The following is a 115,343-nucleotide window of genomic DNA, read 5'->3' on the forward strand; positions in this document are numbered from 1 at the left end:
TTGTGGAGAATATCGGAGTCGAACCGATGACCTCCTGCGTGCAAGGCAGGCGCTCTAGCCAGCTGAGCTAATCCCCCGACTGGTTGAATTAATTTCAACGTGGCAAATGTATTAAATTATTTTAATTCGGTAAAGTGTTTAAATCCTTTCTATTAAAATTATTTTTGTCACTGAAAAATCTCTTCCATGATAAGACCGGCGCAACTAGAAGATTTAGCCTCAATAAAAAAACTCACTGAAGCCTGCGCCCAAAGCATGCAGGAAAAAGGCATTTTCCAATGGAATGAATATTATCCCTCTCTTGAAAAACTACAGGAAGATATCAGCAATGAAGAACTGTTTGTACTTGAGGAAAAGGCTCAACTGCAAGGGATCATTGTACTTACACCTAATATGGATAAGGAATACATTTCTGTAGATTGGCTCACTCCTAATAAAAACAATCTGTACGTGCACAGGTTGGCTACAAATCCGCGAAACTGGGGCAGCGGTAAGGGGAGGAAGCTAATGGATTTTGCTGAAAACTTTGCCCGGGAGAAAGGATACAGTTCTGTGCGGCTGGACACCTTCAGTCAAAATGAGCGCAATCAAAAATTCTATGAGGTACGGGGCTACAAAAGGCTTGGAAATATCTATTTTCCGAAGCAAAGTGAGCATCCCTTCTATTGTTATGAACTGGTTCTGGATTAGAAATTCACATTTTTTTTAAAAAATGAAGAGGCTGTTCAAAAAGCCGGGTTTCCGTCAACCTGAACTCATTTCAGGTTCTATTGATTTTTGGTAATCATATCAATAGAAGATTCTGAAAGAAATTCAGAAGGACACTCTGCTCGCTCTTTAGACAGCCTCAAAATTCTCTTTTTTGAAAGGTCTACTTTCGCCATTCTGCCTTACCGCCTTTGGCTGAATCTACAGTTATGCGGTAGCTTCCATTTCCTGAGACAATCCAGCGCACTTTTACAGATTCCATTCCGGGGATATTCCTGACTTTGATTTTCTCCGGATTGTGTTTTTGTTCTTCCACCTTATTGAAATCCTCATCATTAACCACCATTCCGGTTACCACATTTGCTCCCGAAATGCTTACATAATCCGGTCTTTCGATGTTATGTTTCAGGTCCTGACTGGAGTGAGTCGGCATCAATCTTTCATTGTAGATGGTAGCGGTTATCTGCTTTAGTCCGCCGCCAAGATGTTCCTCATTTACTTCAGTAATACTGAGCTTTGGCGTGTGATAGGCGTGGTAAATGGTAAAAGCCATATTCCGGTGTGCATCCTGCTCGAGTAGAAATCCGGGGTGAGCTCTTCCGAAGTTCTTTTTAAATCCGCCGATCTCTATCTTTCCATATTGGGGATGATCAAATTCTTCCCAGGGCACAAAGGCATCTCCAAAAGTTAAGTAGCGGTCAACCTTTAATTCTTCTTCCTGATTTCCCCTGCCTTCATTCTTATGAAAGTACTGGTAAGAATTCATAAGCTCATTGGTGTAGGTGTAGATACCTCTGCCACCATAAAACCAGTCGAGCTCTCCTCCAAATACCGAGTAAAGATCTTTGTAAACTACCAGGTACCGGTATCCCGGTATCATTTCCTCTCCTTTTTTACCAATTGCATCATAGATCTTTACATCCTCTGCATTGTAGGTGTCTTTGTCTTCTTCTGCACCGGGGCCTCTCAAAATCATTCCTCCATAGTTATGGTAGCTTTGTGCTCCCGCTATGTTAGGGTGTTTCATAACAAATTCCATTACAGCTCTTGATTCAGGCAGGCTAAACGGATATTTGTAGGCTCCACGTTGAATATGATCAGGCTGCCAGTTCCAGCCCCAGTCACGGTTGGGATCGTAATATCCTATGCCGTCTTCGTTGACTTCCCCGTCCCCGTCTGTATCCTTTCCTTCATAGCCCAGCATTTCATATTCTCCTTTTTCTTCAGGCTCAACCCTAATGAGTCTTCGGGCGTCCTGAGGATCCTTAATGTAGCGTCCCGTCGGTGACTTCCTGATCATCATCGTAATATCATTGTCCCCGTTAAGGTCATCAAAGCCGTCTTCCCCGGCCATTCCATCGCGGTCGTTATCTAAAACGATCATTCCTGAACGCGGTGAATGCGGAGTGTTTGGCTCGTTCATGTAATTATTTCGCGCATCGGGATTTATTGTTGGATTGATATAGAAAGTCTTATCCTGAAGTAAATCCCTTATGAAATCCAGCTCATCAAACATTTCTGTGAGGTACCAGGCTGTGTAAAGAGAAAATTCTGCGCCCTGTATCTCGTTGGAGTGTATGTTTCCGTCTATGTACATTGCCGGTTTTTTATCTGGATCGCCCGATTTAAAGTCCGAAATAGTCAGCAAATAGATGTCCTTGCCTTCAAATGATTTCCCGATGCTTTCCATACGGGTGAGATCGGGATAGGCTTTGGCGATCTTTTCCATGATATCGACAATTCCTTCATAGGTATAGTATCTGTTCCAGCTTACTTCTACCTTCGGCTTATGTGGTGTTCCTATGGCGCGGAAGAATTTTTCCTGTCCGTAACCTGCAGGAATGCTCAGTAGAAAACTTAAAATTCCAAGGACGCTTATATTAATTATGTTGTTTGGCTTCATCTCTTCAAAAAAAATTAAAGTTTCACATTCAGGCTTGCATAGCCGGTATGAGGTGCTCCTGCTTTCAATGTTACAGTACCGCCGCCCCTCACGATCCATGAAATAGTTTCCTTTTCATAAGCTCCCAGTTTACCTGAAAGTTTAATGGTATTTCCTGCCAGGATATCTTCTTTATCCTTATTTACCATGATCTGTAATTTTTGCAGCCACCGGGATCTTTCTCCCATCTCAGAATGGGTAGGCAACGGAGAATTATTTAAAATATCTACTGTTATTCGGGTGAGGCCACCACTTAACTTTTCAGTCTTAAGATTGTGAAACTCCAGCTGTGGTTTCATCTCGGCTAATTTCACCACAAAATCTGTATGTTGTTTGGCGATGCTGTCGACCATGCTGTATGGAGGATTAGTCATTTTAAAGGGGCGAATTCCGCCTACCTCAACCTTTCGGTTAGGGAAATCTGGGTGGTCTACTTCTGTCCAATTGACGAAAATGTCATTAAGTCCTTCCTTTTCTGCCCAGGCAAGAAAATTTGTTTCGGGTGTAATTTTACTCTTTTTGGATGGTATGGAGTCATTCTTTTCCTGCTTCATTTCGGGTACCCACCAGCCGGGTGTGCTAAAGCTCAATCTTCCGAAGTGAAAATACGCCCACTGAAAGAAATCTCCCCCTTTTCCCTGGTTGTCCTGATTATAGGCTTTCAATGATACCGTCTCATTATAGAGATCTGATACCATTTTATTGATTGCCACATCTTTTTCCAACATGGAGCCGACTAGTCTTTTCTCCGCACCGGATTTGTCATATTTCAAAGGATTGGATAAGTTATTCTCAGGAGCGAAGGTCACGAAGGCAAAAATATTCCACCTCTCAAAAAGGTAATTCAGGAGAGCTCTTGTTTCCTCCTGAGAAACGGGAAATTCACCCGCCAGGGGTTCAAAGGCCGCGAACTTATAGGTAAGACTTTTATTAAAGGCAATACCCTCCGTGGGATCCTCATTGAATTTTTGATCCTTATCATTGTCTACGCCTTCATAATACTTCAGGTAACGTTTTTCGCCCGATTCAGCTCTTCCTTCAGCTTCCACCAGGATTTGCGGATAATCTTTATGAGCAATATATTTTCCCAGCGGACTTTCTATCCTCATTTCTGTAATGTATCCGTCACGGTTAAGATCTTCATAACCATCCTCAGAGACCTCTCCATCCCTGTCCTGATCCACCTTGGCAGCATTTCCACTACGCTCATATTTAAGATTGCTATGGTATTGCGCGTAGGCATCTGGAGACATATTTGGAAATACATAAAAAGTTGTGGACTCGAGAAGATCTGAATGTTCTTCCACCAGCTGCTCAGCTACCTGAAGGGCCATCTCCACACTTAGCATATGGAACCCTTCCACTCCACCAGTGATTGCAATGGCTGGTTTGTTCTCCAGATCTCCTCTTCCTATTTGCAGGGCCCATATATCCTGTCCTCCTTCAGTTTTTGTTAAAGAAAGCAGTTTTGCATTCCCGGAGGAAGCTATTTGCTGAAGCCGTTTTGCAATTTCCTTGTTTGTAGGGTAGTCATCCTGTGCAGATGCAGGAAAGATTGCCAGGAATGCAGCTATAAGAAAAAATATAAAATTTTGTTTCATGAATACAGTTGGTTTAATGATGCTTTTCGATATAAGCCGGAGTTCATGTGAATCTCAAAAATAGAATTTTAATCGGGATGTAAGGTGTTCAATTAATTTTTTCAGGCTCAATCTCATTTTAAATTGTTCAGGATTGACTACCGTTTTTTAGCTGTCAACTGCCGATTTTCTGTTTTGATGCCGTTGAAAATAAGATTGACTATTGTATTTGGATAATTTCTATTTTAGCAATTCATTAACTTATTACCTGGTTTAAATATGGAAGAAGCAGTTAATTCCCCAAAAAAAGGAATTTTAAACAGAGCCCTTGATTTTGTTGAAAAAGTCGGGAATAAATTACCTGATCCTGCAATTTTATTTTTCTACTTACTCATTTTCGTATGGGTTTTATCCGCGATCCTCTCTCCGTTTGATTTTGGGGAGGTTCATCCCATGACAGGTAACAGTCTTAATGTAGAAAACCTACTTACAGGTACCCAACTGGCGGCATTTCTTGCGAGTATGGTAAATACCTTCGTACTTTTTGCTCCCCTGGGAATTGTGTTAGTTGCTATGCTTGGGGTGGGAGTAGCAGAACACTCCGGCTGGATTGACGCCGGATTGAAGAAACTCCTGAACTTTACACCCAAACAGTTACTTACTCCAATGCTTATTTTAATAGCCATTGTGAGTCACACAGCTGCAGATGCAGGTTATGTGCTTGTAATTCCGCTGGGAGGAGTTATATTTTATGCGGCAGGACGACATCCCTTGGCAGGAATTGCAGCTGCCTTTGCGGGGGTATCTGGAGGCTTTTCAGCAAACTTTATTCCTTCGGCAATTGATCCGCTTATCATGAGCTTTACTCTGGAGGCAGCCCGGATTCTTGATCCTGCTATCAATTTGAATCCCTTGAATAACTGGTATTTTACTTCTGCATCAACTTTATTGATCGTACTTGTTGGCTGGTGGATCACAGATAAAATAATTGAACCCCGACTTTCAAACGTCAAAGTAGACGGGGATGAAGATCAAATGCCAAAAATGGAAACAGTAACCTCTAAAGAAAGTAAAGCTTTCTGGATGGGACTTTTGGCTATGGTACTTGGTCTCATAGGTTTATTCCTGTGGGCCTATCCTGAAGATTCCGCTCTTAGAGGTCCGGGTATGGTTGATCCCGAGGTTCAATCTCTCACTTCATTCCACGCGCCATTAATGAAGGCGATTGTGCCCTTGATTTTTATCCTGCTGTTGATCCCTGGTCTTGTTTTCGGTTTTGTATCCGGGAGATACAAATCTTCGGGAGATCTTATTCAAAGCATGAAAAAATCCATGGAAAGTATGGGTTATTATATCGTGATGGCCTTCTTCGTAGCTCTATTCATTGATGCTTTTTCACGTTCGAATATCGGACTTCTTATTGCTATTAAAGGAGCAAACTTCCTGCAGGCACTCGACTTACCGGGTCAAATTACTATTGTGGGAATCGTGATATTAAGTGCTTTTGTGAACCTGATGGTGGGATCTGCATCTGCAAAATGGGCCCTGATTGCTCCCATATTTGTACCCATGCTTATGCAGTTGGGTATTTCGCCTGACCTTACCCAGGCAGCGTATAGGGTAGGGGATTCCGTTTCTAATATCATTACTCCGTTACTACCTTATTTTCCCCTGGTAGTTGTTTTTGGACAGCGCTATGTTAAAGGAATGGGAATCGGGACATTAATATCCATGATGTTGCCTTACTCGATTATATTTTTAATTACCTGGACCATCTTTTTGCTGGTTTACTGGTGGCTTGGAATTCCGTTGAGTTTTGAAGCACATTATGTATATCCGGCTCAATAGAACCTCATGAAAACATGGAAGAACAAAAAGATGTTTACTACTTGCAGTAAGCATCTTTTTAATTTTACGGAACCTCTTTTTTTGGAAGGGAAGGTATTTCTCCAAATATTTAAGGTCTACTATCCTGCTTATTTTAACTTTGTTCTTTTCAATCTTCTGAGTGGCTACTACCGTAAGTTTTAATACTATTAACCGTCTCGCTATTCCTGCTATTATCGCCGGTATAGCCGAACCTTTGATCTCTCTTACAGACATTGCAATAATTGGAAATGTTGACCAGGATCCTGTGGAGTCACTGGCGGCTGCAGGAATAGTGGGATCTTTTCTCTCTGCTATAATATGGATCGTTGCACAAACCAAGACGGCAATTTCTGCTTTAGTTTCTCAGCATCTGGGTGCCAGTCGGCTTCACGCTGTGAAAACACTGGTGCCACAGGCAATATTCTTTAATTTTTTACTCAGTCTGCTCATCTATGCTGTGACGGCATACTTTGCCGCGACCATCTTTAGTGCTTACAATGCACAGGGGAAGGTGCTTAATTATGCCGCCGACTATTACCAGATCCGTGCTCTGGGATATCCCTTAACTCTGGTAACCTTTGCCCTTTTTGGGGTCTTTAGAGGTCTACAGAATACGCTGTGGGCCATGAAGTGCAGCTTAACCGGAGCTTTCCTGAATGTAGGACTGGATTTTTTACTGGTTTACGGAATTGAAGGCTGGATCCCAGCCATGCATCTCGAAGGAGCGGCCTGGGCCAGTGTGATCGCACAGGCGGTAATGCTTATAATGGCACTATACTTTTTCTTTACCAAGACTCCTTTTAACCTGGGGCTTAGCAGGAGGATCAATCCGCAGATGAGGCTTTTGCTCCTTATGAGCGGAAATTTATTCGTAAGAACAGCAGCTCTCAATTTTGCCATTTATCTTGCTAATGCCTACGCTACCGGCTACGGTAAGAATTTTATTGCCGCACAAAGTATTCTAATGAATATCTGGTTGTTCTTTAGTTTCTTTATTGACGGCTATGCGAATGCGGGCAATGCCATGGGCGGCCGACTTTTAGGTGCCGGGGATTACAAGGGTCTGTGGGTTTTAAGCAAGAAAATAAGCAAATACGCCCTAACTATTTCGGTGGTTTTAATAGGGATCTGCAGTCTGTTTTATGAGGAGATCGGGTTGATTTTCAGTAAAGAGGCTCCGGTGTTGATTTTATTCACATCGGTTTTCTGGATGGTCCTGTTCATGCAGCCGGTAAACGCCATTGCTTTTATGTTTGACGGAATTTTCAAAGGTCTCGGGGAAGCAAAATACCTTCGGAATGTTTTGCTTTCAGCTACCTTTTTAGGATTTACGCCTGTCTTATTAATAGGAGATTACTTTGGCTATAAATTACATGCGATCTGGATAGCCTTTTTTGTCTGGATGCTGATAAGAAGTAGTGCACTGGTTATAAAATTCCGTCGCAAATACCTTCACAAGGAGGCCTGATAAACCTCCGAAATAATTAACTTTACAAGAAACTGATCAAAAAATGACAACTACAAGTGAGAACGGAAGCCTCTATACTAATATTATTAATGGAATCGCAACTCTTGAATTTGGACATCCTGCAAGTAATTCTTTTCCCTCGGTGCTACTTGAAAGACTTGAAAAAGAATTAAATAAACTTTCAAAAGAGGATGAGGTGAAGATCATCATCTTAAAATCTGAAGGAGAGAAGGCTTTTTGCGCAGGAGCTTCTTTTGATGAGTTGCTGGCTGTTGAAAATATGCAGCAGGGGAAAATTTTCTTTTCAGGCTTTGCTAATGTTATTAATGCAATGCGAACCTGTGGAAAACCTATCATAGGCCGTATACAGGGCAAGACAGTAGGCGGTGGTGTGGGACTGGCTGCAGCATGTGACTATTGCTTTGCCACAGAGCAGGCGGCAATTAAATTATCAGAACTAAGTATTGGGATTGGACCATTTGTAATTGCGCCGGCAATTGAAAGAAAAATGGGAGTTGGAGCCTTAGCTGAACTCACCCTGGCGGCACATGAATGGAAAAATGCCTATTGGGCAAAGGAAAAAGGGCTTTATGCCCGGGTATTTGGTAATATAGAAGAAATGGATAAAGAACTTCTCTTTTTCTCCGAAAAGCTGGCGTCTTACAATCCTGAAGCCCTGCTTGAAATGAAGAAGGTGCTTTGGGAGGGGACCGAAAACTGGGGAAACCTTCTTCAGGAACGGGCGGCAATCTCGGGGGAACTGGTATTATCGGAATTTACTAAAGATGCCTTGTCTAAATCTAAAAAATAATATATGAATACATTTACTACGGCACTTTCCCAGGGAATAGAAAGTAACAAAGCCTATCAGGTGGGTTATGAAATAGGCTACTTTGTGGGTTCTAATTTCTGGGAGGTTGTTATTGCGGCTGTCTTAATCCTGGCCGCAATTCTTTACTTTGCCTTTTTTAGAAAGAGAAAAAAAGGGCTTAATAATTCCCCTTTTTGAAAACTTATAAAATTTAAGCTATGAATTTACAACAGGAACATTTGCCCCGAAATAAGCCGGCTACAGAAAGAGAAGGCTACGGATTTTCCATTTCAGATTTTCTTGAAGACAACTGGATCTATCTCCTGGGGATTCTCATAGTACTCGGGATCTTTTTATACGCGCGGCACAGCTGGCGCAAAAGAAACAGAAGATGATACAAAACGATGTCCCCGTTAGTGAAGAAACCTTTGATATCCTGCGCTTTTTAAGCGGTTATGGCTTCTGGTTGCTCCTTGCAATTCTTTTGATCGTGGTGGTCTTATATAAAAAATTCAGGAAGTGATCAGCGGGTTTTAAGCCAGCCTGTGATGCTCAGTCTTTCGGTTTTAACAGGTTTCACCTCGTGTTCCAGGATCTGACTTTCAAATATAACCATTCGGCCCGGAAAAGGATAGATGCTTTTTGGCACCTCCACTCCATTCTCCTGTGTATAAATCACCAACTCACCTCCGTATTCCGGCTGCCAGTCCTGATCATTTAGATAACAGACCATAGACAATTTTCTTCTGTCATCATTTTGAAAGGTGTCCAGGTGGCGCTTATAAAAAGTGCCTTCAGGATATAGCGCATAGTGAAACTCCTTGTAAAGAATTCCCATAAAGCAGGTGCGGTTGAGGTACTGCACGAAATCGTTTATTTTCAGAAAAAAAGCCTTTTCTGCCTCTGCGGCTTCAGCCTCGTTAAGCCATAAGATGAAATCTCCGCGAATGGATTTTGCGATCACCTCATTGGTCCTGCTCCCAATAGCAGCTTTTTTGAAATTATCCTCCTCGTATTTTGTCAGGAGTGAATTCCGGAGTTCTTCTACTTCAGAAAGACAAAAAAAGTCTTCAACAATAGAATACTGCTGTTCTAACAGATCACTAATGATCTTTTCATAAACGGGATTTTCAATTATCTCCAAGTGCAATTTTATTTAGGCTGTAAATGTATTCTGAAAATGCCAAATTTGCGCATCATTAAAAAACAAAGACTAATAAAATTCCGGGAGTAAAAGTTAAAATACGGGCCGGGAAAATCCCTTACCTTTGCACAAATATTTAAGTCATGGCTTTAATTCGTATTACCAAGCAATTTTCTTTTGAAACCGGGCACGCTCTTTTCGGGTATGATGGCAAGTGTAAAAATGTACATGGACATAGTTATAAACTGGCAGTAACGGTTATCGGTGAACCAATTAAAGATGTAGATGACGTAAAGCTGGGGATGGTTATCGATTTTGGCGACCTAAAGAAGATCGTTAAGCAGGAGATAGTGGACAAATTTGATCATGCAACTGTTTTTAACAGGAATACACCTCATGTAGAACTAGCCGAGGAACTCCAGACCCGGGGACATAGCGTAATTCTTGTGGATTATCAGCCTACCAGTGAAAATATGATCCAGGATTTTGCTGAAAGAATTAAATCGCGACTTCCAAGACACATAGAATTATTTAGTTTAAAGCTACAGGAAACTGAAACTTCTTATGCCGAATGGCACGCATCAGATAATTCCTAAGGCTTCTTATTAGGCTCTCCTGAATATCCAAAAATGAAATTATTGGCGCGTCCCAATTCCTCCGGAAGGATGACATGACCAGCATCTTTGTGGATCTGTAATTCCACCTCGGCGTTTTTGTTCTGGAGAATTTCTGCGGTTTGTTTCACCCTGTCGGCAGGTACATGTGCATCGGGATCGCTGGTGCCCAGGTAAATCTTTGTTCCTTCAAAATCTGTAATATAATTCCCGGTGTTGATCGTTTTACCAATAAGTCCGCCGATGATCGCAATCACTCCGCCGTATTTCTTAGCATTGCGGGTAACATACTCCAGGGTGAGACAGGCACCCTGGGAGAATCCGAAGAAATAGATATTCTCAGAACTTATTCCCTGTTGATTGAGCTCCTCTTCGAGCATTTGCAACATCTCAATGGCCGAATCCAGCCAGGGCTGATTCTGTTGCTCGGGTGCCATAAAGGACAGGGGATACCAGCTGTTATTATAAGCCTGCGGAGCTACAAGTGCAAAATCTTCCACTTTTAAATGATCTGCTACAGTGAGGATATCTTCTGCAAAACCGCCTCGACCATGTACCATGATCAATGCCTTTTTTGCCTCTCCCAGGGGAGTTCCGTTATATTTGAAATCTTTTTTGTGCAACATTACTTGAATTTTGTAGGGTTGAGTTGAACAGGTTTTACTGCTTTTTCAATAAGATCTCTTTTCGATTCATATTGAGGAGGAAGTTTAAGAGCTTCTCCCAGGTGCTCCGGATCTTCATCTATTGCAAATCCCGGTTCTGCGGTAGCTATCTCAAATAAGACTCCGCCGGGTTCCCTGAAATAAATGGACTCGAAATATTGCCTGTCCAGCACCGGAGTAGGATTATATCCCGCCCTTGAAAGCTTTTCCCTGGCAAAAAGCTGTTTGTCCTTATTAGGTACTGAAAATGCAATATGATGAACAGTGCCACCACCACCCAGACCTCTCAGGGCATCTGGCGTGCACAGGATGTCCACATAATTTCCGGGGGCATCTGTTGCCGCAAACCGGAAGCGGTTACCTTTTTCGGCTATGAGCCGGTGATCCATTATTTCGGTTAAAAGTCCGGCGGTACGTTCATAGCCTTCCTGCCAGATCTCCACGCTATAAAAGCCGCGGATTGCATGTTGCGCGGGAATTGGGCCATAAGTAAAGCCCGGTCTTTCATCTTTGTCGTTAAAAACCAGTTCCAGGCCAAGCCCGTCCGGATCTTCGAAGTAGATCACCGCCTCATTATCAAAACGATCCTGTGCCGGCTTATAGTTCACGTTGTAATTTTTAAGTCTTTCTTCCCAGAACAACAGGGAATTTGAAGGAACAGAGAAGGTGGTGATGTTTAGCATACCTTTTCCATGACGGCCTTTTTGAATGCCTTCATAAGGGAAAAATGTCATTATAGACCCGGGGTTTCCCTGTTCATCGCCGTAGTAGAAATGATAGACATCGGGGGCATCAAAATTCACCGTTTTTTTAACCATGCGTAAACCAAGGATTCCGGTATAAAAATCAAGATTTTCCTGAGGTGCACCGGCAAGTGCCGTGACATGATGAATTCCGGTGATCAAATTATCCATTTCTGCTGTTTCTTTTAAAGATAGGTTTATTTGATAAAATCCCCAAAATCAGGTCTGTTGGGTTTCATTTTTTCTGAAGATTTTAACTTAGGAAATATTAACTATATCTTTACCCTCAAATTAGAAGCATGCAGATTCCCGAGGGTAAAAAGATCTATTTCTCCAGCGATAATCACCTGGGTGCACCTACTGCCGAAGAAAGCAGACCCCGAGAGGATAAATTTGTCGCCTGGCTTGATAAGGTAAGTGAAGACGCTGCTGCTATTTTCCTGCTGGGAGATCTTTTTGATTTCTGGTTCGAGTACAAACATGTAGTACCCAAAGGCTTTGTAAGGGTTTTAGGAAAACTGGCTCAAATTAGAGATAGTGGGATTCCGGTTTATTTCTTCGTAGGTAATCACGACCTGTGGATGGATGATTATTTTGAAAAAGAACTTGATATACCTGTTTTTCATAAGCCTAAGGAATTTGTTTTTAATGACAAAAAATTTCTCATTGGTCATGGAGATGGTCTCGGCCCGGGGGACAAGGGCTTCAAAAGGATGAAAAAGGTGTTTACCAATCCTTTTGCCAAATGGCTCTACCGTTGGCTGCATCCCGATCTGGGAATGCCACTTGCGCAATACTTCTCTGTAAAGAACAAAGCTATTTCGGGAGAAGAGGATGTAAAGTTCATGGGAGAAGAAAAAGAATGGTTAATAAAATATTGCCGTCGCAAACTTGAGACTCAGCACTACGACTACTTTATTTTTGGCCACAGGCATCTTCCGCTGGATATTCAGCTGCAAAAAAATTCAACTTATATGAATCTGGGAGACTGGATCAACTTTTACACCTATGGGGAATTTGACGGAAAAGATCTTCACCTGAGAGAGTGGTAAAATCTAAATTTATTTCTTCCAATAAGTTCCTCTCTAAAATATCATTTTTGAGACCTGTGTTCTAAACTGAAAATGGGATAAAATCATCTGATTTACACTAATTTTTTATTTAATACTATAAAGTCTTTTTTTAGTCAGAAGCTCCTGTAATTCAATCGTTTTCGCTCTGAAAATGTTCATTACTTTAGGTTTTTTCGTGACAAATGTCATGTTAAAATCTGGGGTTCATATTTATCTTTATAACAAAGAATTTCACCCCTCCCGGGGAGTATTACAGAACAGCAAAATTTGACTATCATGAAAAATATCCTAATCCCTTTCGATTTCTCTGAAGTTTCTTTAAATGCTTTGGAATATGCGGTAAAGTTTGCCGATCAGGATCTAAATATCACTCTTTCTCTCCTCCATATTTCTGATGGAAAGACTAAAGAAGAAGAGATAGATAAGAAGTTCAAAGATGTTCTTCAAAAATATGAGAGTCCCCTAAACCCGGGTTTTGAAACTTACATTAGGCAGGGAGAATTAAGCACTACTATAATTAATCTTCAGAAGGAGTTAAAGATTGATCTGGTGATCATGGGAACCAAAGGAGCAGAGCTGGGAGAGGAAGATATTGCTACCCGTACATCAAGATTCGTAAAAGAAGCCGATCTACCTGTACTGGTAATACCCGAAAAGGTTAAAACCTTCAGGCTTAATACCATCATTCTTACCGTGGGGAGGGAAAAGATTGCGGATAGATCACCCCTATACGTACTTCTGGATGTTTCCAGGAAGTTTAAGGCACAGGTACATGTTCTCACAGTCCATAAATCTGAAGTCTTATCGGGTTATTCTGAAGAAGATGAAAGCAACGAAAATACTTTACAGTATTTCCTTGAAATGTTCTATTCCCACCACTCTTTTTCAGAAAGTGAAGATATCGAGCGGGGAATCCTGGAATATATTGAAAGACATGATGTGGATATGTTGGCTATAATGCCTAAAACTCATCTTAATAACGGAGAGGCCTCCCAGGGACGATTAACCAATGTGCTAACTCTCCATACAAATGTTCCATTGCTGGTACTTGACTAATAACCAATTGTAAACCTAACCATAAGGCCGTTTTTGTCCAAAAACTCTGCTTTTGCATCGGGAATGTTCCCTTTGAATTTTGAAATCTTGTTTTACTGTTTTTAGAGAGCAAAATTCGGGTCCCGGATAAAAATGGCCTTTTTTATACACCAATTAAAAACGAAGAATATGAGAAGCATTTTAGAAAGACCAAAAACCCAAAGCCTTGAGAAGTATGGTTTAAAGAACAATGTGGTACAATGGAATCTCTCCGGAGAAGAATTGCAGAAGATCACAGTGGAAAAAGGGATGGGTACAGAGACTGAAAATGGTACTCTGGCAGTGAATACCGGAAAATTTACCGGTAGATCGCCCCAGGATCGTTTTCTTGTAAAAGATGATTATACAAAAGACAAGGTCTGGTGGGGGAATATCAATAAACCACTTTCTTCCGAAAATTTCCAGATCCTTTATGATCGTGTGGCCGAATATCTTTCGGGAAAAGAAGTATATGTTCACGACGGATACGTCTGTGCACAACCCGAATACAGGATGAATGTTCGCACAATTACCGAATATCCCTGGTCCAATTTCTTTGTGAAAAACATGTTCCTTCGCTTAAATGAAAAGGAGCTTGAGAATTTTGAAGAAGAATGGCTGGTTTTGTGTGCTCCGGGTTATGAAGAAAAAGAACCTGAAAAAGTCGGTTTACGTCAGGGGAACTTCAGCATCCTTGATTTCAAAAGAAAAGTAGCCTTAGTTGGAGGTTCTGCCTACACCGGTGAAATGAAAAAAGGAATTTTCTCTGCCTTGAATCTTATTCTTCCGGTTGAAAGGAATGTATTACCTATGCACTGTTCTGCAAACGTAGGTGAGGAAGGCGATACAGCTGTATATTTCGGACTTTCAGGAACAGGAAAAACGACTCTTTCTGCTGACCCTGAAAGAAAGCTTATTGGAGATGATGAACATGGCTGGACATCCGAAAATATCATCTTTAACTTTGAAGGTGGTTGCTATGCCAAAGTGATTGGGCTGACAGAAGAAACCGAACCCGATATCTTCAGGGCTATTAAACCAGGAGCTTTACTGGAAAATATTATGTTTAAACCGGGAACTAAAGAAGTTGATTTTAATGATGCCACAATAACGCAAAATACCAGAGTTAGCTATCCAATTGAGCACATTGACAATATCCAGCTTCCATCTTATGCGGGTAATCCAAAGAACATTTTCTTCCTTACCTGTGATGCCTTTGGAGTTTTGCCTCCGGTTTCAAAACTTACTCCGGGACAGGCAGCTTACCACTTTATCTCGGGATATACTGCTAAGGTAGCAGGTACAGAAGCCGGAATTAATGAACCTGTGCCTTCTTTCTCAGCTTGTTTTGGAGCTCCTTTCATGCCATTGCACCCAACAGTGTATGCTGAAATGCTGAGTGAAAAAATGAAAGAGAATGATGTCAAGGTGTGGCTTATTAATACCGGATGGAGTGGAGGTCCTTACGGAGTTGGTTCAAGGATTAAACTGAAATATACCCGTGCCATGATCACTGCTATTCTCAAAGGAGAACTGGACCATGTAGATTTTGAAATGCACCCGATATTTGGATTATTTATGCCCAAATATTGCCCCGGAATTCCGACCGAAATCCTTAATCCAATGAATACCTGGCTGCAAAAAGGCGCATATATTCAAAAGTCAATTCAGCTGGCGCATTCATTCCATCTTAACTTTGAGAAATTCTCGAATGAGGCATCGGAACAGATCATTAACGGAGGTCCGCTAATCGATGAGCACCACCACATGGATGCAGAATTTTAATACCAACTAATCTAACCTTTGAACCGCCCGGAATTCCGGGCGGTTTTTTTTGTGAATGAGAAAGTTTGTTTCATTTTCAATTAAAATAAAAAGGAGCACCTGTTGAGATGCTCCTTTTGTGATTAGCAAAAATGGTCTATTTCTTTACCACTCTTGCTCTGTTATACTCATAGTTCATACGGGCGATGTTGAGGACAGAAATGTCTTCGGGGCATTCTACCTGACAGGCTTCAGTGTTGGTACAGTGTCCAAAACCTTCTTCGTCCATTTGGTTGACCATACTTATCACCCGGGTTGAGGTCTCTTTATCCCCCTGTGGCAGTTGTGCCAGGTGAGAAATTTTAGCGCTTGTAAATAATGCTGCACTGGAATTTTTACAACTGGCAACACAGGCTCCACAGCCTATACAGGCGGCAGCATCAAATGCCGATTCTGCCTGTTCGAAAGTCACAGGTATGGAATTGGCTTCGGGTGCCTGACCGGTATCAACAGAAACATATCCGCCGGCGGCAATGATATGATCTAGTGCAGATCTGTTCACCTTGAGATCTCTTACAATTGGAAAAGCAGCTGCTTTGAATGGTTCAACATATATAGTGTCTCCATCATTAAAGGATCTCATGTGTAATTGGCAGGTGGTGGTGTTCTTTAATGGCCCGTGAGCGATACCATTGATCATTACCCCACACTGCCCACAAATTCCTTCCCGGCAGTCATGATCGAATTCCACCGGATTTTCTCCCTGCTTTATCAGTTTTATGTTGAGCGTATCGAGCATTTCCAGAAACGACATATCCCTGCTCACTTCATCCAGGTGATACTCCTTAAATTCTCCTTTGCTCTGGCTGTCCCGTTGACGCCATATTTTTAGATTGATCTTCATAACATTCTATTTATAACTTCTTACCGTTGGTGTTACCGTTTCAAAAACCAACGGCTCTTTATTTAAAATCGGGGAAGAGGGATTTCCTGTCCATTCCCATGCTGCCGAGTAGCAGAAATTCTCGTCATCTCTTTTGGCTTCGCCCTCTTCGGTCTGATATTCTGCTCTAAAATGTGCTCCACAAGATTCTTCTCTGTGAAGGGCATCGATGCACATAAGTTCTGCCAGTTCCATATAGTCAGAGACCCGTCCTGCTTTTTCGAGTTCGCTGTTGACTTCCCCGGCAGTTCCCGGAACCAACAGATTAAACTTATACTCTTCCCTTAGTTTCCTGATATTCCCAACAGCTTTTTCTAATCCCTCTTTTGATCGTAGAAGTCCGCATTTGTCATACAGTTCTCTTCCCAGCTCTTTATGGAATTCTTCGGCAGTTTTTTGGCCTTTGGCTTTCAGAAAGTTCTGCATTTGAGTTCTTACCTGTTTCTCACTTTCTTCAAATGCCGGGTGATTGATATCTGTGTTTTCAATCCTGATCTGATCTGCAAGGTAATTCTGAAGGGTATACGGAAGTATAAAATAACCATCCACACAGGCTTGCAGCAGGGAATTTGCCCCTAATCTGTTCGCGCCGTGATCTGAAAAATTAGCTTCACCAATGGCAAAAAGTCCGGGGATCGAGGTCATTAATTCGTAATCCACCCACAAACCACCCATGGAAAAGTGAGCTGCGGGGGAGATCTTCATTGGCTCTTTATAGGCATCTATCCCCGTAATCTTTTTATACATGGTAAACAAATTCCCGTATCGCTCTGCAATGACTTCCTGCCCATACTCCTTTATAGCCCTGGAAAAGTCAAGATAAACCGCATTTTTGAGAGGTCCCACTCCTTTTCCCTGGTCTATTTGCTCTTTAGCTGCTCTTGAGGAGATATCCCGCGGCGCAAGATTTCCAAAAGAAGGATACTTTCTCTCGAGATAGTAATCCCTGTCTTCTTCGGGAATATCAACCGGAAGCCGGGTCTCATTTTTATCTTTCGGTACCCAGATGCGACCGTCATTTCTCAGGGATTCGCTCATCAAAGTCAGTTTTGACTGATGTTCCCCACTTTGCGGCAGACTTGTAGGGTGAATTTGTGTCCAGCTGGGATTTGCCATATAGGCTCCTTTCTTATGCGCCCGCCATATTGCTGAAGCATTACAGCCCATGGCCAAAGTGGAGAGATAATAGATCTTTCCGAAGCCACCGGTTGCCAGGACCACAGAATGGGCTCCATGTCGTTCCACCTCACCCGTGTCAAGATTTCTTGCTATAATTCCGCGGGCTCTTCCTTCGATAAGCACTACATCCAGCATTTCATGTCGGGCGTATAATTTAACCTTACCGGCATGCTGCTGTCTCAGCAGGGCCTGATAAGAGCCTAAAAGTAATTGCTGTCCTGTTTGACCTCTTGCATAGAAGGTACGGGAGACCTGCACTCCCCCAAAGGACCGGTTTCTAAGATAACCGCCATATTCGCGGCCAAAGGGCACTCCCTGAGCTACTGCCTGATCGATCAAATTTGCAGAGCATTCGGCAAGACGATAGGTGTTTGCCTCCCGGGAACGAAAATCGCCTCCTTTCAGCGTGTCGTAGAACATGCGGTAAATACTATCCCCGTCATTTTTATAATTTTTGGCTGCATTCACTCCTCCCTGCGCGGCAACAGAGTGTGCTCTTCTTGGAGAATCCTGAAAGCAGAAACTTTTTACATTGTAGCCCATTTCAGCCAGGGATGCGGCTGCAGAAGCTCCTGCCAGTCCGGTTCCTACTACGATCACCTCCAGCCTTTTCCGGTTATTGGGGCTTACGAGTCTGGCCTTGGCTTTATAGTTACTCCATTTTTCGGCTAAAGGGCCTTCGGGAATAGATGCTTTTATTGTTTTAGTCATAACTGTAAATTAAAATAGAGATAGAGGGGAATGACGATATAACCGACGGTGATAGCCACGGCGAAAACAACACCTAAAACCTGAACCATGCTGTTATACATGGGGTGGTAGAGGCCAATTGTCCTGTGAGCACTAAAGACGCCGTGGAGGAGGTGGTAACCAAGAGCCAGAATTGCAATGATATAAAGAATAACATACCACAGCTCTTCAAAAGCGACTACTACCAAAGTGTATAAATCTTTGTTACCGTTAGCGTCCAAGGGAAGTTCTCCAAATTTATAATGGTACCAGAAATCTTTAAAATGTATGACAAGAAATACAAAAATGATGATCCCCAGCGCCATCATGTTTCGGGAATACCAGGTACTTGCCCTGCCGCGACGATCATATGAATAGGAAATACCATTAGCCTTTTTTCGCTTATAGGAAAGGTAGATCGCATCAAGAGTGTGCAGAATTATGCACAGGTAAAGCACGTATGCCACCAGTTTTACCAGAATATTTCCGCCCAGTAACCTGCTGTAGGAGTTATACTGTAACTGGGCTTCCTCTGCAGGCAACAGCAATTGTAAATTCCCCAGCAGATGAATGATCAGGAAGAAGGATAAAAACAAACCCGTTATTGCCATCAGGTTTTTCCGGGTAATGGAATTTTTAAGAAAAATCATAGTTCAATAATTGCTTTCAGAAACCGGATTTTCGGGAAGTATATACCATCCGGCTTCTGATCGTTTAAAAATGTTTATCAATAGGCCATCTCAAAATACGCCTTTTCAAGAGCTTCCCGATGTTCGGGATGTGCAATTGAGATCATCGCTTTAGCACGTTGTTTTAAATTTTTTCCGTAGAGATTTACCACCCCGAATTCTGTAGCTACATAGTGCACGTGGGCCCTGGTAGTTGTAACCCCGGCGCCTTCTTTTAAAGTAGGCACTATCTTGGAAACTCCTTTATTAGTGACAGAAGGCATGGCGAAAATGGCTTTACCGCCTTCAGAAAGAGATGCACCGCGTATAAAGTCCATTTGGCCGCCTACCCCTGAAAAATGATATTTTCCGATGGTGTCTGCGCAAACCTGACCTGTGAGATCAATTTCAATGGCCGAGTTGATTGCGGTTACCTTCGGATTCTGACGAATGATCGCAGAATCATTCGTATACGCTGATTCTTTGAAATGCACCACCGGATTGTCGTCAATAAAGTCGTATAGATCCTGACTTCCCGCTGCAAAGCAGGTCACTATCTTACCGGTTTTGATCTTCTTTTCCTCACCGGTAATGATCCCTTTTTCAATGAGAGGTAAAACCCCGTCTGAAAATAATTCGGTGTGAATGCCCAGGCGCTTGTGGTTCATCAATTTGGAAAGCACCACATTTGGAATTCCTCCTATTCCCATCTGCAAAGTGGCACCGTCTTCTACCAGGCCGGCTACATATTCCCCCACCCTTTGCTCTACTTCTGAAGGGGGAGTGATCCTGTGAATGTGAATGGGATGATCTACTTCAATAGCTGCATGAATCTGGCTCACGTGTATGATCCCATCTCCATGAGTGCGGGGCACCCGGGGATTAACCTGCGCGATCACCTTTTTGGCAGTCTGAACTGCAGGCAAAGTTATATCAACAGAAACTCCCAGGGAACAATACCCGTGTTCGTCTGGCGCAGAAACCTGTATGAATGCTACATCAAGAGGTAGGATGTTCCTTCTGAAGAGCAGGTGGATTTCGCTAAGGAATATTGGGATATAAGCTCCTATACTTGAATTGACCGCCTTCCTTACATTCCCTGCCACAAAGCAGCTATTGGTTTTAAATGACTGATTGTATGGGAAATCGGTATAAGGGGCCGGACCTTCTGTATGAATATGAATAAATTCTACATCACTTAGTTCTTCATAACGCTCTGTCAAAGCGTTGATCAAGATATTTGGAGTCATTGCTGCACCCTGCAGAAAAACACGATCTCCCGATTTAACGTGAGAAACGGCTTCTACCGGTGATACTATGTTGAGGGTATTTCTCATTATATATGAATTTTAGAAATTTCAATTATGCATTTACGGGATCGTCGATCAAAATCTCCAGGAGTTTGATTGCTGTCTCACTGATCCTTGTTCCGGGGCCAAAAACTGCGGCTGCTCCGGCATCGAAAAGAAACTGGTAATCCTGGGATGGGATAACACCACCAACTATGACCATAATGTCTTCCCGGCCATGTTTCTTAAGCTCCCCGATAACCTGCGGTACGAGAGTTTTATGTCCTGCAGCCAGTGACGAAACCCCCAGAATATGCACATCGTTTTCAATGGCTTGTTTGGCAGCTTCTGCCGGAGTTTGAAATAAAGGTCCAATGTCCACGTCGAATCCTACATCGGCATAACCTGTGGAAACTACTTTAGCTCCGCGATCATGCCCGTCCTGTCCCATTTTGGCAACCATGATCCTTGGTCTTCTTCCTTCCAGTTCTGCAAAGCGGTTAGCCATTTCCCGTGCTTTCTTAAAGTAAGGATCCTCTTTTATTTCCTTTGAATAGACACCGCTAAAAGATTGGATTTTTGCTTTATACCTTCCGTAGACACTTTCCAGAGCATCACTTATTTCTCCCAAAGTTGCTCTTTCTTTGGCCGCCCCGACCGCAACTGCAAGTAAATTTCCTTCCCCGGTGCGCGCGGCTTCTGTGAGATTCCTGAGACTAAGATTCACTTTTTCTGCGTTTCTTTCGGCTCTCAATTTTTGGAGACGCTCTACCTGTTGTTTTCTTACCGTTTGGTTGTCTACTTCAAGAGTGATAATAGGATCTTCGGTTTGGCGCCTATACTTATTCACACCTACAATGATATCCTGGTCGCTGTCTATTCGTGCCTGCTTGATTGCTGCGGCCTCTTCGATCCTCATTTTAGGAATTCCGGCTTCTATGGCTTTGGTCATTCCGCCGAGCTCTTCAACTTCCTGAATAAGCTCCCATGCTTTTTCCGCAATCTCTTTGGTAAGGCTTTCCACATAATAACTTCCGGCCCATGGATCAACCGTACGGGTGATCTGGGTTTCCTGCTGAAGATGTAATTGCGTGTTTCTCGCGATCCTTGCAGAGAAATCTGTAGGCAAGGCGATTGCTTCGTCAAGGGCGTTGGTATGCAAGCTCTGTGTACCTCCAAATGCTGCTGCTGCTGCCTCAATGCTGGTCCTGGCTACGTTGTTAAAAGGATCCTGCTCTGTAAGACTCCAGCCACTGGTTTGACTGTGGGTTCTTAGGGCCAGGGATTTTTCATTTTTAGGATTAAATTGTTTAACCAGTTTTGCCCAAAGCATTCTGGCCGCCCGCATTTTAGCGATCTCCTTAAAATGATCCATTCCAATGGCCCAGAAGAAGGACAGGCGTGGCGCAAAGCTGTCGATATCCATTCCGGCTTCCAATCCTTTTCTAATGTATTCCAGTCCGTCTGCAAGAGTATATGCCAGCTCAATTTCACTGGTGGCTCCCGCTTCCTGCATATGATATCCCGAAATACTTATACTGTTGAAGCGCGGCATGTTCTTCGAGGTGTACTCGAAGATGTCCGAAATGATCTTCATGGAAGGAGTAGGGGGATAGATATATGTGTTTCGCACCATGAACTCCTTTAAAATGTCATTTTGTATTGTTCCTGAAAGTTGTTCAGGTTTGACACCCTGCTCTTCGGCAGCTACAATGTAAAAGGCAAGAATTGGCAGAACCGCTCCATTCATGGTCATGGAAACCGACATCTCATTCAGCGGGATCTGGTCGAAAAGGATCTTCATGTCCTCCACCGAATCAATCGCTACCCCGGCTTTCCCTACATCCCCAACTACCCGTTCATGATCACTATCGTAGCCACGGTGAGTCGCAAGATCAAATGCTACGGAAAGTCCTTTCTGCCCTGCCGCCAGATTTCTGCGGTAAAAGGCATTGCTTTCCTCGGCTGTAGAGAAGCCGGCATACTGGCGAATTGTCCATGGTCTTATCACATACATGGTGCTGTACGGCCCCCTTAAAAAGGGAGGAATTCCTGCTGCAAAATCAAGGTGTTCAATTTCCTGCAGGTCATTTTTGGTATATACTTTCCCCGTCTCGCCCCCGGCATTAGGGGTGGCTGAAGAGACTTGCGGATCCTGAATAGGTATGCCGGCATCGGGTTCCAAAAGAGCTATATTTTCTAATGATTTTCTTGTCATGATTCTTAGCTTTGAGTTATTGCTGCATTTTCCTTTTGAATTCTTTCCTGTTCCTGTTTTTCACTGATTCTTTTTTCCACTATTGGTTTGATAGTCGCATCGTTAGGAATGGAAACTTGAAATGGGTCCAATTCAAGGTTTTGAGACATCTCATCCTGAGAATTTGAAAATTTGTTCATTCCTACAAGGATCAGCTTTCCATTGTCAAAAAGCTCCTGCTCCTTATTTGCGCTCTGCTGAATATTTTGCTGAATTTTACCTTCCCGAAGCATATGAAGAAACCCTCCTTCTTTTTCAATTTCCCTGAATATAGCTAAGGCAGCAGTTGCAAATTCGCGGGTAAGGTTTTCGATGTAATATGCCCCGTCTGAAGCGTTCGCTACTTTATTGAAGTAAGCTTCGTGTTTCAATACCAGTAATTGATTACGGGCAATACGTTCACCAAATTCATTGGGTTTGCGGAATACCATGTCATATGGCTGATTAGAGATCGCATTGGCTCCTCCCAGAACTGCACTCATACTTTGGGAGGTAGTGCGCAACAGATTTACATTAAAATCATAAATGGTTTTATCTCTCCTGGTTGGCTGAGATAAAATATCGCAGCTCTCTGCAACTCCATATTCTCTGGCCAGCGTAGCGTACAGCCACCTCAAAGCTTTAAATTTGGCAATTTCAAAAAAGTAATTACCTCCGGTAGCAAGAATGAACTGCGGAATAAATTGCTTCGGAATTTGACTTTTTTGAGACAGTATATTCAGGTACTCGTTTAAATGCGCCAGGCCATATCCCAGCTGTTGAGGAATTGTAGCTCCTGCATTTTGATACAAAGAGACATCAACCGATACGACAGACTGAAAATTAGAGGTGATAGATATAGATTTTAGGGCCTTAATATCTTTTTTTGGGTCAAAAAACCAGCTACCTGTCCGGGCGAGATTTGCCAGGATGTCTACCTGCAGGTAAACCTCTGTCTTTTTACCGGAAATGTACTGGTCCAGGTTCTTTATGTAGTCCTGTGATAAGAACTGAAGCTGGATGTATATCCGGATCTTTTCAAGGTTGATACCATCAAAAAGAACTTCGGGAGAAATTTCTTCTGCTGAGATTACAAACCACAGGCTTTCGGCTCCTTTGTCTATGGCATTTAGGGCTTTAAGATTTGTCTCTTTAGCATCTTCTGCAAAAATTCTTTCACAGATTTTCCAATGCTTAGGTGGTGGTAACTGGATGCTTCCCTTAATATCTTCAGAAGTGTAATAAGGTTTTACCCTGATACCATCAGGGCTTTCAAATATTAAATTCTCGTCATAATCGGCCCCTTTGAGGTCCTTGGTAATTTGTTGTTTCCACTCTTCTGCTGAAACCGGTGAAAACTCTTTGAATAATTGTGCCTTCATTTTAAAAGTTTTAATGAAAGTGTGATGCATTGTTGCATAAATAGTTCTTGGATTTTTTTAAGATCCGCCTCTGGTAATTCTTTTGGTTGTTATACAAGTGTAGAGGAAAGGAACACCTATCTAATATATTCGGATCTATGAAATCTATTTCGGGGACAGGAATTTTCAAAAAGAAGCTACGGCTGTAAAAATTTAAAGCCGATTTTAAATTGCGGGTATTGAAAAACAAGAAGCCCAAACCTATATATTAAGGTGCCGGGTTTTGTCCTATTTTTATAAAAGAAGCCGGTTGATTTTGGAAGATGAAAAGCAGAAGACCTTAATTTTGTCTTGCGATCTTTTTTTAGCTCTCGAACAACATATCAACGAAACAAAAATACTTCTTGTTTCCGCCTGCATTTCTTACAAAAAAAAGAAGCAGAAAACCCATTAGTAAATTTACTCAATTCTTTCCGGATCTCAGGCTTTTGGAAGGAGGAAATTCAGGAATTTTTAAGAAATGGTTTTCGTAGGATCCTCTGAGGGTTATTTTAATTCGGACCCTTTGGTAGGCCTTGCCATTACTACAACGATTGCGTTGAAATAAGTAAAATTCTGTGTCAATGACCGGGCTTGGAAGTTAAAGTTTCGTTATCTTTATAGAACAATTTTTGGTGTCGAAATGCTACACTTAATAAGACATATTTTGCACTGGTTTCGGTTGCGTTTTTCTTACGAAAATTTGAGAATTTCGCTTCCTCCAATTTTCCCCTGGATGTCAATTTTAGATGTCCTTCCGTCTTTTCCTTTACAGGCAGAGATTTTTATGGATTTACCGGTAAAAATTAAGAATCGCGATAGGCGATTTTTTTTTGTTCTTAACTGAACTCAATTTTAAAAATTATATAACTCATGGAACCAACACATATTGAACATATAGGTATTGCTGTTGAAAGTCTTGAACAGGCTATTCCTTTTTATGAAAAGACCTTTGGATTAAAATGCTACTCTGTTGAGGAGGTTAAGGACCAAAAAGTAAAAACGGCTTTCTTCAAGGTGGGTCAAACAAAGATTGAACTTCTGGAATCTACAGATCCCGAAGGCCCCATTGGTAAGTTCATCGAAAAGAAGGGGCAGGGGGTTCATCACATCGCCTTTGCTGTCAAAGACCTGCCTGTAAGGCTGGAGGAACTGGAGCAAAAAGAAGTGAAATTAATAGACAGAACTCCCAGAAAAGGAGCAGAAGGTTTGAATATAGCTTTTCTCCATCCCAAATCTACTTTTGGGGTGCTGACAGAACTCTGTGAAGAACCGGTTAAATAATATTTTAAATATGACTAGTCAGGATAAAGTAAACGAATTGATCCAGAAACGGGAAATTGCCCGTTTGGGAGGTGGGCAAAAGCGTATCGATGCCCAACATGAAAAAGGAAAATTAACGGCACGCGAACGTATCGATATCCTTCTGGATGATGGAAGTTTTGAAGAGTTTGACATGTTCGTTACTCACAGGTGTACCAACTTTGGGATGGAAAAGAATAAATTTCTTGGAGACGGGGTTGTAACCGGTCACGGTACTATTGATGGAAGAGTAGTGTATGTGTTCTCCCAGGATTTCACGGTTTTTGGCGGCTCACTTTCTGAAACCTTTGCCCAGAAGATCTGTAAGGTCATGGATATGGCCATGAAAGCGGGTGCGCCGGTAATAGGGATTAACGACAGTGGAGGAGCCCGTATTCAGGAAGGAGTGACCTCCCTGGCAGGTTATGCAGAGATCTTTGAGCGTAATATTCTGGCCTCCGGGGTAATTCCGCAGATTTCTGCCATTTTTGGGCCCTGTGCAGGAGGAGCTGTATATTCACCGGCACTGACAGATTTTGTAATGATGACCGAAGAGAACAGTTATATGTTCGTGACCGGTCCAAAGGTCGTCAAAACAGTAACCGGAGAAGATATTTCTGTGGCCAATCTGGGTGGTGCAAACATTCACGCTTCAAAATCCGGAGTTTCCCATTTCAAGGTTTCCAGCGAAGAGAACGGACTTTTACTCATAAGAAAGCTGCTTTCCTATCTTCCGCAGAACAACCTGGAAGAAGCACCGATCTTCACCTGTCACGATCCTATCGACAGACGGGACGATTTTCTCAACACCATAATTCCTGATAATCCCAACCAGCCTTATGACATGCAGGAGGTGATCTACAGTATAGTAGATGAAGGAGAGTTTTTGGAGGTACACAGGAATTATGCAAAGAATATCATAGTTGGCTTTGGCAGGATGAATGGAGAATCTGTAGGCATAGTTGCAAACCAGCCTAATTTCCTTGCCGGAGTTCTCGACAGTGATGCTTCCAGAAAAGCTGCGAGATTCGTGAGGTTCTGTGATGCCTTCAATATTCCTATCCTTACCATGGTTGATGTGCCCGGATTCCTTCCCGGCAGCGGACAGGAATATGCCGGAATTATCATTCATGGAGCAAAATTAATGTTTGCATATGGAGAGGCTACAGTACCAAAGATCACTATCACCCTTAGAAAATCCTATGGTGGAGCACATGATGTGATGAGCTGTAAGCAACTTCGCGGAGATCTTAATTATGCCTGGCCTTCTGCCGAAATTGCCGTAATGGGTGCCTCCGGAGCTATTGAGGTGCTGGAAGGCAGAGCAATGAGTGAAATTGGAAATCCTGAAGAAAAAGCAAAATATAAAGCTGAAAAGGAACAGGAATACCAGCAGAAGTTTGCAAATCCTTATCAGGCTGCTGCATATGGTTATATAGATGACGTCATTGAACCCCGTAATACGCGTTTCAGGATCATTAGGGGACTTCAATCCCTGCAGACCAAGAAAGTTACCAATCCTCCCAAAAAACATAGTAATATCCCCCTATAATATCTCATCATGGAAGAAACAACAACTGTAGTGGAGTGGTCTCAGATATGGATCATCACAGGAGTAGGTTATACGGTGGTATTCCTTGCCCTTCTCATGCTTATGCTTCTTTTTAAGAGTATGCCCCAGGTCTTAAATCTCGGGTTGGGAAGAAAGATAAGAGAGGCAAGGGAAAAAGCCGCTGCCAGGAAAAATGGTGACCTTAAAGAAGAACGCTATATCTCCGGTGAGGTAAGCGCGGCAATAGGTTTGGCCTTAACTCTTTATTTCAAGGAACAACATGATGAAGAAAGTGGGATTATCACTATTAAAAGGGTGGCCCGGACTTACTCCCCCTGGAGCTCTAAAATTTATGGCGTAAACAATAACCCCCGGTAATTATTTCAAAATGAAAAAATTTGATTTTACAATAAACGGAAATAAATATTCCGTCGATATAAAGGAAATTGAAGATGATATGGCAACCATTCATGTGAATGGGACCGAATATTCAGTGGAGGTACATCAGGAAAATAAAAAGCCTGTCAAGACACCCAAACTTGTACGGGAGAGTATTGTGCGGCAACCGGGTGAAGGCCGAATTGAAAAAAAACAGTCTGCCGGAGGTTTTCCGGTAGAGTCACCACTCCCCGGGAGTATCTTTAAGCTTAAGGTCAAGGTAGGCGATACGGTGGCAAAAGGTGATTCCCTGCTTATCCTGGAAGCCATGAAAATGGAAAACGAGGTACTGGCCGATCAGGGTGGGGTGATCAAGGAAATAAAAGTAAGAGAAGGAGATGCAGTTCTACAGAATGATCTTCTGTTGGTAATAGAGTAAGGTGTCATTCATTTGAACGATTACCGGCTCCCCAATTCCATAAAAATTAAGATTGTGAAAAAATTTTTAACCGTTATAAGTGTACTGGGCATTCTTTACATTATTCCCCTCATTTTTGGAGGGGAACTCATGGCCCAGGTAGTTGTCCCTGAAGTATCTGAAGAAACCGGTGGTCTTTTCGAAGGTCTGCGTCACTTCTGGGAATATACAGGTTTCTCTAATGCAAGTTTTGGTAATTTTATAATGATTGCCGTTGGATTATTCTTCATTTTTCTTGCCATCAGGTTCCACTATGAACCTTTATTATTAATTCCTATAGGCACCGGTATTTTGCTGGGAAACATACCTTTCCCTGTGGGAGCGGGGGTTGGTATATACGAGTCAGGTTCTGTACTCAATTACCTGTATTTTGGAGTGACTCAGGGTATTTATCCACCTCTTATCTTTCTTGGAATTGGAGCAATGACAGATTTCTCATCGCTCATTTCTAATCCGCGGCTCATGTTATTGGGTGCAGCTGCCCAGATTGGTGTTTTTGGAACTTTTATCGGTGCTATTGCTTTAGGATTTGAAATTCATGAAGCGGGTGCCATCTCAATCATTGGAGGGGCAGATGGTCCTACTGCAATATTTGCATCGGCTAAATTGGCACCGCAGTTAATTGGCAGTATAGCTATTGCAGCTTATTCTTATATGGCTCTGGTGCCTGTCATCCAACCTCCTATTATGAGGCTGCTGATCTCGAAAAAGGACAGGCTTATAAAAATGAAACCGCCCCGTGCCGTGTCTAAAACCGAAAAGATCCTTTTCCCTATTATAGGCTTATTACTTACCACCTTTATTTCGCCTTCGGCGATTCCACTTCTGGGAATGTTATTCTTTGGAAACATCCTTAAAGAAAGCGGTGTTACAGAGCGCCTGGCCGATACAGCCAGAACCAAGATGATCGATATAGTTACCATTCTTTTAGGAGTTACCGTAGGAGCTTCAACACAGGCAAGTGTCTTCCTTACCTCCAGCTCTATAAAGATTTTTGCTCTGGGGGCCATTTCCTTCATAATTGCTACTGCTGGTGGCCTTATCTTTGCCAAAGTCATGAACCTCTTTTTAAGTTCAGGCAATAAGATCAATCCACTGATAGGGGCTGCGGGAGTTTCTGCAGTTCCAGACAGTGCGAGAGTGGTACAACAGGAAGGAATTAAAAGCGATCCTTCCAATCACCTGCTCATGCATGCAATGGCTCCAAACGTGAGTGGCGTAATAGGCTCTGCCGTTGCAGCAGGTATTATGATAAGTTTCTTGATGTAGGAACTGTTTGGTAGTTGAGGGAAAGAGTCTGGTCATTCGGGCTCTTTCCTTTTTAATTTAATGGATCAGTTATTCAGAAGGTCGGTCCTAAAAACCAGACCGAATCTTACTCTATCAAAGTGCCGACGATCAAAGTGATTTTTAAAATAACCCACTTCTACTTTCAGGTTTGGATGGAAAATATATCCCAGGCCAAGATGAAGCCTGTTTTGATTAAAAAACGGCTTTTTCAGGTTCACAAATACCTCATTAAAAGAGGTGAAATACCACTTCCTGTAAAGAGGATGCTCAATTTTGAGACGGTAACGCAGGCGGTGTGCCAAAGCATTTTCCGGCTCCTGCCTGGTCCAGGTGGATTCAAACCGGTAACGATGTGAAATATTAAAGGAAGAATATTTATTGGCAAATGATAATTCTTCCCACACCCTGTGCTGCAGAACAGTTTCCTCTCCTGAAAAAGATTCTGAATATATGTAGTCATAGCCCACAGATGCTGAGGCATTGCTTAGAAAATGGTAGGTAATACCGCTGCGCAATAAGAGAAATTGAAGTTCATTAAATACCTCATAATGCTGAAGAATGAACGTAGTAGGGACACTCCATTTCTCAGCCAGCGAATTTCTTCCAATAATTTCTGTCCAGGAGCCGAATAGATCTTCTGTAGATTGCGCCGAAAGAAAAGAGGGATAAAAGCAAAAGAAAAGAAACAGAACCCTTAATGACATAACGGGAATTTCCTTAAAGTTAAGCAATTACGGACTTATACGAGAAAGAATTCACGGGTAATCCTTTTCAAAAGTGGCATTTTTGAAGGAAATTATTTTACTATGATCAGGAAAAAAGAAGAGGATATAATCATCGAGGTATAAAAAATAAAAAAGGTGGAAAGCTCCACCTTTTTTGCCCCAAATCTACCATGAACTTAACCTACTTATGTTATGGCTTTGTAAAAGTAGATATTATTCTTTGTCTTTTCGTGCCTTACAATTGTTTTTAGATAAAAGACATAAATATTAGCCCAAATACACACTACTTCTTCGCCGAGTAAGAAATATCAATAATTTTAATAGGCCCGATCCTTATTTCCTTCGTAAAAATTGATAAAAGCCCGATTAACTACCCGGTTGCCACCAAAGGTGGGATAGTTACCTGTAAAATACCAGTCTCCCAGGTTTTTTGGGCAGGCCTTATGGAGATTGTCTACCGATTGAAAAATGATCTTTACTTCGGCGTTTATATCATCATTGCTCAATAATTCCGCAATTTTATCAGAGATCTGTTCATCAGTAAAAGGTGCATAGATATCCCTGACAAAATTTTGTACATCTTTGTCTTCCAGGTCTACCTGTTGTTTACATTTTTGATAAACCTCCTCTACTATTTCATATTTACCATTCTCCTTTAATAAGGCCAGAGCTGCTTCAAAGGCTACCAGGTTCTCCAGTCTTGCCATGTCAATGCCGTAACAATCGGGGTAGCGAATTTGTGGAGCAGAGGAGACCACGATGATCTTTTTTGGATTAGTACGGTCCATCATCTTGAGGATACTTTTTTTCAAAGTAGTACCTCTAACGATACTGTCATCAATGATCACCAGGTTGTCTTCGGGTTTTACCACCCCGTAAGTAACATCGTAGACGTGTGCCACAAGGTCATCTCTACTGCTGTCTTCGGTAATAAAGGTGCGTAGCTTTGCATCCTTTATGGCTATCTTTTCTGTTCTCAACCTGTGAGCAAGAATCTCCTGAAGACGTGCATCGGTCAGGCTTTCCTTTTCTGCCAGGATCGTATCATTCTTCTGCTTGTTCAGTTCATCCTGTGCTGCTTCTACCATTCCGTAAAAGGAGGTTTCGGCCGTATTCGGAATAAAAGAAAATACGGTATTCACCGTGTCGTGATCAATGGCCTTTAAAACTTCAGGCATTAATAACTTTCCCAGCATCTTCCGCTCACGGTAGATTTCAGCATCACTTCCGCGGGAAAAATAGATACGCTCAAAGGAACAGGCCTTTCTTTCCAATGGCTCCAGGATCTCTTTAATGCGTACTTCTCCACTTTTCTTGGTAATAATAGCATGTCCGGGTGGTAATTCCTCTACTTTTTCAAAAGGTACATTGAAGACGGTTTGAATCACCGGTCTTTCCGAAGCCACTACTACTATTTCCTCGTCCTTATAATAATAGCAGGGTCGAATGCCTGCAGGATCTCGAAGCACAAAAGAATCTCCATGTCCCAGCAATCCCGCCATGGCATAACCACCATCCCAGTTCTTGGCCGATTTCTTTAGGATCTTGCTTATTTTAAGCTGTTCCGCGATTATTGGAGAGGCCTCAATTTTGGTATAGCCCTCCTTCTTTAGCTTTTTATATAATTTTCGAACTTCGTCATCCAGGAAATGCCCAATTTTTTCCATCACTGTTACAGTGTCTGCCTTTTCCTTGGGATGCTGTCCTAATTCCACCAGATTATTGAATAGCTGGTGGACATTGGTCATGTTGAAATTCCCGGCTACGATAAGGTTTCTATGCATCCAGTTGTTCTGACGCAGAAAAGGATGAACACTCTCAACGCTGTTCTTTCCAAATGTACCATAGCGAACATGGCCTAAAAATAATTCTCCCAGATATGGAATATGTTTCTTTTGAAGGGCGACGTCATCTGCGTATTCCGGATGTTGTTGTATTTCTTGATTAATGCGGTCATTGATCTGTGCAAAAATATCCTGTATGGGTTGCCCGGCAATACTCCTGATACGACTTATATAACGATCTCCGGGCTGGGTGTTTAGTTTAATGCTGGCAAAGCCCGCTCCATCCTGCCCACGGTTGTGCTGCTTCTCCATTAGGAGGTACATCTTATTCACCCCGTAAAAAGCTGTCCCGTATTTTTCTTTGTAGTACTCCAATGGCTTTAACAGGCGCAGTTGGGCAATTCCACATTCATGTTTTAAAGCGTCACTCATATACTCGTCGTTTGAACTCTGATTTAGTCACAAAAAAAGCCCTGTAATTACAGGGCGTGGAAATTAAGTAAGTTTAATTTGAAATTGAGTTAAGGATTTAAATTCCTCCAGTCGTTGATGGACCTCTTCTTTGGTCAACTCCTGCATTCGCTCGGTTCCAAATTTCTCTACGCAAAATGAGGCGAGATTGGAGCCGTAGATCACTGCATTTTTCATATTTCTAAAGGAGATATCTCCCGTATGTGCCAAATAGCCGGTAAAACCACCTGCAAACGTATCTCCTGCCCCTGTAGGATCAAAAACCTCTTCTAATGGAAGAGCAGGAGCGAAGAAGATCTGTTCGTTGTGAAATAACAAAGCCCCGTGTTCACCTTTTTTGATCACCACGTATTTAGGTCCCATTTCTGCAATTTTTCTTGCAGCCTTAACAAGAGAATACTCATCTGTAAGTTGTCTTGCCTCTTCATCATTAATAGTAAGGGCATCCACTTTAGCTATCACCTTCATAAGATCATCCCAGGTGTTGTCCATCCAGAAGTTCATTGTGTCCAGAACCACCAGCTTGGGACGTTCCAGTTGTTCCAGTACGCTTAACTGCACCAATGGGTGGAGGTTGCCCAGCATAACAATGTCTGGCGATTTAAAATCTTGGGGTACTACCGGTTGAAAATCTGCAAGCACATTTAATTGCGTGTCAAGAGTATCTCTGGAATTAAGGTCATTATGATATTTGCCGCTCCAGAAAAAGGTCTTGCCTCCTTTTACGATCTCGGTACCTTCAAGATTTATATTCTTATTTCTTAAAAGATCGAGGTATTCCTCAGGAAAATCTTCTCCTACTACAGAGACAATTGCGCTTTTAATATCAAATTGTGAGGCAGAGAGTCCGATATAAGTTGCTGCTCCACCAAGGATCTTATTAGTTTTACCAAAAGGGGTTTCAATAGCATCAAAGGCAACTGTTCCCACTATCAATAATTTATTCATGCTTTTCTTTAAAAATGAGGTGCAAATATACGTTTTTGTTTTTCAAGCAATAAAATGAGAGTGAGCTTAAAAAAGGCTTTTTGAATCTCCTTCAAATCCTGTGTCGATCAACAGCCGACTTCCTTTAGATGCTTCCACTGCCAATTTATCGCAGCGTTCATTCTGTGGATGTTCATTATGCCCCTTTATCCATTTGAACTTCACCTTGTGCTTTCTGTACTCTTTCAGGAATTCTATCCATAGATCTACATTCTTACGGTCTTTAAATCCTTTTTTCTCCCAATTAAAGACCCAGCCCTTTTCCACGGCATCTGCAACATATTTGGAATCTGTAAAGACTATGGCAGAGGTTTCGGGGTTTTTAAGTTTTTTAAGAGCTTCAATTACAGCAAGAAGCTCCATTCTGTTATTAGTAGTGTGTTTATAGCCTTTGGAAAATTCTTTCCGGTAAGGCCTTCCAACCCATTCCATCACTATGCCATATCCTCCGGGTCCCGGGTTCCCTCTGGCTGCCCCGTCTGTATAGATGTGAACCTGGGCACTATTCATTTTCTGAAGAGTATAAAAGCTCCTCGATCACCCTGGGGAAATGATTATATTCCAGTTCGTGGATCTTATTGGCAATGTCTTCTACAGTATCCCGAGGATCAATGGCTGTTGTAGCCTGGAAAATTACCTCCCCTTCATCATATTTTTCATTCACATAATGAATACTTATTCCCGTTTCTACTTCCTTCTGCTCTAAAATGGTTTTATGCACGTGCATTCCAAACATTCCCTTTCCACCATATTTAGGAAGAAGGGCAGGATGAATATTGACCACTTTGTGGGGGAAATGTTGAATGATCCTTTCCGGAAATATCCAAAGAAATCCTGCCAGGACAATCAGGTCGGGCTGCATATCCTTTAGTAGGTTAAGTACCTCGTCTGAATCATACAGTGCTTTGCGGTCGAAATGTAAGGCCTGTACATCAAGATCATGAGCTCTTTTAAGGACTTTTGCACTTCGCTTGTTTGAAAAAACAGCCACAACCCGGGCGGTACCGCGCTCCTTGAAATATCTTATTATATTTTCTGCATTAGATCCATTGCCCGAAGCGAAGATCACAATTTTCTTACCCGATGATTTTATGGAGGTTGGCAACAATGAAGTGTTAACAATTATTAGGAGGTAAAAATAACCTCTTTAGGTGGAAATTATGTAATTTACGTTCACATTTTTAAAGTAAAAACAGGTTTTAAAATAAAGTTTTTTATTTTTGCCACTTAATTTAAAATTAAAAACACAAGTTATGTCAGACATTGCATCAAGAGTAAAAGCGATTATCGTTGACAAGTTAGGCGTTGACGAGAACGAAGTAGTTAACGAAGCTAGCTTCACCAACGACTTGGGCGCTGATTCATTAGACACTGTAGAGTTGATCATGGAATTCGAAAAGGAGTTCGATATTCAGATCCCGGACGATCAGGCAGAGAACATTGCTACTGTTGGTCAGGCCATCTCTTATATTGAAGACGCAAAAAAATAAAAAGTAACATATCCATATGGAGTTAAAGCGAGTTGTAGTAACTGGATTAGGTGCCCTAACCCCAATAGGGAATAATATTGAAGAATATTGGGAGGGGTTGAAAAATGGTAAAAGCGGTGCTGCACCCATTACTTATTTTGATGCTGAAAAATTCAAGACCAAATTCGCTTGTGAACTCAAAAATTTTAATGCCGAAGATTTCTTTGACCGCAAAGAAGCCCGAAAGCTGGATAAATTTGCACAGTATGCTTTAGTAGCCTCAGATGAGGCTATTAAAGATTCTGGCATTGACCTTAATGTAGTTAACAAGCTGCGTGTAGGGGTTATCTGGGGCGCGGGCATCGGTGGTTTAGAGACATTTCAGGATGAGGTGCTGGCTTTTGGGAGAGGTGATGGAACACCAAGGTTCAATCCTTTTTTTATTCCTAAAATGATTGCCGACATTGCTCCCGGAAATATCTCTATAAAGCATGGATTCATGGGACCTAACTATACTACGGTTTCAGCATGTGCTTCTGCGGCAAACGCACTTATCGACGCTCTTAATTATATAAGACTTGGATACAGTGATGTTATAGTCACAGGGGGTTCTGAAGCTGCGGTTGCACCGGCCGGGATGGGTGGTTTTAATGCCATGCATGCCCTGTCAACCAGGAATGAAAATCCCGAAACTGCGTCAAGACCTTTTGATGCCACCCGGGACGGATTTGTGCTTGGTGAAGGTGGTGGTGCTTTGATCCTGGAGGAGTATGAGCATGCCAAAGCAAGAGGAGCAAAGATCTATGCGGAAGTAGTTGGAGGCGGATTGTCTTCAGATGCTCATCATATGACTGCACCACATCCCGAAGGAATTGGAGTAGTGGCAGTAATGGAGAATTGCCTGAGGAATGCCGGGCTTAACCCGGAAGATGTTGATCATATCAACACCCATGGTACTTCGACGCCTCTTGGTGATGTTGCGGAACTCAAAGCGATAAAGAAAGTTTTTGGGGAGCATGCGAAGAGCATAAACATTAATTCCACCAAATCCATGACCGGTCACCTTTTGGGTGCTGCCGGAGCGGTTGAGGCCATTGCTTCGATCCTTGCCATGAAACATGGAATTGTACCACCCACTATTAACCATGAAGTTGCCGATGAAAATATTGATCCTGAACTGAATCTTACTTTGAATAAGGCTCAGGAAAGGGAAGTAAAGGTAGCCATGAGTAATACTTTTGGGTTTGGAGGGCATAATGCCTGCGTACTGTTCAAGAAACTTGAGTAATAACATTCCATGAGTGTTATAAGAAAAATATTAAATTCCCGCTCCTCCAGAGGCGGGAATTTTTTTGTTGAATTAACAAAAATCCTGGGATTTAAACCGCGGAATATTTCCTATTACAAAAAAGCCTTTACACACCGCTCCCTTAACCAAAAAGACGCGGAGGGCAATGCCATTAATTTTGAGAGAATGGAATTCTTGGGAGATGCAATGTTGAGCGCAGTAATAGCTTCTCATCTTTTCAATGAAGTTCCCGGTGGAAACGAAGGCTATCTTACTAAAATGAGATCCAAGATTGTAAGTCGTAAACATCTAAACGAGCTGGGAAAGGATCTTGATCTTATAAAATATATCCAGACCAACATCTCCACAGAACAGTTTGGAACGAATATTCACGGAAATCTCTTTGAGGCTCTTATTGGAGCTATTTATCTGGATAGGGGCTATCGTTATGTTAACAGGTTTATTTATGACAGGGTGATCGTTCCTTATGTTGACATTGAACAACTGGAGGGAACGGTAATAAGCTATAAAGGCTTACTCATCGAGTGGTGTCAAAAGGAGAAAAAAGAGTTCAGTTTCGAGATCTATGAGGATACCGGCAAGGATGAACTCAAACATTTTGCGGTGAAATTAAGGATCGAGAATCGGGTTGTTGCCAAAGCACGAGCCACGTCCAAGAAAAAAGCCGAAGAAAAAGCTGCAAAAAGAGCATATTATGCCCTGCAGTCAAAAATAGCACCTTCGTAGCTAAAGCGGCTAAACTATAACGATTTCGTAATATATTCGGAAATTCTGTGGGTAAAATTTGAATATTCTGCCCTACAAACCGTATCTTTAACCTTCGATTATCAAAATTATATGCCGGCGCATAAACTGGTTTTAGATGAAGTTTTTGAACAGCCTTATAAGCTAATAGCTATTCACTCTCAGGTAGAGGAATATAAGCTGGCTTATCTGTTAAACAAACATTTAAATCTTAGGCTGGCCAGATCACCCCGGGAAATTGACCTGTGCGCAGGGGCCGAGAATATTCTTTTCGCCCATTTTGTATATGAAGATCAAAAGAAGGACTGCAGGTATCATCTCGTAAGCAATATTGCAAAAAGAGAGGAGATTTCTGGTGTCGGGGAGAATTCTCTTTTTATGGGAGAACACGTGGCTGTCAAAAAATCATTTTTATTACCGGAGTTTAAGCAGGTAGATTTTTTTGTGAAAATAGAAGATGAACTGGAATGGGTGAATGAAAGATTGCTTATTTCTCTAATCCTTGAAATCCCACAAATATCTACTGCATACGCTATTGATTTTGATAGGATTAAAACTAAGGAAAATTTAATATTTGACTAAATGCCGAATACGAAAAAGACTAAAATAGTGGCCACTCTTGGACCGGCCACCAGTACCAAAGAAGTATTGAAAGACATGATGCAGGCAGGTGTAAACGTGTTCAGGATCAACTTCTCCCATGCAAATTATGATGATGTGAAGCAACGTATTAACATGATACGGGAGCTAAATAAGGAGCACGGTTATTCTACAGCTATACTTGCAGACCTACAGGGACCTAAATTAAGGGTCGGAAAGATGAAGGAAGAGGTTGTAGTAACCAAAGGAGATGAGATCACCTTCGCCACCGGAGAAGAATTTGAAGGAACTGCCTCCAGAGTTTATATGAATTATGAACAATTTCCTAAAGATGTGCAGGCAGGGGAAAGAATTCTTCTTGATGACGGGAAACTTATTTTCGAAGTGGTGAGAACCAATAAAGAGAATGAAGTTTTGGCCAGGGTAGTGCAGGGAGGTCCATTAAGATCTAAAAAAGGTGTCAACCTTCCCAACACAAAGATTTCACTCCCCGCACTTACAGAAAAGGATGTTGCAGATGCAATTTTTGCTGTGCAACAGGACGTTGACTGGATTGCACTTTCTTTCGTAAGGAATAGCGAAGATCTTATGGAGCTCCAGAATTTGATAAAGGAGCATACAGATCAAAAGATCCCTATTATTGCCAAGATCGAAAAGCCCGAAGGTGTAGACAATATCGACAAGATAGTAGCTTATTGTGACGGATTAATGGTAGCGCGTGGAGATCTTGGAGTAGAGATCCCGGCACAGGAAGTTCCGTTAATTCAGAAGCAGCTGGTATTAAAAGCCAAAAAGGCAAGGATTCCTGTCATTATTGCGACGCAAATGATGGAAACAATGATCACCAGCCTTACACCTACCAGGGCAGAGGTAAATGATGTTGCGAATTCTGTGATGGATGGTGCAGATGCGGTTATGCTTAGCGGTGAAACATCTGTAGGGAATTATCCTGTTCAGGTGATCGAAAAGATGAGCCAGATCATCCTAAGTGTGGAAAATTCTCCGCTCATTAAAGTGCCTCATGAACCGCCGCACGTGCGTACAAAGCGATATATTACCAAATCTATATGTTACCATGCTGCCAATATGGCGAACGAGATAAAGGCCCAAGCGATCTGTACCCTTACAAATAGTGGTTATACAGCTTTCCAGATATCTGCATGGAGACCTGAATCAAACATTTTGGTATTCACCTCCAACAGAAGGATCTTGAACCAGTTGAGCCTGCTGTGGGGAGTAAAAGCCTTTTATTATGATAAAATGGTAAGTACAGATGAAACCATTGACGACATCAACAGGATAGCAGAAAGCAATGGTTATGTAGCGAAAGGAGATTTCACCATCAACCTGGCATCAATGCCTATTACCAGTAAAGGTATGGTGAATACGCTGCGGATCTCTGAAATATAGTATTAAGAATTGAGTACAGAGTACTGAGTATTGAGTAAAAGCCACAGATTCACCTCTGTGGCTTTTTTATATCTATCCTAAAAAGTCCTAAAAAAACAACTTCTAATTGAGATTTTTAATCCGCAACCGCAACTCTAAATCAGCAGTTAAAAATCGAACTTCAGCTGTACTGCAATTTCACTTTTTTCCTCCTGCTCCTCATCTTTATCTGTATTAAGGTTGGAGAGGGAAATGCCAAGCAGGCGTACAGATTCCTTCATTTTTTCCTGGTAAAGCAGATCCTTTGCCGTTTCCAGAATGAGATCTTTAGAGGAAATATAATATGAGAGGGTTTTGCTGCGGGTTTGAAGACTAAAATCGCTATACTTGATCTTGAGGGTGATGGTCTTTCCTGCCACCTTATTCCTTGTAAGTCGACGCTCAATTTCTTCTGAAATATTTTCCAGTCGGTCAAGCATAAAAATTTCTGAAGAAATATTCTCTTCAAAGGTCCTCTCAGCACCCAGTGATTTTCTAATACGGGAAGGTTTTACTTCACTGTTGTGAATTCCTCTTACAACCTGGAAATAGTACTCTCCACTCTTTCCGAAATTCTCATTAAGGAACTCCAGAGATTTATTTTTAAGATCTTTACCGGTGAATATTCCAAGGCGGTACATTTTGTCGGCCGTGACCTTTCCAACTCCGTAGAACTTTCTTATTTCGAGTTCTTCTAAAAATGCTTCAACTTCTTCGGGGTTTACCGTTTTTTGCCCGTTAGGTTTATTGATGTCGCTGGCAACTTTGGCGATAAATTTATTAACGGAAATACCTGCGGAAGCATAGAGACCTGTCTTCTCCTTAATTTTCTCCCGAATCTCACGGGCAATCAGGGAGGCACTGGGGTTTCCTTTTTTGTTTTCTGTCACATCCAGGTAAGCTTCATCCAAGGATAGCGGCTCCACAAGATCTGTATATTCAAAAAAAATATTTCTTATTCGTCCCGAAAGTTCTTTGTAGCGCTCAAACCTGGGTTTAACGAATATAAGGTCCGGGCAATTGCGTTTAGCCAATACACTGCTCATGGCGCTTCGCACGCCATACTTTCGCGCCTCATAGCTTGCGGCAGCTACCACGCCTCTTTGGGAACTGCCGCCCACGGCGATAGGTTTTCCTTTTAAGTCAGGATTGTCCAGCTGCTCGACCGAGGCATAGAAGGCGTCCATGTCCACATGAATGATCTTACGTTGTTTTCGCTCTTCCATCCCTGCAAAATTAGTGAAACTTCGGGTGGGGTGTTGGGGTAGGAAAATTAAATGAATTTCAATAAGAATTTTCTTTAAACATGCCTCTCGTGATGCTTTTGAATTGATTTCTAAAAGCTTTATCTTCAGGGGAAAATAAATGTTATGAAAATGGCCATCATTTTGGGAGCAACGGGTTTGACAGGAGGAATATTACTTCAAAAACTCCTGCAGGATTCCAGGTATGATAAGATCAAGATTTTCTCCCGATCCTCTACCGGTCTCAAAAATGACAAAATTGAAGAACATTTAATTGATCTTTTTGAACTGGAGAAATATCAGGCAGAATTTACCGGGGATGAGGTACATTGCTGCATAGGAACCACCCAGGCTAAGACTCCAGATGAGGAAACCTACCATAAAATTGACTACGGAATTCCTGTCGCTGCCGCAAAGCTTGCCAACAAGAACCAGATCCCGCGATTTTTAGTGATTTCGGCTCTTGGAGCCGATCCCGAAAGCCGCTTTTTCTATAACCGCACCAAGGGGGAAATGGAAAGAGATGTCATAGCTCAGAATATACCTGAAACTTACATTTTTCAGCCCTCATTAATTGGCGGTAAAAGGGAAGAAAAGAGACCTTTCGAAGCAGTCTGGAAAAAGGTGATGAAGCTGGGAGATCATTTGCTGGTGGGACCTTTTAAAAAGTACAGAAGTATACATCCTGATAAGATCGCAGATGCAATGATCTATGTAGCCAATCATAAATATGCGGCAATTCGTATAAAATCCAAAGAAATTAAAGAAATTGCCGACAGTTTTAGATAAAATACAGCACATGCAGGAAATTGAGCGGAAATTTCTCATTTTAGACACCCCTGATTTCAGAAAGGAAGCTTTCGGGAAAACAAGAATCGTGCAGGGTTACTTGAATTCTGCAGTTGAACGAAATGTGAGAGTGAGAGTGCGTGGAGAACAGGGATTTCTTACCATAAAAGGTAAGAGTAGTAGTGACGGATTGAGCAGGTATGAATGGGAAAAAGAAATTCCTGTGTCTGAAGCTGAAGAACTACTAAAATTATGTGAGCCAGGGATTATCGAAAAATTCCGTTATGAAATCGGTTATGGAAATCACATTTTTGAAGTTGATGAATTTTTAGGAGAAAATGAAGGGCTGCTGTTGGCAGAAGTAGAATTAAGGTCACAAGAGGAAGACTTTCAAAAGCCGGAATGGCTGGGACAGGAAGTGACCGGCAATGAAAAGTACTATAATTCATATTTGAGTAAATTTCCGTTTAAGGAATGGCAAAATTTAATAAAATGAAAAATGCAGTCTTTTTAATAGGAGTAATAGTGCTAATGGCCTCCTGTAACCAAAGCAGGGATACCAGAGGAATACCAGGGCCGGATGAAGTTGAGGTGCGACAGCCCGATACTGTTCCACCTACTCTTGAACAACGTGCAGAAGATCTAGAGGAACAGGGATTTCAAACTTTTGTCTATGAAGAGCAGGGGGAAAAGCATCTTATGCAGCAGTATTATATTGTCTTCCTGAAAGCCGGAGAAAACAGGTCTCAGGATTCCGCAACGGCTGCAAGATTACAGCAACAGCATATGGCACATCTTAACCGCATGGCTACAGATGGCTACCTAAGTCTCGCCGGACCATTTGCAGATGATGGCGACATCCGCGGAATTGCAGTTTATCATACGCCTACTCAGGAAATGGCCGATAGCCTTGCAAGACTGGATCCTATGGTCCAGGCCGGTAGGCTTGAAGTGGAAATTCACCCATGGTGGGCAGCAAAGGGAAGCAAACTGGAATAAAAAAGAAACCCCGACATCGGCGGGGTCACTTCAGTAATTAAATAACTAAAATTCTATTCCCAACCGCCCCCAAGGGCCTCGTAAAGATCAACAACTGAATTTAACTCATCTAACCTTATATTGATCAACTCCAGCTGAGCATTTAAAGCATTTTCCCTTGCCGTTAACACCTCCAGATAGTTGGCAAAGCCACTATTTAGTAATTCCTCAGAATAGGAGGTGGCAAGATCATAGGCTTCAAACTCATCTCGTTTTATTTCCAGTTTTACTTCTGCAGCAGATAGGTTGTACAAGGCATCAGACACTTCTCTGGAGGCTTCAAGTACAGATCTTCTGAATTCTAAGAAAGCGATCTCCTGCTGTGCCTGCGCAACTTCATATTGTGTTCTTATTTGCCGGCGATTAAAAATGGGCTGCGTCAAAGAACCCACCAGGCTTGCGAATAGAGAATTAGTATCTATAAGATCGGCAATGTCAAGGCTTTGAAATCCGCCTGATGCAGTTAACCGCAAAGCCGGATAAAAGTTACTTCTTGCAACATTGGTCAATTGAAAAGCGTTCATAAGGCCGTACTCTGCTGCCATAACATCTGGCCGGTTGCGTAGTAATTGTACCGGAACACCTGTTTTAAGTTCTGTAATGATTTGCTGCCTGTCGAGGTCTGTTCTTTCTATAGGATGAGGTGCTTCTCCAAGCAAAATTGAAAATGCATTCTCCACGAGACGAATCTGGTTCTCAATATCTACTATTACTCCCATTGCCCTGTAGAGCTGGGCTTCCGATTGTTTTACACCCACTTCGGTCACGGTACCGGCTTCTTTAAGAGCTCTAATGGTTTCAAGGCTGTTCAACCTGTTTTCTGCAGTTTCTTGTGTGACCTGTAACTGCTCATCCAGTGCAAGCAATTGGTAGTACAAGGAAGCGATATTTGCGATCAACCGCGTCTTTACGGCCTGGTGGGCTGCCACAGTTTGAAGGAAGGCCGCATTTTGTGCCCGCTCATTACTTTTTATTCTTCCCCAAATATCGGCTTCCCAGGAAAGGTCTGCAGATAATTCAAACTGATCAACAGAATTTCCCAGAAAAGCTCCCTGCCCGTTCGACGGCATTTCCTGGTGAACTGCACTAAAACCAGCATTGAGGGAGGGAAGGTAAGAAGCACGTGCCTGTTTTAAATAGGCTCCCGAAGCTTCTATTTGTTGTAGTGCGATCCTAATGTCAATGTTGTTCTCCAGTGCACGATCAATATGATTGGCAAGAACAGGATCTGCAAACATATCTCTCCAGGAGATCTGAGCCATGGACATTGTGTCTGTGGGAAGAGCATCGGTTCTATAAGTATCTGCTTCTACCACACCGGCAGGCCTTGTATAATCTTCCGCGACAAAACAGGATTGCAGAGAAAGCAAAACAGCCGGCACTAAAATGAATTTATATACTTTCATTTTTTTCATATTCTAAATTTGATCATTAGCAGCCTTAGGTTTTCCACTCACTTTTTCCTGCAACCACTGGAACAGGATAAACAGAATCGGGATAATGAAAACTCCAAGGACTGTTCCTATGAGAAGCCCTCCTACTGCACCGGTTCCTATGGAACGGTTACCTGCAGCTCCAATCCCCGAAGCGAATACCAACGGCAGGAGTCCTACAATAAAGGCGAAGGAGGTCATTAAAATGGGTCGCAAACGCGCTCTTGCTGCTCCCAGGGCAGAATCTACAATAGAGTTCCCCGCGTTACGTCTCTGGATGGCAAATTCCACTATCAAAATCGCATTTTTGGCAAGTAAGCCCAGCAGCATGATCAGGGCGATCTGGAAATAAATGTTGTTTTCCAGTCCTGTAAGAGCCGTGGTGACGTAAGCTCCCATAACACCAACGGGTAGGGAAAACAATACAGCCAGGGGCAGCAAATAACTTTCATACTGTGCCGCCAGAATAAAAAATACGAACAGGATGCTCAGAAGGAAAATAAAAGTAGTCTGATCTCCTGCGGAAATCTCTTCCCGGGTAAGGCCGGAGAAACCTATATCAAAACCTTCGGGCAGAGAACCTGTTCCTACCTCCTGTACTGCTGAAATCGCGTCTCCCGAAGAATATCCCGGAGCAGCAGCACCATTAACACTGGCCGAATTAAAAAGGTTGAACCTGGTTACCGACTGAGGCCCATAGACCCGGCTCAATGTTACGAATTGAGTAATAGGTGCCATCTCTCCGCGAGAATTCCGCACAAACAGGGAATTAAGATCATCTACTGTGGCTCTGTCTTCTGGCAGCGCCTGTACGAAAACCCGGTACTGCTTTCCAAAGCGGGCAAAATCTGCCGCATAAACAGATCCTATGTAAGACTGAAGAGTGGAGAAAATACTCCCAATATCCACACCCGCTTCCTTGGCCTTTGTGATATTTAGATCAATCTCGTATTGTGGGTAATTGGTATTAAAGGAACTCTGTGCATAGAGGATCTCTGGCCTTGCCGCAAGATCTGCCAGGTAATTCTGGGTGGCAGCATCAAGATCTTCGAAACTACCTCCGGTACGATCCAGTACTTTCATTTCAAAACCTGATGATGCACCAAAACCGGGCACACTGGGAGGTTGAAAAAAGAGAATATTGGCGTCGCTTATTCCCGAAGCTGCACCAAAGAATTTTCCAATGATCTCTTCAGCAGACATACCTTCCCCAGATCGTTCAGACCAGTCATCAAGTCTTATGAATCCAATTCCGTAATTACTTCCGGCGCCTCCAAGAAAACTGAATCCGTTTACAAGGGAAACTACGTCCACACCTGGAATTTCCTGGATCCGACGGTTGAGTTCCGCAGTAACCTCTGCAGTACGGTCTAAAGAAGCCCCCGCAGGAAGTTCGATGTTGGCGAAAATCATCCCCCGGTCTTCATCGGGGACGAAACCGGTAGGGGTTGTGGATGAAGCCCAGAAAATTGCTCCAATAGCAGCAACAAGTATGACTCCCGTGATCCATTTGTGCCGGTACAGGAACGAAACAGATCTTATGTATTTAGAAGTGGTGGCTTCAAACGCAACATTAAATGCGGAAAAAAAGCGCTTCAAAAATCCTTTTCTTTTACCTTCTTTTTCGTGATGAGGTTTAAGGAAGAGCGCACAAAGCGCCGGACTCAGCGTCAATGCATTAATTGCAGAGATAGCAATTGCGACCATAAGAGTAACTCCAAACTGCTCATAGAAAACTCCGGTTGGTCCCGTAATGAAGGTTACAGGAATAAATACGGCTCCCATAACCAGGGTAATGGAGACAATGGCACCTGCGATCTCATCCATGGCAGAGACCGTCGCTTTTTTGGCATTTTCGGCACCCTGTTCCAGTTTTGCATGCACAGCTTCTACCACAACGATGGCATCATCTACTACAATTCCAATTGCCAGTACAAGGGCAAAAAGGGTAAGCAGGTTAATCGAATATCCAAAGAGGTTAAGGAAGAAAAATGTTCCAATAATCGAAACAGGAACTGCGATTGCCGGTATTAAAGTAGATTTAAAATCCTGAAGGAAGATAAAAACTACAAGGAACACCAGCAGGAAAGCCTCGAAGATGGTGAGTACAACTTTATTTATTGAAGCATTCAGGAACTCATTGGTGTCAAAATTGATCCTTACCTCCAGCCCGGTTGGGAAATTCTGTTCCAGTTCGTCCAGTTTTTCATGAATGTTTTCAATGATCTCCTGGGCGTTTGAACCCGGAGTCTGGTAGACTCCCATGCTCACTCCCGGTTTGCCGTTAGTAAATCCAAGAACATTATAACCCTGGGCGTCGAGTTCTACCTGGGCTACATCTTCTAATCGCAAAAATCTTCCGTTATCAAGAGCTTTTATGACGATATTCCGGTATTGTTCCTCATTGTTATAGCGCCCGCTGTATCGGATCACATATTCGAAGGCTTCCGCATTATTCTGTCCCAAAGAACCGGCAGCAGCTTCCTGGCTTTGTTCATTAATGGCTCCTATAACGTCTGAAGGAACCAGGCTGTAAGCGGCCATTTTTTCGGGCTGTAGCCAGATGCGCATCGCATAGGTCTTGGCTCCAAATACGTTTACATCCCCAACCCCGTTGATCCTCTTTAATTCAGGGATCACGTTGATGTTGAGGTAGTTTTGAATGAAGGTCGCATCGTAGGCTTCATTTTCAGAAACTACTGTGAAAAACATCAATGCGCTGGTTTGCTGCTTTTGGGTAGTAACTCCACTTTGCGTCACCTCCCGTGGTAAAAGCGGGGTAGCACGTGCGACCCGGTTCTGAACATTAACCGCAGCAATATCCGGGTCTATTCCCTGTTTGAAGAAGATCTGGATACTTGCACTACCATTGTTACTGGCAGTTGAAGTGATATAATCCATTCCCTCAACACCGTTGATCTGTTCTTCTATGGGAATGATCACACTTTCCAGTACAGTAGCCGCGTTTGCTCCTGGATAGTTTGCCGATACCTGCACCGTTGGTGGCGCGATATCGGGATACTGGGTTACCGGAAGGGTGCTAATCGCCAGGATTCCCAGTATGACAATAACAATGGAGACTACTGTAGATAAAACAGGTCTTTCTATAAAAGTCTTAAGCATTAGTCTTTCTTATTATTATTTAAATACTGGTTTCCGTTGTTGAGCAATACTGTCAAATGCCATAGGTTGTGGACTAATTGGCGTATTATTCCGTAGTTTACCAACTCCCTGGGCGACAATTTTATCGCCAGGCTCTAATCCTGCTCCCACCACAATAAGATTTTGAACTCTGTCAATAACTTCAATAGGTACAGAAACTGCCAGTGAATCTCCCTGTACACCATAGACATAAACAATACCCTGTTGTTCAAAGGATGCAGATTGTGGTACTACAGGAACACTTTCGTAGGTTATGGGAATTCTGATTCGGCCGCTGTTTCCACTGACCAAAATTCCGTTAGGATTCGGAAATACAGCCCGAAAACCTACTGTCCCGGTCGTAGGATCTACTTGTCCAGTGACAGTTTGTATTTCTCCTTTTTCTGAATAGATCTCGCCATTTACAAGCTGCAGTTCTACGGGAGGAAAATTTTCAATTTTTTCAGCAATATTTTCTCCTTCCGCATTCTGAATGAAATCAAGGTAGTCTCTTTCATTCATTGAGAAGAAGGCAAAAACTTCATCTATATCCGAAACTACAGTAAGAGGAGTAGGATCTCCGGGACTTACAAGGGCGCCTTCCCTGAAGTTGATCGCCCCAATAGAGCCGTCAATCGGACTTTTAATATTGGCGTAGCCAATACTTGCAGCAATACTGTTGTATCCGGCTTTAGCCTGCTCCAAACGCGCTTTGGCTGTCTCCAGTTGAACCGGACTAATTATTCCTTTCTCCACAAGAGGTTCAAGTTTATTTACTTCTACCTGCGCAGCCTGTACATTGGCTTGCGCAGCACCGGCATCCTGGGAAAGAGACTCGGTTTCAAGTTTAAACAAGGTCTGACCCTTGCGCACCTTTTGGCCTTCATCCACAAGCACCTGTGTAATATATCCGGGAACTTTTGCTCTCACTGCACTGTTCACCTTACCTTCGATACTTGCAGGATAAGATGTAAAGCCCGTGACTGTTCTCTGCGGAACCTCTATTACCGGAAATGCTGCGGCACCTGCCTGTTGTTGTCCGCCATTCTCGTCCTGGCATGAAACTGCAATAAACAGACTTAGAATAATTCCTGTAAAACTGAATTTTCTCATATGATCTTGCTGTAGAATTAGTTGTTTCTTGAATTAAGTTTAGCTTTAAATTTCTTTACTGCAGTAGAAGTCTCTTCCAGGAACGTCAAAAAATCATCCTGAAATTCAATATCAAATTGAAATTCTCCTGTTTTTTCAGCTTGTATGTTGTGCTGCTGCTTGTATTTTTTGATCTTTAGATGTAATTTTTTTTCATTCTCCCATTTGTTGATCATTTCATCAATCACATTTACGATGAAATCCGGGTCGATTATAAAATATCTTTTGCGATCTCCGGATTTAGTGAAATACCTAACCCGATTGGTGTTCTGTAGATGATCGAGATGCGTGGAGATAGTACTTTTTCCCGCCTGTAGTTCCTTCACCAGTTCATCAAATGTCACACCTTTTTTTCCTGACAAAATTAATGTGGATAGAATACGCGCCGCTAACGGAGCGAGGTTATCTCCCTCCATATGCACACCAAGTTCTTCTATAAGGTCTTTTCGCTGATGTTCCAAATTCATTTTCCTGCTCCTAAAATTTAAAGGCAGCAAAAGTAAATATTAGTTCTGAAAAAACCGAACCAGAGGAACCTAAATAATTTTTAGCTCAACTTTATTGGGTCCAGGATTTGCCAAAGTTATCCACCATTGAAGTAGGATTTTAATGTTTAAAGAAAGTAAGTGTGGATAGACTTTGGTAAATCTCTTTTAGAATTCTAAAGAAAATTTAGATCATCAGATCTAAATATGAAGCCCAGTCGCAGCATATTCCTTTGATCCTCAAAAGTGATAAGGCTTTCTCCATATCCGTAATACCATTCCAGCATCAGATTTATTCGTTTTATATCGAACGGGCTGTAGAGGATTCTGGTTCTAATGGATCCTTTCCAGTCCCAGTTGAGACCTTTTTGCAGCCTTGTCTCAAAGAACCAGCGGTCGGGTTTGATGACATAAGAGAACATAACCTCTCCAATTCCGCGGTATTCGAGGAGCTGCGGATTATCATCTTTATACAGGAAGGGGTACCACACTTCGGCACTTAAATTATATCTGTCTGCCAGGTCGGCATGGAATGCAAGGGAGAGTTTGTTCCAGCTGCGGGAGAAAATGCTGTCGCGTCCATTTGATTCGTGTTCGTATTTCAAAAAGGCCATTCCCAACAACCTATCCTGCTTGTGAAAGATTGGGATTCCCATGCTAAGACCGGGCTTAAAATCTATTTCCTCAAAAGGTTTTGAACTTGCATAAAGATTCCAAAAAGCTTTTTGGGTGTAGGTTAGGAATAAATAAGAATTGAGCGGGAGTTGATTTCGGCTAAGCAGAAGTTTAAAACTAATCTGGTATTTCGCATCTGCCGTTTGTTGATTTATCTCTCTTTTTAGTGGAACTCCGGAAATAAAGTAGTTATGTTCATACATAGAGAACAGAGGCATGTCATTTATGGTATCACTTACCTGTTCCCGGGTGAGAGTTTGAGACTGAAGCCCGTGGCTTGCCGATAGATAAATCAACAGAAGAAAGAAAGTAAATTTCTTAAAAGCCATAGAATATCTTCAAAAGTTATGCTGTCACGAAATTAGAGGTACGAGCCTTTTACAGAGAATTTTAACCACTAATTTTCTGTTAACTTTTAAATGGAAGAAAGCTTATATCTAAAGTGCTAACAAAGAAGGCTGCAAAAATGAGAGGATTCCCCTCACTTAAGCAGCCCATAAATTTATTTGAGATAATTACTCCCCGTAGATTCCTATCTCCAGTTCTCCGTCTTTATTCATCTTTGCTCTGTACATCCCTGCGGTATTGAATTCCATGGCAACATTTCCCTGGTGGTCAATGGCTATAATACCACCGTTTCCTCCCAATTCCACGTTTTTCTTCTGGATCACCTCTTCGGCAGCTTCCTGCAGAGACAGACCTTTGTACTCCATAAGTGCAGAAATATCATAGGCAACTACCCCTCGAATGAAGAACTCTCCCCATCCAGTACCCGATATGGCAGCGGTTTTGTTGTTGGCGTAAGTTCCTGCACCAATGACAGGAACATCTCCCACCCGGCCCCATCTTTTGTTGGTCATTCCCCCGGTAGAAGTTCCCGCAGCGAGATTACCGTGCTTATCGAGAGCAGCGGCGCCTACGGTCCCATACTTGGAGTCCCTTATATAAGGATCCAAAAATGCTGTTTTTTGATCATGATCCAGCTGAGTTTTTTCTGAATCTTTTACTCGCTGAAGACCGCGAAAGCGGTTTTCGGTATGAAAATAAGAGGGATCCACCAGTTCCATTTCCTGCTCTTCAGCAAAAGTTTCGGCTCCCTTTCCTATCATCATCACATGTTCTGACTTGTTCATAACTGCAATGGCAAGATCGATAGGATTTTTTACGGTGGTAACTCCCGCAACCGCTCCGGCATTAAGTGTTTTTCCGTCCATAACTGCAGCATCGAGTTCGTTAGTTTCTGCATTTGTGAAAACAGCACCTTTACCCGCGTTGAATAGCGGAGAATCTTCCATGATGTTAATTGCCTGCTCAATAGCTTCAATGGAAGTTCCCCCTCGTTCCAGTACTGCATGCCCAGCTCTTACCGCTTCCTCCAGCTTAGCTTTGTATTCCTTCTCCAGAGAGTCGGACATGTTTTCCTTCAAGATCGTTCCGGCGCCGCCATGAATTACAATTCCGAAATTTTGAATGGTGTCTTTTTCTTCTGAAGCTGTTTCGGAAGCTTCAGGATTACCGGTTCTTTCTTCAGCAGAATTATTACAGGCTATGGTCCCAAAAAGGGCAAAAACAAGGAGTATTTTTTTCATGATCATTAATTTAATTCGGCAGGGAAGTTAATAAAAAAGAAGCTGTGAGCGATTGAAAGCTTCAGAAGTAAAGGTCTTCAGGAAAAGATTCCTTAATTTTAAGCTTCTAAAACATCTGTAATGTCAATAGCCAAACCTTTTAATTTAAATAGATGGGTAGCTCAAAACCGTGATCTTTTAAAACCACCTGTCAGCAATAAAAGTATCTATCCCGAAGCCAGTGATTATATTGTAATGGTTGTAGGCGGACCCAATTCCCGCAAAGATTATCACTACAATGAGACCGAAGAATTATTCTATCAGCTGGAAGGCCATATTAAAGTTCATGTCCAGGAAGAGGGAAAGAAAAAAACTTTTGAACTGGGGCCGGGAGACATGTACCTCCACCCGGCAAAAATTCCGCATTCTCCCGAAAGGACAGAGGGTTCTGTAGGGATCGTGGTGGAGCGTAAAAGAGTCGATTTGGATGCCAAGGACGGATTACTGTGGTTTTGTGAAAACTGCAATAATAAATTATACGAGGTGTATTTTCCGCTTAATGATATAGAAAAAGACTTTCAGAAGTATTTTGATAAGTTTTATGACAGTAAGGAATTGCGAACCTGCAATAACTGCGGGACAGTAATGGAAAAACCGGAGTAGTGAGTCAATGGCTTTTCCTCTTTAATTTTATTCGCAAACATCCAAACAAATTCATAATAAAACAACGACAAGAATGAGCGCAATTGCTGAAAAATTCGGAATAAATCAAGCTTTAAAGGATCTGGGCCTGAATGTAGACCAGGTTAATAACGGAACCTCAACCGGGAAGGAATGGTTTTCTTCGGGAGAGGTGATTGAATCCTATTCTCCGGTTGATGGAGCATTGATTGGTAAGGTTAAATCTACGACAGTAGAAGACTATAACCGCACAATAGAAACTGCCCAGGAGGCTTTTAAAACCTGGAGGACCATGCCTTCACCGCAAAGAGGGGAGATAGTGCGGAAATTTAACGACGAATTACGCAGGCTTAAAGAACCATTAGGCAGGTTGGTTTCCTATGAAATGGGAAAATCCTATCAGGAAGGTCTTGGAGAGGTACAGGAGATGATCGATATCTGTGATTTCGCTGTTGGACTAAGTCGGCAGCTGCACGGTCTCACCATGCACTCAGAAAGACCGGGACACAGAATGTACGAGCAGTACCATCCGCTTGGAGTAGTGGGAGTGATCTCAGCTTTTAATTTTCCTGTAGCCGTTTGGTCCTGGAACACTGCCCTTGCTTGGGTATGTGGTGATGTATGTGTGTGGAAAGGGTCTGAAAAGACTCCTCTTACTTCTGTTGCCTGTCAAAATATCGCAGCTCGTGTTTTCAACGAAAATAATTTACCTGAAGGTATTTCCTGTTTGATTACCGGGGATTACCGCGTAGGAGAAATGCTGACAAAAGATGATAGAGTGCCATTGATCTCTGCTACCGGTTCCATAAGAATGGGTAAAATAGTAGCACAGGCAGTTGCGGCACGATTAGGGAAATCTCTTCTGGAACTTGGGGGAAATAATGCCATTATTGTTACGCCGGACGCCAATGTAAAAAATACAGTAATTGGTGCTGTTTTTGGAGCTGTGGGCACCTGCGGTCAACGCTGTACTTCCACCCGAAGGTTAATTGTACACGAAGATGTTTATGACAAGGTGAAAAATGCTGTTGTCGATGCTTATAAGCAATTGAGAATTGGAAATCCACTGGACGAGAATAACCATGTAGGGCCGCTTATTGATAAGGATGCTGTGAAGAATTATCAGGCTGCACTGGATAAAGTTGTGGAAGAAGGAGGAAAGATCATTGTAGAAGGCGGAGTGCTGGAAGGTGAAGGCTACGAAAGCGGCTGTTATGTAAAACCGGCTATAGCCGAAGCAGAAAATCATTACGAGATCGTACAGCACGAAACCTTTGCTCCCGTACTTTATCTTATGAAGTACAGCGGAGATCTTGAAAATGCAATTGCCCTTCAAAATGGAGTTAAACAAGGACTTTCTTCGGCCATTATGACCAATAATTTAAGAGAGGCGGAAAGATTCCTATCTGTGGAAGGATCTGACTGCGGAATAGCTAACGTGAATATTGGAACTTCCGGAGCAGAAATCGGTGGAGCCTTTGGAGGTGAAAAAGAAACCGGTGGTGGTAGAGAATCAGGTTCCGATGCCTGGAAGATCTACATGCGTCGTCAAACAAACACGATAAATTATACCACAGAGCTACCATTGGCACAGGGTATTAAATTTGACCTGTAAGGCATACACATATTGAGTAATCTTTGTAGATCCGTGTCCCAAGCACGGATCTGCTTTTTTTTAAATATTACATCTTTTACCTTCAACTTCTTTTAACGTGTAACTTATTCATTTACAGTTTTTTAATTCAAGTATCTGAAATTTAGTATATCTTTATAGTACTTTCAGATCGGCTGGAGGGCTAATTTAATTTTTGGCCATATGAAGAAGATGATCACTTTAACTGCATTATTTGCGCTTTTACTTTCCTGTAATGACAAAGCAGCGGAGCGAAATGAAAAACCTGTTGCAAATAATCAATCCAATTATGAAGTCGCTTCGGAAAGATATTCAGACTTGAACGAGGAGGCTTTAGCAAAAATGGCTGCATTAGATTTCAACGCCTGGGGAGAAGTGCTGTCTGATGATGTGCAGTATTTTTTTCCTGACGGAGACGCTGATACCCGCACCGTCTTAAAAGGGAAAGAGGAAGTAATTAATTGGTGGAACGACTGGAAGCAGAATTCCGGAATAGAGACAATGACCTTTTCCAATACTGTTTTCATTCCTGTCAAGGCCAATCAAAAGCTAAATTATTCCGGATTAACAGGAGTAATCGTGCTGGCATATGTTTCCAATGAAATGGTTTATAACGGGCAGCCGGTTAATGTTCGAATGAATATTGCCACACATTTTAATAACGACAGCCTTATAGACAGGATCTATACCTACTATGATAGAACTCCCATTCTAAACACGGTCAATGCAAATCTTCTGGAGATCGTCGCACCGGGAAACAAACAGGAAAGTAATTGATTGAAAAAGGCCTTAAGGATCCGTTTTTAGAAAAAGGCGGAATTTACTATCTTAGAAAAGAGCCATCTAAATCAATCGCTATGAAAAAATTATTTTATATTCTTTTTATTCCTTTCCTCTTGTTTGCGTGTGTTCCCGAAGATCATGTGCTTGAGATAGAGATTGTCAATAACACAACCGAACCTGTTAATGAACTGCTGGTGACTACAGCGGGAGAGAAATCAAGCTTCGAGGCAGACGTTCTGCCTCCGGGTCAAAAAATTAACCATACCCTTCGCGTCCCCGGAAATGCTGCCGACGGGAAATATACTTTCAGATTTTCCAGGAGCAATGGAGAACAATCGTCAACCACTGGAAACTATTTGGAAGAAGAAGATGGTGCCCTGAAAAAAACACTTGTTTTTAATATTCGGGATCAGGATGTGAACGTGGAGCAGAAAACTCTGGAAGTAGAATAGGTGAGTTGAAATCTATTTATTCTCTTTAAAAAATTCTGCCGCCCTGCCGGTGAATCGTAATAAAATCACCAGCTTCTTTTTTGTGTTGATAAAATAAACCCCGGTGAGAAGGACCGCAGCTGCGATGGCTGACTGGGTACTAATCTGTTCATTGAGAAAGTACCAGCCCAGCAGCATTGCAATCACGGGATTAACATAAGTGGAAGTGGCAACTTTTTCAGGAGAAACTACTTTCAGGAGATAATTAAATGCTGTAAAAGCTACAATACTTCCAAAGATGATAAGAAGTAACATCGAGTACTGTACAGGAGTACTCCAGTTTGTGGGGGTACTCCATGGTTCATTGAATAAGAAGCTGGAAATTCCCAGAATTATACCTGCAGTAAACATCTGGTAACCTGTATTTACAAAATGATTAGTGGGCAAATTTGCCTTACCCACAAAAAGACTTCCGTAGGACCAGCTAAGGAGACAGGCGAAGATCATGAGTATTCCGGTAATAGAATTTTCTGAAGAGGTCACTTCTTTCTGGCTCACCAGGAGATAAATCCCAATTAGACCTAAAGCCACTCCTACCATGGACATGGGCAGGATCTTTTTTCCTTCAAAAATGCGCATGAATAGCAGTACCACCAGGGGTTGTGCAGAAATCACCAGCGCAGCAAACCCACTGTCAACAAACCTCAGTGCCCACACCACCACTCCGTTACCGAAGGCAAGAAAGAGAAATCCGGCGATGACAGTATTAAAAAATTGTGTCCGGGTAATCTTGAGACTTTTTCCCATAATCCTGCTAATTCCGAAGATCAAAAGCCCTGCAGTGGCAAACCTTATAGATGCCAGCATAAAAGGCGGGAGTTCAGTCACGGCAACTTTGTTCAGCAAATAAGTAGAACCCCAGATCACATATATGGAAAAAAAGGCCAGGAGGATAAAAAGCGGATTCTTTGTGGAACTCATGCTGAAATTTTGCTGTGCAAACTTAGTGATAAATCGGCTGCTACTGCCCTGCAGTTAAGCTCATGATGCTTAAAATTTTGTAAATTATGGGGCCAAATAAAAAAACGTGCGACTAATGCTGAAAATGATCCTTTTTTACTTTGGAATTGTTTCCGGCATGTATTGCACGGCTCAAACTTCTATGGAAAAGGAAACTTTAAAGCTCTTTTTAGCGGGAGATGTTATGACCGGACGTGGGATTGATCAGGCTTTGCGATATTCTGTAGAGCCTGTACTTTATGAATCCTATGTAAAAGATGCCCGTGATTATCTTTTTCTGGCAGAACGAAAGAACGGGGATCTCAATGTTCCCGTGAGTTACCGGTACATTTGGGGAGATGCATTAAAGATCTGGAGAGAAAGGGACCCTCACCTTAAGCTTATCAATCTGGAAACAAGCATCACTACAAACGATGAGCCATGGCCCCAAAAAGGTATTCACTACAGAATGCACCCGAAAAATACAGAATTGTTAAGTGTAGCCGATATTAACCACTGCAGTCTGGCCAATAACCATGTGCTGGATTGGGGTAGAAAGGGTCTTGCTGAAACAATGAAAACACTTGAAGACTCAAAAATTGCATTTTCAGGAGTGGGTAAAAATGCGAGGGAAGCAGCTGAACCTTCAGTTTTTAAAATTAAAGATAAAAGGATCCTCATCTATTCCTACGGCTCCCCAGGCAGTGGAATACCTCAAAACTGGGCTGCCAAAAAGGAAAGATCCGGGGTCAATTTTTTACCTGCCTTCGATGAGGAGCAGGTGAAGGAGATAGAGGTTGACATAGCCCGAAATAAGGAAGAGGGCGATATAGTCATTTTTTCTATCCACTGGGGACCAAACTGGGGTTTTAATGTTCCTTCATCTCACCGGGATTTTGCGCATGCATTAATTGACCAGGCAGGAGTGGATCTTATCTTTGGCCATTCCTCTCATCATCCTATGGGAATGGAGGTCTATAATAACAAGCTGATCATTTATGGGGCCGGAGATTTTATCAATGACTATGAAGGTATAAGTGGACATGAAAAGTACAGGGGAGAACTTTCCCTGATGTATTTTCCCGAACTTGATCTTGCCAGCGGAGATTTACTGAAGCTGGAGATGGTTCCAATGGAGATAAAAAGGCTGAGCCTTCACAAGGCCATAAGAAAGGATGCTGCCTGGCTACAGGAGGTATTGGATAGGGAGAGCAAAAAATTTGGTCTGGAGATAGGTCTCAAAAATGGCATTTTAGAAGCCGAATTCTAGAAGAAAGAAGTCGTTAGATTTTAGCGTATTCCAGAATTGATTACTGCTTGTTCTTCTTTTTTCTCTGATGCTAATTTTATTTGATTTTCATAGTTTTTCATTCTGTTATGAAGTAAATTTATAGAAGGCTAAATGCCTTGTTTTCTTCACTCTAAAAGAATGGCAAATGAAAGAAATCAGACTTCTTTGTGTTCTCACCTTCTTCTCGTTTTTTCTTGTAAATTCGGAGGTTAATGCCTGTACTACTTTTTGTCTGCAGGACGGAGAACAGCTGGTATTCGGGAGAAATTTTGATTTCCCGGTGGGTTATGGCCACGTTCTCATCAATAAGAGAAATATGCGGAAATCGGCCATGGTTCGCCCTCCCGAAAAGCCTTTTGAATGGACTTCCATCTACGGGAGTATAAGCTTTAACCAGAATGGCCGGGAATTCCCCTATGGTGGCATTAATGAACGGGGGCTTGTAATAGAACAAATGGCTTTAAACAGTTCTGTATATCCGGAAATTGATGATCGCTTTGGGTTGACTGAACTGCAGTGGATTCAATACCAGCTGGACAATTCGGCCAGCGTGCAGGAAGTTATAGCATCTAGAGGCCACCTTCGCATCTCTCCCCAATCTGTAGCCGGACTCCATTTTTTGGTGGCAGATAGAGCCGGAAATGTAGCCACAATAGAATTTATTGGAGGTGAAATGGTTGTGCACAGTGGGGAATCCCTTCCCGTTACAGCTCTGGCCAATGATACCTATGAAGATAGTATGGGATATCTCGAAAATTTTTCAGGCTTTGGAGGAACCAGAGAAATTCCTGTTTCTACCGCACCTCTGGACAGGTTTGTGAATGTTGCCGCATCTTTAACTGAATATTCCGGTGAGGACCCGGTTAGTTATTCGTTTGATATTCTGGATAGGGTGAATCAGGGGCAGGAGACACACTGGAGCATCGTTTACGATATCACCAATTCTGAAATTCATTACCGAACTGTTCAAAATCCTGAAGTGCGGAAAATATCTGTTTCGGATTTTAATTTTGGCTGTAATTCTCCTGTGCTTTATATAAATATTGATGAGGCTCCCGTAGAAGGAAAATTAAGATTTAATCCTTTTTCTCCTAAGGAAAATGAAGAATTGATTAACAAGGTTTGGAGCCAAGTTGAATTCCTGGCTCCAATACCGGTTGAGGTAAGAAAATATTATGCAGATTATCCTCTTTCAGTGACCTGTGAACAAAAAAAGATCTAGTGATAAACCCCGCAATCTGCGGGGTTTATCTTTTTATAATTTTCCGTTTGGTGCCACCCATGCAAATTGGTGTGGATCCTGTGGCACTTTAATTCTTTCGGCAATTCTGGTCATTCTGTCCGGTAAATTCATAAGATAGTCACGGGCTTTTTCAGCTTTGTCGCTAAGAGAAGTTATCTTGTCAATCTCCCAGTATTCATTTAGCTTTTGAAGGATCTCAATATAATCCTGGGTGGTATAAACCCCCAGTCTTTGAGCAGCATTGGAGAAATTTTCAAATGCCTCTCCGATTCCCTGGCCTGATTCCCTAATGAATTGTGCCGGCATTACGATCTTCTTTTTCATCATATCCTCAAAAGCAAGCATCATTTCACTCGGATCATATTCAAAGATCGTTTTTACAAATTCACGATAGGCTAAGTGGTGACGCATTTCATCACCGGCAATGATGTTGCACATTTTTGCCAGCATCTTATTTCCTTTCTTCCTCGCCAGTTGGCCTACTCTTTTATGTGAAATATTAGTGGCCAGTTCCTGAAAACTTGTGTAAACAAAATTTCGGTAAGGGTCTCTGCCTGTTCCAATGTCAAATCCGTCATTGATGAGGTATTGCGTGGTTTTTTCCACTTCTTTCATGTCAACCCTTCCCGATAAATAAAGATACTTGTTAAGGGTGTCTCCATGACGGTTTTCTTCACCCGTCCAATGGCGGATCCATTTGGCCCATCCGTTCTGCATACCTTTTTGCTGCCCGTGCTGTTCCACTCCTTCCATGTCCATTAACCAGGATTCATATGTTGGCAAAGCTTCTTCGGTGACCATATCGGCAACAAGAACAACCCAAAAATCATATCCCAGTTCCTGGGCCTCTTCCCTGATCTGTGTTACTTCCTCAAAAAAGTTCTCACTCTGTGAATTAGGTAACAAGTCTGTTGGCTGCCAGATTTCTTCTACGGGTATTAGATACTTTTCCACAAATTCATCAATAGACTTTTCTACAGTCTTCATTACTTCTAATCTAATATTCTCTAAGGCCATATTTAAAAAGTTATATATGTTTTTAAATCCAATAACCGCACCAGGATGTGGTGGCGTAATCTACAAAGATAAAAAGTTAAAACAGGGACATGCCAAAAATAATCTTAATTTCTGCCCGATTCTCCCGGATAAAGGCTGTGGACCGGGTCACTTTGGATCACTTCTTTCGACTCTATGTCCATTAAAGAGAGTTTCCCCATAAAAGCAGCACCGGTATCAATATTATAAACATTGGCAAATTTGGTTGGTTCATCCTTACCAATTCGGGTTACGGGAGTATGTCCAATGTATATCTCATTAAATAGTTCAAGTCTTTTAGGATAATGTTGATCTCCGGGTTTAAGAGATGGATCCAGGCTCATCGCCATTTCCCAGAGGGTACGATCCCAGTAAAACGGAGTGGGAGTATATTCCTGCCCGGGCCCCTTTTGATTTGTAAAACCTGCATGTACAAAGAGCCGCTTGTCCTTGTCAATGTAATAATTTACCATCTCCTCAAAGAATTTGATGTGCGCCTGCTTTTCCTTATTGTTGAATTGCCTGTAGGCATCTATACTTGATTGCCCGCCATGTTGCAGCCATTGATCATTAAGTTCACCAGTTTTCAACCAGCGATGGGTAAGATCATCATGATTTCCTCTTAAAAAAATACATGTGTTCTGTTTTGCAAATTCTATGAGATAGGATACCACATTGGCCGAATCACTCCACCCGTCCACGTAATCTCCCAAAAAAATAAAATTATCGTCGGGGGTAATTTCCGCACGTTCCAAAAGCTGTATCAAAGCCTTTAAGCCTCCATGAATATCTCCTATTACGAGAGTCCGTTCCATCTTAATTGTATTTAACCTTTCTCAGGATCCGCAGGCTTTCCTTGTACTGTTGATAGATTTCTGAATCATAATTTTTCAATTCTTCCCTGGCATCTTCAAGTTTTTCCAGAGCTTCATTAAAGCCATTGAAATAACACAAAAGAAAGGTTGCAGGCAAATTATACAGATCCTTTTCTTCGGCCGGGGAAAGACTAAGCTTTTTTTTGAGCTTATTGATCAATGCAATATTGGAATTGTAAATATGGTAAAGGGTTTTCTTTTCAAATTGTGGAGGTTCAAAAAGCATATTTGTCTTTATCTCGTAAGTGGCATTGTCTTTAAAAAAGATCTTTACCTCTTCGAGCGGGTAATATTTGAACCGGTCGTTTAATCCCAGGCGCACGAATTCCAAAATGCTAAAGAGATCATCTGTGATCTCAATGCTCACCTCATCCAGTTCGGAGTAAAAAAGCTTTACCTGCTCATTTATTAGTTCAATATCAACTCTGGAAAAATAGGTATTACCGCCCAGATCCTTTTTCTTTCCACTCCAGCAGACAACGAAATACTCCTTAAAAACCTTGTAAGTAGGGTTCAGGTTTTCATGCTTTCCCATAAAATCAAAAACCCCGTCGAGCGTCATTCCTATGTTGTTCTGCGAATGGGCTTCAATAGATCCAACAATTTCTGAATTGTCACTCTGGGTTCCCCGTGAAAATTCCGAAGCAATACTAATACTGCCTTCCCTGAAGAAAACACTTCCTGCAGGATATTTCCATATCCCCTTGCGCAAAGAGCAGGTTCGGCCTTTATTTGGCCTTATAGTAACCAGGCCCACAACAAGATCGTCGGGTAAATGCGGAAATGGAATATTTTCATAAGCTACCAGCGGCGGATTTTCCAGGTAAGCGTTTACCAGGTTCTGAATCTTGCTGTCATCAAAGAAATCTACACCCTTGATGGCATTATCGGCATCCTCAACTCCAATGACCATAAAGGAATTATTACCGGGATTTGAATTGGATAGTGCGCAAATGTGTTTAAGGAATTTTGCCTTGCCTTCTTTTTCGGCAAGATTGATCTGGCGCTTTTTATCGTAAAAACTATTTTCACTATTGTGAGCGAGCAGGTTTTTAATAAGAAGGCGCTTATTGATCATGTCTTCCTATTCCTTATGCACAATAGTAGAACTGGCTTGTGCTGTTGGCAGCACGAGCAGGTCGGCAATATTAACATGAGCGGGACGTGTGACCATGAAGACAATAATATCTGCAATGTCTTCAGGCTTCAATGCCCGGTATCCCTCATAAACTGATTTAGCCCTTTCTGAATCTCCCTTAAATCTTACTTCACTAAAATTCGTTTCCACCAACCCGGGATTGATGGCGCCTACTCTAATTCCCTTTCCGTTAAGATCAATCCGCATTCCCTTACTAATTGCATCCACTGCGTGTTTACTGGCGCTGTAGACATTTCCGTTTGGATAAACTTCCTTTCCGGCAATTGAGCCAATATTGATGATGTCTCCAGATCCTCTTTCTACCATCTGCGGAATAAGCTCCCGGCTCACGTAAAGCAGACCTTTAACATTGATATCGATCATGGCATCCCAATCTTCAAGGTTTCCGCTTTGAATAGGATCAAGACCGTGAGCGTTACCTGCATTATTTACCAGCAGATCGATGTTCTTTGATTCCTTCGGAAGGCTTTCAATTGCTTTTTTTACTTCTTCTTTGCTGCGAACATCAAACTGAAGGATCTCTACTTTTACTTTTTCCTGAAGTTGAGTTTTAAGGTCAGTCAGGGGCTCTTTTCTTCTGCCGCAAATGACCAGGTTGAAGCCGGCTTCGGCAAGAGCAATAGCTGTTGCTTTTCCAATTCCGCTGCTGGCTCCTGTCACTAAAGCTGTTTTATTCATAGGTGTCAAAAATGTGTTTTTTTACAATCGTTCCGGAAACTTTTCAAGATCTTCATCAATGATGGATGCATGAAAGGCTTTAAAGGCCGAATCTATTACTGCTTCAGAATTTCCTTTTATTACTGCGTGGAATTGTGCTTTATGATGCAATAGCCACGCGAAAAGTATTTCTTTGGGCCTCAAGCTGTATTTCTGCGCAAGTTTATTGAGTTCCTCGTGCTCATTTTCCCAATCTCCGCTTTCGGGAATGATCATCTGTGTTGTTTCTTCGGAAGCAGGTTCAGCTAAAGTAAGACTTTTAATGGCTCCCGGGCCGAGCTTCAATGTTGAAATAGTGGCGCTGGCAGGAAAATCCTTTAAAAAATCTTTTTTCTCCCCCGGCCTATTTTCCAGGACTCCAACTTCCACTATTTTCCCCCGGGCTCTAAATCTTTCAACCGCGGAAAGTAATACGTCTGCAGGGGCATTAAAGTCGAGAATTAAAAGATCAAGGTAATCGGTGTCCAGGATTTCAAGAATTTGTTCCACCCGGCTGATGATACTTTCTTCATCTGACAAATTATCACCCGGGCAGGCTATGATCTGGATCTCGTCACGACTAAGGCCACTTTCGCTAAAAGCAGTGCCAAGACCGGAATCATAGGTGTCTGCATGGCAGAAGTCAACGAGAAAAGTAGTGATGCCCTTTTCAATACAATGCTGAAACAGATGAATTTTGGCTCCCTTTGAAAGCTCCTGCCATCCTGCAGGATCCTGGATAATACGCGAATAAGAATTTCTTTGCCTCATTTTTTAAAAGTAAGGAACTCCTGCATTTTAGCTGAAACCGGGGTTGTTAAAGGAAACCACCTTAAAGTTAAAAAAAGTTAAACTTCATTTGCCGATAAATTAAACCCTTTTATCGTGCGTTATTAAGCCTAAACTAAAAAACAATCTTTTATGAAAAAGTATCATTTATTTTTATTCTTATTCGCTCTGGTTACAGGGTTTGTTAGTTGTAGTTCAGATGATTCGTCAGGGTCCGAAGAAAAAGCAAGGGTTTCTGTGAGACTTACTGATGCTCCGGGAGACTACAAACATGTTTACGTAGAAGTTGAAGATGTAATGATCAAATCCACTGCTGAAGGGGAGGAAGAAGAAGGCTGGGTAAGTCTTGGAGGTGTAAACACGGGAGTTATAGATCTTCTTAGTCTGACCGGCGGAGTGACCGAACTTCTTGCAGACACAGAAATTGAAGCTGGTTACGTACATCAAATGAGGCTGGTACTAGGGGATCAAAACACCATTGTTCTTAATAACGGTACAGAGGCAGAGCATGTTTTGAAAACTCCAAGTGCACAACAGTCAGGTCTTAAGGTCAACATTGATCAGGAACTTGAGGCCGGAAAGAATTATACTTTTATCCTGGATTTTGATGTGGATAAATCTGTAGTAACTACAGGAAATGGTGCCTTTTTGCTTCATCCTGTACTTAGAGTTGCTGCTGAAGCCGATACAGGCTCTATTGTTGGAAGTGTTCATCCTACCACAGAGCAGGTACTGATAACTGTTCAAAGTGGTTCTCTGCATGCTTCTGCTTATACAGATGCCAGTGGAAATTTCCAGATCCACGGACTTCCTGCAGGTAGTTACAAACTTACAGCTACTCCTGCTGAAGGTTCAGGTTTAAATATTGCAATTGTAAATAATGTTACAGTTACAGCCGGAAGCGATGTTGAGGTAGATACGCTATGGCTGGATGAATAAAAATTAAAATCCTATATGATAAAAAAAAAGCAGCGGTATCCCCGCTGCTTTTCTTTTAACATAAATTTAAGATAATTTGGTTGAATATTTGCTGAGGTTGCGCCGTAGACCTTAGATAAGTATCTTCACCTAATAAAAAATAATATTCATGCTTGAAAATAACAACCCGGTAGACATAGCCAGTATCAATGAAAAAATTGAGCGCGAGAGTGCTTTTGTTGATATACTTAGTTCAGAAATGAGGAAGGTCATAGTAGGCCAGAAGCACATGGTTGAACGCTTGTTGATCGGGTTATTGGGGCAGGGACATATTCTTCTCGAAGGAGTTCCCGGTCTTGCAAAGACCCTTGCCATAAATACTCTGGCTCAGGCTGTTCACGGATCCTTCAGCAGGATTCAGTTTACGCCAGATCTACTTCCGGCAGATGTTATAGGTACCCTTATTTACAATATGAAGCTGAATGATTTCAGCATTAAGAAAGGGCCTATATTTGCAAACTTCGTACTTGCCGATGAGATAAACCGTGCTCCTGCCAAGGTGCAGTCTGCACTGCTTGAAGCGATGCAGGAAAAGCAGGTGACCATAGGGGAGGAAACATTTATTCTTGACAGACCATTTCTTGTAATGGCAACTCAAAACCCTGTGGAACAGGAAGGAACTTATCCTTTGCCTGAAGCCCAGGTTGACCGTTTTATGCTGAAAACGGTGATCAAATATCCTGAAATGGCCGATGAGCAAATGATCATCAGAGCGAATCTTAAAGGCAGCTTTGAAAAAGTGAACCCTGTAGTGAGCCTTGAACAGATTGCCAGAGCACAGCAGGCGGTTCGGGAAGTTTATATGGATGAAAAGATTGAAAAATATATACTCGATATAGTTTTTGCCACTCGTTTTCCGGAAAAATACAGACTTGAAAATCTCAAGCCTTTGATCAATTTTGGAGCTTCTCCAAGGGGAAGTATTAACCTGGCCACTGCTGCAAAATGTTACGCTTTTATCAAGCGTCGCGGCTACGTTGTACCCGAAGATGTTCGCGCTGTAGTACATGATGTGCTGCGTCACAGAATTGGGATTACCTATGAGGCCGAGGCAGAAAACGTAACTTCCGAAGATATCATAAATAAGATCGTCAACGAGATCGAAGTCCCATAATCAATGATCAATTATCAATTAACAATGATCAGTTTTCTGAGTCCATTGTTAATTGTTCATTGTTAATTGTCAATTGAAGAAATGGATACTAAGGAGTTACTCAAAAAAGTCAGAAAAATAGAGATCAAAACCCGCCGGTTAAGTGATCACATTTTTGGTGGGGAATACCATTCTACTTTTAAGGGACGGGGGATGACCTTCAGTGAAGTCCGGCAGTACCAGTTTGGAGATGACGTGCGGAATATTGACTGGAATGTCACTGCCCGCTATTCTGAACCTTTTGTAAAAGTCTTTGAAGAGGAGCGTGAACTTACCATGATGCTGGTGGTTGATGTTTCCGGCTCCGGACTGTTTGGAACCCGCAACGGATTTAAACAGGATATCATTACAGAAATTGCTGCTACTCTGGCATTTTCGGCTACACAGAACAACGATAAGATTGGTCTCATCCTGTTTTCGGATGTTATAGAATTATACATCCCGCCTAAAAAGGGACGGTCACATGTTTTGAGGATCATCAGGGAATTGCTTGAGTTCGAACCTAAAAGCCGAAAAACCGACCTGGAAAATGCGCTGAGTTATTTATCGCGGGTCATGAAAAAGAAAGCCATTGTTTTTGTGCTTTCTGATTTTATTGCCGAAGATTATCAGCGTACTCTTAAGATTAGCAGCGGGCGTCATGACATAACCGGCATCAGGGTGTATGACGAGCGGGAAGAAAGCATACCTAATCTGGGAATGGTAGCCATGCAGGATGAAGAATCTGGCAAAAGGATTATGGTTGACACCTCTTCTCGTGAAGTTCGAAACAACTATAGCAAATACTACCGCGACCGGGTAGATTACTTTGTTGAAAGCTTCAGGCGAAGTGGTGCGGGAAGCCTGAGTACGAGAGTCGACGAAAGCTATGTAAAGAAATTACTGGGGTATTTTAAGGACAGATAAAAAATGATGACAGAAAAAATATTGAGGCAGAATGACATTTTTGACACCTTAGGGAGAAGAGGATTCTCCTTCTGCTTTTTTCTATTTTTCCTATTCTTCGTTCCTGCAGGACTGCAGGCACAGGAGGTGGAGGCTTCTGTTGATACAACTACCATTAAGATCGGAGAGCAAATCACCTACAGGCTTTCGGTAGAAATTGAGGATAACAAGGTCGTGGTTTTTCCGGAGGGACAGACTTTCTCCCCGCTTGAAATGATCGAAGCTTATGCGATTGACACCAGCAAAATTGGAGATCGTCAAAGGCTCATCAGGGAGTATGCCCTCACACAGTTTGATTCCGGGAGTTATGTTATTCCGCGGCAACTGGTACTTATAGGAGATCGGGAATTCCGCACAGATTCCTTTGCTGTAGTAGTAAACGATGTTGTAGTGGATACCACCAAACAGAAAATGTATCCTATAAAACCTTCCGTAGCAGTGCCGCCGGCTTTTGGTATTCCAATCTGGCTGTGGTGGGTTCTTGGATTGATCCTTCTCGGGGTAGTAGCTTATTTACTTTACCGCAGCCGGAAAAAACGAAAAGAAGCTGCGCAAAGACTACCGCCTTATGAACAGGCATTGTTTGAACTGAAGCAACTCGACGATTCCCACCTGTTGGAGCAGCGGGAGTTAAAAGAATATTATTCCCAGCTATCTGCTGCGGTACGTCGATATCTCGATGGGGAAGTCTATGATCACGCTTTAGAAAGTACAACCAATGAATTGATCGCTTATCTGGAAACCGAAAGGGACAGAGGGAAGTTAAAGCTGGAGGACACAACGATTACCCGTTTAAAGGTGATCCTGGAACGTGCCGACCTTGCAAAATTTGCAAACTCCCGACCCGATGTGCTTACCGCAAAAGAAGACAGGCAAAGTGTGGAAAATGTTATTAAAGACACCAAAGCTTCCATTCCGCAGCCTACCGAAGAGGACCTGTTAAGGGATCAGGAGTACAGGGAAAGGCTGGAGCGAAAAAAGAAGGTCAAAAAGATCATTTTTGGGATCCTTGCTGTTATTATTCTTCTTAGCGCCGGCACCGCCTATATCATTTCTACAAAAGGTCTCGAATTCTTCGCCGATACCTATTTAGGGAATACAAGTAAAGAAATGCTGGAAGGAGAATGGGTGTCCAGTGAATATGGTACTCCTGCAGTTACAATAGCCACACCAGATGTGCTGGTGAGAGACATGAGTGATACAACAGGAATTGCCATAGGAAGAGAAACCTTCAGGTATGGAAGCCTTGAAAGCAATCTATTCGTGAGTGTCAATACCCGCCCGGCAAGTGAAGATTTTAGCCTGGATTCTGCATTGGAAGAAGTATATGCTTATCTCGAAAAAAGAGGTGCAACTAATATTATTACGAAACAGGAAAAAATTACCACGCTCAATGGACTGGATGGTTTGAAGATTTTCGGAACCATGGGCTTTCAAAAAAATGAAAAATCGGGAGTGCTTCAGAAAAAGTATTCCATCCTTAACTTCGGAATGGGAGAGGGATACCAGCAGGTGGTAATGATCTATAATGAAAACGACAAATATGCCGAAGAGATCGCACAGCGAATCGCCACTTCGGTTGAATTGATAAAAAACAGGCAGAATTAATGTTTGAGAGATTCGTCTTTGAAGATCCGCAGTTCTTTTGGCTTTTGCTGCTTTTGCCGCTGGCCCTGGCCTGGTATGTCTGGAAAAGAAACAGGCAAACAGCCGAACTCAGGATCTCGAACATCAAAGGTTTTGAGACCAAACCCGGAATAATGGGTAAGCTGCGGCCTGTGCTTTTTGTTCTCAGACTCCTGGTACTTGCTTTGGTTATCACTGCATTGGCCCGCCCCAGAACGGTGGATGTCTCTTCACGCACCAGCAGTAACTTTGGAATTGATATCGTCATGGCGATAGACATCTCTGCCAGTATGCTGGCCCGGGATCTCGATCCTAACAGACTTGAAGCCACAAAAAAAGTTGCTGCCGATTTTGTGCGTAACCGTCCTGCCGACAGAATTGGGCTGGTAGTATACGCCGGTGAAAGTTTTACACAGACTCCAATCACCAGTGATAAGAGTATTGTACTGGGTGCCCTTGAGGCAATAGAATACAACAAGATGCTGGAAAATGGTACCGCCATTGGTATGGGACTGGCCACTGCTGTCAACCGTTTAAAGGATAGTCAGGCAGAAAGCAAGGTGATCATACTGCTTACAGATGGTATGAACAATGCCGGATTCCTTGATCCAAAGATCGCAAGTGAGCTGGCCGTTGAATTCGGGATTAAAACCTATACTATTGGAGTGGGAAGTAACGGCACTGCCTTATCTCCAATTGCCATTTTACCTAATGGAAATTTCCAGTACGGCCGGGTGCCGGTAGAAATAGATGAAGCCCTGATGAAAGAAATAGCCGATGCAACCGGTGGAAAGTACTTCCGGGCGACAGATAATAAATCCCTGGAAAAAATTTATGAGGAAATCGATACCTTGGAGAAAACAGAGATCGAGGAATTCAGATATTATAATTACGAGGAAAAATTCAGGCCTTTGATATTATTGGCAGGATTTTTATTGTTGTTTGAGGTATTGTTGAGGTTCACTGTTTTCAGAAGTTTTGTTTAAATATTAGAAGATGTTCCTGTTAGAAGATAAGACATATTTATGGTTGTTGATTGGCATTCCGGTGATTGTGCTGTTATATGCCATGGTGGTTTTCTGGCAAAAAAGAACACAACGAAAATTTGCAGATAAAGAGCTGCTGGATAAATTGAGCCCTAACCGCTCTACAGGGAAACAGGTACTTAAGATCATCCTGCTTTGCCTTGCTCTTGCCAGTTTTGTCATAGCGCTGGTGAATCCGCAGTTTGGCACAAAATTGGAAACGGTTAAGCGGGAGGGCGTTGACGTGGTATTTGCAGTAGATGTATCCAAGAGTATGCTGGCCGAAGATATCGCGCCAAACCGACTTGAGAAATCCAAACAGCTGGTTACCCAGATCATAAATAATCTGGCCAGTGACCGGGTTGGGATCATCGCTTATGCAGGTAGTGCTTTTCCGCAGTTGCCAATCACGACAGATTATGCAGCGGCAAAAATGTTCCTGCAAAACATGAATACCGATATGCTTTCCTCGCAGGGAACAGCAATCAGGGAAGCAATTGAGCTTTCCCAAACCTATTTTAATGATGCTGAACAAACCAACAGGGTATTGTTCCTCATTAGTGACGGGGAAGATCACGAGGGTAATATTGAAGGCATAGCAGAAGAAGCTGCTAAAAAAGGCATCAGGATAGTGACAATAGGAGTGGGAACACAAAAGGGAGGTCCTATTCCGGAGAAAAGAAACGGAGTTGTTCAGAATTATAAAAAAGATAACCGGGGAGAAACAGTGATCACACGACTGGACGAAAAAACTCTTATGGAAATTGCTGCAGCCGCGAACGGAAGATATATTGATGGCCGTGTGACCTCGCGGGTGGTGGAAGAAGTAACAGAGATCCTGCAGAATATGGACAAGAAAGAGTTTGAATCACAACAGGTAGCTGAATATAAAAGCCAGTTTCAGTGGTTCTTAGGTTTGGGTCTGCTTTTTCTTCTTTTGGATATCTTATTACTTGAAAGACAGACAGCCTGGTTAAAAAGATTAAATTTGTTTAACGAAAAAAGGAGTTGATGATGAAAAGGATGTTTAGAAAATACCTCTTGAAAATGACCTTTTTGGGACTTGTTTTTTCTTTTCCCCTTTTTGCTGTTGCTCAGAATAAACCTGATGTTGCAGCTAAGGCGGCAAAAAAATACATGCAGGAGGCCGAGGCAGCACTCGCTGATAATGATATGGCTACCGCCGAAGCTTATTACCGCAAGGCTATAGCTAAAGACCCCGAAAACGCAGAAGCTAAATATAACCTTGGAAATCTTTATTATAACAAAGAGATCACATCCCAGGCTTTAGACCGGCATGCAGATGCGGCAACTACCGCAAAGCAGAAGCCTCTTAAACACGATGCTTTTCACAATAAAGGGAATGCTTTTATGAAGCAGAAAAAATACAGTGAAGCCGTTGAAGCCTATAAGCAGTCACTTAGAAATAATCCGAAGGATGATGAAACCCGCTATAACCTGGCCCTGGCAAAAAAGATGCTGGAGGAAGAGCTGAAAGAAGGCGGGGGTGGTGACAGTAAGGATAAGGAACAGCAGGATCAGCAGAATCAACAGGATCAAAACGAACAACAGGACGGCGAAGGAGAAAAAGAGCAGAGTGAGGATGGTCAGCCCGATGATAAAGAGGGTGGTGATCAAAAAGAAGATGAGAATAAAGAAGGCGATCAGAAAAAAGAAAATGCAGGCGAACCCGATGATAAGCAGGAACAAAAGAATGAAAAGCCTAAGGAAGGAGAAGAGCCTAAACAGCCCCAGCAGCGACCTGGGCAACTTTCTCCTCAACAGGTGAAGAACCTGCTTGAAGCAATGGGAAATGAAGAAAAGAAAGTACAGGAAAAGATCAACGCCAGGAAAGAAAAGGGTGTGCCTGTAAAAACGGAAAAAGACTGGTAAGGAAAAATGAAGAACAAACTGGTACTTTTAATAATGTTCATGGTTTCGAGCCTTGCAATAGGGCAGGTTCAGTTTGAAGCCAAAGTGAGCAAAAACAGGCTCGGGGTCAATGAGCGCCTGCGGGTGGATTTTGTTATGAATGAAGATGGAGACAACTTTAATCCTCCATCTTTCACAAATTTTACTGTGGTGGGCGGCCCTAACCAGGCAGTAAGTAATACCTGGGTGAACGGGAAAAGGAGCTACTCCAAAACCTACAGTTATTTTCTTGCTCCCAAAGGGCGCGGTAATTTTACCATAGGGCAGGCAGAGATCACGATAGACGGGAATGTCTATAAGACTATGCCCGTGCAGGTGGAAGTAACTGCAGCTGTAGATCAGCCCACAGACGGGGAAAATTCTGAATATATAGCATCAGAAAATATACATCTGGTGGCCGAGATCTCCAATACCAATCCTTATCTCAATGAAGCGATCACTGTAGTTTATAAGCTCTATGTAAGTCCGCGGATCAATGTGAGTGACTGGCGACAGCTCGACAATCCGAAATTCAGCGACTTCTGGAGTCAGAATATTGATATTCAAAGACTGGAGGTAGAGAACGGGACATACAAGGGAGAACCTTATCGTTATGTAGTGCTTCGGAAAACGGTGCTGTATCCTCAAAAAACCGGAAAACTCAATATTGAACCCCTTACGCTGAATATTTCTGTAGAAGTACCCGGCAACCGAAGGGATATTTTTGGCAACAGGTTCTATGAAACAGTTGATAAAGTTGTTGCCGCCGGGAACCGGGTAATAGAGGTAAAACCACTTCCCGAAGCGGGAAAACCGGCAGATTTTACCGGGGCGGTAGGTAAAAACCTCAATTTAAAAGTTACTGCTAATAAAACTGAACTTAGAGCTACAGAGTCCTTACAGGCTAAAGTCGAGGTGACCGGGCAGGGGAATTTAAAATTATTCGATCTTCCGCCGTTGACAGTTCCGGCCTCAATGGAGCAATATGAACCGGAATATTCTGAAAATGTCAGGACAAATATTAACGGGATGCAGGGCAGCATTGCCAATACCTATACGCTGGTGCCCCAGGTACGTGGGAAATATCCCATTCCGCCTTTGAGCTTCAGCTATTTCGATCTGAATTCCCAGTCGTACAAAACCCTTACTTCACAGGAGATAATGCTGGACGTTGCAGCCCCTCCTGCAGGCAGCGGAGTAGCTTCGGGTTCTTCAGGTTCAAACGGAGTGGCACAACAGGTTCCTGCTGCGACAAATCAATTTAGATATATTAAACTGAATACATCCCTGCGTGCTATTGGGGAGGAACCTTTTATTGGTTCGGTACTGTTCTGGAGTTTATTTTTGGGGCCGGTACTTTTAATACCCTTAGCTATTCTCTTCGGAAAAAGAAGGGAAGCTATTGCAGGAGACGTGCGTGGTAACCGGATAAGAAAAGCCGATCGCCTGGCGCGCAAATATCTTTCAGAAGCTAAAAAGAATCTCGGAGATCAGAATAAATTCTACGATTCTCTGGAACGGGCGCTGCATAATTATCTGAAGGCAAAGCTACATATCCAGACCAGTGAGATGAGCAAGGAGAGGATAAGTGAATTGCTGAGAAGTAAAGGAGTAGATGCTTCGACAGAGACAGAATTTATAGAACTACTCAAGAGCTGTGAATTCGCCAGGTATACACCTGCATCCAATGTGGCCATGCAGCAGGACTATGACAAAGCCGTAAGAGTAATTTCAGAAATTGACAAACAGGTATGAAAAAGCTGATCTTTTTACTGGCACTTACTTTTAGCTTAGGCGGATATTCCCAAAATGAAATGCTATTCGAAAGAGCTAATGAAGCTTATGCCGCAGGAGAATTTGAAAAAGCTGTAGAAAATTACGAACAGATCCTGGCAAACGGAGAGACTTCGGCAGCTTTACATTATAATCTCGGGAATGCTTATTACCGTCTCGATCGTGTGGCTCCCAGTATTTATCATTACGAGAAGGCACTACAGCTAAACCCGGGAGATGAGGATGCCCGGAACAATCTTGTCTTTGCCAAAAACATGGCCATTGATGCCATAGGCGAGGAAGCTAAAGGAGGTTTTTGGGGGATTTTCAGCAGGTCTACTTCTGCTTTTACCGCTGCAGGTTGGGGATGGATAGCCATTTTCTGTATGCTTTTGTTCGTGGTATTTTTCCTGGTGTACTACTTCAGCCGAAGAACAACTACTAAAAGGCTCCTGTTTATAGGCAGTATGTTTTTCCTGGTGATGGCAATTGCTTCCGCAGTTGTTGGCTTCACAAAAGATTCTTTGCAACAGGAAAGCTCTTTTGCTATAGTTTTTACCGAACAGGTGGAGGTGAAAAGCGAACCTTCACCGCGGGCCGGGGAAGCTTTTTTACTTCATGAAGGTGCCAAGGTAAAGATCACCGAAAACTTCCAGGATTGGGTGGAAATAGAACTGCCAAATGGAAGCCGTGGGTGGATGCAGGAAAATGATCTGAAAAAACTGTAAATTAGCATTACAAAAATTTATGCTATGCCAGATTTCTATAAAAAGATTATCCAGAATAATAAAGAATGGGTTGAGGGAATCATCAAAGAAGATCCCGACTATTTTAAAAGATTAGCTGAAGGACAGAAACCTCCGTTATTATGGATTGGTTGTGCTGATAGCCGGGTGCCTGCGAATCAAATTATCGGCGCCCAGCCGGGAGAGGTTTTTGTGCACCGCAACATTGCCAATATGGTAATACATTCAGACATGAATATGTTGAGTGTTCTGGATTACGCAGTAAACGTGCTAAAGGTTGAGCACGTGATCGTGTGTGGCCACTATGGTTGTGGGGGAATAAAAGCGGCTATGGGCAATAATTCCATTGGTCTTATCGATAACTGGATTAGACACATCAAAAATATATACAGGCTTCACAAAAAGGAACTTGATGCGATTGAAGATGAAGATACCCGTTTTGACCGTTTCGTAGAACTTAACGTTGTCGAACAGGTTTATGATCTTGCAAAAACTTCTATTGTGCAGGGAGCCTGGAGAAATGGTCAAAAGCTGCATTTACATGGCTGGGCTTATGGAGTTGGTTCAGGAATAATCAAGGATCTTAATGTGAATGTGAGCAGTGAAGATCAATTGGACGAGGTTTACCAGTTAAACTTTTAATATACCTTTTAAAATGGGGATTTTTTGGGTATTATCTGGGAGCTTCGTCAGCTTCAGGAGAGGTTTCGAAAAGATCCCCTTCTTTTACTTCTTCAATAATGGTAGGTAAAATTGCAGGGGCAAGTACCCTTACCGGGCCATAAAGTACAGATTCTTCTTTGGTGGTCTCTTCGGTATCGAATACTTCAAAGCGTTCGATGAACATTATAAAGATACTTGCCAAAAATGCCATTTTAAGCACTCCAAATATTCCGCCGGCCAACCTGTTGATAATTCCCAGGGCAACCATGTGTACCATTTTAGTTAGGAAACTTCCGGCCAGCGATATTAAGATGGCGACAATAAAAAAGGTAACTGCAAAAGATAGGATACTGAGGTACTTTTCATCCCAATCAATGAAGGAGTTGAGAAAACTATAGGTTGCTCCCGAAAAATGTATGGCGGCGTAGATCCCGCCAATAAGGGAGAGAAGGCCTGCAAGTTCTGCAAAAAAGCCTTTAAAAAGTCCTCTTACAAGTCCAAGCAGGAGGAAGATACTGAGGAGCAGGTCCAGAATATTCATGTTCTCAAAGATAGTAAATTCCCGTTCTTAGTAATTATCTTTGCGCCATGTCTAGAGATGAACAATTAAAACAGCGTTGGGCTGAAGTAGAAGAAAAGCTGTCGCGGCAATTTGCAGACGGTGAGAAGCTCGAGCTTGATGCCATTATATATATTATCGGGCTTCAGGAACTGGGGCAGATACATAGAAAATATAAGAAAGATCATAAGCTGGATCTTATGCACATTGCTATATGCCGGCTTCTCGAACCCTACGGCTACTACGAATTCGAATATTTTGATGATGAGGGCTGGCCACATTACAAGGTGGTGGAGCACCTGCCGCAACTTAAATCGGGGGAGCAACAGGTGTTGATGAAAGAAGCTATAGTGCAGTATTTCCTTGAAAAAGAATATATAGAATAATATTTTTTGGAAGCTTAGAACCCAAGGAATTGGGTTGGCAGGTGCAGTTGAAGTGCCGGTTAATTTTCATAAATTTGCGCTTCCTAAAGAAAAGGGACCATGACAGAAACCATTAAGGAGCATATCTCTGAAATTGAAGCTTTTCAAGCTGCAACTAAAGAGGAAGTAGAAAATTTTCGTATAAAATACCTTGGCAAAAAGGGTATTTTGAATCAGTATTTTGCTGAATTTAAAGCAGTGCCGAATGAAGAGAAAAAAGCTTTTGGCCAGGCAGTGAATCAGTTGAAAGATGCTGCTACCAATAAAGTACAGCAGCTTAAGGAGGAGCTCGAGAGCCGCGAAGAGGACAAAGGTGTATACGGCGACCTTACCCGTCCCGGGGAACCGGTGGAAATTGGGGCACGTCATCCAATTTCTATTGTGAAGAACCAGATCATCGAGATCTTTTCCAATATTGGTTTCAATGTTTCTGAAGGTCCTGAAATGGAAGATGACTGGCACAATTTTACTGCTTTGAACCTTCCGGAATATCATCCTGCGAGAGACATGCAGGATACCTTCTTTATTCAGACGAATCCAGATGTGCTGCTCCGCACCCACACCTCTTCGGTACAGGTGCGGTACATGGAAAATAACAAGCCGCCAATTAGAACTATTTCCCCCGGAAGAGTTTTTAGAAATGAGGCCATCTCGGCCAGATCACACTGTATCTTTCATCAGGTGGAAGGATTGTACGTGGACAAAAATGTTTCGTTTGCAGATTTGAAGCAAACTTTGTTGTATTTTACAAAGCAGTTGTTCGGAAAATCAAAGATCAGGTTACGACCTTCTTATTTTCCGTTTACAGAGCCTAGTGCAGAGGTAGATATTTACTGGGGCCTTGAAACAGAAACCGATTACCGTATCACAAAAGGTACCGGATGGCTGGAGATCATGGGCTGTGGGATGGTAGATCCAAATGTACTACGCAACTGTAACATAGATCCTTCAGAATATTCTGGTTTTGCTTTTGGGATGGGAATAGAAAGAATTGCCATGTTGCTCTACCAGATAGGTGATATTCGAATGTTCTATGAAAACGACATGAGATTTCTGGAACAATTTAAATCCTCTATATGAAAACAGCAGGTTTAGTAGTCATCGGAATTATTGCACTGGCAGTTATTATACTATTAATAGCAGTAGAAATCATTGAGTTTACCATAGGAGCCATCCTTCTTGGAGTTGCTGCTCTAATTCTATGGGGACTATATAAATGGATTAAAGGCAAGGTCAGCGATTAGTGAAGAAGGATATAGAAATTCCCGAGGTTAAAGGAGTTTTTCTTGCTGCAGTAAGGGAAAAACATGAGGAATACGGCAGTCTTGACTGGAATGCCTATCTAATAAATGATCGTGGTGAAGCAATCGAAGGTGTCCTGATCGTCTCCAAAGGATACGACGGAAAAAGAGAAACTTCTACCATGAGGCATAGTTTAACCGAATTGCCGGCCCAATCTTTTGCCAAAGTTGAATTTCTACAGGAGGACGTGCTTCAGCTGAACAACGAATTCTCTGTTTCCTTCTTTGCTGAAGGAAAGATGTTTCACAAGAAATTTGTTTTCCGAAAGAACAGTATCAATGAAAAGGCATTACAGGAACTTCCTGTGATGCAGAGGAAGGGTGTGCTACTTAAATAGTTAATTGGTGATTAGTGAATGGTTAATTGGAAGAAGTGGTGAACTTAAAAAGTTTTAAACCTTCCTGAACCTCCAGCCTATTAACCAATAACTAGTTAATCCAGTTTCTCCGCCAATTTCTTGAAAACCTTCTTAGGCTCTTTGCCCTGGTATAGAATGCCGTAAACGGCATTGATGATTGGAGTTTTGGCACCTGTTTCCTGTACAATTTTATAGGCACTTTCTGTTGCGTAGTAACCTTCGGCAACCATGCTCATTTCCATCTGAGCGCTTTTTACGGTGTAGCCTTTACCAATCATATTACCAAACATCCTGTTACGGCTGAAGATAGAATATCCCGTCACCAATAAATCTCCCAGATAGGCGGAATCATTGATGTTCCTCTTCATTTTGTGGACTTTTTTGATGAACTTCTTCATCTCTCTAATCGCATTACTCATTAATACGCTCTGGAAGTTGTCTCCGTAGCCAAGTCCGTGGGCAATACCGGCGGCTATTGCATAAATATTCTTAAGCATAGCTGCATATTCGGTACCCACAATGTCGTCGCTGGTCTTACAGGTAATATAATCGCTGCTGAGGTTTTTGGCTACCAACTTTGCCTTCTCTTCATCAGAACAGGCGATGGTCAAATAGGAAAGCCTTTCCAAAGCCACCTCCTCGGCATGACAGGGGCCGGTTATCACTCCAATATTATCATAAGGAATGTTATAGGTTTTATGGAAATGTTCTCCTACAATAAGACTGGTTTCGGGCACGATACCTTTAATTGCAGAAAAAATGATCTTTCCTTCCAGGGATTCTGTGAGGTTGTCCAATTCCCGCTTTAGAAATGCAGAAGGTATAGCAAAAATCAGCACGTCGGCTCTTCTAACGGCTTCATTGATATCATTGGTAAGATGCAGCTGGGTGACGTCAAATTCTACAGAACTCAGGTAATTTGGATTGTGTTCCTGTTTTTTGATATGCTCAATGGCATACACACTACGCATATACCAGGTGACCTCGTCGAGGTTTTCACAAAGCATTTTTACATTAGCTGTGGCCCAGCTTCCTCCGCCTATAACAGCGAATTTCGGCGATTTTTCCATAAAAATTTTGGTTCTGTCTCCAAAAATAAGGAAAATATAAGGCTTGTAAAGAATGGCTGCACCAAAGAAAATTTTAAAACCTTGTGCAGGAGCCTAAAACTTTAACATTTAGAAGGTTAAATATTACGTACGAAGAAAAATAAATCTGCGTTATACTATTAAGAAGATTTAATTTGAAGAGTTTAATCTTTTTTGGTTGGTTAGTTAGTGAAGAGATTGCCTCCGGATGAGTCCGGAGGCAATTTTTTTATCTGTAGAAATTCATTTCGTCAATATACTTCCAGACTTTGGAAGGTAAAAGCGGCCGAACATCCTTACCTGCTTTAATAGCTTTTCTTATGAATGTCGATGTGATCTCAATTCTTGGAGCATCAGTCAGGGTAATTTTAGGATGGTCAATGAGATCGGAACGTGTTTCACCTTCAGAATAGCGCGGATATACAATGATATCATGCCGCTCCAGGATTACCTCATAATTTTTCCATTTTGGAAAGCTTTTAAGGTTGTCTTCTCCCATGATGAGTACAAATTCATAATCGGGATATTTTTCTTCAAGATGTGCAAGGGTATATACTGTATAATTCGGTTGCGGAAGATTAAACTCAATATCACTGGGTTTGATCCCGGGATAATCTTCGCACAGCTGCCACACCATTTCAAAGCGGTGGTGATTATTTAAAAGGCTGCTCTTTTTCTTGAAGGGATTGTGAGGAGTGACTACCATCCACACCTCTGTAAGATCGGTATATTGGAGCAGGTGATTGGCGAGGATAAGATGCCCTATATGTACAGGGTTAAAAGTTCCAAAAAACAGACCTATTCTTTTTTTCACTTTTTGGATATTTTGCTGGCTCCTACAAAATCTGAAACCAGGGAATAAGCTTCTTCCAGTGCTGTATTAAGATCATTGTTCACGATGATATGATCAAATTGCGGAGCCGTGGCCAGTTCAATGGAAGCTTTTGCCACTCTCATGTTGATCTTGTCCATGGATTCGGTTTCCCGTTTTTTTAACCTGATCTTTAATTCCTCAATACTCGGCGGCTTCACAAAAACTGCGAGGGTTTTTTCCGGATATATATTTTTAATGTCCAATCCTCCCACAACATCAATGTCAAATATGACATTTTTACCATGCGACCAGATCCTTTCTACCTCTGCTTTAAGAGTGCCGTAGAAATTGTCACGGTAAACTTCCTCCCACTCAAGAAATTCGTCATTTTTGATCTTGTCCTTAAATTCTCTTAGACTAAGAAAGTAGTAATCTTTTCCATGCTCCTCGGTTCCCCTTGGTTCCCTTGAGGTGGCCGATATAGAAAATTCGAGGTTCAGTTCTTCCTGGGCGAGCAAATATTTTACAATAGTGGTTTTGCCGGATCCCGATGGAGCCGAAAAAACGATCAGTTTTCCGTCTGCCATTACAGTACGTTTAGAAGTTGTTCTTTTATTTTTTCCAGCTCGTCCTTCATTTGAACTACAAGCTGTTGCATAGGGGCGTAATTAGATTTGCTTCCTATGGTATTGATCTCACGACCCATTTCCTGGGAAATAAAGCCTAATTTTTTTCCATTGGAGTCCGAAGAATTTAAAGTCTTCAGAAAATAATCCATGTGGTTTTCCAGTCTTACTTTTTCTTCAGTAATATCAAATTTTTCGATGTAGAAGATCAACTCCTGTTCAAACCTGTTTTCATCAACATTTTCTTTGAGATCGGCCACACCTTTTTGAAGACGTTCTCTCACTCCTGCTATTCTTTCGGGATCCATAGCGATCACCTGCTTTAGGAGTTCCTGAATATTTAAAGCTCTTTGTTCCAGTTCTTCTTCAAGCACCTTACCTTCAGCAGACCTAAAATCATTGATCTCCCTCAGGGCTTCATCTACTGCTTCTTCTATTGCCTTGAATTCATCTTCATTGATCTCCTCCCTTTCAGTCTTAAAAGCATCGGGCATGCGAACAGCCATTTGCAGCAGTTCAACATCACTCGCAGGATGGATCTCCCGTAACTGAGTCATGTATTTCCTTATTGCAGGGGAATTAACTGCAGATGATGTTTCTTCTCCCGTAACTTCAACATAGACTGAAAAATCGACTTTTCCGCGGATTAGTTCCCGTGAGATCTTATTGCGAAGTTGCAATTCCTTCTCCCGGTACTGGGACGGAATGCGTGCATTGAGATCTAAATTTTTGCTGTTAAGGGATTTTATCTCAACAGTAATCTTTTTGGAAGGAAGCTGTAAAACGCTTTTTCCAAAGCCGGTCATTGACTGGATCATGCTTGTTTTTTAGTGTTGCGCAAAGATAAGGAATTCTTTAGCAGAGCATAATCGGGGAGGCCTTGATTTTTATTCTCCTGGATGGCGTGACCTGAAATGATATAAAATTGATAAGGATATGCCTGTCAAAATGAATAATTCATGCGCCAGGTTACGAGCCTAATCTTTCATCCTGTATTCGAATCCAGGTTCGAGCTCGAAGTCATTTTTAGAAATCTATCGATTTCCTCATTTTCATGACTTTCTTTTTTTCTTATCCCAATAGACATAAAGACCAAACAGAATAAGACTTATCAAAGATCCCCAAAACAATCCGGTCTTTAAAGCATCAGTACTCTTTCCAATAATTGCTATAAACAACGTAAGGGGCGCGATACCAACCAGGGTAGCACCAATAAATTTCCAGTAGCCCATCTGTAGAATACCTGCTACAAAACTAATGGCGTCATTAGAAAGGAAAGGATTGAGCCGGGTGACAATGACTGCCCAAAAGCCATAATCATCAATAAAGTCGCTGATCTTCTTTTCATTTTTATACCCAATAAGTTTCTCAACTATTACCGGCCCAAAATATCTTCCAATATAATACCCTACAGAAGAGGCTGAATATACTGCTGCAAATATGATACAGCTGCCCCACACAGGGCCGTAGGCAAGCACCGAAACAACCATCAATAAAATTGTGGGAATTACCAGGAGAAACATTTGTGCGATCATAGCCAGCACCAGCACTATAGGACCAAACCAGCCAAAATTTGCTACCCAGTTTCTAATCCTGCTTTGATCATCACTTGTAAGAACATTCCAGGCTTCTGTAAGCCACGCCTGTACTCCGGGGATAAAGAAGTATGAAAGGACAAGCGATATAATGATTCCGGCCGAAATGTAAAGCGGGAGCTTGCTCTGCTTTACAGAGGTGGTTTCAATTGATTGTTCTTCCATATAATTTTTTGCTGGTTTTGGGTTGCAGGTTTGCTGCTATTTACGGTTTAGGACAACTTTGAGGATATTTGCAGGAGCGTTTTCCGCTTCATTTGAAATGTAAAGATCTCCTTCAGGATTAAAGGTGAGGCCTTCGGGATTGCCGAATTCTTCAGGCGTTAGGATGAAAAGTTCTTTAGGAGTTCCATCCTGTTCCGTAATAAGGATTTTTGGTCGGGTACCGTCAAGGATATAATACTCACCTCTCTCGGGATGAATATTAATTTCTCCCGGTGAAAATTTTTCTTTCTCCTTTACCTTCTGAAAGATAGGATCTGAGAAATTCACGGTAAATAGAGGCCCACTTGCAGAAGCTTTTTGTATTATATCTATTGCATAGATCTCTTTTTGTTGAGATGAACCTTTGCGATCTTTTACTGCCAGTAAGAGGCGATTATTTGCAGGGTCGGCACATATCCCTTCTATGTTGATGCCGGGAAGCCGGTTGAGATTTGTTACATGTTTCTGTACCTGCGGATCTTCTTTCATAAATCCTGAAATTACTATTATGATTCCGTCGCTGCGCAGCACGTAAGCGTCCTTCCCAACAATGGCTATGCCTTCATAATCTCCGCCGCTTCCAAACTTAATTTCCTTTTCCACCCTGGAATTTTTGAGGTTGTAAATAAATATTATCCCATCTTCGTCCTGTACGCAGGCGATGCGATCTTCACCAATCCAGGCTATTCCGGAGACTTCATTTAAAGCTTCCGGTAAATCCCATTTTTCGAGGATCTTGTATTTTAAAGGCTCTCTTTCAAGTTCAGAAGCTTTCCCCTTGCATGCACTAATCATGCTCAGTGTGCCTATTAAAACAAGTATTCCAAAAATGACTTTTTTCATAGCTTTTTATTTCCAGTAGGTTCGATTCGCTTCTATTTCTCCCGCGGCATTCAGTACAATTTTCTTGTCAATGAAAAACCTGTTTATTTCCACCTGATACAGAATTTCCTCTGCGATTTTCACCCACTCGGGATCTTCTATTTTCTTTTGTCCATATTCTTTTTCAAGTGTTTGCTGAACTGCAGGTGGGAGTTCATTCCATTCTATTTCCTTCTTTTCCTTTAGTATATTTCCGGAAGCGTGGATAACTGCCGAATGATCCTTTCCATTTAAATTGAAGTCAACCTCGTAATCCTGCCCGGATGGATTAAATTCAGCATCTTTTGCATCAGCATATTGAGCCCAGAATTCATTCAGGATGACAGAAGGCACTTCTGCGTAGGGATAGTCGTCGTCGCAGGACAACAACAGAACACTCACCAGAATCAAGAAGAAATTTTTAAAATTCACTTTTTACCTTTTCCGCTAATTTGAGGCAGGAAACTGGAAAGAATTAGGAACTTTGAAATTTAATTGTAAAGACATGTTTTTGAGAAGTGTAGGTGTAGCTGAGCTCTAAATTCATTTTGTCAGCTATGGCTTTTGAAATTGCCAGGCCAAGTCCGGTTGAATCTGCCTTTTCAGCTCCTTTAAATCTGCTGAAGATCCTGCTTGTAACAAGAGCTTTCGTCCCCGGATTCTTAAACTCAATTTTTCCTGAAGAAATATTGACTTCCACAGCACTACCGGAATGACTGTGTAAAATTGCATTTTTGAGCAGGTTTGAAATGAGGATACCTGCCAGATCTTTATTTCCGGAATGTTCGTTACTTTCTTCTTCAGATAAAATGATTTTCACGTCCCGGTGCACGACAAAATCTTCAAATTCTGCTATTATTTGTTTTACAAGTGCATTCCAGTCAATTTTTTCTGTTTCGGCAAACTGCCTGTTCTCAATGCGGGAGAGCAGTAAGAGTGATCTGTTAAGGCGGGTGAGTTTTTCCAGGCTTTGAAGTACAGCACCCAGCTCTTCCATCTGCTTCGGCGGAAGATCGGCATTCTCGGCCATTAACTCCAACTTATTGATGCTAATAGCGAGCGGGGTTTGCAGCTCATGCGAAGCATTTTCAATGAATTCTTTCTGACTCTTATAACTTTCTACCGATTTTTTCAATAGCCTGTCGACTCTTTTGTTTAGTAACTGAAATTCCTCAATATTGGTTTTTTCAAACTTGATCTTGTCATCTTTTTCTATACTGAAATTCTCGAGCCTTCGAAGAAGCTTGTAGAAAGGCTTCCATGCCTTCTGCTGAAAGAAACTGTTCAGTAAAACTATGGTCAGGACCAAACCCAAATAGAGCCACAGCAGAGAAAAGAAAAGTTCCTTCTGAAGATCATCTTCCTCGACCATGGAAGTAACCACCTTGATCTTGTAAAATGAATCATCCTGCTGAAAAACACTTTCTAAAAGACGTACCGGCTCATATTCAGATTCATTCTCCATGAACATGAGCGTGTCCCTGTAAGCATCAGTATAATCTTTACTAAGTTCTGGTGTGGTCGGCGTGATAATGTAATTGCCATCCTCAAAAGCTGATTTTTCAAGGATTGAGGGCTCCTGCCTTGCTTTCCTTATTATCAACATTTTCTGGTTGTCGAGGCCGTCATCCATACTGTCATAGATCTCATCCAGGATCTCAAAGTAGAAGATCAGCGCCCAGAACGCCAGCAAAAATACAAGGATTACTGCAAAATAGGTTGTGGTGTAATTTAGGAGCTTCATACAACCAGGAGCTTATAACCTATTCCATAAATTGCTTTGATCTCGAGTCCCGCATTTTTATCTGAAAGTTTTTTTCGTAAGTTCTTGATCTGGGAATAAATAAAATCAAAGTTATCTGACTGGTCAATGTAATCGCCCCATACATGTTCTGCCAGCGCCGATTTGCTAACAAGCCTGTTTTGATTGGTACAGAGATAGAACAGGACATCAAATTCCTTCCGGTTGAGCTCGAGTTCTTCACTATTCACCTTCACCTGGTGGCTATCAATATTTATTGTCACATTGGCAACCTTCAGTAAATTACTTCCGTCCAATTTTCGTCGCCGAAGGACTGCTTTGACCCTGGCATTTAGTTCAGCCATATGAAAAGGCTTGGGAAGATAATCATCAGCGCCCAGTTCCAGGCCATGAACCTTGTCATCGAGAGAATCCTTAGCCGAAACTATGATTACTGAATCTGAGTAACCTTTATTTTTGAGGGTTTTCAGGATCTCGAGACCGTTTCCGTCGGGTAAGCCAATATCCAGTAGAATACAATCGTAGTCATAAACTCCAATCTTTGATAAAGCTTCTTTGTAGGTGGCTACAGGCTCCACCAGGAAATCTTCTTTTTCCAAAGTAGCCTGCATATTATGCCTCATGTCTTTCTCGTCTTCGATGATAAGGATCTTCATACGTCCAAAAGTAGGAGTGAATTTGGGAAAGATTTAGGATTCATGAAAAGCTGATTCCTAAGTTTTTCCAGATTTGCAGGCTTTCTTCGCATCAAATTAAAAAAACAAGTTATGAAAAAAGTAATTGTATCAGCGTTTTTCGCGCTATTCTCAGTAGGGATATTTGCACAGGCAAACACAAGTAATTTGCCGGGGACTGCCAAAGATTTCATCAATCAGCATTTTTCCGGTGATGATGTTCAGGAGGTAAAAGAATATAGTACCTGGCAAATCTGGGAAGATGAGAAGTATGAGGTAACACTTGCCAACGGCATTGAACTGGATTTTGATGAAAATGGGAATATAATTGAAATTGATAGTCAAAATAATGAAGCTATACCGATGTCGGCTTTGCCTTCTAAGATTACTTCTTATCTACAATCCAACTACCCAAACGCCAAGGTCATAGGATGGGAAAAACAGGATAAGGAACAGGAGGTGGAATTAGCTGATGGAACTGAACTGGAATTTGACTCTGATGGGAATTTTAGAAAGATAGATTAACTCCTTTAATATGTTATATCTAAAAGAGGTTAGCCTAAAGTTAGCCTCTTTTAGACTTTAGTGATTAAATTAATTTAAAGTCTGTAAGGATGCTGGCAGGAATAAAGTTTTTGAGGATACTGTGTCTCGTTCTATTAATGCTCAGTGTTATTATTACAACCATATGGATTATTGAGCTAAATTTTCCCGCGGAAGAGGTATCTGAAATAAACACACAACATCTTCAATGGATCTCCTGGTATGTTACAGCTCCTCTGGTTGTAATTTATGCTACCATAAAGTTGATAGAATTTCTAGTCAGGCAATAATTCCTACTGCAGGGTAGTTAAATTAGCATGTCTTGCAACCATGATATGAAATATGCCGTAACCAATAAGACCCAGAGCTGTAGCGCCAAGCAGAAAAGATCCATAGGAGAAGGAGAGCAGGTACTGTAAGGCGCCTTCAGTTCCTTTATAGATGTTGGCATTGTGCTGAAGAATTACTTTGATCAAAAAGAAAGAAATAATTCCAAAGACCACCCCACGTGAGATATATCCAAACCTGCCGGACCTTCTAATGAAGTCATATTCGTGTTTGATCTCGGGGTAGTTGTCAATTTTTTTCATGAATTTTCCATCTTTTGCAATTTTAAATTGCCAAAGTGCCTGTCCGGCTACAACCAGGGCCAGGATCCAGAGTATCAATTTTCCCCAATCTGTAGAAAGTAACTCCCAAAGCGCAGCTTTTTCTTCCAGATTTCCATCTGAATTTCCTCCACTACCGGTTTGAAAGCTTGTAACAAGTGGCTTGAAAAATGAATATGCGATAATTCCGTAAAATACTCCGGAATAAAAAAAGCGAAATCTCCTGAACCCGTTTTGAATATTATTTTTCCTGATTAGTTTACCCGGCAGGAACAGGGCCTCGTAAAATCTCCAAAGCGTATAAGCCGATAGGCCCAGAGCTATTAATGCTCCCAGAATTTTCCCCATGGGCAGGGTGAGCAGATATTTTATTGCCCCATCTGTACTGCTAATTTCTCCTCCCTGGTCAAAGGCTGCCAAAAAGGTGAGCGTACCTATAAGAAGATAGACCACTCCTTTAGTAAAAAAGCCGGCAGTACGCACCTTTGCCACATGTCCCTCATCGGGGTCTAAATTCATGCTGATTTTTTCACTAATTTAATTTTTTCCGGAATCTGTGCTGCAGGAAGCCGCTTTTTTAACCTCGAATTAGCGAATTTAAATGGCAGTTTACTATTGTGCTTCAATAAATTCCAAAGCTCGTTTTTCGTTGTAGGTAACAGGGCCGTTTTGGATAAACCCTACATGTCCTCCATAGTTGGGCATTTCGAGATGAAAATGAGGATTTTCCCGTGCGGTATCAATAGGATAGCAGTCAGGGGAAAGAAAGCCGTCATTTTGAGCATTAATAAGAAGTGTGGGGATTTTTATATTCTCCAGGAAATGCAGGGAGCTGTTCTTTTCATAGTAATCCAATGCGTTTTCAAAGTCGTGAGCACGACTGGTGTACAGGTTGTCAATGTCCAGCAGAGTGTCACATGCTGCAATCTTCTCGCGGCTTAACTGTCCGGGAAATTGTTCTGCCCGCAATGACAGATGTTCCCTTAATTTGTAAAGAAAGCGTTTGGCATAAATAAAGTTTTGTTTTTTCTGGAGCTGCTTCAGGGAGCCATGAAGATCACAAGGTACAGAGACCACTACGGCAGCTTTTAATTGCTTCGGAAGCTCCCTTTTTTCACCTAAATATTTCAGCATTAGATTACCGCCGAGGCTAAATCCATTAAAAGCCAGCTGATCATATTTGGACCTTTTCAGAATATGCCTAACTACCTGGTCAAGATCCCCTGTTGCGCCAGCATGATAAGATTTGAATTTTCTGTTCAATTCTCCGCTGCAGCCTCTAAGGTTTACAGCGGCCACATCCCACCCATTTTCTGTAAAATGTTTAGCAATTCCGGTAACATAGGGTCTTTTAGAACTGCCCTCAAGTCCGTGAATAATTACAAGTACCCGAGATGTCTTCCCCGGGGAATAACTCCAGTCCAGGTCCAGAAAATCCCCGTCTTCAAGTTCCATACGTTCCCGCTGCTGCGCTACTTCTACACGACGTATAGTGGCCGAATAAACAGTAGAAACATGGTAATTCCTGAAAACAAATGGAGGATCATATTTACTTTCTACCAGAGGCATGAGCTTAGAGTTCGAATTAATGGTAAAGGAAATTAAAATTCTTATGCATGCATAGTATAAATTTGTAATTTTATCCCAAAAATAGAGATAATGTACAGGAAAAATTTTGAAATAAGGTGGAGTGATATTGATGCGAACAGGCATTTAGCCAATACTGCATATATTAATTTCATGAGTCATACCAGAATGGGTTTTTTAATGGAGAATGGTTTTGGTCAAAAAGAAATGGCTGAACATAATCTTGGTCCCGTGGTCTTTTACGAACATATCTACTATTTTAAAGAGGTTTTTGCGGGAAAACCCGTAACCGTTACTCTTAGGCTTAAAGGGCTCTCTGAAGATGGTATGTACTTCGAATTTATTCACGATTTCTATGATTATAAAGGGCGCAATTTCGCCAGCTGTGAAATGATGGGCGCCTGGATCGATCTTAAAGAACGCAAATTAAGAGGGCTTCCAAAAGACCTGTTTGATAAGCTGGACCACCTTGATCATACCGAAGATTTTAAAGTTCTTACGCGCGAAGATACCCGCAGGTACGGTAAAAAGCCTAAGGATATAGATCCTGCTATGTTACGGGCTTAGGCTTTCTTGTCACCATATAAACACCGGCAAAGACCAGCAGGGCGCCGATGATCTTGAGCATGTTGAGGGAATCTGCTCCTGTGGAAACTGCATAGGCTATTGCAATTAAAGGCTGTAGATAAACAAAAGCGCTGATGGTGGAAGCAGTTAACTGTCTTAGTGCATACACATTTAGAAGGTAAGTGAGAAAAGTGGTCCCAAAGACCACAAAACTCATCCCAAGGATAGCTTCTGTTGGTAAGGCAGACCATTCAACTTCTGTAAATTCTCCTAAAGTAAAAGGAAGATTGATGATAACTGCCATCAGGAAAAGCCATTTCATTAAGGTGAATGGATGGTATTTTGAAGTAAGCGGTTTTACCAGGATCAGGTAAAGTCCATAGGAGGTGGCATTGACGAGAACCAAAAGATTACCGAGGGGAATATTAGGCGCGTTCTGCACTTGATCACTGCTAAAGAATATTAGTCCCAGAGCACCGGCAAGTCCTGTAATTATCCCTAAAGTTTTTAGCCAGGTAATTCTCTCTTTAATCAGAATTGCAGCTAAAACCAGAACAATTATAGGAGTAATGGTTGTGATGACCGAACTGTTTATTGGTGTTGTGAGACTGAGACCTTTGAAGAAAAACAGCATATTGATGCACATACCCAGCACTGAGCAGCCAAAAAGCCTTGGCCAGTCGCTAGTGGCGACTTTTTCTTTTGGCCCCCAAAAGCTGATGAGCCAAAAGAGAATTGCTGCGCCGCTTACCCTCAAAAGAATAAAACCGAAAGGTTCTATATAAACAGGCATTAAGCCTTTGGCTACCGTATGATTTATACCGTAGATTGTTCCTGCTCCAATAGCAGCAAGAATAGCAAGGGCTCTCTTATTCACCAAGAGAATCTTTAGCTGCTGCTACTTCTTTTTTAGAATTACCCGCAAAGATCTGTTGGTCGTTTACGATTACGGGGCGCTTGAGGAAGGTATAGTGCTCTAAAAGAAGATTTTTGTAATCTTCTTCAGAAAGCTGCTTGTTTTTAAGGTCCCGCTCCTTGTACAATCTGGCTCTTTTATTAATTATGGCTTCATAAGTCCCGGCCCTATGTTTAAGCTCGAGCAGCTGCTTCATATCCAGAGGTTCCTTTTTGATGTCCTGTAGTTCAAAAGAGGAGGGAGCATTCAGGTCCTTTAGGATTCTTTTACAGGTATCGCAGGTTGACAGATAGTAGATCTTTTTCATGCGGTAAAATTATTCAATCTTTATAAATGGCTTCACCTCTTCCAGAGGAATTTCCATAATAATATCTCCCGCAGCATAAGGTGCAATCTCGTAGGAATTGTAGACCAGGATAATCTTATCTTCAGTAAATCCAATGTTTTCGGGCAGACTAAAAGTGTCATCTTCAAACCAGAAGCCTGTGCTGTTGATATTGTCACCTTCGGGAATGCCCTGTTCCTGCCGGAACCGTTGTTCGGCAAAAGCCGTAAATTCCGGAACAAAGATTTGATCTGGAGAGAAGGATTCCCCTGTTTCCGGATTTATGTTAACAAAGGTGAGGGTTTTATAGCCATGGGCTCCACCGCTAAAAATTTCGGTTGTTATTCCTATTGAAACCAGTGTATCGGTGCGCAGGTAGATATTTTCGGCTACATACGCTTCCCATGGTGGTTCTTCGGAAAAGTTTTCGGCTGCTTCCCGGTAATCTGCAAGAAATCTTTCTGAAAGTTCCTCCAGGTTGGAAATTTCGGGATCATTTTCAGAAGAGACAAGATTTATTATGTGTTGATCCAGATTTCTGTTGATCTGTCCTGAAACTCCTGCAGCACCTCTCGCCCGCACCACATCAATAGTTATTACCGAGCAGTCGTAAAGTGCCGTGTCACAATTGGCACCGGCTTTTTTTACGATACTTTCTTTTTTAAAACTTAACGGGATGGTTTTTTTTTCTTCTTCTTTATCGCTCTTACAGGCCGTAAACAACAATACGAGCAGCAGGAGACGGAAAAATGATTGGAACATAAATGCTTAATGTTAAACTGATCTGAAAGATACGTGCTATTTTGTGAAGACCCAAGGCCAATGCTACCTTTGTATCTTAAAGAAAATTTAAATATGAAGTTCAATACCAGAACCATCCACGGAGGACAGGAGGATACAGATCCGGCTTATGGCGCGGTAATGTCTCCTATCTATCAAACCACTACCTACAGGCAATCCACTCCCGGAGGCCATAAAGGCTTCGAATATTCCCGGAGTGGAAATCCTACCCGTGCTGCTCTTGAGCGATCTCTTGCCAGTATTGAGAATGGAAATTTCGGCCTTGCATTTGGCTCCGGACTTGCTGCTATTGATGCGGCACTTAAACTTTTTAGATCTGGAGATGAGATCATCTCCACAAATGATCTCTATGGAGGCACATACCGGCTATTCACCGGGATATTCGAACAATTGGGAATCAAATTCCATTTCGCAAGCATGCACGAACCTGGCGGAATTGAGCAGTATATAAACAAAAATACCAGGATGATTTGGGTGGAGACGCCAACGAACCCAATGATGAACATTATTGATATAGAAGCAATGGTGCGTATTGCTAAGAAACACAAAGTTTTGTTGGCCGTAGATAACACTTTTGCCACACCTTATCTGCAACGTCCACTGGAGCTGGGTGCCGACATAGTGATGCACAGCGCCACCAAATATCTTGGCGGCCACAGCGATGTGGTCTTGGGAGCCCTTGTAGTTAGGGATCAGGATTTGGCAGAGAAACTTCATTTCATTCAGAAGGCCAGTGGTGCCATATGCGGTCCGCAGGACAGTTTCCTGGTCTTGAGAGGTATTAAAACCCTTCACCTGCGCATGCAAAGACATTGTGAAAATGGCGAAGCGGTGGCTAAATTCCTGAGAGATCATCCCAAAGTTGGGAAAGTCTACTGGCCCGGGTTTGAAGATCATCCTAATCACGACATTGCTAAGAAACAGATGAGCGGATTTGGAGGAATGATCTCCTTCACTACAGTCGAAGATACTCTGCAAAGTGCAGTAAAACTGGTTGAGAAGTTGAAAGTCTTCACCCTTGCCGAATCTCTGGGAGGAGTGGAATCTTTGGCAGGCCATCCTGCAAGTATGACCCACGCATCAATTCCGAAGGAAGAAAGAGCGAAAACGGGGATTGTTGATTCATTGATAAGGTTAAGTGTAGGTATCGAAGATGAGGAAGACTTGATTAACGACCTCAAACAGGGTTTAGACTAGGGTGTCAAAAATGTGATTTTTGAAGGGGTTTCAGAAGAGATTTTCGAGAAATTTAAGGTCTGGATTCTAGACTCTGGAAGCGCAGCGATCTAAATTTCTTAAAAATTCAGATAGTATATATACCCGAAATTCAGCCAGAACATCATGTCATTAAACTTGTTCTGTGGATTATCGTGATCCAGCCCGTCAAGCCAGTCGGTGTCATAATATCTCCACTGGAGGTTCATTACCAGGTCACTCACCACATTCAGTTTGTAGCGCATTCCCGCTCCGGCTACGACACTCCAGGTAGAACCGGCTTCCTGGCTCACATAGCCTCTAAAAGTGTGGAAAAGGTTGTCTTCAAGAGGGCCTTCCAGGGTAGAATAAGTGTAGGGATCAAAATTAACAAAATTGAAACCGAGACTAACATAGGGAGCAATTGGATATGCGAAGGCGGTATAATCTCTAATACTCAAAGGATAATACTCCAGGTGTGCTCCCGCCTCGAAAACCTTGGCCTGCCCAATCATTGCCCGTAATTTTTTTCCACCATCTGTATCTTTTTTTGCAATGGGGCCATAGTGATTGAGCTCCCCTTCATGATAATCCACTTCAGCCCTTATTCTGAAATGATCATTGAAATAAGTATAACGCGCATAGCAGTCACAGTCCGCTTTATAAGCGAAATTCAGGTAATAAACCAATCCTACTCCCAACCCCGTATTTGAGGAGTTGGTTTCAGCATTCCAGCGCAAGCCGTAATCGGAAAAATATGCAACGGGACCGGCGACTATTCCTATTTCCTGGCCTACCATGCCTACCTGTGCCGAAACAGTCCTGTTTCCGAAGAAAAAAAGGAGTAAGAGGATAATTAAAGTTTTGGAAATGTTGGCCATAAGTGATGTTCCGCTCTAAGCAAATATATAAAAACATCCCAAAGAAAGTGGGAATTACGGCCCTTTCATAAAAGCATTAATTATAAAAGGAATAACAAATATTTTAAGGCTGTTTTTTGAAGATAATGTATATTTGTTGCGAATCGTAAAAAACGTTTTCGTTAATATAATTTTAGCCAAAACTATGGAAAAAAATGTCCAAGAATTTTTAGATAGCGTTTCGAAAAGAAACTCTAATGAACCCGAATTTATGCAGGCTGTTCATGAGGTCGCAGAAACGGTTATCCCATTTATTGAAAAGAATAAGAAATACCAGAATAAAAAGTTACTGGAGCGCATGGTTGAACCCGAGCGTGTGATCATGTTCCGCGTGCCGTGGATCGATGACAATGGCGAGGTGCAGGTGAACCGTGGTTTCAGAATTCAGATGAATTCTGCTATTGGGCCCTACAAAGGAGGAATCCGTTTTCACCCTTCTGTAAACCTGAGTATCCTTAAATTCCTTGCTTTTGAGCAGGTATTCAAAAACAGCCTTACCACACTTCCTATGGGTGGTGGAAAAGGAGGAGCTGATTTTGATCCAAAAGGAAAATCAGACAACGAAGTGATGAAATTCTGTCAAAGTTTTATGACCGAATTACAACGTCACATTGGTGCAGATACAGATGTACCTGCAGGTGATATTGGTGTAGGAGGTCGTGAAGTTGGCTTTATGTACGGACAGTATAAGAGACTTCGCAATGAATTTACAGGAGTACTTACCGGAAAAGGTCGTTCTTACGGTGGATCATTGATTCGTCCTGAAGCTACAGGTTACGGTAACGTTTACTTTGCTGAAAACATGTTGAAAACCAAAGGAGATTCTATTAAAGGTAAGATCGTTGTGGTTTCAGGTTCCGGAAACGTGGCTCAGTATGCTGCCGAAAAAGCTACCCAACTGGGTGGTAAAGTAGTTACCATGAGTGATTCTTCGGGATATATCTACGACGAAACAGGAATCGATGCAGGGAAGCTCGAATTCATCATGGAGCTTAAGAACGTGAAGAGAGGCAGGATCAAGGAGTATCTTGATCAATATCCTGATGCAAATTATTTTGAAGGGGAAACTCCGTGGAATGTTAAGTGTGATATTGCTCTTCCTTGCGCAACTCAAAACGAGCTGCTTGAAGACGATGCGAGAGCGCTTGTAAATAACGGCTGTAAGCTAGTGGGAGAAGGTGCTAACATGCCTTGTACGCCAGAAGCAATTACGGTATTTCAGGAAGCTAAGATCCTTTTCTCTCCCGGGAAAGCTTCAAACGCAGGAGGGGTAGCAACTTCAGGTCTTGAGATGTCTCAAAACTCGATGCGCTACAACTGGACTGCCGAGGAAGTGGACGCCAAACTTAAGCAGATCATGAATGACATTCATGCACAGTGTGTGATGTATGGTACCGAAGAAGGTAGTGATTATGTAGATTATGTTAGGGGTGCAAACATCGCCGGTTTCGTAAAAGTTGCCGATGCAATGCTGGCACAGGGAGTTGTATAGACTTTCACTGAAATAAATTTGAAAAAGTCGCAGTAATGCGGCTTTTTCTTTTTTTCACCTACATTTATTGCTTCGGAAGAATACCTGCTGAAAATGCCATTTTTGAGGGGTCATTCCACGAATGTGTTAGTAGGATTAGTTCCTTTTCAGGACAATTTTATTCGGAAGCAAAACAGATTAATTAATGTCGATCACTACCAAAGGAATAGTCTTTAGTGCCATAAAATATGGAGAAGCCGATTTGATCGTGAAATGCTTCACTCAAAAAAGCGGACTAAAAACATACCTGCTTCGGGGGGTGCTTAAGTCAAGGAAAGGGAAAATAAAAGCTTCCCTTTTTCAGCCGCTAACTCAAATTGAGATCGTGGCCAATCATAAAGATAAAGGAACCCTGGAGTACATGAAAGATGCTAAGCTCGAAAACATGTACCAAAGCCTTCATACAAATGTTGTAAAATCTACTGTTGTAATGTTCCTGTCTGAAGTGCTGCGGAATGCAGTGAGGGAAGAAGAAGCCAATCCTGCCCTGTATAATTACCTGGAAACAAGTCTAGAATGGTTCGACACCCAGGAAAAGACCGTAAATTTTCACCTGCTTTTTCTGCTGAAGCTGAGCCGGTATTTAGGCTTTTATCCCGATGTTCCCTTAAGAAAGTATCCAGTTTTTAACCTTTTAGACGGCACTTTTCAGGAGGTGGAAACTAATGACGCATGTGTTTCTGATGAGAATGTTGTACTCTTACAGCGCTTGTTGGGCACAGACTTTGATGAATTATCCTCTATTAAATTGAACCAGGTCACGCGGTCGGGATTTTTACTAATGCTTTTAAGTTATTATGAAATTCACCTTCAGGGATTTCACAAACCAAAATCTCTTGCAGTTTTAAACGAAATTTACAATTAATGCGAATTTTTACGAGCCTTCTCTTGCTTCTTAATTTTTCTGTTTCTTCTGCTCAGCAAATTATCGTACTTGATAGAGAAACAAAGGAGCCAATTTTTAATGTGGCTGTTTTTAATAAAGATAAGACGAAGACATTTTTGACCGGTTTTGACGGGGAGATCGATATTTCCGCATTTTCAGAAAGAGAGATCATTTTTTTTAGTCATGTTTCCCACATAGAATTTCATGCTACCAAAAAGCAAATCCTAGAAAACGGGAATACGGTCTTAATGAAACCATCCAGGAATGAACTTGATGAAGTCCTATTATCTGTTTCGAAATTTGAACAAAACCGAAGAAATGTGCCTCAAAAGGTAGTGAGTGTGAACCAATCGGGAATACTTACCGCAAGCCCTCAAACTTCGGCCGATCTTCTGCAGAGTACCGGGCAGGTGTATGTTCAAAAAAGTCAGTTGGGAGGAGGTAGTCCCATGATCAGGGGATTTTCCACGAACCGCTTATTGATCACCGTTGACGGAGTGCGAATGAATACGGCTATTTTTCGTGGAGGCAACGTACAAAATGTGATTTCAATAGATCCTTTGGCGATAGAACGTACAGAAGTAATTTTAGGTCCCGGATCTACGATTTTCGGGAGTGATGCCATTGGGGGGGTGATGAATTTTTACACCCTTACACCGGCTTTTTCTGTAGCAAAAGGCGGCAATTTTTCCGGCAAGGTCTATACGCGCTATTCTACTGCAAACGAGGAAAAAACCGGGCATGTGAACCTCTCCTACGGCAGAAAAAAATGGACTTTTCTCACTGGTGCAACTTATTCAGATTTTGAAGATCTTAGAATGGGTAGCCATGGACCAGAAGAATACCTGCGACATGAATATGTGGTGCGCAGGAATGGAGAAGATATTATTGTGCAAAATGAAGATCCTAAAGTACAGGTGCCAACAGGCTACGACCAGATCAACCTGTTGCAGAAAATCCGCTTTGAGCCGACAGAGGAGTACGATCTTTCCCTTGGAGTAATTTACTCTACTACTTCAGATTTTCCCCGCTATGACAGGCTGTATCGTAAGCGGAATGGGGTACTTAGAGCGGCAGAATGGTATTATGGCCCTCAGGAATGGCTGCAAACGAATTTCCAGATGGATAAAGCCGGAAACGGCAGGTTCTACAATAAAGCCAGACTAACAGCTGCATATCAGTTTTTTGAAGAAAGCCGGAATGATCGCGATTTTGGAGGGGACCTTCTTTATCATACCCGTGAGCAGGTAGATGCCTACTCCTTAAATCTGGACTTTGAAAAGAATTTTTCAGGACCGAGTCTTTTTTACGGAGGAGAATATGTTTTTAATAAGGTGAATTCCACGGGAAAAGAAACCAATATCATCACCGCAGAAGTTTTTCCGGGAACATCCAGGTATCCCGATGATGCCACCTGGCAGTCCCTGGCAGCCTATGGAAATTTACAGTGGGAACTTAATCCGCGCTTTACCGTTCAAACCGGGGCCAGATATAATTACGTGCTGCTGGATGCAACCTTTGATGATGAAACCTATGATCTTCCCTTTTCCAATGCCAATCTGCGTACAGGAGCTTTGACAGGAAGCGCCGGATTGAACTGGCAACAAAGTGACATTCTGGGTTGGCAATTTAATCTATCGACCGCTTTCAGGGCTCCGAATATCGATGACATCGGGAAAATATTTGATTCCGCACCCGGACTTGTAGTAGTGCCCAATCCGGATCTTGGTCCCGAAAAAGCCTATAATGCAGAACTTGGTTTAAGGCTTAATCTTAATCAGGTTTTCCAGGTGGATCTTGCAGGCTACTACACCCTGCTGGAGGATGCTTTGGTACGCAGGGATTTTAGCCTTAACGGAGAAACAATGATAGAATACCGGGGAGAACCCAGCCGGGTCCAGGCCATTCAAAATGCTGCAAGAGCTCATGTGTATGGCGTTGAAGCCGGCGCGAAAGTAAAATTTTCTGAACGTCTTAGGCTTACCACCCAGTTGAACATAACAGAAGGCGAGGAAGAACAGGATGACGGTAGCAAAGCTCCTCTTCGGCACGCAGCACCTCTGTTTGGAAATGTGCATCTTATCTGGGAAAATAATAGGTTGAGATTTGATTTATTCAGTGAATATAACGGGGAAATTAGCGCTGAAGAGTTAGCCCCTTCAGAGCAGGACAAAGCATATCTTTATGCCGTTGATGAGAACGGCAACCCTTATTCGCCGGAATGGTACACGCTAAATTTTAGTTCCCGCTATCAAATTGGAAAAATGTGGATCTTAACAGCTTCACTTGAAAATATTACAGATCAACGCTACCGCACATATTCTTCGGGTATAGCTGCCGCCGGACGTAATCTTATCCTTGCTTTGCAGTACTCTTTCTAAACTAAACTTCAGAAAACAAGTTAATTATAACTGATTAATATCAAGTGGCATTCAGGTTTTCCCGTTTTAAACCACAGGATTTACTAAAAATCATTATTTTCGCGCAACTATTTTGAAAGAATATAATGATGAGTGCAAAGTTCCCTGAATATAAAGGACTTGACCTGCCAAAAGTAGCTGAAGAAATTCTGCATTTTTGGAAGGAAAATGATGTTTTTGAGAAGAGTGTTTCTTCTCGGGAGGGCAACGAGCCGTTTATTTTCTTTGAGGGTCCACCTTCTGCTAACGGGCTTCCGGGAATTCACCACGTAATGGCACGTGCCATTAAGGATATTTTCTGTCGTTTTAAGACGCAAAAAGGTTTCCAGGTAAAACGAAAAGCCGGTTGGGATACTCACGGCCTGCCTATTGAACTGGGTGTTGAAAAAGAACTGGGGATCACTAAGGAAGATATTGGTAAGAAGATTAGTGTTGAAGAATATAACGAAGCCTGCAAAAATGCAGTAATGCGTTATACAGATGTCTGGAATGATCTTACAGAAAAAATGGGTTACTGGGTGGATATGGACGATCCTTATATCACCTACAAATCCAAATATATGGAGACGGTGTGGTGGCTTCTTTCCCAGATCTATAAAAAAGGCCTTATCTATAAAGGTTATACAATACAACCATATTCGCCTAAAGCAGGAACTGGATTGAGTTCTCACGAACTTAATCAGCCGGGGACCTATCAGGATGTTACCGATACCACGGTCACTGCCATGTTCAAGGCAAAAAAAGAAACTCTGCCTGCATTTCTTTCTGAAATGGAAGGGGAAATATTCTTTATAGGCTGGACAACTACTCCCTGGACCTTGCCGGCTAATACTGCCCTTACAGTAGGTCCAAAGATTGAGTATGTAACGGTGAAAACCTATAATCAGTATACTTTTGAACCCATCACTGTAATAGTGGCAAAAGATCTTGCTGAAAAACAGTTCGACAAGAAGTCTCAAAAAGTAGATTCTGAAGAAGCTTTAAAATCCTACAAACAAGGAGATAAAAAAATCCCATTTTTGATTGGTAAGTCTTTCCGCGGAAAAGATATTCTGGAGAGTAGATACGAACAACTTATTCCTTACGTGCAACCGTACGAACATCCAGAAAATGCTTTCAGGGTAATTGCAGGAGATTTCGTTACTACAGAAGATGGTACCGGTATCGTTCACACTTCTCCGACTTTTGGGGCAGATGATGCCATGGTTGCAAAACAGGCATCGCCTGAAGTACCGCCGCTGCTTGTAAAGGACGAGAATGGAAATTTAGTTCCGCTGGTAGATCTTCAGGGGAAATTCAGACCGGAATTGAGGGAGTTTGGAGGCAAATATGTAAAGAATGAATATTACAATAATGGAGAAGCGCCTGAAAAATCTGTAGATGTTGAGATCGCAATAAAGCTGAAGGAAGAAAATCGTGCTTTTAAAGTTGAAAAATATGTGCACAGTTATCCAAATTGCTGGAGAACTGACAAGCCGATTCTATATTATCCACTGGATTCCTGGTTTATCAAGATTACCGATGTCAAGGACCGGATGTATGAATTGAATCAGAATATCAACTGGAAACCGAAATCAACCGGGGAAGGCCGATTTGGAAACTGGCTGGCAAATGCAAATGACTGGAACCTTTCAAGGTCCAGATATTGGGGGATTCCGCTGCCAATCTGGAGGACCGAAGACGGTAAAGAAGAAAAGATCATTGGCTCAATCGAGGAGCTAAAGCAGGAGATGGAAAAATCTGTTGAAGCAGGTTTGATGAAAGCCGATCTTTTTGAAGGATTTGTACCGGGGAACTTCAGCGATGAGAATTATGACAAGGTAGACCTGCATAAAAATGTAGTTGATGAGATCATCCTGGTTTCAGATTCAGGAAAAGCTATGAAACGGGAGGCCGATCTAATTGATGTTTGGTTTGACTCCGGTTCCATGCCCTATTCTCAATGGCATTATCCTTTTGAAAATGCCGAAAAAGTAGAAAAAACCTGGCGCAAGGCCGATTTCATAGCCGAGGGTGTTGACCAGACCAGAGGATGGTTCTATACGCTTCACGCTATAGCTACTATGACTTTTGATGATGTAGCTTATAAAAATGTTATTTCCAACGGACTTGTTCTTGACAAGAACGGGCAGAAGATGTCCAAGAGACTGGGAAATGCCGTAGATCCTTTTGAAACCCTTGCGGCCTTTGGTCCCGATGCCACGCGTTGGTATATGATCTCCAATGCAAATCCATGGGATAACCTGAAATTTGATATCGAGGGAATTTCGGAGGTGAGACGTAAATTCTTCGGAACACTTTACAACACCTACTCTTTCTTCTCTCTATATGCCAATTTAGATAAGTTCAGCTATTCTGAAGCAGATGTGCCACTGGAGGAGAGACCCGAAATAGACCGATGGATCCTATCTGAACTGCACACGCTCGTTGAAAATGTAGACAAGTTCTATTCAGATTATGAGCCGACCAAAGCAACAAGGGCAATATCTGAATTTGTACAGGAAAATTTGAGTAACTGGTATGTTAGACTTTGTCGCCGCAGATTCTGGAAAGGAGAATATGGAACAGACAAGATATCTGCTTATCAAACACTCTATACCTGTCTTGAAACAGTCGCGAAACTGGGAGCTCCGGTTGCGCCATTTTTCATGGATCGCTTATACAAAGATCTGGAGGCAGCTACTCAAAAAGAGGATTTTGAATCTGTACACCTGGCGACCTTTCCGGTAGCAGATCCTAAATTCATAGACAAGGAACTGGAGCGTCAAATGCAAAAAGCGCAAACAGTTTCTTCCCTTGTTCTTTCTCTTAGAAAGAAAGAAATGATCAAGGTAAGGCAACCTCTTCAAAGAGTGATGATCCCTGTGTTGGATGAACAACAGCGAAGAGAGATCGAAGCCGTGGCAGATCTCATCAAGTCTGAAGTAAATGTAAAGGAGCTGGAATTGATCGATGATGCTTCAGGAATTCTTGTAAAGCAGATCAAACCAAACTTTAAAGTGCTAGGACCGAGATTCGGTAAGGACATGAAAGAGGTCTCAAAAAAGATCAATGAATTCACTGCCGAGGATATTCAAAAAATAGAGCGTGAACGGCAAATTCAGATCGAGATTAACGGGAAATTGCTTACATTAGAAATCGGTGATGTAGAGATTACATCCCAGGATATTGAAGGATGGCTGGTAGCTAATTCGGGAAATATTACTGTTGCACTTGATATAACGATTTCAGATGCACTCAAAAAAGAAGGAATTGCAAGAGAGTTGGTTAACAGGATTCAGAATTTCCGCAAGGATTCGGGATTTGAAGTGACCGACAAAATAGATGTGACCCTACAAAAGGATGGCACTGTCGAGGAGGCTGTCCAACAAAATATTGAATATATAAAAACCGAAACCCTGACTGCAAATCTCGACTTAGCAGAAGAAGTGAACAACGGATTGGAAGTTTCTTTTGATGAAGTGACCACAAGGTTGTTAATTAAAAAACATTAAGAACTATGTCAACAGAAGTAAAAGAACGCTACAGCGACGCAGAGCTGGCGGAATTCAAGACCCTGATCCTTGCCAAGATCGAAAAGGCCAAGGAGCAGCTGGAACTTTACAAGAGCGCCTACATGAACGACGGAAACAATGGTACAGATGACACCTCTCCAACGTTCAAAGCTTTTGAGGAAGGTAGTGAAACCATGAGTAAGGAAGCAAATTCACAACTGGCTATCCGTCAGGAGAAATTTATCCGTGATCTAAAAAATGCACTTGTTCGCATCGAAAGTAAGACTTATGGCATTTGTAGGGTGACCGGCAAATTAATCGCTAAAGAGAGACTTAAACTAGTACCTCATGCTACCTTGAGTATTGAAGCAAAAAATATGCAGCGATAATAACTGCAAAGCCTTTTTAAAACGCTCCTGCTTTATTGGTATGGAGCGTTTTTTGTTTATAAGTTACCATGAAATTCATATTCCCGATCCTGTTCCTTATTTATTTGCCGGTAAAGGCCCAGAAAACTACTCAACACAGTTTTGAGGCAGACGATATACAGAAGATCGTGCTTGCAGGTGACGAGATCTACCGCATTGAATTGAAATCGGTAAAAGGTGACCAAATCAGGATCTTTGCCTCTACTGAAGGGGAATATTACAACAACATCAGTCTGGATCACGAAATAAAGGAGCAATCTCTCTTTATCAATTCACGGTTTCGGGAAATTTTACAAAACGGATACGATAAATTAAGTGCACACAAGGTCTTTTCCATGGAAGTGACCGTGGAGATCCCTCAAGGCATGGCTTTAGAGATTAGTTCAAATATTGCTAATGTCTATATCACGGGAGCATTTGAAAATGTGCTAATCCAATTGAAGTCGGGTTCTTGTCAATTCAGTGATTATTCGGGAGAGGCAGTGGTCAATACCTATACCGGCAATATCACCGGGGAGGTTGCTCCGGCAGAATTTGAGGTAAGTTCGCGCCACGGTGAGGTGCAGGTTCCTCCAAACACCTATGGAATGCATAAAATGGTACTAACCAGTATCAACGGAGATATAAAGCTCTCTGAAACTAAATAATATTAGTATTTTTGCCGCGTTCAATATTTAACCGATGTCCTTAAAAAAAGCCTCTCTTATTATCATAGTTATTCTGATCATCGATCAGGTATCCAAGTTTTATATCAAAACCAATTTTATGCTGGGAGAGGAAATCAGGGTTTTTGACTGGTTCAGGATCTTGTTTGTTGAAAATGAAGGAATGGCCTGGGGGGCAAGAATTCCCGGGGAATATGGCAAGCTGTTGCTTACCAGTTTCAGGCTCATTGCTATAGTGGGTATCGCATATTGGTTATGGGATGCTGTCAAAAAGAATGGTTCCCCAATACTTATCGTGGCAATCTCCTTTATTTTTGCAGGGGCTTTTGGGAATATCATAGATTCTGTTTTTTATGGAGAGATCTTTAATCACAGCTACAACCAGGTAGCCAGCTTTCTTCCGGAAGAAGGTGGATATGGTACGCTTATGCATGGAAAAGTTGTGGATATGCTTTATTTCCCTCTATGGTCCGGTTACCTGCCGGAATGGATACCTTTTTGGGGTGGGGAATACTTTACATTCTTTGAACCCGTTTTCAATATAGCCGACTCGGCCATTACTACCGGTGTAGCACTTCTGTTGATCTTTAATAAGAAGGCTTTTCCTGAAGAAGAAAAACAAGAAAAAAATCGTGCGGCTGTAAATTAAGCTACTTCTCTTTCAAAGATTTTTTCGAAACGTTTGAGCTCTATGGGTTTGATAAGATAATCTGTCACCATATTGAAAGATTTGGCTCTTTCCAGATCTCTTGGATCTATGGATGAACTCACTACGTAAAGGGTGATCTTTTTATTGAATGTATTTTTGATCTTTACAAATTCGCTAAGGAATTCCCAGCCATCCATTACCGGCATGTTGAGGTCAAGGAAAATGATATCAGGTAACCTCTCTTCGCTCACGTTTTCCAGAATTGCTTTAAAATAGTCTAAAGCTTCTTTACCATTTTTAAAGATGATGAGGTTCTGGGATAGTTTTTTTATCTCAATGATCTTCTTAACCAGGTTAACGTAGATCTTGTCATCATCAATAATGCATGCAAGTTCTATTGGATGATCCATAGTATTAAAATTTGATCTTAAAGGTTGTGCCAATGTTAACGGTGCTGGTAACCGAGATGCTTCCGCCCATAGCTTCCACCTGATTTTTGGTTATAAAAAGACCAATTCCGTTTGCTTCGGGATGGCGGTGAAAGGTTTTGTACATACCAAACATTTTGTCACCGTGCTCATCCAGGTCTATTCCCATTCCATTATCACTTATTTCGAGGAAACTTTCTCCATTCTCCTTATAGGTTTGAATGTAGATGATTGGCTTCCTGCCCTGGAATTTATATTTTATGGCATTTGTAATCAAATTTAGTAAAATACTCTCCAGATACTCGGAAATGTAATTTATTTCGTTCAACTTATCAAATTCGGCGATGATCTCCGCATTTTCCCGCTTAATTAATGAGGAAGTTGAAGCGATTACTACGTCCAGTGCAGCTTTGAATTTCACAAGCTGCCTTTCCTTTTTTAGATTGTTCTGCCTGGTTACAACTTCATTCAGTTCATTTATGGCATCTTCGAGGTTTTCTGAAATATCATTTACATTCAGCAACAGGTCCAGTTTATCTTCTGCTGTACGTGCCTCCCGCAACAATTGCGCAATGAGACTCAGGTTACTGCTGTGAGAGCGCAACTGGTGTGAAACTATATGTGCAAAATTGAAAAGCCGGGAATTTTGAGAGGCTATAATATCCAGAGAGTTTTGAAGATTGAGCTCATTGGTCTTTTGCTCATCTATATCCTGATAGACTCCTCTAATGCCAATTACCTCCTGCTCATTGTTGTAAACAGGTTTACCGGTCGCCCTTACCCAAAACTCCCTGTTATGGAGCGTACGCATTTTGATCTCCACCTTAAAGGGTATCCCGAATTTAGAGCATTTTTTGAACATTCTTTCCACCTTCTCGTGATGTTCATTCGCATAAAATCGCATCTTGTCCTCTGGGTGAGGTTCATAATCCATGGGGCAGTCCAGGATCTTTTTGGTGACATTATCCCAGTATACGGCATTTGTTGTGACATCAAGGTACCAGCCCCCGGTGGAGGTCATTTCGGCAGTTTCCCGATAGTAGAAGAAGTTTTCTTCAATAGTATACTGGTCCCGCTTGGCCTGATGAATATTCACAAATAAGAGAACAGCGGCATCGGCCAGGCCTTTCTCCCTGCTCTTTAGATTGCGACATTCAAACCAACGGTATTTACCATTCTCAAGCTTAAGACGGATCTCTGTTGTGAAAGGTTTATAATGATCGGTTAGATTCTCAAAATACTCTCTAAAGTCGTAACGATAATCTTTGTGAAGTATATTATTAAGAAAGAAATCCAGTTTGTTTGTTCCGGTATCGGGATTGCCTATGAGGTAATTGAAATGTTCAGACCACGAAATCTCCTTGGTCAATAGATTGATTTTCCAGTAAGCAACATCAAAATCTTCTAAAATACTGTTTAACTGGAGATCGTTAAGCATTAAAATTTTAATTGGTTGGACTAAAAGTAATTGAAAACCTTCTGGTTTACAAATTTTTGAAATTATATATTTTCTCAGGAGTCACGCAGAAGTCGAGGGGAACGTCCAATGGATAAACATCGGCAATTTCTTTTTCTGCGTCAAAAAAGGATAGTCCTACTTTAACTACTTCGGGAGGACATTCAGCAAGAAAGCGGTCATAAAAACCCTTCCCATATCCTATTCTGTTACCCTTTTCATCAAAAACCAGTAACGGGATAAATACCACCTCGATTTTATTGGAGGGTATCTCTATACCTTCTACAGGTTCGGGGATTCCCCAGGAATTAACCTTTATCACTGTGGCATCTGTAAGCAGGTAATTGGTTAGAGAGCCATTGTCAAAATTGGCTTTTGAAAGAACGATATTCTTATCTTTTCCCTGTAAAATATGTAAGATGGCTTGGGTATCTACCTCCCGCTTTTCAGAAATACTCAGAAAAAGATGATAGTATGAATAGCCCCAAATGGGAAGTCCCAGAAGATTGTTTGCAATCTCAAGACTTCCTTCTTCCACATCATCAGAAGACAATATTTCTCTGAGTTTCTTGTATTTAAGCCGAAGTTGCTTCTTGTTCATAGCTTTCTGTTGAAAGAGAAATATGAAAGATCGCATCCCCCTGGTACACAATTGGAGATTCGTTCACGTTAAATATATAACCTGCATTTGGAGCCTTTACTTTGTGCCGGAGCTTTCCATAAGGATCGGTAATGGTGGCGATATATTCTCCTTTTTCCACGTGTTTCCCGCAGGGGATCTTCACGTGCAGGAGTCCACTGTATTTTGCCCTCATCCATGCGCTATGTTCAATGAAAATAGTCTCTCCCGTAGGGTCTGGGACCTCAAATTTAGGTTTCAACATTTCGAAGTGGGCCAGAATCCGCATCACTCCTTCCACACCACTTTTTGCTACACTCTTATTGCTGTCCCGGGTTTTACCCCCTTCAAACAATAAAACTGGCTTTCCCTGTTTTGCACAGGTTTCCCGGTATGACTTGGTGATAGTTTTGGAAACGAGGGTAAAAGGAGCATTGAAAATGCGGGCATAATGCATGGCCATTTCTTCCCCTTTTTTAATTCTAATTTGTGGGGCATTAAACCTGCTTGCACCTCCGGTATGGAAATCCATACAGAAATCTGCTATCGGCAGGATCTTCTGTACAAAGTGATAGGCAAATCGACTGGCAAGAGAACCATTTTTGGAGCCGGGGAAAACCCTGTTAAGGTCACGACCATCCGGAAATTCCCTGGTCATATTAAGAAAACCGAAAACATTTAGGATAGGTACACAGATTATAGTGCCTCTTGCCGGTTTATTGATCTCCTTTACAATGAGCTGGCGAACCACTTCTACCCCGTTGATCTCGTCTCCATGTATTCCCGCAGTAATTAAAATTACCGGTCCGGGTTTTTTGGACCTTTCGATGATGATAGGCACCTCTACAGCAGTGGTAGTGTAGAGTTTGGCCATATTGAAATTGATGATTGCATTTTTCCCGGGGTATACTTTTTTATCCAGGATCTCAAGAACATTGTTCTCATCTATAACTGCCATACACTTTCCTATACGTTTCGCTCGATGTAACGAATAATGGTTTTTGCAATATCTTTCCCGGTAGCCTGTTCGATTCCTTCCAGACCGGGTGAGGAATTAACCTCAAGAATTAAAGGTCCACGGGAACTTTGGAGCATATCTACCCCTGCGACTCCCAGTCCCATGGATTTTGCTGCTTTTATGGCTGCATTCTCTTCGTCATCGGAAAGCTGGATTATACTTGCAGTTCCTCCCCGGTGAAGATTTGAACGAAATTCTCCTTCTTTTCCCTGTCTTTTCATCGCACCCACAACATGGCCGTCAACTACAAAGGCACGAATATCGGCACCGCCTGCTTCTTTAATAAATTCCTGAACTATTACCCGGGCCTGTAATCCGTTGAAAGCTTCAATAACAGATTCGGCTGCATTTTTTGTTTCTGCCAAAACAACTCCGAGACCCTGAGTTCCTTCAAGGAGCTTTATTATTAAAGGCGCACCGCCAACATGATCTATTACCTCGCCTACATCTTTTGAATAATTGGTGAAAACCGTTTTTGGAAGTCCTAACCGGGCACGGGAAAGTACCTGCAAACTTCGCAGCTTATCACGGCTCCTAACGAGAGACTGGGACTCTGTAGTAGAGAAAACGCCCATCATCTCGAATTGACGAACCACGGCAGTCCCATAGAATGTCACAGAAGCTCCAATCCTCGGGATCACAGCGTCGGCATCTTCAATATGTCTTCCCTTGTAATAAATACTTGGGTGTTTTTTTTCTATAATGAGATCACACTTGAGAGGATCGATTACCTCTACTTCATGATGCCTTTTTTTTGCTGCCTCTACCAAACGTTGAGTAGAGTACAGGCTGCTGTTCCTGGAAAGGATCTTTATGTTCATTCTTGTTTGTTCTTAAAAGAGAGATCGTAAAATTCGGTATCTACCACGAATTTCCTTGTTATAAATTTTCGACCCAAAAGTACAGGAAATCTCATTTCCTGCCGTGCAGAAAGTGATAGTGAAATTTTGTGTGTTTTTCCAAATAGAGTTATAGTAGTCTGGATTTGATATCTTTTTTGAACAATCCCATTACTGCTCTTAACAAATACCACATCATAATCTTTAAATCTGTATGTTCTGCCATTATATAAAGGATGCTCTTCATCCAAAAAGGTGCATTTAAGAATTCCTTTTTCTTCTACGATTTGATCGCAATGGATGGAAGAGGTATAGGCTCCTGTGTCTACCTTTATCGAAATGTCTTCCAGGTGCAGATCGGGAAAATCTGCCTTGTCAAAACGGCCGATGGTAATTTTTTCCATAGCTGCAAGGTAATAAAAGCAGATTTCTAATATCTTAACTATTTCTCAAAATATATTCCCTGATTATCAATGGATTTACCTTACAGGGTATTCTTTCTTTCCTGAAGGTTTCGTAGTTCTAAAAGAGTATTTGCCATAATTGAACGTTTTTCTAATCTGAAAGAAAATATCAGAAGTATGTATCGGGCTTTAGGCTGTCTCACAAGAGAATTGAGTTTCAGTCAAAGAATCTAAAGGTCGATAAGTGGTCCGGATTCTTTTACCAAACCAGGTTGAATTAGAATCAGATTAGTATTTATTTAACTATTTATCAGAAAGAGAGGAGTACCCTCATTCATTAAAATTTTACCTTTGAGGCAATGGAAGAAAGTAAGCTGGAACTGCAATTGAAAACTCTGCCGGAGAACCCGGGCGTTTACCAGTATTTTGATAAGAACGGGAGAATCCTTTATGTGGGTAAGGCAAAAAACCTGAAGAAAAGGGTAACTTCTTATTTCACGAAGAATAATGACAGCCATCGAATCCGTGTGATGGTAAAAAAAATACATGAGATAAGACATATAGTGGTGGCTTCAGAAACCGATGCCCTTTTGCTTGAAAATAATCTCATTAAAAAACATCAGCCGCGGTTTAATGTGATGCTGAAGGATGATAAGACCTATCCCTGGATCTGTATTAAAAATGAGAGATTTCCACGGGTTTTTCCAACCCGGAGACTGGTCAAAGATGGTAGCGAATATTACGGCCCCTACACAAGTTTCAAGACTATTAATACGCTCATGGAATTGATAAAGGGAGTCTATCAGCTACGCACCTGTAACTATGATCTTGCTGAAGATAAGATCAGAAATGGGAAATATAAGGTATGCCTGGAGTATCATCTAGGGAACTGTATGGGACCATGTGAAGCTTTTGAAGCTGAAGCCGAATATCAAAAAAAGATTGAAGCTATAAGGCAGATCGTAAAAGGGAATTTTAAAGATTCTTTACAACAGTTTCGGCAGCAAATGAAAGATCATGCCGAAAAGATGGAGTTTGAGGAGGCTCAAAAGATCAAGACTAAAATTGACATTTTAGAGAACTATCAGGCGAAATCAACAGTAGTAAATCCCAGAATAAATAATGTTGATGTTTTTTCTATTGTAAGTGACGAAGGCTATGGCTATGTAAATTTTTTGCAGTTGTCGCATGGAGCGATCATCAGGTCTCATACCATTGAAATGAAAAAGAAGCTCAATGAAAGTGACCAGGAATTGCTCGAGCTGGGGATCACAGAGATACGCCAACGCTTTAATTCAGCTACCAGGGAAATTTATGTGCCTTTCAAGGTAGATGCCGGGGAAGAGGTTAAGGTCACAGTACCAAAACTCGGGGACAAGAAAAAGATCGTGGAGCTTTCCACGCGCAATGCAAAGTATTTTAGGCAGGAGCGGTTTAAACAAATGAAGATCGTGGATCCCGACCGGCATGTTAACCGGGTAATGGCCCAGATGAAACAGGACCTTCGATTAAAGGAAGAACCCCGACATATTGAATGTTTTGATAATTCTAACATACAGGGTAGTAATCCTGTGGCTGCCTGCGTGGTTTTTAAAGACGGAAAACCAAGTAAGAAGGATTATAGAAAATTCAATATCAAAACGGTTGAAGGCCCTAATGACTTCGCTTCCATGGAAGAGGTTGTTTTTAGAAGATACCGGAGGTTGCTGGAGGAAGGGGAACCCCTCCCACAACTGGTGATCGTCGACGGAGGAAAAGGCCAATTATCTTCCGGTGTAAAAGCCCTGGAAACTTTAGGACTTCGTGGGAAAATCGCAATAATTGGAATTGCAAAAAGACTGGAGGAGATCTTTTATCCCGGAGACTCTATTCCATTGTACCTGGATAAAAAATCTGAAAGTCTTAAGATCATTCAGCAGCTGCGAAATGAAGCCCACAGGTTTGGGATCACTTTTCACCGACAGAAGCGCAGCAGTGTCGCCCTTAATACCGAGCTGGAAGAAATACCCGGTATAGGGGAAAAGACTGTGGTAGAGCTGCTTAAAAATTTCAGGTCTTTAAAAAGAGTTAAAGAGGCTTCTTTAGAAAGTTTATCTTCAGTAATTGGTCAGTCGAAAGCGAATGTGATCTATAAATTTTATCATCCGGCTGATGAATAAAAAACTGCTCTTCTTATTGCTCTTTTTGACAGGAATGTTGGGCCACGCACAGCAGGAGGATCCAAAGGTAGGCCTGGTTCTTAGTGGCGGGGGTGCCAAAGGTCTTGCTCATATCGGGGTTTTAAAGGTGCTGGAAGAAGCCGGGGTGCGTATAGATTATATTGGAGGTACAAGCATGGGAGCCATTGTGGGGGCATTATATTCTGCAGGTTATACTTCACAGCAACTGGACAGCATTTTTAAGGAGACCAATTTCAATTTCCTCATTCAGGATGAGCTACCCCGAAGCGCCAAAACTTTTTATGAGAAGAGAGATTCAGAAAAATACGCTATTACGCTTCCTTTTGACGATTTCAATGTTTCCTTTCCTTCGGCCTTGTCCAGGGGGCAGAATGTTTACAACCTTATGTCAAAGCTTACGCTGCATCTTAATGATAAAGAAGATTTCAGCAATTTACCCATCCCGTTCTTTGCGGTAGCTACAGATGTAGAAACGGGAGAGGAGGTAATCCTGGATAGTGGTCACCTCCCGCAGGCTATTTCGGCAAGTGCGGCAATTCCCAGCTTGTTTAGTCCGGTGATGGTGGACAGTAGACTCCTAACAGATGGGGGAGTGGTTAATAACTATCCGGTAATGGAGCTGCGAAAACGTGGCGCAGAGATTATTATTGGCGTGGATGTGCAGGATACTCTCAGGAGCAGAGATGAGCTGCGATCTGTTTTTGAGATACTTACCCAGGTAAGTAATTTCAGTACCATTGCCGATATGGAAGAGAATATTGCCAATACCGATATTTTTATTAAACCGGACATTCGTCCCTTTTCTGTAATGTCCTTTGATAAGGGGAATGAGATTATAGACGCAGGAGAGGCTGCTGCGAGATCGCAGCTTGCAAAATTTCAGGAACTGGCTTATAAACAAAAGGATACATTTTTTGAAAGGCAACCTATTCCGGCTGTGGAATCTCTATTCATTAATGATGTGAGAATAGAAGGGAATACCTCTTATCCCAGGGCTTACATTTTAGGTAAATTAAAATTGAGATATCCCGATACAATTACCTATCAGGATCTTAAGGTTGGTCTCAATAACCTATCAGCTACCGGAAATTTTCACAGGATAAACTACAGACTGGTACCTTTGCACAGCGGCTATGTGCTCGTAATGCAGCTGGAGGAAAATCCGAGTAAGACCCTGCTGCGTCTTGGGCTTCATTATGACAAGATCTACCAAAGTGCGGCCCTCTTTAATATCACACATAAAAGTCTCCTGGCAACTAATGATGCGACCTCTCTGGATGTTGCTTTGGGAGATAATTTCAGATATGATTTCAATTACTATTTAGATAAAGGCTATTACTGGAGCTTCGGACTAAAATCCAGGCTCAATAGTTTCAGCCATGGTGTATCCTTTGATTTTGCGAGGGAGAATGCCGGTATTGAAAGAGAGGGGATCAATCAGCTGGAAATAGACTATAATGACTTTACCAATCAGGTGTATGTTGAAACCCTTTTTCAGCAGGTATTCTCACTGGGAATGGGAGTAGAGCATAAATATTTAAAGATTACTTCAGAAACTTTAGGTTCTTCTGAACCCAGTGAGACTGCAGGCACCTTTGATAAAAGTAATTACTACAGCAGCTTTGGATATCTCGTTTATGACAGCAGGGATTTTAAATATTTTCCCACCCGGGGAATTTATTTTGATGGAGATTTTCACTGGTATCTTCTTTCTTCCGATTTTAATGATAATTTCTCCCCGTTCTCTGTAGCCAAGGGAACTGTTGGGTATGTTTTTTCACCTACTGAAAAAATTTCTGCACGTATTTCTTCCGAAGCCGGGTTTAGGATAGGTAGCCGGGCAAATAACATTTTTGATTTTTTCCTTGGGGGATACGGCAACGACTTCATAAATAACTTTACGCCTTTCTACGGATATCCTTTCATAGGGATTTCGGGAGATAGTTATATAAAAGGATTAATTGAGCTTGATTATAATTTTATGCAGAAGAATCATTTCATCCTAAGCGCTAACTATGCCAACGTGCAGAATGAACTCTTTGAAAGCGGAGAATGGATAAGCCGGCCTTTTTATTCAGGATATGCTGTAGGCTATGGCCTGGAAACATTTTTAGGACCTGTGGAAGTAAAATACTCAATATCTCCCGAGCTAAAAGAGAGTCATTGGTTTTTAAGCTTAGGCTTTTGGTTTTAGTGGTCCTTTAACGGGTTATCCGCCAAAATTTATTGATATTTGTATCTGGTCCTTTAAAATTTTAAACATAAAGAGATCTTTACGAAAACGTTTTCATTAAAAAGAGTCAAAAATGCCATTTTATCACAGCCTTGGAAAAATACCTCATAAAAGACATACGGTTTTTAAAAAACCCGACGGCAGCCTGTACTATGAGCAGCTCTTTGGAACTATTGGTTTCGACGGAATGTATACTAATATGTATCACGAGCAGCGTCCAACACAGGTTAAGGAAATTAAAGGGAGCTATGACGCGACCCCGCAGGTAGCTACTGAGAAAAATATCAAATCTTATAGATTTAAGGGCTTCCAGGTAAAACCTGCACCCGATTATCTGGAGAGTAGAAAGGTCGTGCTAACGAATTCTGATGTAGACATTACTTTGGCAGCACCACAAGAGTCAACAAAGGACTACTTCTATAAAAATTCAGATTCAGATGAGCTGCTTTTTATTCATAAAGGAAGCGGAAAACTTCGCACCCATTTGGGAAATCTTGATTTTAAATATGGAGATTACCTGTTGATCCCCCGCGGAACAATTTATAAACTGGATTTTGATGATGAGGTAAACAGGTTATTTATTGTGGAGTCAAGACGCCCAATATATACTCCAAAACGCTACAGAAATCATTTTGGGCAGTTGCTTGAACATTCTCCTTTTTGTGAGAGAGACATTCGAAGACCTTATGAGCTTGAAACAAACAACGAGTCGGGAGACTTCCTTATAAAGATCAAAAAACAGGGAAGAATTTTTGACATGGTATATGCTTCACATCCTTTTGATGTGGTTGGATATGACGGTTATAATTATCCGTATGCATTCTCAATCCATGACTTTGAACCTATAACCGGACGTATTCATCAACCGCCACCAGTACACCAAACTTTCGAAACAGATGCCTTTGTGGTTTGTTCCTTTTGTCCCCGCTTATATGATTACCATCCCGAAAGTATTCCTGCGCCATATAGCCATAGTAATATTGACAGTGATGAAGTGCTTTATTATGTAGATGGCGATTTTATGAGCAGGAATGATATTGAAGCAGGTCATATTTCCCTGCATCCTGCCGGTATACCTCACGGGCCTCACCCGGGTGCCGTTGAGCGTAGCATAGGGCAGACAGAAACTGAAGAACTGGCTGTAATGGTTGATACTTTTAAACCGCTCATGGTGACAAAAGATGCCATGGAAATAGCCGACGACAAGTACCACCAGTCATGGTTGGAACATTAGAAAGGAATTCCCGAAAGGACTTTTAAGTAACTAATATTTAAATAACAAACTGTCATTTTTGACAGGAGAAATAATTAATTATGTCAACAGAAAACAGCACTAATATTAAGAAAACTGTGCCGCAGGCCGAAGACTTTTTACCAATTAACGGGACAGATTATGTCGAGTTATACGTAGGAAATGCAAAGCAGGCTGCTTTTTATTATCAGCAGGCATGGGGTTTCCAGCCGGTGGCCTACTCAGGATTAGAGTCTGGGAGTAAAGACAGGGTTTCCTATGTTTTACAGCAGGGAAAAATCAGGCTCGTGCTTACCAGTCCTTTGCAGCCCGGGGGAGAGATCAATGCCCATATTGATAAACATGGAGATGGAGTAAAAGTCGTTGCCCTGTGGGTGGATGATGCCCGCAAGAGTTATGATGAGACTACCAAACGGGGGGCAGAATCTTATTTCGAGCCCAAAGAAGTGAGTGATGAGCATGGTCATGTCGTTCTCTCAGGTATTCATACCTATGGAGAGACTGTGCATATTTTTGTGGAAAGAAAGAATTATTCCGGTCCTTTCATGCCTGGATTCAGGGAGTATAATCCAAACTTCCAGGTGAAAGATGTAGGTTTAAAATACATTGATCATATGGTAGGAAATGTAGGCTGGAACGAAATGAACAAGTGGTGTGAGTTCTACGCTAAAGTTATGGGATTCGCACAGCTGGTTTCTTTTGATGACAAAGATATCTCGACAGAATATACTGCTTTAATGAGCAAGGTAATGAGCAACGGTAACGGAAGGATCAAATTTCCAATTAATGAACCTGCCGAAGGAAAGAAGAAATCCCAGATCGAAGAATATATAGATTTCTATAATGGTGCAGGAGTACAGCACATTGCAGTGGCGACAGATAATATTATCGAAACCGTCACCGCTTTGAGGGATCGCGGAGTTGAATTTCTCTATGTGCCCGAAGCCTACTATGACGATGTACTGGATCGTGTAGGAAAAATTGATGAAGATCTGGCGCCTCTTAAGGAGCTGGGAGTACTAATTGACAGAGACGATGAGGGTTACCTGTTGCAGATTTTTACCAAACCTGTACTTGACCGCCCCACCATGTTTTTCGAGATCATTCAACGAAAAGGAGCTCAATCATTTGGAAAAGGAAATTTCAAAGCCTTGTTTGAAGCTATTGAGCGGGAGCAAACCTTGAGAGGAACTCTTTAAAAATTTAAAAATATTGAATTTAGAATTAACAAAAGCTTAAAATTATACCATTCTTATCGATGTTTGGTTAAAGTCAAATATTTTATTGGTGATCAGGGAAATATGGTAGACTTTTGCACCGCAATTTTGGAGTGGTTACCAAAGTTGGAAAAAAAATTACTTTTTTTTCATAATTTAAGTTTTAGTTGGTTAATAAGATTAAAACCCCGTCATTGTTTTGACGGGGTTTTTTTGATTTGATACCTTTGGAATAGAAATTGTAATTGTTGATCTAAATAGTAACACAACTTAAAATATGAGAAAGTTTTTCACAGTTATAATTTCCCTGATTGCACTTAATGTTACTGCTCAATCTCACCAGGCTTTCCAGGATGGCGAATGGTTTCGTTTTAGAGTACACTATGGAATGCTCAATGCAGGCTTTGCCACTCTTGAAGTAAAGGAGACCGTTTTTAAAAGTCAACCGGTGTACCATGTGATAGGAAAAGGCAAATCTGCCGGTATGGTACATGTATTCTTTAAAGTTGATGATAACTATGAATCTTTTATGCACAAGGATACAGGTGTGCCCCTCAGGTTTATAAGACAAATTGATGAGGGTGGACATACCCGTGACTTTCTGGTAGATTTTGATCATAAGAATAAATTAGCTTACGTCCATAACAGGAAGTATGACGAACGTAATACTTATGAAATTCCACCCAACGTTCAGGATATGATATCTTCATTCTATCATCTAAGAAATAACCTGGATGTGGAAAATCTTAAGGAAGGGGAAATGCACAGTATCAAGATGTTTCTGGATGATGAATATCATGATTTCAAGTTAAAGTTTCTTGGCAGGGAGGTAGTAAAAACAAAATTAGGTAATATTGCTGCACTAAAATTTCAGCCCTATGTGCTTGCCGGTAGAGTTTTTGAAAAAAAGGAAGGTTTAACGCTTTGGGTGAGTGATGATAAAAACCGTATGCCATTGAAGATTAAAGCCAACCTTGCTGTGGGGTCGCTTGATGCAGATATTGATGCTTTTAAGGGGCTTAAACATCCTCTTAATATTATAATGAAGTAGAGAATGGAAGGTATAGCACCCGAGATTGCCGAAAAGGTCCGCCAGCTGGGAGAGAAATTTAAGAACTCCGGGCAGGATTTGGGCTCCTATCTCGACGGGCTTTTATATGATAAATATCTTACCTACTGGGATTATATACATCTCGATACCCTTTTAAGTCTGCAAAATCCCAAAACCCATTTCCCCGATGAGGAGATCTTTATAGGATATCACCAGATCACTGAAATTTATTTTAAACTTATCATACACGAGCAAAAGCAAATCGTGGAAGCAGAAGAGCTGAGTGTTTCCTTCTTTATTGAAAAATTAAACCGGATCATACGCTACTTCAGAATTCTTGCAAATTCTTTTGATGTGATGATCCGCGGGATGGAGCGGGAGCAGTTTTTGAAATTCCGGATGGCTTTATTGCCTGCGAGTGGTTTTCAATCGGCTCAGTTTAGAATGATCGAGATCTTTTCGACACCTCTGGAGAATTTGGTGCACACAGATATAAGGGAAAACTTCAGAAATCATAAAAGTATCGAGGAGCTTTTCGAAAATGTTTACTGGAAGCGTGGGGCAACAGATCTGGAAACAGGAGAAAAAACCCTTACCTTAAAACAGTTTGAGAAAAAATATACAAACCGCTTTCTTAGAAGCGCCAATAGACTGAAGCAAAATACTATTTACGATAAATTTCAGCAACTTTCTGTTGAAGACAAAGACAATAATACTTTACGGGAGGCGTTGCGTACTTTAGATACTGCAGTGAATGTGAATTGGCTGCTGGTGCACATTGGTGCTGCACAGAAATACCTGATTGCGAAGAACAAAGCTGCCGCACCTGCTACGGGAGGAACAAACTGGAAACAATTTTTACCACCCAGTTTTCAGCGGATAACCTTCTTTCCCGAATTGTGGAGTGAAGAGGAGTTGAAGGAATGGGGAAAGCATTGGGTCGAAGAGATGATAACACAATAAATTTATAAGAGTGAAAAAATTAAGTTACCTGCTAATGTTGATGATGGTTTTTACTGCATGTAATAACCAGGAGGAAAAACGGGAAATAGCCGATAACGTGAAAAAGGTGGAAGCTCCACCTGTTATTGAAGAATTTGGTTATGTTCTGAATGATTACGACGTGGTGAGGGATACCATAAGATCTGGCGACAGTTTTGGACTTATCCTCGGCACCCATGGCGTTAATCCCAACAGGATTTTTGAGATTGTGAACAAGGTAAAGGACACCCTCAATCCAAGAAGAATTATTGTGGGTAAGCCTTATGTGATCCTTAAGGAAAGAGATTCTGCAAACACCCCTATAGCCTTCATTTATGAAAATGATCTCATAAATTATACTGTCGTGGATCTGAGGGACAGTATAGACGCCTATACCTCAAAAAGACCTGTGACTGTTACAAAAAAGGCAGTATCGGGGATCATCAATTCCAGTCTTACCGAATCTATTCAGGATGAGGGTTTAAGTCCGCTCATTGCTCATGAAATGAGCAATATCTATCAGTGGAGTATAGATTTCTTTAGGCTTCAAAAAGGGGATAGATTTAAGCTTGTTTACAACGAAAGATATATTAATGACAGTATTTATGCCGGAATAGAAAATATCGAGGCCGCAGTTTTTTATCACCAGGACAAACCTTATTACGCTTTTAATTTCATGGTAGATTCTATTGCCGGAGGGCGTGACTATTATGATGAAAAAGCCCGGCCATTACAAAGTTTCTTCTTAAAAGCACCTCTGGATTTTTTCCGGATCTCTTCCCGATTCAGTCCTAACAGGTTCCACCCGGTACAAAAGCGTTGGAAGGCACATAAAGGGACAGATTATGCGGCTGCCCATGGTACTCCAATCAAGAGTACAGCAAACGGGGTGGTCATTGCCTCTTCTTATACTGCCGGAAACGGAAATTATGTGAAGATCAAACATAATGATACTTACACCACTCAATACCTGCACATGTCTCAAAGGCTGGTGAAGGTCGGACAAAGGGTAAAGCAGGGAGATATTATTGGAAAAGTGGGAAGCACAGGTCTTGCGACAGGACCTCACGTATGTTACCGCTTCTGGAAGAACGGCGTACAGGTTGATCCCTTTAGGCAGAACCTTCCTTCGGCAGAACCTATTGAGGAGAAATATATCCCTTCTTACTTTGCTGTGATAGAGCCCCTGAAGGATGAGCTGGAGCGAATTGACTTTAAAGAACCAATATAATTATGAATAATGTTGACCCTACCAAAACTGATGCCTGGAGAAAATTAGAGGCGCATTTTGAAAAAGTTTCCAATATAAACCTAAAGGAAGAATTTAATAATAATCCGGGGCGGGCCGAAGCCTTTACTATAAAGTGGGAAGATTTTTATGTAGACTACAGTAAAAATCTGATCACTGAAGACACAAAATCTTTACTTACGGAGCTGGCGCGGGAAGCCGGATTAAAGGAGGCTGTAAATGCTCTTTTTGGAGGGGA

General features: G+C 41.9%; 113 protein-coding genes and 1 tRNA gene (1 of these 114 running past the window's edge). 62 read left to right on the top strand and 52 right to left on the bottom strand.

Annotation, left to right across the window (positions count from 1 at the left end; all coding sequences use genetic code 11):
* Positions 1-3: 3 nt before the first annotated feature.
* A tRNA-Ala gene (locus G564_RS0113090) sits at positions 4-77 on the bottom strand.
* 109 nt (positions 78-186) lie between these two features.
* Between G564_RS0113090 and G564_RS0113095 the strand changes: the two genes are divergently transcribed.
* Positions 187-690 carry a GNAT family N-acetyltransferase gene (locus G564_RS0113095; RefSeq protein ID WP_029038050.1) on the top strand — a complete coding sequence of 168 codons (504 nt, stop codon included), beginning with the start codon at positions 187-189 and terminating at the stop codon, positions 688-690.
* A 181-nt stretch (positions 691-871) separates the two neighbouring features.
* Here G564_RS0113095 and G564_RS0113100 read toward each other — a convergent pair whose 3' ends face one another.
* Both G564_RS0113100 and G564_RS0113105 read right to left on the bottom strand, forming a co-directional pair.
* Positions 872-2,611, bottom strand: a complete 1,740-nt coding sequence (locus G564_RS0113100) for a M14 family metallopeptidase (protein ID WP_029038051.1) — start codon at positions 2,609-2,611, stop codon at positions 872-874.
* A 14-nt stretch (positions 2,612-2,625) separates the two neighbouring features.
* Positions 2,626-4,251 (bottom strand): M14 family metallopeptidase, encoded by a 1,626-nt coding sequence (locus G564_RS0113105; RefSeq protein WP_029038052.1) that lies wholly within the window; start codon positions 4,249-4,251, stop codon positions 2,626-2,628.
* Between the two features lie 258 nt (positions 4,252-4,509).
* Between G564_RS0113105 and G564_RS0113110 the strand changes: the two genes are divergently transcribed.
* From G564_RS0113110 to G564_RS20790, 6 genes are all read left to right on the top strand, one after another.
* Positions 4,510-6,078: an AbgT family transporter gene (locus G564_RS0113110; protein ID WP_029038053.1), complete on the top strand. Its 1,569-nt coding sequence runs from the start codon at positions 4,510-4,512 to the stop codon at positions 6,076-6,078.
* Between the two features lie 160 nt (positions 6,079-6,238).
* On the top strand, positions 6,239-7,567 hold the full coding sequence (locus tag G564_RS0113115; RefSeq protein ID WP_029038054.1) for an MATE family efflux transporter: 1,329 nt from the start codon (positions 6,239-6,241) through the stop codon (positions 7,565-7,567).
* A 43-nt stretch (positions 7,568-7,610) separates the two neighbouring features.
* On the top strand, positions 7,611-8,378 hold the full coding sequence (locus G564_RS0113120) for an enoyl-CoA hydratase/isomerase family protein (RefSeq protein ID WP_029038055.1): 768 nt from the start codon (positions 7,611-7,613) through the stop codon (positions 8,376-8,378).
* Positions 8,379-8,381: 3 nt separating this feature from the next.
* Positions 8,382-8,576: a hypothetical protein gene (locus tag G564_RS0113125; RefSeq protein WP_029038056.1), complete on the top strand. Its 195-nt coding sequence runs from the start codon at positions 8,382-8,384 to the stop codon at positions 8,574-8,576.
* 20 nt (positions 8,577-8,596) lie between these two features.
* A complete protein-coding gene (locus G564_RS20340; protein WP_156879243.1) occupies positions 8,597-8,773 on the top strand; it encodes a hypothetical protein in 177 nt (58 codons plus the stop codon).
* On the top strand, positions 8,770-8,901 hold the full coding sequence (locus G564_RS20790; protein WP_262504843.1) for a hypothetical protein: 132 nt from the start codon (positions 8,770-8,772) through the stop codon (positions 8,899-8,901). Before G564_RS20340 ends, G564_RS20790 begins: the two co-directional genes overlap by 4 nt.
* On the opposite strand, the gene G564_RS0113140 is transcribed toward G564_RS20790, so the two are convergent.
* Positions 8,902-9,522 carry a 2OG-Fe(II) oxygenase gene (locus tag G564_RS0113140; protein WP_245583693.1) on the bottom strand — a complete coding sequence of 207 codons (621 nt, stop codon included), beginning with the start codon at positions 9,520-9,522 and terminating at the stop codon, positions 8,902-8,904.
* 143 nt (positions 9,523-9,665) lie between these two features.
* Between G564_RS0113140 and G564_RS0113145 the strand changes: the two genes are divergently transcribed.
* Positions 9,666-10,118: a 6-pyruvoyl trahydropterin synthase family protein gene (locus G564_RS0113145; RefSeq protein WP_029038058.1), complete on the top strand. Its 453-nt coding sequence runs from the start codon at positions 9,666-9,668 to the stop codon at positions 10,116-10,118.
* Here G564_RS0113145 and G564_RS0113150 read toward each other — a convergent pair.
* Entirely contained in the window at positions 10,115-10,762 is a 648-nt protein-coding gene (locus G564_RS0113150) for an alpha/beta hydrolase (RefSeq protein WP_037374049.1), read from the bottom strand. The genes G564_RS0113145 and G564_RS0113150 overlap by 4 nt on opposite strands.
* Positions 10,762-11,715: a ring-cleaving dioxygenase gene (locus G564_RS0113155; RefSeq protein ID WP_029038060.1), complete on the bottom strand. Its 954-nt coding sequence runs from the start codon at positions 11,713-11,715 to the stop codon at positions 10,762-10,764. Before G564_RS0113155 ends, G564_RS0113150 begins: the two co-directional genes overlap by 1 nt.
* Before the next feature lie 128 nt (positions 11,716-11,843).
* Here G564_RS0113155 and G564_RS0113160 point away from each other — a divergent pair, with 128 nt between their 5' ends.
* The 3 genes from G564_RS0113160 to pckA all read left to right on the top strand — a co-directional run bounded on the left by G564_RS0113160 (position 11,844) and on the right by pckA (position 15,476).
* Positions 11,844-12,596, top strand: coding sequence for a UDP-2,3-diacylglucosamine diphosphatase (locus G564_RS0113160; RefSeq protein ID WP_029038061.1), 753 nt, complete (start codon positions 11,844-11,846; stop codon positions 12,594-12,596).
* 297 nt (positions 12,597-12,893) lie between these two features.
* Complete coding sequence (locus tag G564_RS0113175) at positions 12,894-13,673, top strand: universal stress protein (protein WP_051205470.1); 780 nt, start codon at positions 12,894-12,896, stop codon at positions 13,671-13,673.
* A gap of 168 nt (positions 13,674-13,841) precedes the next feature.
* Positions 13,842-15,476 carry a phosphoenolpyruvate carboxykinase (ATP) gene (pckA, locus tag G564_RS0113180; protein ID WP_029038063.1) on the top strand — a complete coding sequence of 545 codons (1,635 nt, stop codon included), beginning with the start codon at positions 13,842-13,844 and terminating at the stop codon, positions 15,474-15,476.
* 136 nt (positions 15,477-15,612) lie between these two features.
* Here the strand turns inward: pckA and G564_RS0113185 are convergent, their stop codons facing one another.
* From G564_RS0113185 to G564_RS0113210, 6 genes are all read right to left on the bottom strand, one after another.
* The gene (locus tag G564_RS0113185) at positions 15,613-16,359 is read right to left on the bottom strand and encodes a succinate dehydrogenase/fumarate reductase iron-sulfur subunit (protein WP_029038064.1); all 747 of its coding nucleotides are present in this window, start codon (positions 16,357-16,359) and stop codon (positions 15,613-15,615) included.
* Positions 16,360-16,365: 6 nt separating this feature from the next.
* Positions 16,366-18,288: a fumarate reductase/succinate dehydrogenase flavoprotein subunit gene (locus G564_RS0113190; protein WP_029038065.1), complete on the bottom strand. Its 1,923-nt coding sequence runs from the start codon at positions 18,286-18,288 to the stop codon at positions 16,366-16,368.
* Positions 18,285-18,956 (bottom strand): succinate dehydrogenase cytochrome b subunit, encoded by a 672-nt coding sequence (locus tag G564_RS0113195; protein WP_051205472.1) that lies wholly within the window; start codon positions 18,954-18,956, stop codon positions 18,285-18,287. The genes G564_RS0113190 and G564_RS0113195 overlap by 4 nt, the downstream gene beginning before the upstream one ends.
* A 77-nt stretch (positions 18,957-19,033) precedes the next feature.
* Positions 19,034-20,311, bottom strand: coding sequence for an acetyl-CoA hydrolase/transferase family protein (locus tag G564_RS0113200; protein ID WP_029038067.1), 1,278 nt, complete (start codon positions 20,309-20,311; stop codon positions 19,034-19,036).
* Between the two features lie 25 nt (positions 20,312-20,336).
* Positions 20,337-22,481, bottom strand: coding sequence for a methylmalonyl-CoA mutase (gene scpA, locus G564_RS0113205; RefSeq protein ID WP_029038068.1), 2,145 nt, complete (start codon positions 22,479-22,481; stop codon positions 20,337-20,339).
* 5 nt (positions 22,482-22,486) lie between these two features.
* Positions 22,487-23,881: a methylmalonyl-CoA mutase subunit beta gene (locus G564_RS0113210; protein WP_029038069.1), complete on the bottom strand. Its 1,395-nt coding sequence runs from the start codon at positions 23,879-23,881 to the stop codon at positions 22,487-22,489.
* A gap of 891 nt (positions 23,882-24,772) precedes the next feature.
* Between G564_RS0113210 and mce the strand changes: the two genes are divergently transcribed.
* From mce to G564_RS0113240, 5 genes are read left to right on the top strand one after another with little or no spacing between them, the layout of a single operon-like run.
* The gene (mce, locus tag G564_RS0113220; protein WP_029038070.1) at positions 24,773-25,183 is read left to right on the top strand and encodes a methylmalonyl-CoA epimerase; all 411 of its coding nucleotides are present in this window, start codon (positions 24,773-24,775) and stop codon (positions 25,181-25,183) included.
* Between the two features lie 10 nt (positions 25,184-25,193).
* Positions 25,194-26,753: an acyl-CoA carboxylase subunit beta gene (locus G564_RS0113225; RefSeq protein ID WP_029038071.1), complete on the top strand. Its 1,560-nt coding sequence runs from the start codon at positions 25,194-25,196 to the stop codon at positions 26,751-26,753.
* 9 nt (positions 26,754-26,762) lie between these two features.
* Positions 26,763-27,131, top strand: a complete 369-nt coding sequence (locus G564_RS0113230) for an OadG family transporter subunit (protein WP_029038072.1) — start codon at positions 26,763-26,765, stop codon at positions 27,129-27,131.
* A 10-nt stretch (positions 27,132-27,141) separates the two neighbouring features.
* Positions 27,142-27,570, top strand: a complete 429-nt coding sequence (locus G564_RS0113235; RefSeq protein ID WP_029038073.1) for a biotin/lipoyl-containing protein — start codon at positions 27,142-27,144, stop codon at positions 27,568-27,570.
* A 54-nt stretch (positions 27,571-27,624) separates the two neighbouring features.
* Positions 27,625-28,878 (top strand): sodium ion-translocating decarboxylase subunit beta, encoded by a 1,254-nt coding sequence (locus G564_RS0113240; RefSeq protein ID WP_037374080.1) that lies wholly within the window; start codon positions 27,625-27,627, stop codon positions 28,876-28,878.
* A gap of 65 nt (positions 28,879-28,943) precedes the next feature.
* Here the strand turns inward: G564_RS0113240 and G564_RS20000 are convergent, their stop codons facing one another.
* The 5 genes from G564_RS20000 to purN form a co-directional block, all read right to left on the bottom strand.
* Positions 28,944-29,603 (bottom strand): DUF2490 domain-containing protein, encoded by a 660-nt coding sequence (locus G564_RS20000; protein ID WP_029038075.1) that lies wholly within the window; start codon positions 29,601-29,603, stop codon positions 28,944-28,946.
* 338 nt (positions 29,604-29,941) lie between these two features.
* Positions 29,942-31,840, bottom strand: coding sequence for an amidophosphoribosyltransferase (locus G564_RS0113250; protein WP_029038076.1), 1,899 nt, complete (start codon positions 31,838-31,840; stop codon positions 29,942-29,944).
* 63 nt (positions 31,841-31,903) lie between these two features.
* Complete coding sequence (locus G564_RS0113255; RefSeq protein WP_029038077.1) at positions 31,904-32,827, bottom strand: PfkB family carbohydrate kinase; 924 nt, start codon at positions 32,825-32,827, stop codon at positions 31,904-31,906.
* A gap of 66 nt (positions 32,828-32,893) precedes the next feature.
* Positions 32,894-33,376: a ribonuclease HI gene (gene rnhA / locus G564_RS0113260; RefSeq protein WP_029038078.1), complete on the bottom strand. Its 483-nt coding sequence runs from the start codon at positions 33,374-33,376 to the stop codon at positions 32,894-32,896.
* A complete protein-coding gene (gene purN / locus G564_RS0113265) occupies positions 33,369-33,971 on the bottom strand; it encodes a phosphoribosylglycinamide formyltransferase (protein WP_169578135.1) in 603 nt (200 codons plus the stop codon). Before purN ends, rnhA begins: the two co-directional genes overlap by 8 nt.
* Before the next feature lie 148 nt (positions 33,972-34,119).
* On the opposite strand from purN, the gene G564_RS0113275 reads away from it, so the two are divergent.
* The 5 genes from G564_RS0113275 (at position 34,120) to pyk (ending at position 38,398) form a co-directional block, all read left to right on the top strand.
* A complete protein-coding gene (locus G564_RS0113275; protein WP_013069791.1) occupies positions 34,120-34,356 on the top strand; it encodes an acyl carrier protein in 237 nt (78 codons plus the stop codon).
* A 16-nt stretch (positions 34,357-34,372) separates the two neighbouring features.
* The gene (gene fabF, locus G564_RS0113280; protein ID WP_029038080.1) at positions 34,373-35,623 is read left to right on the top strand and encodes a beta-ketoacyl-ACP synthase II; all 1,251 of its coding nucleotides are present in this window, start codon (positions 34,373-34,375) and stop codon (positions 35,621-35,623) included.
* A 9-nt stretch (positions 35,624-35,632) separates the two neighbouring features.
* On the top strand, positions 35,633-36,370 hold the full coding sequence (gene rnc, locus G564_RS0113285) for a ribonuclease III (RefSeq protein WP_029038081.1): 738 nt from the start codon (positions 35,633-35,635) through the stop codon (positions 36,368-36,370).
* A gap of 111 nt (positions 36,371-36,481) precedes the next feature.
* Complete coding sequence (locus G564_RS0113290) at positions 36,482-36,970, top strand: IPExxxVDY family protein (protein ID WP_029038082.1); 489 nt, start codon at positions 36,482-36,484, stop codon at positions 36,968-36,970.
* Positions 36,971-38,398, top strand: coding sequence for a pyruvate kinase (gene pyk / locus G564_RS0113295; RefSeq protein ID WP_029038083.1), 1,428 nt, complete (start codon positions 36,971-36,973; stop codon positions 38,396-38,398).
* A 146-nt stretch (positions 38,399-38,544) separates the two neighbouring features.
* Here the strand turns inward: pyk and dinB are convergent, their stop codons facing one another.
* Positions 38,545-39,642 (bottom strand): DNA polymerase IV, encoded by a 1,098-nt coding sequence (dinB, locus tag G564_RS0113300; protein ID WP_029038084.1) that lies wholly within the window; start codon positions 39,640-39,642, stop codon positions 38,545-38,547.
* A 144-nt stretch (positions 39,643-39,786) separates the two neighbouring features.
* Here dinB and G564_RS0113305 point away from each other — a divergent pair, with 144 nt between their 5' ends.
* From G564_RS0113305 to G564_RS0113315, 3 genes are read left to right on the top strand one after another with little or no spacing between them, the layout of a single operon-like run.
* Positions 39,787-40,449 carry an NAD(P)H-binding protein gene (locus G564_RS0113305; protein WP_029038085.1) on the top strand — a complete coding sequence of 221 codons (663 nt, stop codon included), beginning with the start codon at positions 39,787-39,789 and terminating at the stop codon, positions 40,447-40,449.
* A 10-nt stretch (positions 40,450-40,459) separates the two neighbouring features.
* Positions 40,460-40,945, top strand: a complete 486-nt coding sequence (locus tag G564_RS0113310) for a CYTH domain-containing protein (protein WP_029038086.1) — start codon at positions 40,460-40,462, stop codon at positions 40,943-40,945.
* Complete coding sequence (locus G564_RS0113315; protein ID WP_029038087.1) at positions 40,942-41,448, top strand: YciI family protein; 507 nt, start codon at positions 40,942-40,944, stop codon at positions 41,446-41,448. Before G564_RS0113310 ends, G564_RS0113315 begins: the two co-directional genes overlap by 4 nt.
* Before the next feature lie 53 nt (positions 41,449-41,501).
* Here G564_RS0113315 and G564_RS0113320 read toward each other — a convergent pair whose 3' ends face one another.
* The 6 genes from G564_RS0113320 to G564_RS0113345 form a co-directional block, all read right to left on the bottom strand.
* Positions 41,502-42,902 carry an efflux transporter outer membrane subunit gene (locus G564_RS0113320; RefSeq protein ID WP_029038088.1) on the bottom strand — a complete coding sequence of 467 codons (1,401 nt, stop codon included), beginning with the start codon at positions 42,900-42,902 and terminating at the stop codon, positions 41,502-41,504.
* 3 nt (positions 42,903-42,905) lie between these two features.
* Entirely contained in the window at positions 42,906-46,043 is a 3,138-nt protein-coding gene (locus tag G564_RS0113325; RefSeq protein WP_029038089.1) for an efflux RND transporter permease subunit, read from the bottom strand.
* A gap of 15 nt (positions 46,044-46,058) precedes the next feature.
* Complete coding sequence (locus tag G564_RS0113330; protein ID WP_029038090.1) at positions 46,059-47,174, bottom strand: efflux RND transporter periplasmic adaptor subunit; 1,116 nt, start codon at positions 47,172-47,174, stop codon at positions 46,059-46,061.
* A 17-nt stretch (positions 47,175-47,191) separates the two neighbouring features.
* Positions 47,192-47,680 (bottom strand): GbsR/MarR family transcriptional regulator, encoded by a 489-nt coding sequence (locus G564_RS0113335; protein ID WP_029038091.1) that lies wholly within the window; start codon positions 47,678-47,680, stop codon positions 47,192-47,194.
* A 194-nt stretch (positions 47,681-47,874) separates the two neighbouring features.
* Positions 47,875-48,702, bottom strand: a complete 828-nt coding sequence (locus G564_RS0113340) for a phospholipase A (RefSeq protein ID WP_029038092.1) — start codon at positions 48,700-48,702, stop codon at positions 47,875-47,877.
* Between the two features lie 186 nt (positions 48,703-48,888).
* Entirely contained in the window at positions 48,889-49,962 is a 1,074-nt protein-coding gene (locus G564_RS0113345; protein WP_029038093.1) for an isoaspartyl peptidase/L-asparaginase family protein, read from the bottom strand.
* A 120-nt stretch (positions 49,963-50,082) separates the two neighbouring features.
* Here G564_RS0113345 and G564_RS0113350 point away from each other — a divergent pair, with 120 nt between their 5' ends.
* The 4 genes from G564_RS0113350 to G564_RS0113365 all read left to right on the top strand — a co-directional run bounded on the left by G564_RS0113350 (position 50,083) and on the right by G564_RS0113365 (position 53,490).
* A complete protein-coding gene (locus G564_RS0113350; protein WP_029038094.1) occupies positions 50,083-50,604 on the top strand; it encodes a 3-hydroxyanthranilate 3,4-dioxygenase in 522 nt (173 codons plus the stop codon).
* 73 nt (positions 50,605-50,677) lie between these two features.
* Complete coding sequence (gene amaB, locus G564_RS0113355; RefSeq protein ID WP_029038095.1) at positions 50,678-52,237, top strand: L-piperidine-6-carboxylate dehydrogenase; 1,560 nt, start codon at positions 50,678-50,680, stop codon at positions 52,235-52,237.
* Between the two features lie 201 nt (positions 52,238-52,438).
* Positions 52,439-53,032: a hypothetical protein gene (locus G564_RS0113360; RefSeq protein ID WP_029038096.1), complete on the top strand. Its 594-nt coding sequence runs from the start codon at positions 52,439-52,441 to the stop codon at positions 53,030-53,032.
* A gap of 80 nt (positions 53,033-53,112) precedes the next feature.
* Positions 53,113-53,490, top strand: coding sequence for a hypothetical protein (locus G564_RS0113365; protein ID WP_156879244.1), 378 nt, complete (start codon positions 53,113-53,115; stop codon positions 53,488-53,490).
* A 12-nt stretch (positions 53,491-53,502) separates the two neighbouring features.
* Here G564_RS0113365 and G564_RS0113370 read toward each other — a convergent pair whose 3' ends face one another.
* Positions 53,503-54,450, bottom strand: coding sequence for an EamA family transporter (locus G564_RS0113370; RefSeq protein WP_029038098.1), 948 nt, complete (start codon positions 54,448-54,450; stop codon positions 53,503-53,505).
* Between the two features lie 115 nt (positions 54,451-54,565).
* Between G564_RS0113370 and G564_RS0113375 the strand changes: the two genes are divergently transcribed.
* Both G564_RS0113375 and G564_RS0113385 read left to right on the top strand, forming a co-directional pair.
* Complete coding sequence (locus G564_RS0113375; protein ID WP_245583694.1) at positions 54,566-55,738, top strand: CapA family protein; 1,173 nt, start codon at positions 54,566-54,568, stop codon at positions 55,736-55,738.
* Between the two features lie 166 nt (positions 55,739-55,904).
* The gene (locus G564_RS0113385) at positions 55,905-56,981 is read left to right on the top strand and encodes a linear amide C-N hydrolase (RefSeq protein WP_029038100.1); all 1,077 of its coding nucleotides are present in this window, start codon (positions 55,905-55,907) and stop codon (positions 56,979-56,981) included.
* Positions 56,982-57,014: 33 nt separating this feature from the next.
* On the opposite strand, the gene G564_RS0113390 is transcribed toward G564_RS0113385, so the two are convergent.
* From G564_RS0113390 to G564_RS0113410, 5 genes are all read right to left on the bottom strand, one after another.
* Positions 57,015-58,019, bottom strand: a complete 1,005-nt coding sequence (locus G564_RS0113390; RefSeq protein WP_029038101.1) for an acyl-ACP desaturase — start codon at positions 58,017-58,019, stop codon at positions 57,015-57,017.
* Positions 58,020-58,123: 104 nt separating this feature from the next.
* The gene (locus tag G564_RS0113395) at positions 58,124-58,852 is read right to left on the bottom strand and encodes a metallophosphoesterase family protein (protein WP_029038102.1); all 729 of its coding nucleotides are present in this window, start codon (positions 58,850-58,852) and stop codon (positions 58,124-58,126) included.
* 1 nt (position 58,853) lies between these two features.
* Positions 58,854-59,990, bottom strand: coding sequence for an ATP-binding protein (locus G564_RS0113400; protein ID WP_029038103.1), 1,137 nt, complete (start codon positions 59,988-59,990; stop codon positions 58,854-58,856).
* 6 nt (positions 59,991-59,996) lie between these two features.
* Positions 59,997-60,749, bottom strand: coding sequence for an SDR family NAD(P)-dependent oxidoreductase (locus tag G564_RS0113405; RefSeq protein WP_029038104.1), 753 nt, complete (start codon positions 60,747-60,749; stop codon positions 59,997-59,999).
* 21 nt (positions 60,750-60,770) lie between these two features.
* The gene (locus G564_RS0113410; RefSeq protein ID WP_029038105.1) at positions 60,771-61,538 is read right to left on the bottom strand and encodes an aldo-keto reductase family protein; all 768 of its coding nucleotides are present in this window, start codon (positions 61,536-61,538) and stop codon (positions 60,771-60,773) included.
* 150 nt (positions 61,539-61,688) lie between these two features.
* Between G564_RS0113410 and G564_RS0113415 the strand changes: the two genes are divergently transcribed.
* The 10 genes from G564_RS0113415 to can all read left to right on the top strand — a co-directional run bounded on the left by G564_RS0113415 (position 61,689) and on the right by can (position 72,355).
* Positions 61,689-62,495, top strand: coding sequence for a DUF4382 domain-containing protein (locus G564_RS0113415; RefSeq protein ID WP_029038106.1), 807 nt, complete (start codon positions 61,689-61,691; stop codon positions 62,493-62,495).
* A gap of 148 nt (positions 62,496-62,643) precedes the next feature.
* Positions 62,644-63,648 carry an AAA family ATPase gene (locus G564_RS0113420; RefSeq protein ID WP_029038107.1) on the top strand — a complete coding sequence of 335 codons (1,005 nt, stop codon included), beginning with the start codon at positions 62,644-62,646 and terminating at the stop codon, positions 63,646-63,648.
* A gap of 81 nt (positions 63,649-63,729) precedes the next feature.
* Entirely contained in the window at positions 63,730-64,593 is an 864-nt protein-coding gene (locus tag G564_RS0113425; protein ID WP_029038108.1) for a DUF58 domain-containing protein, read from the top strand.
* Positions 64,594-64,596: 3 nt separating this feature from the next.
* The gene (locus tag G564_RS0113430; RefSeq protein ID WP_156879245.1) at positions 64,597-66,240 is read left to right on the top strand and encodes a DUF4381 domain-containing protein; all 1,644 of its coding nucleotides are present in this window, start codon (positions 64,597-64,599) and stop codon (positions 66,238-66,240) included.
* On the top strand, positions 66,240-67,244 hold the full coding sequence (locus G564_RS0113435; protein ID WP_029038110.1) for a vWA domain-containing protein: 1,005 nt from the start codon (positions 66,240-66,242) through the stop codon (positions 67,242-67,244). Before G564_RS0113430 ends, G564_RS0113435 begins: the two co-directional genes overlap by 1 nt.
* A gap of 10 nt (positions 67,245-67,254) precedes the next feature.
* The gene (locus G564_RS0113440) at positions 67,255-68,295 is read left to right on the top strand and encodes a vWA domain-containing protein (protein ID WP_029038111.1); all 1,041 of its coding nucleotides are present in this window, start codon (positions 67,255-67,257) and stop codon (positions 68,293-68,295) included.
* Positions 68,295-69,176, top strand: a complete 882-nt coding sequence (locus tag G564_RS0113445) for a tetratricopeptide repeat protein (protein WP_245583695.1) — start codon at positions 68,295-68,297, stop codon at positions 69,174-69,176. Before G564_RS0113440 ends, G564_RS0113445 begins: the two co-directional genes overlap by 1 nt.
* Positions 69,177-69,182: 6 nt before the next feature.
* Positions 69,183-70,949: a BatD family protein gene (locus tag G564_RS0113450; protein WP_029038113.1), complete on the top strand. Its 1,767-nt coding sequence runs from the start codon at positions 69,183-69,185 to the stop codon at positions 70,947-70,949.
* The gene (locus G564_RS0113455) at positions 70,946-71,695 is read left to right on the top strand and encodes an SH3 domain-containing protein (RefSeq protein ID WP_029038114.1); all 750 of its coding nucleotides are present in this window, start codon (positions 70,946-70,948) and stop codon (positions 71,693-71,695) included. Before G564_RS0113450 ends, G564_RS0113455 begins: the two co-directional genes overlap by 4 nt.
* A 24-nt stretch (positions 71,696-71,719) precedes the next feature.
* Positions 71,720-72,355 carry a carbonate dehydratase gene (gene can, locus G564_RS0113460; RefSeq protein WP_029038115.1) on the top strand — a complete coding sequence of 212 codons (636 nt, stop codon included), beginning with the start codon at positions 71,720-71,722 and terminating at the stop codon, positions 72,353-72,355.
* 31 nt (positions 72,356-72,386) lie between these two features.
* Here can and G564_RS0113465 read toward each other — a convergent pair whose 3' ends face one another.
* Positions 72,387-72,917, bottom strand: a complete 531-nt coding sequence (locus G564_RS0113465) for a CvpA family protein (protein WP_029038116.1) — start codon at positions 72,915-72,917, stop codon at positions 72,387-72,389.
* Positions 72,918-72,964: 47 nt separating this feature from the next.
* Between G564_RS0113465 and G564_RS0113470 the strand changes: the two genes are divergently transcribed.
* From G564_RS0113470 to G564_RS0113485, 4 genes are all read left to right on the top strand, one after another.
* Positions 72,965-73,321 (top strand): hypothetical protein, encoded by a 357-nt coding sequence (locus G564_RS0113470; protein WP_029038117.1) that lies wholly within the window; start codon positions 72,965-72,967, stop codon positions 73,319-73,321.
* A 99-nt stretch (positions 73,322-73,420) separates the two neighbouring features.
* Positions 73,421-74,440: a phenylalanine--tRNA ligase subunit alpha gene (gene pheS, locus G564_RS0113475; protein WP_029038118.1), complete on the top strand. Its 1,020-nt coding sequence runs from the start codon at positions 73,421-73,423 to the stop codon at positions 74,438-74,440.
* Positions 74,437-74,604, top strand: a complete 168-nt coding sequence (locus G564_RS20345) for a hypothetical protein (protein WP_156879246.1) — start codon at positions 74,437-74,439, stop codon at positions 74,602-74,604. The genes pheS and G564_RS20345 overlap by 4 nt, the downstream gene beginning before the upstream one ends.
* The gene (locus G564_RS0113485) at positions 74,604-74,999 is read left to right on the top strand and encodes a hypothetical protein (RefSeq protein ID WP_029038119.1); all 396 of its coding nucleotides are present in this window, start codon (positions 74,604-74,606) and stop codon (positions 74,997-74,999) included. The genes G564_RS20345 and G564_RS0113485 overlap by 1 nt, the downstream gene beginning before the upstream one ends.
* 95 nt (positions 75,000-75,094) lie before the next feature.
* Here the strand turns inward: G564_RS0113485 and G564_RS0113490 are convergent, their stop codons facing one another.
* From G564_RS0113490 to G564_RS0113530, 9 genes are all read right to left on the bottom strand, one after another.
* The gene (locus tag G564_RS0113490) at positions 75,095-76,090 is read right to left on the bottom strand and encodes an NAD(P)H-dependent glycerol-3-phosphate dehydrogenase (RefSeq protein WP_029038120.1); all 996 of its coding nucleotides are present in this window, start codon (positions 76,088-76,090) and stop codon (positions 75,095-75,097) included.
* A 247-nt stretch (positions 76,091-76,337) separates the two neighbouring features.
* A complete protein-coding gene (gene nadD, locus G564_RS0113495) occupies positions 76,338-76,922 on the bottom strand; it encodes a nicotinate (nicotinamide) nucleotide adenylyltransferase (RefSeq protein WP_029038121.1) in 585 nt (194 codons plus the stop codon).
* Positions 76,919-77,509, bottom strand: a complete 591-nt coding sequence (gene gmk / locus G564_RS0113500) for a guanylate kinase (RefSeq protein ID WP_029038122.1) — start codon at positions 77,507-77,509, stop codon at positions 76,919-76,921. The genes nadD and gmk overlap by 4 nt, the downstream gene beginning before the upstream one ends.
* Complete coding sequence (locus G564_RS0113505) at positions 77,509-78,366, bottom strand: YicC/YloC family endoribonuclease (RefSeq protein ID WP_029038123.1); 858 nt, start codon at positions 78,364-78,366, stop codon at positions 77,509-77,511. The genes gmk and G564_RS0113505 overlap by 1 nt, the downstream gene beginning before the upstream one ends.
* Before the next feature lie 234 nt (positions 78,367-78,600).
* Complete coding sequence (locus G564_RS0113510) at positions 78,601-79,308, bottom strand: TVP38/TMEM64 family protein (RefSeq protein ID WP_029038124.1); 708 nt, start codon at positions 79,306-79,308, stop codon at positions 78,601-78,603.
* Positions 79,309-79,344: 36 nt separating this feature from the next.
* Positions 79,345-80,190 (bottom strand): SdiA-regulated domain-containing protein, encoded by an 846-nt coding sequence (locus G564_RS0113515; protein WP_029038125.1) that lies wholly within the window; start codon positions 80,188-80,190, stop codon positions 79,345-79,347.
* Between the two features lie 6 nt (positions 80,191-80,196).
* Positions 80,197-80,640, bottom strand: a complete 444-nt coding sequence (locus G564_RS0113520; protein WP_156879247.1) for a hypothetical protein — start codon at positions 80,638-80,640, stop codon at positions 80,197-80,199.
* A 43-nt stretch (positions 80,641-80,683) separates the two neighbouring features.
* The gene (locus tag G564_RS0113525) at positions 80,684-81,952 is read right to left on the bottom strand and encodes a sensor histidine kinase (protein WP_029038127.1); all 1,269 of its coding nucleotides are present in this window, start codon (positions 81,950-81,952) and stop codon (positions 80,684-80,686) included.
* Positions 81,949-82,626: a response regulator transcription factor gene (locus G564_RS0113530; protein ID WP_029038128.1), complete on the bottom strand. Its 678-nt coding sequence runs from the start codon at positions 82,624-82,626 to the stop codon at positions 81,949-81,951. Before G564_RS0113530 ends, G564_RS0113525 begins: the two co-directional genes overlap by 4 nt.
* A 111-nt stretch (positions 82,627-82,737) precedes the next feature.
* Between G564_RS0113530 and G564_RS19335 the strand changes: the two genes are divergently transcribed.
* On the top strand, positions 82,738-83,169 hold the full coding sequence (locus G564_RS19335) for a PepSY-like domain-containing protein (protein ID WP_051205476.1): 432 nt from the start codon (positions 82,738-82,740) through the stop codon (positions 83,167-83,169).
* Between the two features lie 311 nt (positions 83,170-83,480).
* Here the strand turns inward: G564_RS19335 and G564_RS0113550 are convergent, their stop codons facing one another.
* Both G564_RS0113550 and G564_RS0113555 read right to left on the bottom strand, forming a co-directional pair.
* Positions 83,481-84,314 (bottom strand): DUF1206 domain-containing protein, encoded by an 834-nt coding sequence (locus G564_RS0113550; RefSeq protein ID WP_029038130.1) that lies wholly within the window; start codon positions 84,312-84,314, stop codon positions 83,481-83,483.
* A gap of 93 nt (positions 84,315-84,407) precedes the next feature.
* Positions 84,408-85,364 (bottom strand): YheT family hydrolase, encoded by a 957-nt coding sequence (locus tag G564_RS0113555; RefSeq protein ID WP_029038131.1) that lies wholly within the window; start codon positions 85,362-85,364, stop codon positions 84,408-84,410.
* 90 nt (positions 85,365-85,454) lie between these two features.
* On the opposite strand from G564_RS0113555, the gene G564_RS0113560 reads away from it, so the two are divergent.
* Positions 85,455-85,949 carry an acyl-CoA thioesterase gene (locus tag G564_RS0113560; protein ID WP_029038132.1) on the top strand — a complete coding sequence of 165 codons (495 nt, stop codon included), beginning with the start codon at positions 85,455-85,457 and terminating at the stop codon, positions 85,947-85,949.
* Here G564_RS0113560 and G564_RS0113565 read toward each other — a convergent pair.
* Genes G564_RS0113565 through G564_RS0113575 form a run of 3 tightly spaced genes read right to left on the bottom strand, consistent with a single transcriptional unit; the run spans position 85,933 to position 87,952 of the window.
* Complete coding sequence (locus tag G564_RS0113565; protein WP_029038133.1) at positions 85,933-86,826, bottom strand: DMT family transporter; 894 nt, start codon at positions 86,824-86,826, stop codon at positions 85,933-85,935. The two genes, G564_RS0113560 and G564_RS0113565, sit on opposite strands and share 17 nt — an antisense overlap.
* Entirely contained in the window at positions 86,819-87,172 is a 354-nt protein-coding gene (locus G564_RS0113570; protein ID WP_029038134.1) for an arsenate reductase family protein, read from the bottom strand. Before G564_RS0113570 ends, G564_RS0113565 begins: the two co-directional genes overlap by 8 nt.
* 9 nt (positions 87,173-87,181) lie before the next feature.
* Positions 87,182-87,952, bottom strand: a complete 771-nt coding sequence (locus G564_RS0113575) for a DUF3298 and DUF4163 domain-containing protein (RefSeq protein WP_084625644.1) — start codon at positions 87,950-87,952, stop codon at positions 87,182-87,184.
* A 93-nt stretch (positions 87,953-88,045) separates the two neighbouring features.
* Between G564_RS0113575 and G564_RS0113580 the strand changes: the two genes are divergently transcribed.
* Positions 88,046-89,188, top strand: a complete 1,143-nt coding sequence (locus G564_RS0113580) for a trans-sulfuration enzyme family protein (protein ID WP_029038136.1) — start codon at positions 88,046-88,048, stop codon at positions 89,186-89,188.
* 98 nt (positions 89,189-89,286) lie between these two features.
* On the opposite strand, the gene G564_RS0113585 is transcribed toward G564_RS0113580, so the two are convergent.
* On the bottom strand, positions 89,287-90,066 hold the full coding sequence (locus G564_RS0113585) for a THC0290_0291 family protein (protein WP_029038137.1): 780 nt from the start codon (positions 90,064-90,066) through the stop codon (positions 89,287-89,289).
* A gap of 184 nt (positions 90,067-90,250) precedes the next feature.
* Between G564_RS0113585 and gdhA the strand changes: the two genes are divergently transcribed.
* The 7 genes from gdhA to G564_RS0113625 all read left to right on the top strand — a co-directional run bounded on the left by gdhA (position 90,251) and on the right by G564_RS0113625 (position 100,178).
* Positions 90,251-91,597: an NADP-specific glutamate dehydrogenase gene (gene gdhA / locus G564_RS0113590; RefSeq protein ID WP_029038138.1), complete on the top strand. Its 1,347-nt coding sequence runs from the start codon at positions 90,251-90,253 to the stop codon at positions 91,595-91,597.
* Between the two features lie 184 nt (positions 91,598-91,781).
* The gene (gene recO, locus G564_RS0113600; protein WP_029038139.1) at positions 91,782-92,501 is read left to right on the top strand and encodes a DNA repair protein RecO; all 720 of its coding nucleotides are present in this window, start codon (positions 91,782-91,784) and stop codon (positions 92,499-92,501) included.
* Complete coding sequence (locus G564_RS0113605) at positions 92,501-94,903, top strand: TonB-dependent receptor (RefSeq protein ID WP_029038140.1); 2,403 nt, start codon at positions 92,501-92,503, stop codon at positions 94,901-94,903. The genes recO and G564_RS0113605 overlap by 1 nt, the downstream gene beginning before the upstream one ends.
* Before the next feature lie 128 nt (positions 94,904-95,031).
* On the top strand, positions 95,032-98,436 hold the full coding sequence (gene ileS, locus G564_RS0113610) for an isoleucine--tRNA ligase (RefSeq protein ID WP_029038141.1): 3,405 nt from the start codon (positions 95,032-95,034) through the stop codon (positions 98,434-98,436).
* Positions 98,437-98,441: 5 nt separating this feature from the next.
* Entirely contained in the window at positions 98,442-98,825 is a 384-nt protein-coding gene (locus G564_RS0113615; RefSeq protein WP_029038142.1) for a TraR/DksA family transcriptional regulator, read from the top strand.
* Positions 98,826-98,893: 68 nt separating this feature from the next.
* Complete coding sequence (locus G564_RS0113620) at positions 98,894-99,511, top strand: hypothetical protein (protein ID WP_029038143.1); 618 nt, start codon at positions 98,894-98,896, stop codon at positions 99,509-99,511.
* Between the two features lie 34 nt (positions 99,512-99,545).
* Positions 99,546-100,178: a lipoprotein signal peptidase gene (locus G564_RS0113625; protein WP_029038144.1), complete on the top strand. Its 633-nt coding sequence runs from the start codon at positions 99,546-99,548 to the stop codon at positions 100,176-100,178.
* Here the strand turns inward: G564_RS0113625 and G564_RS0113630 are convergent.
* The 6 genes from G564_RS0113630 to G564_RS0113655 are packed head-to-tail and all read right to left on the bottom strand — an operon-like array spanning position 100,175 to position 104,942.
* Positions 100,175-100,588, bottom strand: coding sequence for a response regulator (locus G564_RS0113630; protein WP_029038145.1), 414 nt, complete (start codon positions 100,586-100,588; stop codon positions 100,175-100,177). The genes G564_RS0113625 and G564_RS0113630 overlap by 4 nt on opposite strands.
* Positions 100,589-100,592: 4 nt before the next feature.
* Complete coding sequence (locus G564_RS0113635; protein WP_029038146.1) at positions 100,593-102,044, bottom strand: sensor histidine kinase; 1,452 nt, start codon at positions 102,042-102,044, stop codon at positions 100,593-100,595.
* A gap of 46 nt (positions 102,045-102,090) precedes the next feature.
* Positions 102,091-102,663, bottom strand: a complete 573-nt coding sequence (locus tag G564_RS0113640) for a 5-formyltetrahydrofolate cyclo-ligase (RefSeq protein ID WP_029038147.1) — start codon at positions 102,661-102,663, stop codon at positions 102,091-102,093.
* Positions 102,638-103,639, bottom strand: a complete 1,002-nt coding sequence (locus G564_RS0113645) for a succinylglutamate desuccinylase/aspartoacylase family protein (protein ID WP_029038148.1) — start codon at positions 103,637-103,639, stop codon at positions 102,638-102,640. The genes G564_RS0113640 and G564_RS0113645 overlap by 26 nt, the downstream gene beginning before the upstream one ends.
* Before the next feature lie 8 nt (positions 103,640-103,647).
* A complete protein-coding gene (rimK, locus tag G564_RS0113650; protein WP_029038149.1) occupies positions 103,648-104,520 on the bottom strand; it encodes a 30S ribosomal protein S6--L-glutamate ligase in 873 nt (290 codons plus the stop codon).
* On the bottom strand, positions 104,517-104,942 hold the full coding sequence (locus G564_RS0113655) for an ATP-dependent zinc protease family protein (RefSeq protein ID WP_029038150.1): 426 nt from the start codon (positions 104,940-104,942) through the stop codon (positions 104,517-104,519). The genes rimK and G564_RS0113655 overlap by 4 nt, the downstream gene beginning before the upstream one ends.
* Positions 104,943-105,301: 359 nt before the next feature.
* On the opposite strand from G564_RS0113655, the gene uvrC reads away from it, so the two are divergent.
* The 8 genes from uvrC to pgi all read left to right on the top strand — a co-directional run.
* A complete protein-coding gene (uvrC, locus tag G564_RS0113660) occupies positions 105,302-107,101 on the top strand; it encodes an excinuclease ABC subunit UvrC (RefSeq protein ID WP_029038151.1) in 1,800 nt (599 codons plus the stop codon).
* Positions 107,094-109,316: a patatin-like phospholipase family protein gene (locus G564_RS0113665; RefSeq protein WP_029038152.1), complete on the top strand. Its 2,223-nt coding sequence runs from the start codon at positions 107,094-107,096 to the stop codon at positions 109,314-109,316. The genes uvrC and G564_RS0113665 overlap by 8 nt, the downstream gene beginning before the upstream one ends.
* 112 nt (positions 109,317-109,428) lie before the next feature.
* Positions 109,429-110,589, top strand: coding sequence for a homogentisate 1,2-dioxygenase (locus G564_RS0113670; protein ID WP_029038153.1), 1,161 nt, complete (start codon positions 109,429-109,431; stop codon positions 110,587-110,589).
* 80 nt (positions 110,590-110,669) lie between these two features.
* Positions 110,670-111,806, top strand: a complete 1,137-nt coding sequence (hppD, locus tag G564_RS0113675) for a 4-hydroxyphenylpyruvate dioxygenase (protein WP_029038154.1) — start codon at positions 110,670-110,672, stop codon at positions 111,804-111,806.
* 295 nt (positions 111,807-112,101) lie between these two features.
* Positions 112,102-112,875, top strand: coding sequence for a DUF3108 domain-containing protein (locus G564_RS0113680; protein WP_029038155.1), 774 nt, complete (start codon positions 112,102-112,104; stop codon positions 112,873-112,875).
* 3 nt (positions 112,876-112,878) lie between these two features.
* Positions 112,879-113,838 (top strand): tryptophan 2,3-dioxygenase family protein, encoded by a 960-nt coding sequence (locus G564_RS0113685; protein WP_029038156.1) that lies wholly within the window; start codon positions 112,879-112,881, stop codon positions 113,836-113,838.
* A gap of 10 nt (positions 113,839-113,848) precedes the next feature.
* Positions 113,849-115,087, top strand: coding sequence for a peptidoglycan DD-metalloendopeptidase family protein (locus tag G564_RS0113690; RefSeq protein WP_029038157.1), 1,239 nt, complete (start codon positions 113,849-113,851; stop codon positions 115,085-115,087).
* A gap of 2 nt (positions 115,088-115,089) precedes the next feature.
* Positions 115,090-115,343: the beginning of a glucose-6-phosphate isomerase gene (pgi, locus tag G564_RS0113695; protein WP_029038158.1), read on the top strand. It continues 1,381 nt past the right edge of the window; the window shows 254 of its 1,635 coding nt (coding positions 1-254); it begins with the start codon at positions 115,090-115,092; the stop codon falls past the right edge of the window.

It is taken from the genome of Salinimicrobium xinjiangense DSM 19287 (assembly GCF_000423585.1).
GTDB classification, from domain to species: domain Bacteria; phylum Bacteroidota; class Bacteroidia; order Flavobacteriales; family Flavobacteriaceae; genus Salinimicrobium; species Salinimicrobium xinjiangense.

Excerpts from the sequence above, each read along its gene's own strand:
- G564_RS0113560 (WP_029038132.1), top strand. The coding sequence starts at position 85,455 with ATGTACAGGAAAAATTTTGAAATAAGGTGGAGTGATATTGATGCGAAC.
- G564_RS0113470 (WP_029038117.1), top strand. The coding sequence starts at position 72,965 with ATGTCTAGAGATGAACAATTAAAACAGCGTTGGGCTGAAGTAGAAGAA.
- gmk (WP_029038122.1), bottom strand. The coding sequence starts at position 77,509 with ATGGCAGACGGAAAACTGATCGTTTTTTCGGCTCCATCGGGATCCGGC.
- G564_RS0113330 (WP_029038090.1), bottom strand. The coding sequence starts at position 47,174 with ATGAGAAAATTCAGTTTTACAGGAATTATTCTAAGTCTGTTTATTGCA.
- G564_RS0113375 (WP_245583694.1), top strand. The coding sequence starts at position 54,566 with ATGCTGAAAATGATCCTTTTTTACTTTGGAATTGTTTCCGGCATGTAT.
- pckA (WP_029038063.1), top strand. The coding sequence starts at position 13,842 with ATGAGAAGCATTTTAGAAAGACCAAAAACCCAAAGCCTTGAGAAGTAT.
- G564_RS0113110 (WP_029038053.1), top strand. The coding sequence starts at position 4,510 with ATGGAAGAAGCAGTTAATTCCCCAAAAAAAGGAATTTTAAACAGAGCC.
- pyk (WP_029038083.1), top strand. The coding sequence starts at position 36,971 with ATGCCGAATACGAAAAAGACTAAAATAGTGGCCACTCTTGGACCGGCC.
- G564_RS0113340 (WP_029038092.1), bottom strand. The coding sequence starts at position 48,702 with ATGGCTTTTAAGAAATTTACTTTCTTTCTTCTGTTGATTTATCTATCG.
- G564_RS0113125 (WP_029038056.1), top strand. The coding sequence starts at position 8,382 with ATGAATACATTTACTACGGCACTTTCCCAGGGAATAGAAAGTAACAAA.
- rimK (WP_029038149.1), bottom strand. The coding sequence starts at position 104,520 with ATGAACATAAAGATCCTTTCCAGGAACAGCAGCCTGTACTCTACTCAA.
- G564_RS0113320 (WP_029038088.1), bottom strand. The coding sequence starts at position 42,902 with ATGAAAAAAATGAAAGTATATAAATTCATTTTAGTGCCGGCTGTTTTG.
- G564_RS0113305 (WP_029038085.1), top strand. The coding sequence starts at position 39,787 with ATGAAAATGGCCATCATTTTGGGAGCAACGGGTTTGACAGGAGGAATA.
- G564_RS20340 (WP_156879243.1), top strand. The coding sequence starts at position 8,597 with ATGAATTTACAACAGGAACATTTGCCCCGAAATAAGCCGGCTACAGAA.
- rnhA (WP_029038078.1), bottom strand. The coding sequence starts at position 33,376 with ATGAATAGTGCCCAGGTTCACATCTATACAGACGGGGCAGCCAGAGGG.
- G564_RS0113435 (WP_029038110.1), top strand. The coding sequence starts at position 66,240 with ATGTTTGAGAGATTCGTCTTTGAAGATCCGCAGTTCTTTTGGCTTTTG.
- G564_RS0113370 (WP_029038098.1), bottom strand. The coding sequence starts at position 54,450 with ATGAGTTCCACAAAGAATCCGCTTTTTATCCTCCTGGCCTTTTTTTCC.
- G564_RS0113210 (WP_029038069.1), bottom strand. The coding sequence starts at position 23,881 with ATGAAGGCACAATTATTCAAAGAGTTTTCACCGGTTTCAGCAGAAGAG.
- G564_RS0113100 (WP_029038051.1), bottom strand. The coding sequence starts at position 2,611 with ATGAAGCCAAACAACATAATTAATATAAGCGTCCTTGGAATTTTAAGT.
- G564_RS0113510 (WP_029038124.1), bottom strand. The coding sequence starts at position 79,308 with ATGGAAGAACAATCAATTGAAACCACCTCTGTAAAGCAGAGCAAGCTC.
- G564_RS0113430 (WP_156879245.1), top strand. The coding sequence starts at position 64,597 with ATGATGACAGAAAAAATATTGAGGCAGAATGACATTTTTGACACCTTA.
- mce (WP_029038070.1), top strand. The coding sequence starts at position 24,773 with ATGGAACCAACACATATTGAACATATAGGTATTGCTGTTGAAAGTCTT.
- G564_RS0113530 (WP_029038128.1), bottom strand. The coding sequence starts at position 82,626 with ATGAAGATCCTTATCATCGAAGACGAGAAAGACATGAGGCATAATATG.
- pheS (WP_029038118.1), top strand. The coding sequence starts at position 73,421 with ATGACAGAAACCATTAAGGAGCATATCTCTGAAATTGAAGCTTTTCAA.
- G564_RS0113670 (WP_029038153.1), top strand. The coding sequence starts at position 109,429 with ATGCCATTTTATCACAGCCTTGGAAAAATACCTCATAAAAGACATACG.
- G564_RS0113525 (WP_029038127.1), bottom strand. The coding sequence starts at position 81,952 with ATGAAGCTCCTAAATTACACCACAACCTATTTTGCAGTAATCCTTGTA.
- G564_RS0113505 (WP_029038123.1), bottom strand. The coding sequence starts at position 78,366 with ATGATCCAGTCAATGACCGGCTTTGGAAAAAGCGTTTTACAGCTTCCT.
- G564_RS0113120 (WP_029038055.1), top strand. The coding sequence starts at position 7,611 with ATGACAACTACAAGTGAGAACGGAAGCCTCTATACTAATATTATTAAT.
- G564_RS0113645 (WP_029038148.1), bottom strand. The coding sequence starts at position 103,639 with ATGGCAGTTATAGATGAGAACAATGTTCTTGAGATCCTGGATAAAAAA.
- G564_RS0113605 (WP_029038140.1), top strand. The coding sequence starts at position 92,501 with ATGCGAATTTTTACGAGCCTTCTCTTGCTTCTTAATTTTTCTGTTTCT.
- G564_RS0113450 (WP_029038113.1), top strand. The coding sequence starts at position 69,183 with ATGAAGAACAAACTGGTACTTTTAATAATGTTCATGGTTTCGAGCCTT.
- G564_RS0113185 (WP_029038064.1), bottom strand. The coding sequence starts at position 16,359 with ATGAAGATCAATCTAAAAATATGGCGTCAACGGGACAGCCAGAGCAAA.
- G564_RS0113455 (WP_029038114.1), top strand. The coding sequence starts at position 70,946 with ATGAAAAAGCTGATCTTTTTACTGGCACTTACTTTTAGCTTAGGCGGA.
- gdhA (WP_029038138.1), top strand. The coding sequence starts at position 90,251 with ATGGAAAAAAATGTCCAAGAATTTTTAGATAGCGTTTCGAAAAGAAAC.
- G564_RS0113405 (WP_029038104.1), bottom strand. The coding sequence starts at position 60,749 with ATGAATAAAACAGCTTTAGTGACAGGAGCCAGCAGCGGAATTGGAAAA.
- G564_RS0113395 (WP_029038102.1), bottom strand. The coding sequence starts at position 58,852 with ATGGAACGGACTCTCGTAATAGGAGATATTCATGGAGGCTTAAAGGCT.
- G564_RS0113150 (WP_037374049.1), bottom strand. The coding sequence starts at position 10,762 with ATGTTGCACAAAAAAGATTTCAAATATAACGGAACTCCCCTGGGAGAG.
- G564_RS0113390 (WP_029038101.1), bottom strand. The coding sequence starts at position 58,019 with ATGGCCTTAGAGAATATTAGATTAGAAGTAATGAAGACTGTAGAAAAG.
- G564_RS0113335 (WP_029038091.1), bottom strand. The coding sequence starts at position 47,680 with ATGAATTTGGAACATCAGCGAAAAGACCTTATAGAAGAACTTGGTGTG.
- G564_RS0113490 (WP_029038120.1), bottom strand. The coding sequence starts at position 76,090 with ATGGAAAAATCGCCGAAATTCGCTGTTATAGGCGGAGGAAGCTGGGCC.
- G564_RS0113420 (WP_029038107.1), top strand. The coding sequence starts at position 62,644 with ATGCTTGAAAATAACAACCCGGTAGACATAGCCAGTATCAATGAAAAA.
- G564_RS19335 (WP_051205476.1), top strand. The coding sequence starts at position 82,738 with ATGAAAAAAGTAATTGTATCAGCGTTTTTCGCGCTATTCTCAGTAGGG.
- uvrC (WP_029038151.1), top strand. The coding sequence starts at position 105,302 with ATGGAAGAAAGTAAGCTGGAACTGCAATTGAAAACTCTGCCGGAGAAC.
- G564_RS0113200 (WP_029038067.1), bottom strand. The coding sequence starts at position 20,311 with ATGAGAAATACCCTCAACATAGTATCACCGGTAGAAGCCGTTTCTCAC.
- G564_RS0113325 (WP_029038089.1), bottom strand. The coding sequence starts at position 46,043 with ATGCTTAAGACTTTTATAGAAAGACCTGTTTTATCTACAGTAGTCTCC.
- G564_RS0113145 (WP_029038058.1), top strand. The coding sequence starts at position 9,666 with ATGGCTTTAATTCGTATTACCAAGCAATTTTCTTTTGAAACCGGGCAC.
- G564_RS0113410 (WP_029038105.1), bottom strand. The coding sequence starts at position 61,538 with ATGAGGCAAAGAAATTCTTATTCGCGTATTATCCAGGATCCTGCAGGA.
- G564_RS0113345 (WP_029038093.1), bottom strand. The coding sequence starts at position 49,962 with ATGAAAAAAATACTCCTTGTTTTTGCCCTTTTTGGGACCATAGCCTGT.
- G564_RS0113230 (WP_029038072.1), top strand. The coding sequence starts at position 26,763 with ATGGAAGAAACAACAACTGTAGTGGAGTGGTCTCAGATATGGATCATC.
- G564_RS0113425 (WP_029038108.1), top strand. The coding sequence starts at position 63,730 with ATGGATACTAAGGAGTTACTCAAAAAAGTCAGAAAAATAGAGATCAAA.
- G564_RS0113400 (WP_029038103.1), bottom strand. The coding sequence starts at position 59,990 with ATGATCAATAAGCGCCTTCTTATTAAAAACCTGCTCGCTCACAATAGT.
- dinB (WP_029038084.1), bottom strand. The coding sequence starts at position 39,642 with ATGGAAGAGCGAAAACAACGTAAGATCATTCATGTGGACATGGACGCC.
- G564_RS0113640 (WP_029038147.1), bottom strand. The coding sequence starts at position 102,663 with ATGAACAAGAAGCAACTTCGGCTTAAATACAAGAAACTCAGAGAAATA.
- G564_RS0113465 (WP_029038116.1), bottom strand. The coding sequence starts at position 72,917 with ATGAATATTCTGGACCTGCTCCTCAGTATCTTCCTCCTGCTTGGACTT.
- amaB (WP_029038095.1), top strand. The coding sequence starts at position 50,678 with ATGAGCGCAATTGCTGAAAAATTCGGAATAAATCAAGCTTTAAAGGAT.
- G564_RS20000 (WP_029038075.1), bottom strand. The coding sequence starts at position 29,603 with ATGTCATTAAGGGTTCTGTTTCTTTTCTTTTGCTTTTATCCCTCTTTT.
- G564_RS0113575 (WP_084625644.1), bottom strand. The coding sequence starts at position 87,952 with ATGTTCCAATCATTTTTCCGTCTCCTGCTGCTCGTATTGTTGTTTACG.
- G564_RS0113195 (WP_051205472.1), bottom strand. The coding sequence starts at position 18,956 with ATGATTTTTCTTAAAAATTCCATTACCCGGAAAAACCTGATGGCAATA.
- G564_RS0113550 (WP_029038130.1), bottom strand. The coding sequence starts at position 84,314 with ATGAATTTAGACCCCGATGAGGGACATGTGGCAAAGGTGCGTACTGCC.
- recO (WP_029038139.1), top strand. The coding sequence starts at position 91,782 with ATGTCGATCACTACCAAAGGAATAGTCTTTAGTGCCATAAAATATGGA.
- G564_RS0113255 (WP_029038077.1), bottom strand. The coding sequence starts at position 32,827 with ATGAATAAATTATTGATAGTGGGAACAGTTGCCTTTGATGCTATTGAA.
- G564_RS0113155 (WP_029038060.1), bottom strand. The coding sequence starts at position 11,715 with ATGGATAATTTGATCACCGGAATTCATCATGTCACGGCACTTGCCGGT.
- G564_RS0113635 (WP_029038146.1), bottom strand. The coding sequence starts at position 102,044 with ATGCTTAACGATCTCCAGTTAAACAGTATTTTAGAAGATTTTGATGTT.
- fabF (WP_029038080.1), top strand. The coding sequence starts at position 34,373 with ATGGAGTTAAAGCGAGTTGTAGTAACTGGATTAGGTGCCCTAACCCCA.
- G564_RS0113365 (WP_156879244.1), top strand. The coding sequence starts at position 53,113 with ATGAAAAAATTATTTTATATTCTTTTTATTCCTTTCCTCTTGTTTGCG.
- G564_RS0113315 (WP_029038087.1), top strand. The coding sequence starts at position 40,942 with ATGAAAAATGCAGTCTTTTTAATAGGAGTAATAGTGCTAATGGCCTCC.
- G564_RS20345 (WP_156879246.1), top strand. The coding sequence starts at position 74,437 with ATGAAAACAGCAGGTTTAGTAGTCATCGGAATTATTGCACTGGCAGTT.
- G564_RS20790 (WP_262504843.1), top strand. The coding sequence starts at position 8,770 with ATGATACAAAACGATGTCCCCGTTAGTGAAGAAACCTTTGATATCCTG.
- G564_RS0113655 (WP_029038150.1), bottom strand. The coding sequence starts at position 104,942 with ATGGAAAAAATTACCATCGGCCGTTTTGACAAGGCAGATTTTCCCGAT.
- G564_RS0113620 (WP_029038143.1), top strand. The coding sequence starts at position 98,894 with ATGAAATTCATATTCCCGATCCTGTTCCTTATTTATTTGCCGGTAAAG.
- scpA (WP_029038068.1), bottom strand. The coding sequence starts at position 22,481 with ATGACAAGAAAATCATTAGAAAATATAGCTCTTTTGGAACCCGATGCC.
- G564_RS0113630 (WP_029038145.1), bottom strand. The coding sequence starts at position 100,588 with ATGGATCATCCAATAGAACTTGCATGCATTATTGATGATGACAAGATC.
- G564_RS0113175 (WP_051205470.1), top strand. The coding sequence starts at position 12,894 with ATGAAAAATATCCTAATCCCTTTCGATTTCTCTGAAGTTTCTTTAAAT.
- G564_RS0113360 (WP_029038096.1), top strand. The coding sequence starts at position 52,439 with ATGAAGAAGATGATCACTTTAACTGCATTATTTGCGCTTTTACTTTCC.
- rnc (WP_029038081.1), top strand. The coding sequence starts at position 35,633 with ATGAGTGTTATAAGAAAAATATTAAATTCCCGCTCCTCCAGAGGCGGG.
- G564_RS0113585 (WP_029038137.1), bottom strand. The coding sequence starts at position 90,066 with ATGGCCAACATTTCCAAAACTTTAATTATCCTCTTACTCCTTTTTTTC.
- G564_RS0113290 (WP_029038082.1), top strand. The coding sequence starts at position 36,482 with ATGCCGGCGCATAAACTGGTTTTAGATGAAGTTTTTGAACAGCCTTAT.
- G564_RS0113095 (WP_029038050.1), top strand. The coding sequence starts at position 187 with ATGATAAGACCGGCGCAACTAGAAGATTTAGCCTCAATAAAAAAACTC.
- G564_RS0113615 (WP_029038142.1), top strand. The coding sequence starts at position 98,442 with ATGTCAACAGAAGTAAAAGAACGCTACAGCGACGCAGAGCTGGCGGAA.
- can (WP_029038115.1), top strand. The coding sequence starts at position 71,720 with ATGCCAGATTTCTATAAAAAGATTATCCAGAATAATAAAGAATGGGTT.
- G564_RS0113625 (WP_029038144.1), top strand. The coding sequence starts at position 99,546 with ATGTCCTTAAAAAAAGCCTCTCTTATTATCATAGTTATTCTGATCATC.
- G564_RS0113235 (WP_029038073.1), top strand. The coding sequence starts at position 27,142 with ATGAAAAAATTTGATTTTACAATAAACGGAAATAAATATTCCGTCGAT.
- G564_RS0113665 (WP_029038152.1), top strand. The coding sequence starts at position 107,094 with ATGAATAAAAAACTGCTCTTCTTATTGCTCTTTTTGACAGGAATGTTG.
- G564_RS0113225 (WP_029038071.1), top strand. The coding sequence starts at position 25,194 with ATGACTAGTCAGGATAAAGTAAACGAATTGATCCAGAAACGGGAAATT.
- G564_RS0113680 (WP_029038155.1), top strand. The coding sequence starts at position 112,102 with ATGAGAAAGTTTTTCACAGTTATAATTTCCCTGATTGCACTTAATGTT.
- G564_RS0113105 (WP_029038052.1), bottom strand. The coding sequence starts at position 4,251 with ATGAAACAAAATTTTATATTTTTTCTTATAGCTGCATTCCTGGCAATC.
- G564_RS0113555 (WP_029038131.1), bottom strand. The coding sequence starts at position 85,364 with ATGCCTCTGGTAGAAAGTAAATATGATCCTCCATTTGTTTTCAGGAAT.
- G564_RS0113250 (WP_029038076.1), bottom strand. The coding sequence starts at position 31,840 with ATGAGTGACGCTTTAAAACATGAATGTGGAATTGCCCAACTGCGCCTG.
- G564_RS0113160 (WP_029038061.1), top strand. The coding sequence starts at position 11,844 with ATGCAGATTCCCGAGGGTAAAAAGATCTATTTCTCCAGCGATAATCAC.
- G564_RS0113570 (WP_029038134.1), bottom strand. The coding sequence starts at position 87,172 with ATGAAAAAGATCTACTATCTGTCAACCTGCGATACCTGTAAAAGAATC.
- G564_RS0113685 (WP_029038156.1), top strand. The coding sequence starts at position 112,879 with ATGGAAGGTATAGCACCCGAGATTGCCGAAAAGGTCCGCCAGCTGGGA.
- hppD (WP_029038154.1), top strand. The coding sequence starts at position 110,670 with ATGTCAACAGAAAACAGCACTAATATTAAGAAAACTGTGCCGCAGGCC.
- G564_RS0113190 (WP_029038065.1), bottom strand. The coding sequence starts at position 18,288 with ATGACTAAAACAATAAAAGCATCTATTCCCGAAGGCCCTTTAGCCGAA.
- G564_RS0113580 (WP_029038136.1), top strand. The coding sequence starts at position 88,046 with ATGAAGTTCAATACCAGAACCATCCACGGAGGACAGGAGGATACAGAT.
- G564_RS0113310 (WP_029038086.1), top strand. The coding sequence starts at position 40,460 with ATGCAGGAAATTGAGCGGAAATTTCTCATTTTAGACACCCCTGATTTC.
- G564_RS0113350 (WP_029038094.1), top strand. The coding sequence starts at position 50,083 with ATGTCAATAGCCAAACCTTTTAATTTAAATAGATGGGTAGCTCAAAAC.
- G564_RS0113445 (WP_245583695.1), top strand. The coding sequence starts at position 68,295 with ATGATGAAAAGGATGTTTAGAAAATACCTCTTGAAAATGACCTTTTTG.
- G564_RS0113440 (WP_029038111.1), top strand. The coding sequence starts at position 67,255 with ATGTTCCTGTTAGAAGATAAGACATATTTATGGTTGTTGATTGGCATT.
- ileS (WP_029038141.1), top strand. The coding sequence starts at position 95,032 with ATGAGTGCAAAGTTCCCTGAATATAAAGGACTTGACCTGCCAAAAGTA.
- G564_RS0113515 (WP_029038125.1), bottom strand. The coding sequence starts at position 80,190 with ATGAAAAAAGTCATTTTTGGAATACTTGTTTTAATAGGCACACTGAGC.
- G564_RS0113415 (WP_029038106.1), top strand. The coding sequence starts at position 61,689 with ATGAAAAAGTATCATTTATTTTTATTCTTATTCGCTCTGGTTACAGGG.
- G564_RS0113385 (WP_029038100.1), top strand. The coding sequence starts at position 55,905 with ATGAAAGAAATCAGACTTCTTTGTGTTCTCACCTTCTTCTCGTTTTTT.
- G564_RS0113275 (WP_013069791.1), top strand. The coding sequence starts at position 34,120 with ATGTCAGACATTGCATCAAGAGTAAAAGCGATTATCGTTGACAAGTTA.